Origin of the sequence: Acinetobacter sp. NIPH 298 (assembly GCF_000369505.1) — a bacterium.
Taxonomy (GTDB): Bacteria; Pseudomonadota; Gammaproteobacteria; order Pseudomonadales; family Moraxellaceae; genus Acinetobacter.
The window spans coordinates 2,032,856-2,148,198 of the sequence record NZ_KB850055.1 but is presented as its reverse complement, the minus strand read 5'-3'; the positions used below and the strand labels follow the sequence as shown (position 1 = coordinate 2,148,198).

Genomic DNA, 115,343 nt, shown 5'->3' with positions numbered 1-115,343 from the left:
TGCGTACTGCTAAGATGAAAGTCAAATAAGTAATAACAAGAGGGCTAGCTGCGATGCATGATTTTAGTAAGCCAAAACCACATGTAGAAAGTAAGGAAGATACAGCGCGTAAACGGAAACTACCTGTCTATATGCTCATTATTGTTGGTATATTTCTGATCGCGCTGCTTGTGTTTATGCTCGCTGATCATTCAGCCAAACCAACTGCACAGGTAATTATGCCTTATGTGCAGTCGTTGCTACTGAATGCGTAGAGCATCATTTAAGACCATATTCGATGAATAGTTGAGTAACCAAAGCCCTTTGGTATAAATCAAGGGGCTTTTTGCAAACTATTACATACTTTTTGTTGTATTAGTGATGCGGTTCATTGATTGGGAAATAGACAAAAACTAAGGTTAAAGCATCCATACACTATGTGCTTGCTTATAAAGTGATCATGATTGGATCGTACAAAATGTAAAAACACGACATGACATAAGGATAACAACATGAATGAATTTTTTAGAGATCCCTCCCAACGTGGAGGATTCGATGCAATGTATTATTGGGATCAATTTCAGCCGATTTTAGCTGCAATTGCGATCCTGCTAATCGGGTGGATTATTGCATTGCTCATTGCGGCAGGTGTAAAGAAATTACTGCAAAAACTTGATACCAATAATAGATTGTCATCTGCGACAGGCAGTACACCGAATATTGAGGGTATTGTTTCCAAAATTGTATTTTGGTTCATTATGATTCTTGCTGTTGTTGGGGCATTAAACGTGCTCAATATCAATAGTATTAGCGATCCGTTTAGTAATATGGTGGGCAGTGTCTTACTGTTTATACCGCATCTTATCGCCGCGATTGTTGTTGGTGGACTGGGTTGGCTTATTGCCAGTTTAGTACGAACAGGCATCACCCGTGTACTTGCACGAACTGAGCTTGATGAAAAGCTAAGTGGCGAGGTCGGTGTCGGTTCGCTCAGTAGTAATATTGGTGAAATTATATACTGGTTAATTTTATTACTTTTCTTACCAATTGTTTTATCTATCTTGGGTTTAACCGGTTTATTGATTCCTGTGCAGAACATGGTGAACGAAGCAATTGCTTATTTACCAAGTCTGTTTATTACTGGTGTAATCATTTTTGTAGGCTATATTCTTGCAAAAATCGTTCGTGGAATTGTGGAAGGCTTGGTCAGTAGTGTGGGTCTACAAGCACAAGCTGAAAAAGTGGGATTATTTAAAAATTCAAGTGTTGGTAAATTTTTAGGCTCTTTTGTTTTTGCTGTGATCATGATTACGACATTGATCATTGCATTTGAGGCATTAGGGGTAGATGCAATTTCTCAACCTGCAACAGCAATGCTCAATGACATTATGTTGGCGATACCACAAATCATTGCAGCGATATTGATTTTAATTGTTGCATACGTGGTTTCTCGTTTTGTCGGACGTTTAGTTGCTGAACTCATTTCAGGGGCTGGTGTTGATGAAGTTCCAATGAAGCTGGATGTGCAGCGTTTCCTTGGACAAACACGTGTTTCTGATGTGGTTGGCTATTTGATCGTCTTCTTTACTATGTTATTTGCGGTATCAGAAGCCGCAAATCGACTTGGATTGGAACAGGTGAGTGTACTCATCGCCATGTTCATCCAGTTTGGTGCAAGTATCTTACTTGGTGCTGTGATTTTGGTGATCGGTTTCTGGCTGGCAAATGTCGTTGCAAATGTCGTGCAGCGTGGTGAATATAATTGTTCACGCTGGTTGGGTACGCTCGTTCGTATCTTGATTATGGGCTTAGTCATTGCAATGGGCTTAAAAGCAATGGGCATTGCAGACTCGATTGTGAATTTGGCATTCGGTTTAACGCTTGGTTCGGTCGCTGTTGCATTTGCACTGGCATTCGGATTGGGTGGTCGTCAACCCGCTGAACGTTTACTTGGTGATTTGCTCGATAAAGCAAAAGCTGATGCGAAACAACCAAATCCTTTGCATAAAAATGAGACTGTTTCACCTAATACTGTTCAACCGACACCGCCATCTCCACCACATTCGGATGAATAGAAAAAATAATCTTTGATTTTTTTTGCCAATTCGACCACTCTTAGCGAGTGGTCGTTTTACTTATATATGAATAAAAAAATTTATAGGAGAATGAAATGAAGAAGCCAAATCGAGTATTCGCGCCGATTATTATTGCAGGGATCACTGTAGGTTTTTTGGCGAGTGCTTATAAATTTGTCTTTGCGAAATCAAATGCTGAAAAAGAACAATCAAGCTCAAACGCACGCAAGGCATCTTCTTCAGAAGCAGAAAAGACTTCCGAGCATCGTTGAAGTTCTGAGCCAGCTCTCGATTGATGTCGTGGTTTAAACAAATTGGGCGGCAGCTTGTGCTGATGACCATGCCCATTGGAAGTTATATCCTCCCAAGTGTCCCGTTACATCAAGCACCTCACCAATAAAATATAAGCCTTTCTGTTTTTTACTTTCCATGGTTTTCGATGAGACTTCGCTTGTATCTACACCACCGAGGGTGACTTCGGCTGTGCGATAACCTTCAGTTCCAGAAGGCTTGACTGAAAATGCATGCAATTGTGCTGCGATTTGCTCAAGTTGTAGATCACTGATATTGCCAATCGCCGTCTCGCTTTGCTCAGCCCAAATCAATTGTTGTAATTCAAGTACGATACTTTTTGCGGTGAATTCATTAAGTAGGGTACGTAGTAAAACTTTAGGCTGTGTTTTTTTCTTATCTTTGAAAAATTGTGTGAAGTCTTGGCTCGGAAAGAAATCAATATTAAAGCGTTCACCGACCTGCCAGTAATTTGAGAGCTGTAATGAGCTTGGCCCACTTAAACCGCGATGGGTAAATAGCAATGCTTCAGTGAATTGATGGCGATCATTGCTCAAACTTGCATCTAAGGCATTACCGCTTAAGCGAGTGGTCACTTCTTTAAACTGATCTGAAAAAGTAAATGGAACTAACCCTGCGCGAGTTGGGAAGACGTGATGACCGAATTGTTGTGCAAGTTCATAACCAAAACCTGAACCGCCTAAGGTTGGAATGGATAATCCACCTGTCGCAACAACTAAGGATTCACATTGAAAGGTACCTTGATTGGTGTCGATAACAAAGCCAGATTCTTTTTGTGCCTTCACACTTTGAACCTCACAATGCGTTTCAATGTCGACTTGTTTGGTTTTTGCACATTCTGCAAGCAACATTTCCAAAATCTCTTTTGCACCTTTTGTGGTGAAAAGTTGTCCATGTTTGCGCTCTTCATATTCGATGCCATACTCACAAACCAAACCGACGAAATCCCAATTGGTGTAGCGTGATAGGGCAGAAATAACGAAGTGTGGGTTTTCAGAAAGAAAGTTTTTAGGTTCAACATCTAGGTTGGTGAAGTTACATTTACCACCACCTGACATTAAAATCTTTTTACCGACTTTATTGGCTTTTTCCAATACTACAACCGATCGTCCACGTTTTGCAGCCTCAGCAGCCAACATCAAGCCTGATGCACCAGCACCTAAAACAACCACATCAACTTGATGAACCATGGACATAACTCGATAGACGAAAAGCGGGCGATTATAAAAGATTTAAACAAATTTTAATATGTAGAGTGCTTGACTAGAAAAAATGTTTTTATTGCAAGGTATGTTATAAACATAACTTTAAATAAGAGGGCAATATAATGAATGATAAAACAATTTTAGGTCATAATCAGCCAGAAAACCAAGATCAATTGAAACAATATACACTCATTATTTATGTATTATATGCTGTGAGCATCATTGTTGGCTTAACCAGTATTGCCGCAATCATTATGAATTATATCAAACGTGATGAAGTACAAGGGACATGGCTTGCTAGTCATTTTGAATGGCAAATAAAAACCTTTTGGGTCACTTTGATTGCAGGTGTGATTGGATTTGTGTTGTCTTTTATCCTGATTGGCATTCCAATTCTATTGGCAGCGACGATTTGGTTTATTTATCGTATTGTGAAAGGACTTATTGTATTCAATGATAACAAGCCAATTGGCGATGGTTGGTTTTAATGGCAACGTGAAAGCGATGACAAAAGCTATCAGTTGATAGCTTTTAATTTACCTTGTAAACCACCTGTATGAATCACCAAAATTCGAGTATGTGCAGGGAATTGATTTTGTTGAATTAAATCAAATACACCCAGCATCATTTTAGCGGTATATATTTGTTCTAGAGGAATATTATATTGTTCTTCAAATTGCTGCATAAATTGTAGTAGCTCAGGTGTGGTTTTCGCGTAGCCGCCACAACAATAAGCATCGGTAAGCGACCAATTATTTTTATCTGTCCATTTCTGAATGTCTTGTTTCAAAAAATCTCCTTTTAACGCAGAAAAACCTAAGACATGTTGAAGATCAGTACTGCTTTCGATGAGGCCTGCAATCGTTCCTCCTGTCCCCACTGCACAGCAAATTACATCATAATTTGCTAAGTCATCGGCAGATAGAATTTCCCGCGTACCTTGAATGGCAAGGATATTGGTTCCACCTTCAGGAATAATCAGAGCTTGAGGATATTGTTGCTGTAACTGTGCTAAGTATTCAGTTTCATGGCGCAAACGATACTCAGCACGACTGACAAAATGTAGTTGCATACCAAAATCTTGTGCTGTTTCTAATGTTGGATTTAAGCGTTGTGAGGCTAACTCTTCACCTCGAATGATGCCAATACTATCAAAACCAAAATGTTGTGCTGCATAAGCGGTCGCAGCAATATGATTTGAGTATGCTCCACCAAAAGTGAGCACTTGTTTTAAGCCTTGTTGTTGAGCAGCCAATAAATTGTATTTGAGTTTAAAAAATTTATTGCCTGAAATTTGAGGATGAATCAGATCAAGACGTTTGATGGTCAGTTGAACAGGATAGGGCTGTGCTAATGTCTGATAAGGTGTCGGAAAAGCAATGTGATCAAACATATAAAATAGCCTAAGTAAATCTGAAAACCTATCTCAGCAGCATCGTACTTGGAAGGGGCATTTTTGTATTAGATGAATGAATGATCTAAAGCTCAAAGAAATGTTTTATATGATTCATTTGTTGATGAAGGATGCGAATCACCAAAATATCCTGTTCACGCTTGCGGTAAAAAATAGCGTGGTGTTGGTGATCATGTCGACGAATGCCACTGGCTATTTCGAGGCATTCATAACCTATAAGAGGAGAAGTGGACAGAAGCTGTAAGGTGCTTTCTAAATGCTCTGTATATTTATCTGCCTGAATGACACCAAAATTAAGTAAGGTATATTCGTAGATTGCTGTGAAATCTTCTACAGCGAGATGAGACAGCTTATACATGATGTTTTTGTTTTATTTGAGTTGCAATATCCTGTAAAGAAAGATGGCTTTCCCCACTTCGTTCACCTGCTTCAATTGCTTGTTTTAGGGCAATATTTTGATTTTCTTGGCGTTCTAATAATCGTAAAGCGGAACGTACCACTTCACTGGTCGAACCATATCGCCCAGTTGTGATCAGTTGCGCAACAAAATCATCTAATTCAGCACCGATGGTAATACTCGTCGTTCTCGCCATGTCACTGTTCTTCTGTGTTAATAGATAACACTATCTTAACATGTTAAGCAATCACATCAAGTGATAGGTATTCGCTAATCATCTAAACGTATTCATGTTTAAGAGTCGGTATCCACTGAGGTCACCACTGACGTACCTGGACGTAAGTTCTCTATGCCTTTTTGATTCGGATCAATAGCGATACGAACAGCAATACGTTGCACCACTTTGGTAAAATTACCCGTCGCATTATCTGCTTTCAATACACTGAACTCTGAACCTGCGGCAGGTGAGATTTGCTCAACATGCCCCGTAAACTTTTGATGATTCATTGCATCGACAGTGAAAGTGGCTTTTTGTCCAATTTTCATATTGGCGATCTGAGTTTCTTTAAAATTTGCAATCACCCATGTTTGCTTTGGGATTAAATAAAGCAATTGGGTGCCTGCCGCGACGTATTGACCCACACGAGGATTGACTTCGCCTAACTGACCATCCAATGGTGCTTCGATGGTACTGTAATCCTTCGTCGTATTGGCTTGGTCAAGCTGAGCTTGTGCACTATTTACTTGTGCTTTTAAACCCATCTGCGCAACTTGAGCTGTTTTCAATGCTTCTTGAGCCACTAAAATATTAGCTTCAGCTTGCTTGAGCAGTGCAAGATTGTTTTGTGCATCAGCCGCCGCTTTGTCTTGTTCTGATTTGGAAGCAGCACCACTATTGCCCAGTTGTTGATAACGTCTCAATTGTGCAATAGATAAATCATATTGTGCTTTGACTTGCTCCAGTTTTGCCTGAGTTGCGACAACATCGGCTTGGCGTTGGGCGATGGCTTGAGTTTGATTGGCGAGGCTATTCTGTGCTTGCTCGACCCCTGAAACGGCTTGTGTGACTTTCTGATCATAGGTTGTCGCATCAATATGCATCAGTACTTGACCTTGTTTCACCTGATCAAAATCTTTAACCAGTACATCTTTGATATAGCCATTGATTTGTGAGGACAAAATCGTGGTTTTGCCTTTGACATAGCTATTGTCCGTTTGTTCAATCGCGGTGTGAAAAGGACCGATTCGCCATGCCCATAAAATGATAATAATCCCCACCAATAAGACCACTAACATCCACCATAGTGTTGAGCTTTTAGTTTTGATGAGTTTACTCGCAGGTGGTGGAGGCGGCGGCATTTGTGCCACAGTGTCTGGCGCTTCTACTGGTGTAGTGGGCTGTTTTGGCTCACTACTTTGGGGCAGCTCATTTTTCGGTTTATCTTGTTCTTCGGACATAATCTTTTCTCAATCAAATGTTCAAGTAGGTGAATTGGCCGTTTCTATCTTTTTTCGCGCGATGTATTTGTCACGCATATACTTAAATAAGCCCCATACGAATAAAATAACAGCAAAGATGCCATTGAGTATAATGACGTCGTTATAAGCACGGACCTGAGCTTCACGCGTTACCACTTGATTCAAGTTTTGCATCGCTTGCTTATTCTGTAATACGGGATCAGTAGTATTGATCATGGCACTGTGTTGATAGCTCTGTAAGCGTTGCGCAACCAATGGGTCTGTGGGGTCTAAACTGCGATTGATTTCGACCTTGTAATCGTAGGTATGACGTTGTTGATAAGTGTTGAAGAATGATGAACCAACCAGACCACCAAAGTTTTGAGTGGCGGTGAATAGTACGATAAAGGTCACGACGTACTGCGGACCACGTTGTAAAGTGCGTAAAAATCCCATCAACAATAATGGACCAATAAATACACCACCTGCAAAACTCACCAAGAATTGACTTCGATAGAAATTCGCTGGTCGAACATCACTGGTCAGGTGATAGTCGAGTATGCATGCAATAAAAATCAGAATTTCTGCAAGGAACAGATTTAAGATCAAACGATCTTTATGAAAGGTGAGTGCGCTAAATACAGAACCCGCAATTGTTCCACAAAAGATAACGCCATAGAGTGGCACAAATTGGTCAGGACCCATGCCCATTGTTTTTAGAAAATTAACAGCAGCATAACTTTGTTCGGACATGAGTAGCCGTAAAGCAAAAGCACTAATGATAAAACCGAGTAAATCACCCGTTGCGAGCCAACGCGTCATAATCAGTGGATTACGACGATAATGCTCATAGGTTAGACCCAAAACAATCAAACAAAAGCCAATGATCAAGGTATAGGCCAACCACGGGCTATTGAACCACCACAGAATTGGACCTTGTGTTAACACGATACATAAACAAGCAAAACCGGGAGCCAACAGCGCAAAAGTAAAAAAATCTTGTTTTTCAAAAACCTCTAAACGCAAGCTACGAGGTAGTTTGAGTGCGACGACCATGGCAAAACAACAAATAGCCAAACCGAGTTCAAAAGTGTAAATCACATCCCATTGATTGGCACTCAGTAGAAATGGAGAAATAATCCATGCCAAAGGCAAGCCGAGTTGCTGAAAGCCGAAAGCGAGATAAATCCCTTTTGCCATATCAGCCTTACCAAAGGCTTGCATGGTGTAGTACATCCCTAGCGAACTTAACGGTGCTGCGGCTAAACCTGCAATAAACCGAACAAATAACGCCATTTCATAGGTTTTTACAAAGAGATGTAAGATCAGAACACCAATAAAAACCAATAATCCAATTTCTGAAAATAAACGCAATCCATATTGTTGACGGGCTTTGAATAAAATCAAGTTCGAGCTAACGTTTGCCATCACATAAGCCGCAGGTAGCCATGCGGTTTGAGAGGGAGTTAAAGCATATTCACCTTGGAAAATTGGTAAATTAGCGATAATAAATCCATTACTCAAGCTCGCAGCGATGCAGATAAATAAACCAATAATAAAATATGCAAAGCGTTTCGGTGTGGCATGTGCAATAGCGGCAGGCGAGCCTGGTAGCGTTGGGCGCTCGTCAGGTGACCAATCTGGAGGAGTCTCAAGATAACGAGGCGTTTTATCCATTTTATGCCTCGAACTAAATTTTAATACCGTTTAATAATAATTGTATGGCTCGCTTTGCTAGTCGAACTTGTTCTGATGCGTTATGACCTTGAAATGAAGACCCTAAAATCGCCGCAATCATGGCAAAATCTTGTGTTGTTAGATCTGGGCGGCATAAATGATGTTGTATGGCTCGATCAATGAGTGGTTGTAATGCTTTATCTCGCCGTGCATAAATGTTTAGCATGATTGGGTCTTGGCGATCAATGATACGCCAGTAATCAATCAGTACAATCAGATGAGGGAGCTGTTCAATATGACCTTCAATCAAGCGAATGAAACCATCATCAAATTCAAGTAAAGCTTGCGCTCTTTGTTCTAAACGAATGATGGCTTGTTCGAGTAGCGCAATGATTAATGCTTTGCGATCAGCAAAATTACGATAAAACGTAGCACGTCCAACACCAGCATGATCAATAATCGCTTGTAACGGCGCATGTATGCCTTGCGTTCGGAAAATTTCCTCTGCGGCATTGAGTAGCTCATCACGGTTATGGGCTGCCTGTTGTTGGCGATTTAGCATGTTTGAAGTTCATGGAGTATTTACATTATATTTAACGGACATTTTTGTCCGAAGTAAATTTAAGTCATTTTGATTTTTGTTTTAGTTCAGTAAAAGCGTGCATTGATCTACAACACACGCTTATGTTTATCAATCTTTGAAATGGGTTGGAATCCATTGATAGCTTTTACCATCTGCTGAATAAATATGCCCAATCCCCGGAAATGGTAAATGTGGTGCTGCAATGGTCTGTCCATTCTTGGCAAAATTCGCAAATTGTTTTAACCGTGTCTGAACTGCTTTTTTCGGATCAATATCGTATTCAATTGCAGTTTGAGGTTTATCAAATTGCACAGTATGAGAATGAACAATATCACCAATAAACACGACACTTTGATCTTTGGTTTTTAGCTCATAACTATAGTGTCCCGGGGTATGTCCTGCCGTGTTGATGACTTTAAAACCTTGAATTTCATCACCGAGCTTAAATGTTTTAAAACGTTGTTTCGCTTGATAGGGCGCAATAGCTTCCTTGATCATTTCTACTGTGCTTAAGTAGTTGGCTTGTTTGTCTTTTGGTAGTTTTGCCGCTTGTTTTGGATCTAACCAATATTTAGCTTCATCCTCAGATACATAAACTGTGGCATTTGGGAAATTGGCTGTGCCTTTTTGGCTAATGCCACACACATGATCTGGGTGTAAGTGGGTAAGTAAAATCGTATCGACTTGTTCAGGTTTATATCCTGAAGCAACGAGATTTTTCAAAATAGAACCAAGATGCGCACCGAAGCAGCTTTCAGCACCGCTATCGACTAAAACCAGTGATTTCCCTGTATTGACGAGGAATGCATTGATTGAGGTTTGCACGCCTTTGTCTTGATCAGCATAGTATTTCTTTAAGATTTCTTGGACTTGTTGTGGTGATATATCTTTAAACAAGCTTGGCGACATAAAGTTGGTGCCATCGAGTAGGGCTGTAATTTGTACATCACCTGCTTGATATTGGTAAAAGCCTGAGACTTGTTTTTGTTGTTCAATGATTGGCAGGGTTTTGGCTGTTTCCGCATGGCTAAGTAAAGGGAAGCTGCTTAAGAATGAGACGGAAAGGAGTAGGGCAGTTTTATTCATGGGATTTTTATTAATTTAAAAGGATTATTGGTTTTAACTGATAGTTAATTTTTTTTCAAGTTAAGTTAACTATAGGGTAATTCTATTACTTTGAATTATAATAAATATTAATTTTTTATTGAAATAAATTTGAGAAATGAATAATCAGTATTTTGAAGGGCTAAACCAAAAAGTTAAGCAGATTCTGGAGTATTTAGACTCCAAAAGTAATGAAGAAATAGGAGCAATCTTTAGTCGAGAAATTTCTGATCGAACAAAAATTGATCTTAATGGCTATGGAGAACAAGTAAAAAGAAGCTTTAAAATGATTGATCAAAGACATGACTATATAATACAAATACTTAAAGCGCTAGATGATCAAGAAAAACAGTTTTTTTATGATATTTCAGTAGATGCACAAGAACAAATGAGAGTGAATTTAAGAACAATATCAAGATATATTCCAGATTTAGAGTCTGTTTATTCAAGTAATGGAGGAATTAATGATCTTTTTAATATAGATCAAAGCTTTAGAAATACTTATGAGGCATTTATTGTATATGCCCGTATAGCAAAAATATCTTTGGTTAATCTTAATAAAAAAATAGCAGAAGATCTGAATCCAAGTTTTAAATCTAAAAACTCCCAAGTAGATCAGCTTATAGCTGAGTTAAAAATTTATAAGGGGGAAGCATCATCCAGAAAAACTAAAGAAATATATAAGAAAAAATATGAAGACTATAAGAGGACCGTTGAAATATATGAATTTTATATTATGTTACTTGTATGTTTATCAGTTACTTTAGTTCTTGGGCAATTATTTGCGCATAGTTTTTTTGATGCATTAAATTTATCTAATGCCATCACAATTAAACTTACGATTTTTGCTTTAATTGCAACTCTCTTTACATATTGTTTTAAGCAAATCAGTTTTTATCGAAAAATTTCAGAACAAGCTCATCAAACATATATGGAGCTTGAAGCATTACCAGAATACTTAATTCATTTACCTGATAATAAACAACATGAAATACGTTTTGACTTAGCTAAACGTTACTTTGGTCAAAGCTTATTTGAATCTATAAAAGAAGATTCAATTTCAATACAGGAACAAGCTAAAACAAATGCTGAGGTTTTAAAATCTACTTCTACCTTATTGGATGTTATAAAAAAGCAGAATAATTAGATTGAGTGATCTTAATAGTTTATATGAGAGAGAGTATACGAAAAAGCCCCTACATCAGTAGAGGCTTTATTTATCTCAGAATTAAATCTTAAGACACTTTATCACCGGGTTTAGCACCAGATTCAGGTGAAATCACCCAAACACCGTCGCCATTACCCGCTGCAAGTACCATACCGTTTGAAATACCAAAACGCATCTTACGTGGAGCAAGGTTAGCGACCATCACCACTAATTTGCCTTTTAAGTCTTCTGGTTGATAGAACTCACGAATACCACTAAACACATTACGTGGTTCAGCTTCACCAACATTTAAAGTTAATTGAAGAAGTTTATCCGAACCTTCGACAGTTGCTGCTTCTAAAACTTCAGCAACGCGAAGATCAACCTTCATAAAGTCTTCAATGCCAATAATTTCAGCTTCACCCACTTTTGGTTCAGGCTTCTTCTCAGCTTTCTTTTCTTTTTTCTTTTCCACTTTTGGCGCTTCTGCCGTAGCCGCTAAAGAATCTTTAGAAGAATCAACCATAGCTGCAACTGCTTTAGGATCAACACGCTGCATCAGTGGTTGGAATTGAGCAATTTCATGTGCAACGAGGATTTGCTGACGCGATGCAAAGTCAAAGCTTTCAAGTTTTAAGAAAGCCTGAACTTGTGCAGCCAGTGTTGGCAATACAGGGGATAAGTAAACTGCAAGCTGACGGAAAAGGTTGATACCCACTGAGCACACATCATGAACTTGTTGCTCTTGACCTTCTTGCTTGGCAAGTGCCCACGGTTTTTTCTCATCAATATATTGGTTCGCTTTGTCTGCTAGAGCCATGATTTCACGGATCGCAGCAGAGAATTCACGTGCTTCGTATGCTTGTGCAATTGAATCGCCTGCATCAATAAAGCTTTGCACTAACTCCGGCTCAGCACAGGTATTTGAAAGGGTGTTGTTGAAATTAGTATTAATGAATTTCGCACAACGGCTCGCAATATTCACCACTTTACCAACAAGATCCGAATTCACTTTTTGAACGAAGTCATCTAAGTTCAAATCAGAATCTTCAACTTTGTCTGAAAGCTTAGAAGCAAAGTAATAGCGTAAATATTCAGGATTTAAATGCTGTAAATAAGTTTCAGCTTTGATAAATGTACCGCGAGATTTCGACATCTTCTGACCATTCACAGTCAAGAAGCCATTGACGAATAAACCAGATGGCGTACGGTAGTTTGCGCCTTCAAGCATTGCAGGCCAGAACAGTGCATGGAAGTAAACGATGTCTTTACCAATGAAGTGATAGACTTCATTTTCTGAATCTTTTTTCCAGAAATCATCAAAACTTAAATCAGGTCGTTTGGTTTTGATGTAGTTTTCAAAACTCGACATATAGCCAATCGGCGCATCCACCCAAACATAGAAATATTTATTAGGTGCATCTGGAATTTCAAAACCGAAATAAGGCGCATCACGCGAAATATCCCAATCCGATAAACCTGCTTCAAACCATTCATCTAGTTTGTTGGCAATCGAAACAGGTAAACGACCTTGATCACGTGTCCATTTCTGTAAGTATTCTGAGAAATTTGGCAGTTTAAAGAAGTAGTGATCTGATGATTTTTCAACTGGTGTTGCACCGCTCAAGGTTGAGCGTGGATCAAGAAGTTCAGTTGCATTATAGGTCGTGCCGCAGACTTCGCAGGCATCGCCGTATTGATCTTCCGATTTACATTTAGGGCATGTACCTTTAATGAAACGATCAGAGAGGAACATGCCTTTTTCTGGATCAAATAGCTGATTTACCGGACGAATCGCAATATTGCCTGCTTCACGGTTTTTAATATAAATTTCTTCTGAACGTGCTTTGTTTTCGTCACTATTGGTTGAATCATAGTGATCGAAATGTACGCCAAAGCCATCAAAGTCACGGATATGTTCTTTTTGAACGTTGGCAATTTGTGCTTCTGGGCTAATGCCATTTGCTTCGGCACGCAGCATGATCGCTGTCCCATGAGCATCATCCGCACATACGTAAGTCACGTCATGACCCATTGCACGCATCGCACGAACCCAAATATCTGCTTGGATATAACCGAGTAAGTGACCCATATGGATAGGACCATTGGCATAAGGAAGGGCATTGGTGACTAAAATTTTACGCACGGATATTGTTCTCTCATTCGTATTTCAAGGTGGATGATTTTACATGACTTAACACCGACTTGCACAAGGGAATCGGTGAATTCTTTTCAAGCTACGTAATGGTGCTATTTTTGAGCTTTATTCGCTCTTTTAAAAGTGTTTTGAGTTAACTCATTTTAATTAAGCTGATAATTTGGTCTTCGTGATAGAAACTAAGCTTATAACTTTTGAGTTTACTGCGATGAGCATTCATGATGAAAACACCTGAACAGGGTACTTGCCATTGGTTTTCTGTATTCTCAGTAAAGCCGATCCAAGCATGGCCACTAAATCTGAACGTACGATCATCTTTCTTAGTAAATTCATCAAAATAGACAGCATCACACCAGAATGTGTTTTTACCAAAATCTAATTTAGAAAACTTCCAGCAACTTAAAAAAGAGATATTGCTTTCTAAGCACTCATGTTTTTGTTTATATGTTTTGAATTGATTAATATTTTGGGCGATATCACGCTCTATAGCCAAGACTCTACGTTGAATTCTTCTTTTGCTGGAATAAACATATTTTGACCACTTTAAATATCTTTCCTCTTCTTGTTTTGGCTGTGTAAGGTCATCTTTATTCATATTCGATTTTGAGTAGTTTTATCTATTAATTTTAATCATGGAATTTAGAGAAAGGTATGCATCCCAAAGGATTACATACTTTGCATCTGCTTAACGGTTACACTGTGCTTAGAATTTTTTCTCAACGAAATGATTTTGCCTTTAGACAGGAAATGAATGTGATAGCTTTTTAAGCTATTGGTCTTTGGATCAACCGTGATTTCAGCAAATAAAGGTGTTTGCCAAAGTTCATCACTACCTAAAGTACCTAACCAAGCTTGAGCTTTAATCGCAACCGAATACTCATCTTTTATCTCTAAATCGCTGATGCTCATCTCGCTACACCAATGCACGGTTGTTGGAAATTCTACTTTTGAAAATTTCCAACAAATCGAAAGTGCTAAGCTTGTTGCAATTCCAGCATAATCATTGCTTTCATTATGAATGACAGGAAGTAATTGTTCTGCCAAATCACGCTCAAAAGAATCAATCATGCTTTGGATTCTTCTTTTACTTGAAAGAATGTACCTTAAGCGCTTTTCTTGTGCTTGAAGTTCATGTTGAATTTCTAAAAGTTCGTTTTCATTCATATTTAAAGCTTTATAAATAAGGTTAAGATTTCGATAGTGCAAAAGTATATCTGATCTATTTTTTTATATTGTGAATAGTTTTTAATTGAAATTTAATGGGTCTAAAAATGATCGAAACAGCTCGACTACGTTTAAGACAGTGGCGAGCAGAGGACTATGTATCCTTTGCCGCAATGAGCACCAATCCACAAGTTATGGAATATTTTCCAAAACTGCTGACGCGAGCAGAAAGTGATGCCTTGATCGATAGAATGAAGTCGATTATCGAGACTCAAGGTTGGGGCTTTTGGGCAGTTGAGTTAAAGCACAACCAGCAATTTATTGGTTTTACTGGTTTACATGACCAACCTACCCAGTTTTCTTTTTCGCCGTGTGTGGAAATCGGATGGCGACTCGATCAAGCGTATTGGGGGCAGGGATATGCACCAGAAGCAGCTCAAGCGGCTCTCACATTCGCTTTTGATCAGTTGAAATTAGACAAAGTTGTGTCATTTACCACACTAGGAAATGAAAAATCGCAAGCGGTGATGAAAAAGTTGAAAATGAGAAAGATCACAGAATTTCAACATCCAGCTTTGGAATCAGATCACCCTTTAAGCTGGCATGTCTTATATGAGATCTCTAAAAATGAATTTCTTGAAGTAAATTAAACGTTATTCATTGATATGATTTTTATATCCAAAAATTCATAAGGTTATCAATCAGAAATGATTTGAATATTCCTGTATATCCTTTGTTTCAATTTGCTGCAATCGCTAAAAAATCAACATAAACGCGGTATAACTAAGGCTGCTCCAAACAATTTATATTTACCTATAAGTGAGGAATTACGATGACAAATGAAAAAATTGATGAGTTAAAAACTCAAGCAGCCGACTTAGGTAATGATTTAAAACACAAAGCAAAAGAAGCGCAGTTACAAGGCGAAAAAGCAGTTGATGATTTAAAGCACTCAGCAGAGGAGCTAAAACTGAAAGGTGAAAAAGCATTGGATGATCTAAAAAAAGATGCGTCTGAGCAAAGTAGCGAAAGCAAAGAGGCTTTTTCTAATAAAGTGGATGAAATTAAAGCTAAACTTGAAGATACCCAACATAGCGTTCAAGACAAATTTGACCACTTAAAAGAAGAAGCAAGTCATAAGTTAGATGATGCAAAAGTAAAAGCGGCTGAATTGAAAGACGAAGCTGCTGCAAAATTTGATGATCTCAAAGCTCAGGCAAGTAGCAAATTGGATGATTTAAAGAAAGCAGCAACGGATACTATAAATAAATTCAAAGGCTAGTTGGCTGATTAAATTTAAATAACTGATGCTCATATCTTATGAAGAAATATGCTGTAAAAAATAAGCAATTGTCTTCTTTGATATGAGCGTCACTTCTTCGATCCTGCTAAACTAACCAAACTCAGTCCTATGTTGATCTGTTTTTGGAGTAAACAAAATGTCGTGGCTTTCTTCCTTAAAATCTGTTTTTTCACCAGCACAAGAAGTGAAGGAAGACGAGATTCAAACAGTTCTACAAAATTATGTATTACCTTATTCAGAAAATGGCTTAAAAGATCGGATTAGCCAAGTGAATGTCCAAGGTCGTATTCTGCAACTGACGATTAATACCTTTCCTCAAGAAAAAGATCATTTACAAAAAATCCATGATGAACTTGCTGAAGCCTTAGAAAAATGTGGCATTCAGGAGCTAAACCTACATGTCATTCAACAAAAACACGCTGCACATGGCGAAGTGGGTCATAGCTGTTCATCTAAGCCTAAAGCGGAAACTGCAAAAAATACAAAACTACCGCCTGTGATGGATGCGTCCGCAAAAGTTGAAACTGACCCAAATAACCCGCCTATTCAAAAAGCAGCACCACAACAGCGTGACATTGCAGCTCATCCACGCATTCAAAATGTAATTTTGGTGTCATCGGGTAAAGGTGGTGTAGGTAAATCAACCACGACAGTGAATCTTGCACTTGCACTACAAAAAATGGGCTTAAAAGTCGGTGTTCTCGATGCTGATATCTATGGCCCAAGTATTCCAACGATGCTTGGAAATGCAGGTCAAACACCACAAATTGAAAATGAACATTTTGTGCCTTTAGATGCCTATGGCATGGCGGTGATTTCGATCGGTCATCTCATCGGTGCGCATAATACGCCTGTGGCTTGGCGTGGACCAAAGGCAACAGGGGCATTGATGCAATTGTTTAATCAAACGCTTTGGCCTGATTTAGATGTACTGGTGATTGATATGCCACCAGGAACAGGTGACATCCAATTGACATTGGCACAGCGTATACCTGTAACAGGCGCAGTGATTGTGACAACACCTCAGAACGTCGCACTCATGGATGCGGTGAAAGGAATTGAGTTGTTTAATCGCGTCAGCATTCCAGTGCTTGGTGTGATCGAAAATATGTCGACACATATCTGTTCAAATTGTGGTTTTGAAGAACAAATTTTTGGGATCGGTGGCGGTGATCAAATTTCTGAACAATACCAAATCCCATTACTCGGGCGTTTACCTTTGGATGCTAAAATCCGTGAACATGCGGATCAAGGTAAACCAAGCGTAATTGCGCAAGATGCCGCGGCTGAAAGTTTTATGAATATCGCGCAAGCACTGCTTGAGCAAATGGAAAAATTACCAAAGCATCAAAAAGATGACAAACGCATTTTCTAAATCAACCGATTTCCAAGCTTAACGCTTCAAAAAACCAACATCATGATGTTGGTTTTTTTATGTGCTGAGCAAAATGATTTTTTGATTGATAAGAATTAAAAATATACCAATGAGTAAAAACTGGCATGTGGATTGCTTATTCTCTCTTTTCGATTGAGAGTAGATGGATGATGCATTTTAAACGGTTTATGGGAATTGCCAGTGTCTGTACCGCTTTGTTTCTAAGTGCCTGTAATGGAGATGGTGATTCAAATTCTCAGCAAGCACAAGAAAAGCCCCAATTACAGCCTATTGTGATACAAGGTGCATTGCCGATTGAATCTGAACGAATGGCATCGAAATTAGACAGTGTCACAGTTGAAACGATAGGAGGTTGGACGTTTTGGAAGGGAAGCTATAAAGGTTATCCCATGATTATCTCGAAGACCCGAATGGGCATGAGTAATTCAGCCGCAGCAACAGCGATTGCTATTCAGCATTACCAACCTATTGCGATTATAAATCAAGGTACTTCAGGCGGACATGATCCTGATTTACATGTGTTTGATATTGTTCTCGGAAAATATACGACCAATATCGGTGCATTCAAAACACCTCATCAACCCATAAATGGCGGTTCAAATTCACTGACATGGAACGAAGCATTTGATGTACTTCCTGATGATGAGTCTGATCCTGAACCGATTGCCATACGCAAGTTTGAAGGGGATCCAGCCTTATTGGTTGCGGCCTATAAAGCCAAAGCAAACTATAGCAAAGGCCAAGTTGTAGAAGGTACGATTGGCTCGGCTGATGTTTGGAATAATGAATTAGATCGAATTAATTTCTTGCATAGCACATATGGTACTTCTGTTGAGGAAATGGAAGCAGCATCGGTTGCACAAATTGCATATCAATTTAAAGTGCCATTCCTTGGCATTCGGGTTTTATCCAACAATATTACTAATAATGGCGCTTATGATCCCGCTACAGGTGAAGCGTGTCAGGATTATGTCTTAGATGTTGCGGAACACTATATGAAGGCAAAAACTGAAACTAAATAGAGATAGGTGTTGCTAAAAAGCTGTCTCATCACATGCTGAGACAGCTTTTTAGGTTTTATTCACATCACTATTAATCGTGAATAGTGCTAGTGAGCGGATTGAGGCGGTGTAGAACCCGTTTCTTTTTTCGCTTGTGCGATATTCATGGCAATACAAACCCCCACAATAACAACACCAACAAGATCAGTCATCGGTTCTGGCACAATCATCATTAATGCTCCAACGCCTAACACCAATCTCCATAGCCAATTCATCGTAGTTTTGAAATAGCCCTCTACTGCTGCACCTAAGGCGAGAATACCGATAATCGATGTCGTCGCGATGCTGACAATGCTCCAGATCGAAGGTAGGGCAAACTCACGGGCATTCATTGCCACATTGGTGGTATCGATCATCAGCATGGCTGGATTATAAACAAACAGGAACGGCACAATAAAACCAGCTAAGGATAACTTAAGTGCTTGAAATCCAGTTTTCATCGGGTCGCCACCTGAAATACCAGCCCCAGCAAAAGCAGCCAAAGCAACAGGAGGGGTAATATTGGCGAATAGGCCAAAATAGAATACAAACATGTGTGCAACAAGAATCGGCACATCAAAATGAGCCAGTGCAGGCGCTGCCATCGTTGCCGTGATGATATAGGCAGGAATAGATGGAAGCCCCATGCCTAAAATCATCGATGCGACCATGGTAAATAACAGCGTAAGGAACAGATTTCCTGCGCCGACACTCATGATATACGAGGTCATTACCGAGCCGAAACTGGTTAAACTCACCACACCAATGATCAGACCAACCACAGCACAGGCAGACATTACCGATAAGGACTGTTTGGCACCATCCGCAAGCGCCTCTAAAATTTGTTTAACTCCCATCCGCGTTGTTTTACGCAGATTGGCGACAACGATGGTTAATAGAATGGTATAGACCGCGGCATAGCTGACAGGCATGGATTGAAATAAGAAAAACACCAACGCCACGATCGGAATGAGCAAGTGTCCACGTTCTTTCAGTACTTCTTTGACACGAGGCAAATCTGATTTGGGTAAGCCTTTGAGATTGTCACGACCTGCACGGTAATGGACTTGTGAAATCACGCCGAGGTAATATAACAAGGCAGGTAAGATCGCTGCGAAGGCAATGGTGCCATAACTGACCCCGGTTGTTTCTGCCATGATAAAGGCACTCGCGCCCATGATTGGCGGTAGAATCTGACCACCAACAGAGGCACTGGCTTCCACTGCGCCTGCGAAATTTTTGTTATAACCAATTTTTTTCATCAATGGAATGGTAAATGAACCTGTTCCCACCACATTCGCAACGGCTGTGCCGTTGATACTTCCCATAAAACCACTAGAAATCACAGCAACTTTTGCAGGCCCACCTTGTTTGTGTCCTGCTAAAGCCATCGCGAGATCATTGAATAGTTTGCCCATACCTGACTTGGCTAGAAATGCACCAAATAAAATAAACAGGAAGATAAAGGTCACTGACGCGCCAATCGCAGACGAATAAAGACCTTCCGTTTTTAAATACATTTGCCCGAAAATATCACTGACGCTATAAGGTCGAGTGAGTAGGCGGTCAGGCATCCAGTTAAAATGACTAATAAATGGATAAGCCAGAAAAATCAGCCCAAGAATGGGCAACATCCAGCCCATGATTCTTCGTGCCGCCTCAATCACCAGAACTACAGTCATAATGGCAAACACGATATCCAAGGTATTTGGAATACCTCCTCGCGAGGTCATAATATTTTGATATTCAATCCATAAATAACCAAATGAAGCTAGTGATGCCAGCATTAAAATCCAGTCGAACCAAGCGATATGTTGCCGATCGCTACTTTGCCGTGCTGGATATAATAGGAAAATAAGGGCTATACCAATCGAAACGTGTGCTGAACGTTGGATCAGTTCAGGTAGTGGATTAAAGGTAATAAACAAATGGAACAGAGAGTAAAAAATAGCTAACACGGTAATAAATAGGCCAACAGATTTCTGTTTGGGCGTGCGTGTTACAGATTCCTTATCAAATTTTTCTAATAATTCTTTTTGTTTTGCTTGATCTGACTGTTCTGGCGTTACGGTATCATTCGGTGTATTCATCACATTCTCCTAACCACCAGATCTTCCATAATGGTGTATAAGTGCTTCTAAACTGAACAAGGCTATAATCGGGGAGTTGGTTTGCGATTGCCCAGCTTTTGTCTTTTAGTAAAATATGACCTTGCATATTTCGTGAAACGGTCCAGTTGATCTCAGGGATTTGTTGATTGACCGACATTCGGATCACACCATCCTTTTGAAAAATAACTGGGTAATCACTTGGTGTTCCAGCACCAAAAGAAATTAAGTCCGTATAAATGAGCTGGAAGCCATTTTTGTTACGTTGGTAATTTTCGAGCCATAACGTTTTTTCTACAGAATGCCGCCATTGCAAATTAAAATCAGCTTCACGGATAATGCAGTGATGTTTTGGCGTTGTGATCTGTGTGCTTGCAATGGGATAACTCATTAGAATACCCAATAGCACCACGCTACAGAAAAGTGCAGCCGAGGCTGCACTTAGATGCTTCATTTTGTTGCTGCAATTTCGTCGTAATATTTTTTCGCTCCAGGGTGTAGTCGAGTCACTAAACCTTGTTGCGCACCTTGCAAGCTGATGTCTTTGGCTGCTTGGTGACTATTGGCTAAAGCATCCAAACTTTCAAAGAATGTTTTAGTCAACTTATACACATCGTCTTCAGAAAGGTCTGAACGGACAACCAAAGCATTCATGATCGCTGCTGTAGGAATATCTTCAGCATTGTCATAGGTGCCTTTTGGAATGATCATTGGTAAGAAATAAGCTTGGTCTTTGGCGATTTGTTTAATTTTTTCAGGATCAATACTGACAAGCTGCAAATCATAGCCGCGCTGTAATTCCATAAGTGATGAATTTGGAATACCACTGGTGAGGAAAGCTGCATCTAACTTTCCGCCTTTAAGTGCATCAGCCGCCTCTGCATAGCCTAAATAATCAACTTTTACGTCTTTATAGCTAATACCGAAACCATTTAATAAAGTGCGAGCATTCACTTCAACGCCAGAGTTTTGAGCACCCACTGCGATACGTTTACCTTTCAAATCCTCAATGCTTTTGATCCCAGATTTTTTTGATGTGACGATTTGCACATAGTTTGGATAGAGTGCAGCAATCTGTTGCACATTGGTGATTTTATCCTTAAAGCTTCCTTGTCCATTCACAGCTTCTGTAAGGCTGTCGCTCATCACAAAAGCCATTTCGACTTTGTTTTGTTTGAGTAGATTGAGGTTTTCAACCGAAGCGCCAGTGGTCTGTGTTTTGGAGTTTACACCATAAGTTTTATGATAAATTTCAGCCAAATTTGTTGCGATGACATTATATGGGCCTGATGCTCCACCCGTTGCAATATTGACAAATCTTGTTTCGAGTTTATTGGCATTTGCAGTTGCGCTACTACTTCCTTCTTGGCTTGTATTTTTGTTGCCAGTATTGTCAGAACAAGCGGATAAACCTGTGATTGCTAAACCGAGTAAAATGAGTTGGGGCCATTTTTTCATTGCTATCTCCTAATTGTATGCAAACCATAAATCCATCATTTGGTTGCTTTATTTAATATGATTGTTCATTTTGACGCGATAAAATATGTTCTACTCTTACCGTATTCTGAGAGGGATGGCAACTTTTTTCGACGCTTTTTATACTAAAGAATTGATCCTTTTTTATGACGTGATTTCCAATTCTTTATCACCACCCAACGCCAAATTAAATGTGTAGCGACATAAAACAGCAGGGCACACAGCAGCGCCTCAACCACCAGACCAGACACGAGTATTTTTGCTAAATTTAAATCAATATGACCATGACCAAAATTGGTCAACCAATTGATCATTTGATGCAGCACACCAAGTAACATCTCTTTATTAATCATGTCGACTTGATATATCTGAGCACCAAACCAAAAACCGACATATAAGATGGGCACAACCGTCAATGGGTTGGTGAGCCAAGCCAGACATAAGCCAATCGGCAGATTCACCTCGAAGTATAAAATACTCAAGATGATAAACAGGCTATGAAAAGGCACGGGTAAGATGCCCCAAAAAGTACCGATAAAGATCGCTTTTGCAATGGTGTGACGATTCACATACCAAAGTAAGGGGTTTAAGGTGCGAGGACCAAAAACTTTCATCAACTTAAGTTTGGCGATTTTTTCCGAGGAGGGGAGCCATTTCTGAAAGAATAGCTTAGGCATAAAATGGGAAATGTATCAAAGTAAAAGAGCAGTACCCTTCAAAATAGCATGCTTTGCTTAGCCTAAACTTAAAAGCCAAAAAGATTGGATGCAGCAATGAAAGTTTACTTCCATGGGCGTTTTTGTTGAGGCACACTCTATTTGTTGTATGCAAAATATACGAAGCTATAAAGGTGACTCTAGAGTTATAAGGGATTGAAAATCATAAAATATAAATAAAATATGAGGTTAATATGAATGTCAGCATAACTACTTACAGTTATTTTTTTGCTATCGGATCGCTGTTCGATTAATCTAAAAAACAATTTTAGTGAGGTCATTCGATGATTTCATGGTTTTTTATTGGATTGGTTGCGACGATTTTATTGACGCCCGGTCCGACCAATACCTTACTTGCATCCTCTGGTATCCAAGTGGGGCTACGTAAGTCTTTGCTGTTGATCCCCGCAGAGGCGATCGGTTATATCATTGCGATTAGTGTGTGGGGGATGTTGATTGGTAAAGTCTCCGCAACATTGCCCTTATTGCCCGTTTTTCTCAAGTTGCTGAGTGCAAGCTATATTTTATTTCTCGCTTTTAAATTGTGGCGTACGGCAGATCAAGAAGTGATATTAAATCAACCGACGATTAGACCGAGAGAATTACTTTGTGCCACCTTACTCAACCCTAAAGCATTGTTATTTGCTTCTGCGATTTTCCCAGCTACTGCGTGGAAGAGCCAAGACATTTATTTTGCACATATGAGCACTTTTGTTACTCTGATTCTTCCAATTGCATTATTTTGGATCGCCGTAGGTGCTGTTTTGGCAACCAACAAAGTTACATGGTTATCTCAATCTAAATTACAGCGTATGACTTCAGTTGTGCTGGTCAGTTTTGCGATTCCGATCAGTTATTCAGCACTCAACAATTTATAAGATTTCAACGTTTCTTACTTGGTTGGTTATATCGATTGGGGTGTTGTTTTCATTAATGTCATTTTACGTTAAAGTAGCTGCCAATCATCAACTTCGTTTTTGGATATAAAGACATGGCAATAAAATCTGATCGTTGGATTCGTGAAATGAGCGAAAAACACGGCATGATTGAACCTTATGCAGAAAATCAAGTCCGTTTCGATGAAAATGGAGAAAAGTTGATTTCTTATGGGGTCTCAAGCTATGGCTATGATGTCCGTTGTGCGCGTGAGTTTAAAGTCTTTACCAACGTGCATTCTGTCATTGTTGATCCAAAGAATTTCGATGAGAAAAGCTTTATTGATATCGAATCTGATGTCTGTATCATTCCACCCAATTCATTTGCACTTGCGCGTACCATCGAGTATTTCCGTATCCCGCGCAATGTACTGACCGTGTGTTTAGGAAAATCAACTTACGCGCGCTGCGGTATTATCGTAAACGTAACCCCTTTAGAACCTGAGTGGGAAGGTCACGTTACACTTGAGTTTTCAAACACCACAAACTTGCCTGCACGTATTTATGCGGGTGAAGGTGTGGCTCAGATGTTGTTCTTTGAAAGTGATGAAGTCTGTGAAACTTCATATAAAGATCGTGGTGGTAAATACCAAGGTCAAACTGGTGTGACATTGCCGAAGACTTAATTAACCTAATTACAATTTGCAACAATGCCTATTGATATATGGTTTTGTTGCAAATTTGATTCTAATAAAAGTAATCACATAATATTCAAATAGAAAATAAAAACGATGTGTTTTATCGCAGGTTCACTTATCGGAAAAATGTAACATTTGACCACTTTCTTTTGCTTTTGTGTAAATATTCGGCATAATAAAAAATGAGAATGCCTAGGCGTAAATAGCCTATAAAGTTTGAGTGTGGCTCGGAAGCTAACTGATCTTGGTAGATTTGGTCACTCAAAATGATGTAAGAAAAATAACGATGATGCGGAGCATCAAGGAAATAGGAAGGTCAAAATGACTAGATTAACTTCTACGGTGGTTTTTAAACGGACTGTTTTAGCAAGTTTGATTGGCTTATGTGTCAGTCAGACTGTTTTTGCATTGCAAGAAATTTCCGATGAAGGTCTTAGTCAAACTACGGGTGAAGGAATCGCACTTTTACCTGAAAACTTTTCTTTCCGTTTTAATGGTGCAGACAATGCAAATGGTGGCGCAGGAACATACGGCGCTGGTTCAATTCGTTTAATTCCAGTGGGACCTTTAAGCGGAACTGCAACTGCAAAAGGCTATAAAAAAGCAGATGCTTGGCTGTATGGTTTGTCACTTTCACAGTCCAACAAAAATGTAGGCGCTGCCATCAATGGCAGTGATTGGGGAACCTTATATGGACGCCCGATTGATACATGGGGCACAGCAGATAACCCTTGGTTGTTCAAAACCTTGAGTGATGAAAATGTACCAAACTTTGTTGGAAATATTGAAAATGTGACCTATTTGACTTTAGAGGCACCATTACGCCACACGACTCTACCTGCTTCAGGCAGTGCGGAATCCTCTGCGTACAATCTGAAACTTGGTTTGTGGACAGATATTTTTCAGCGTGACGCAACAATAGCTGAAAATGGTTTAAATGGCTTAAGTAATCGTTTGCGTCTCTCTGCGGTATGGGATGGATTTAGTATCAATGGTTCAAATCTTAAAGTATTCCAAACACTCGATGGTGTGACGCCAGCGATGGGCGGGACTTATGATGCTGTAATGAAGGTAAATAATGTAGAAACAACAAAAACCTTTAATTATGGTTTAAATACTAATTATAACAAAACCTTTGGTGTGGCTGGATTGGTGCGCTTGAATAGTGGTGCGACTGATACTAAACGTGGCACGGTGAGCAATCAAACAGTGACGCGAGAAATAGTACAAGTGGACTATAACCCTGCGACGAATACTTTTTCTGAAAATGGCGTGTTAGCAACAGGTACCACCATCACTGCTGCTCAAGGTAATGCATCAAATAATACCAATGGTATTAGAACCTCCTATGATCCTCCAACCAATGCAACAGTGCCTGGGAATTTTCCAAGCGGAGGTATGTGTACCTCGCCTAAGGATAACGCTGTTAGCGGGTCTGGGCATGTTGGTCAGTGTACAAACCAAAATGGTTTTACCACACGTCGTTTAAGAGCCAAAGGAACCAATACTTGGACGGCACCGACTGCAACCAGTGTATTTCGGATCGGTACTCAAGAGTTGGTCGGAGCCGCATCGGATAGCAGCACCCCTGCACTTGGAGGGGGAGTTCCAAACTTCCAACCGAACGCTAATGCAGATGGACTCTTTCTTTATGATCTCAATATAAACCTAGTGTTGGGGAATTTATACCAACCGTTGATGCTAAGTACAGATGGTAATAACTTCTCAATCGAGTTAGCACGGATTCCAAATGTACAGGAAGTCTATCGTCGTATCTATACGCGTTATGAACATATTGATCCTGCGGCAAGTGTAGATGTCGGTGTAAATTATTTAGGTTCAACTTGTAATATTTATCAATGTGGTAATTCGACCATTGCTGGTTATCAAGGCAGTAATGCGACACATAGTAGTATTACTATTGGCTCAACCGACTATGATCCTGTGACCAATCAGTTAACTGCACATAAAGGAATAGGTGCTTATGGTGTGTCGATTGGTGAATTAAAATCAGGAACAGGTTTATCTAGTTCTGTACAAGAAGATTTTACTCAAGTTTGGCAAAGATCACGTGGGTATAATACCTCTTTCAACCTTGGGTGTTTTTGTCAAAAGCCTAGCTCTTGGCAAAATTGGAGTACAACTTGGAATCCAGTTGCCCCTAAAGCGCCACTGACTGGGCAATCTCACCCTTCTTTAAACCGTCCTGATCCATACGAAACGACTTGGCGTCAAAACACCAATAATCAAATTTTAGGGATACAAACCACTCGACCATCTGACATTGCAGGACGAATTAATAATATGCAGCCTACAGGTGCAACAGTGAGTAATAACTTTGGTTCTGCTGTGATTGATGGTTTGCTTATTCAACATCTTAAGTTCTCTACCACAGGCTTATAAGGATATAAGACGATGAAGTTCAATAAAAAGTATCGTTTTCATCGTATCACGATGAATATCTTAAAAGGATGTGGTCTGGTCCTATTATCAACAACGTTGTCTGCGATGGAAAGTTTGGATGACTCCAGTTTGCAGCAGGTTACTGGGCAGGCAGGTGCAGACTTATCATTAAAGTTCAGTTTAAACCATGATAATAACGCTAATTTCTTATGTGCCGATCTGTTGTATTGTCGTTTAGCATTATCCTTGAATAACCGATACCACGATGGTACTCAAGATACCTATGATGCGCAGGGCAATCGAATTGCCTCAGCAACAGGACGTAAACAGTGGTTAGTGATGAAAGGTATTCAAGGGACTGTCAATATTCAAGAGCTTAAGTTGGATGGTGAAGATGTTGTCTATAATGGCACACCACACGCCGCGATTAAGTTAGGCTTCAACCCTGTGAAACCCATTGAGTTTAGAAATGTTGGATTTCAGTCTTTGTCGATTGAAACGGATACTTGTACCGAAAGTGATGCCAATTGTTCTACAGGCTCAAGCAATTTACCAGGTTATTTGACTCCTGCCACACCTTATGGAGGCAGTGGTTTTGATGCCAGTAAAGAGCGAGGTTTTATTGGGGTAAATATGAATGGCAATTTGTCATTGACTGGAGATGTTAAAATCTTCTCTTGTGGTGCTGGGCATCCACGTTGTTAAAATAAAAAGGAAAAATGGTTATGAAAAGGATTGCAACGACACAACGCCATTTTGTTTTAACAACATTGGCCAGTAGTATCTTGTGTTTGACACAAACCGTGTATGCATTACAGGAATTACAAGATCGTGATTTACGTATGGTCAATGGTCAAGATGGCATTTCTTTACAAGTGGAATATGACGAGGTCAAAATTGATCAGTTGTACTGGCAAGATCAAGCGGGTACGTCGAATAATGTTGAACAATCTCTGAGAGCTGTTGCCAACGGCGTAAGTATACGTAAAAACATGGCTTATGATGCAGGTTCAGGCGCTGGAAATTATAATTTAGGCACACATTTTAAAATCAATACCGGATCAAATGGCACTAAAACAGGACTTGATCTGCATATTGAGTCACAGCCATCTACTATTTCCGTTAATAATTTTCAAATTTGCGCGCAAACGCCAAGCGTAGATTGCAATGCAGGCATTGGTAATTTTGCAATTCAAACGGGTTCACCACAAGTGATTGCACTTAGTACCCGAGATGGTTTATTTAATTCAAACTCTCAATCGACTTTGCAGTTGGGTTTACAAAATATCAATCTGTACACAGGCTTAGGAACTGGAACAGCAAACGAATTCAATCAACTTATTCTTAAAAATTTCAATTTTAATTTTTTAGGTAAAGGTGCGATGTATGTCGATGCGACCAAAGGTTTAATATTACAAACCAACTTGGGTACAGCCAATGCCAGCAAACTGAATAGTCCTGATACGACCTATGGTTATGTTGACTTTGCACGAGTGACTGATCCGAATCAGTTGGGTGCTGAGACAGGAACCTATGCGGGTACTAGTGCGGGTCTAAATATTGAGTTGATGACCAAAAGCAATGCCATGATTGATCCCAATATGCCGAACTATAATTTAGAGGATAGTAAAGGCTTAATTCGTGTCGGGATGAGTGGTCGTATGGTCAATGGCGCCTTGCAACTACGTGGTACCAGTGCCAATGGGGTTGCTGCACCAGTAGATGACAATAATACCAATACCCATACATTAAATAATGTATTGGGCTTCGCCAGTGATGCGAATGCCACCGCGAATGGTGCAGATGGAACAGTCATTGGCTCAAGTGGTCTAGCATTGCGTTTGAGAGGGGAGTTTACTCAGAAAGGCGATGGCATGTTAGCTGGCGATGATAGTAAGGCAACCACCTTAGAAATTGGTGGCGCGGGCAGCAATACTTTCGGTTTTGAGTTTGGTGATCTAAGTCCTTTGGTGATTAATTCAAATCAACGCGCTTATTTTGATAGTGGAAATGTGTATGTCAATCTAGCCAATACACGTACTTTGACGATGCCCGAAAATTCAGTATTACGTAATGCACGTTTTGGTGGAACCAATATAGGCACACTGACAACATCGGCTGACTATCTGCAACAAATTCATAACGAAGCGATCAATCCATATAGTTTGGTGGTCGCAGTACGTGGTGCCGATTTCCAAGCGCTATCAAGACGAGGCCGTTTTACTTCAGGTAGTGGTGTTTCAGCCGCAAATAAAATCGAAGCGAATGCTGGATTAGATAACAAATGGGGGCTAGGACTGCCTTTTTATAACGTCAATGCAAATATAGCGACTTATGCAACGAATTATACTGGTGAAGTATTTACTCTAAATAACAGTACGAATGTGGTCTCACGTTCAAATGTGACCAACTCACAACGTTTAGGTTTGGCTGTGGGATTGAGTACTGAAGGACGTAATAATGATGGTAGTAAAACCACGTCGATATTAATCGTAGATGGTGATAAAAACTATTATATGGGCTTACGAAATATTGACATGCTACTCCGTGGTTATGGCAGCATGGGCTTTGAAAATGGTAATGTAAATGTAGAACTCAAAGACTTACTGATGGTGATGGCGGCTGAAATTGCTGCGGGATATTTACCAACCTACAATGATCCAAATAGTGCCAGCCCAGTGATCATGAATGCATTTAATACCAAAAATGATGTGTTATTGGGATTAAAACTGAAATTTTTAGGCGATATGAATTTTAGTTTGATACCGAACAATGAAATTACAGCCAATAATGGCAATCGTTTGTCCATCGTTGGACGCTATCGTTTAAAAGATGGCACACTGCAACTGAGTGATCCGATTGATGAGGCCAGTATTGGTTTTGACAAAATGTCTGGTTTAGTCCAATTCAATAACGCAATCGTGATCAATAAAGACAACGTTGGTTTTAATTTCGGTTTTGATTTTAACCCAGACCGAAATCCGAATGATGTCTTCCGTGTCCAAGATATTAACTTCTACCCAAGAGTGGATGCTGTGAATAACAAAGCACAACGACTTGGTGAAATGGTCATGACAGGTGGACAAATCCGTTCAGAACTTACCTTAAGACCACGTAATTAATTGAGTAGTAGAGGAAGAGAATGATGAAAAAAGGAATTAAAAAATCAATATTGACTTCTTGCCTACTCATGTCAGTGGTTTCAACCCATACATGGGCGAGCAATGATAGTCTCGTGGAAATGACCGATACTGAGTTATCGACTATACAAGGGCAAGCGCTTTTATCTTTAGGTTTTACTGCACCGAATACCGCAAATCCGTTACAGAACTATGGCTATTATAAGTTAGGACTTGAGGCGAAAATGGAGTTGAATGCCAATATTCGTGCATTGCAACTGGGTTGTGGTGGTCGAAATGGTCCGGATGGCTGCGATATTGATATGGAAAACGTATCTCTAAGTGGACCACCTGATGGCAAGTTGGCAGATGGTACCCCAACATGGTCAAAAGGGCGTGCCAATACCAGTGCGGTACTTACCAACCCCTTTGTTGAGTTTGCGATTAAAAACCCAAATAGTGCCTCCACTCGTGAGATTGCTGGTTTTAGACTTAGTGCTGAAGAAATCCTAGGCTATCTGTCAGCGGGCACGCGCAATGATATTGATGGCAATGGTCTATCGACTGGTGGTGGAATCAATACTTTTAGTGGCTTTTTGAAAGTCGCTCAAACTCCTGTAAATGCGTTTACGCAGGATGCAATGTTTGGAACAAGAGCGGATGAGTTAATCTATGCTGATGTTAATATGATACTTGGTAGCCGTACAGTTTTTACAAATCCTAATGCAATGACCCCTGGTGCAAGTGGTTACATTAATCCTAATAGTGATAATGATTTAAAAGCAGCCTTATACAAATATAATGGCAATCCTATTTGGGGCATTAACGTGCCCCGCCAAGATGTACAATTCAACTTTCCTGAAACCATTGTGACAGGAAGTCGGATGAAGCAGTTGAATCTTGTGGTAAAAGATGTACCGATTCCAACGATTGCGATTGGTGCTGATAGTGGGGGGATTTCAATGACTTTAGATGAAAATCTTACTTGGGTCAGTAGTGCAACGTTCTTTATGGGGGCAAAAGGGACAACAGCAGCTGGTTGTGCAGCAGTAATTAATACTAATAATTGTTCTTATATTACCAACCTAAAGGCCAATGTTCAGGTAAAGCAGAACTTTAACCTGATCCATAACCTTCCAATTAGTAGTGGTGGCTATCTAGCCTTACAAAATACTGCACTACAATGGCCTGGGGTGGATGCAGCAGATATTGCTCAACCTGGTTGGTGGCTGTCTTTTAAAGATCCACTTGATTTTGGTGCTTTAAATCCAACCACAGGCATTCCAATGCAAGATGTCTTACCACAAATTGCAACCTTTATTACTAATTATCTTTCTCAAAATACTATTAATTTGGGTATTGGCGATGTACTAGGTGCTGCATTTGGTGCTCCTTTGTATAAGGGGATTGGAAATGTACAACTTGCTAATGATGCACGTGCGATTATGGTATTAGAAAATCTTCTATTAGATGGGCATCAACGACCTGTTGCCAACTGTTTTGGTGGTTTGAAATTCTGTTAAATTTTTAGATGTTATAGCTAAAGGTGGTACTTAGTCACTTTTAGTTTCTGACGCTTCACATTGTGGTTTCTCTAGATTATGCTAAGCTAGAGTACATATTTTAAACATTTGTCTATGGATGAGGGCAATGAATAAAAACAAAAAGCTAGGATGTTTTTCATTGTTATTGTTAAGTCCTTTAACGATGGCAATGCAACCCATGGATGATCAAAGCCTTTCAGCCACGACAGGACAAGATGGTTTGACGATCGGTGTACAGTCGAATATACAATTCAATCAGTTGGCAATTATTGATAATGATGGTTTATCTACAGACTATACCAATCGAGCTGGTTTAGTTGTTGCCGGTGTTGCTGGGCAAACGACGGATGTACCCGTAAAAGTAGTCGGTTTAAATAGCGGTGCTGAAACGACACTTGGTTTTAGCGCGACTATAGATACAGATGCTGGCACAGGTACAAATGGTGCATTTGCAAATATTGCGATTGCATTGAATAACAATGTCACAGGGCTTCGAGTTTCTCCCTTCTCTGTATACGCAGCCGCAGCAAACTCACTCTCTAGTATTAGCGGTAGTACCTATACACAAAACTCTATTTTTAATTCTGGCACCTTGTTAAAGAGCGATGTCAAAGAAATATTACGAGTAGGTGGAATTGACGTTGTCTTTGCTGCAAATAAGCCCACGATGAATATTCAATTGGGAGCTGCACCGCAAGGCAACATGATCAAGTTTGGCGGTGGCATTGATTCAATCTGTGGCGCTGGTGATGGTTGTAATATCATGTTGGTTTCTGACTATGCCGTTTCTGGTGATTCAACTACTGCACCGATAGGCGCAAGCTTTGATTTTAAATTTACTGGGCATAATGGATCACCTTTTGGTTTGACTGGTTTCTATGCAGGGATTGAAGCTCCTCAAGGTTCAGATGCGGGTGGCTTTATTTTTGGGCATGCAGGAACAACAGATAAGTTCAATTTACAACTCAACAATGTGTTGCTTGGTAGTAATAATGCTCAACAAGCAGATGTCTTCAATAATTTACCCAATGCATCTATGGGGAGCTTTGGTTTGACTGGCGCTTCTGTGACTAATTTGAGAATGAGAGTGAACGGATTATAGGCTGAGGTTGTATCTTCTGGTTTTTCAGTTTTGCGAAAGCGACTTTATGTATCTAGCTCATGAGTCGCTTTTTTTAATTTGATAACCTTTAATCTGTGGCATTGAGTGCATCAACAATCAGTTCAAGTTGTTTCATTCGCTTCACTTGTCCCCATAGTTCCTGTGCTTCTGGATAGGCTTTGCTCATCATGCCTAACCATTGCTTATAACGCCCGATCATGCCGATTTCAGTTTTATATTGACCACTTAAAAAGCGTTGTTGCAGTTCAACTAAGTCCTGCCAAGAAAGAAGTGCGTGATCAAGGTCTTGACGAATACACAAGGTGATATCAGGTGTAGTGACAGCAGCACGACCAATCATGATGTCTTGGCAGTGTGATTGTTGTAAGCAAGCTTTGGCATCAGCATTGTTCCAAATTTCACCATTGGCAATGACATTAATTTTTAAAGCTTCTGTAATTGGTTGAATTTTTTCCCAATAGGCTGGCGGGGTATAACCATCTGCTTTGGTTCGAGCATGTACGGTTAACCAACTCGCACCTGCATCTTCGATGGCATGAGCATTGTCTAAAGTATGGTTTTCATCTAGATAACCCAAGCGCATCTTGGCTGAGACAGGAATATGTGCAGGAACCGCATCTCGAACGGCTTTGACTAAGAGATGGACCGTCTCAGGTTCATCGAGTAGCACCGAGCCACCACGATGGCGGTTCACGGTTTTTGCAGGACAGCCAAAATTTAGATCAATTGCTGGTGCGCCTAGCTCGACCGCTTTTGCTGCATTGGCGGCGAGCATGTCTGGGTTATTCCCTAGAAACTGTACATGGACGGGTGTCCCTGCTGCTGTTTTACCATCATTTTTAAGTTCGGGACAGAAACTATAATAAATATGATCAGGGAGAATAGTATCAGTAATACGAATAAACTCAGTGACACACCAATCAAAACTGCCGACATGAGTGAGGACATCACGCATGATTGGATCAGTTAGACCTTCCATTGGGGCGAGCACAAGTTTCACGATGGTTACCTAGTAAAGCGAAAACAGCGTTATACGCATTTTAAGATTGGCTGTCTAGTCTTTATTAAAACCGTAAAATTAACGCCCTAAAAGCATTTCTAAAACAAACTTGCTACCGATAAAGCCTATGGCTAACAAAATGAAAGCAGTCACCGTAAAACGAATGGCTTTGAGTCCACGCCAACCAAATTTGTAACGACCGATCAGCAGAGCACCATATAAAAACCACGAGATAATACTAAATGCTGTTTTATGTGCGAGGTGTTGGGCAAAGAAATTATCAATGGTGAAGAACCCAAATAACAACGCCACTGTAAGTAAACCAAACCCAGTAATAATCAAATCAAATAGCAATGATTCCATGACTTGAAACGGCGGTAATAAATTGACCCAAATTCTTTTTTTCTGTTTCTTTTTGAGTTCTCGGTCTTGGAACCAAAGTAATACGGCTTGTATGGTCGCCATCAAGAGTACGGCATAGGCAGATAACGACAGGATAATGTGTAGATCTAAGCCAAAGCTATGCAGCTCAATAAATTGATTCGGCTGGCTATAGGCATAACCCAAGATTAGACCAACCGCTGCCACAGGCGTACCTATCAGATTTAATGGCAAAATCGGACGAATCAGACTCAAGATCAAACTGAGGACGAGCATCAGTCCCGAAGTAAAAGAGATAAGGTTAAATACATCATAGTTGATGCCCATTGGTGTCATCATGTCTTGATAGAGGACTGCACTGTGAAGCAGTACCCCTAAACTCACCATCAGACCATAACACCAAAGATTTGGTGTACGTTTTGACATTAGACGAATAAACAAATACCAAAACGAACTGGTATAAGCAATCAGTGCCAAAATTGTGTAAACCAAGGGGAGACTAATCATGTCAAACCTTTTTTAGGAGGATGAATAATATTCACCATTAAGATATAAATTCGCTGCGAACTACAGTATCCTATAGCATCTTATGCATAAATTTTCTATTTTAAGAAAGATTTTTTTGCAACTAGCCATTTTAAGCGGATTTCGCAATGTTTGATACCTTAACAGAACGACTCACACAGAGTTTAAGAAATGTTACTGGCTCAGGGCAGCTGACCGAAGACAATATTAAAGATACCTTACGTGAAGTACGTATGGCACTTCTTGAAGCCGATGTTGCGTTACCTGTAACACGTGAATTTATCGCGAAGGTAAAGGAAGAAGCGCTAGGTCAAGAAGTCATGACGCAGCTTTCTCCTGGTCAGGCATTTGTAAAAATTGTCTATGATGAACTCACCAAAATGATGGGTGAGGAAAATGCAACATTAGATTTAAGTGCAAAACCACCTGTCGTGGTGTTGCTTGCTGGTTTGCAGGGTGCGGGTAAAACCACCACTGCTGCAAAATTAGCGCGCTTCTTAAAAGAACGTCAAAAGAAAAAAGTAATGACGGTTTCTGCCGATGTCTATCGTCCAGCAGCTATTAAGCAGTTAGAAACTGTATCCAATGAAGTTGGTGTCGGTTTTATTCCGTCACATGCGTCTGAAAGACCAATTGATATTGTTAATCGTGCGATTGAACAAGCCAAAATTCAGTTCGCTGATGTACTGATTGTCGATACCGCTGGTCGTCTGCATGTCGATGAAGACATGATGGATGAAATTAAAGAATTACATGCTGCGGTTAAGCCTACTGAGACTTTATTCGTCGTTGATGCGATGACGGGTCAGGATGCTGCCAATACAGCAAAAGCTTTCAACGACGCTTTGGCATTGACCGGTGTGATTCTCACCAAGACTGATGGTGATGCGCGTGGTGGTGCAGCACTTTCAGTACGTGCGATCACAGGCAAGCCAATCAAGTTCTTAGGTATCGGTGAAAAGCTCGATGCACTTGAGCCATTCCATCCTGATCGCGTTGCGCAACGTATCTTGGGTATGGGAGATGTCCTTTCTTTAGTCGAAGAAGTTGAACGTAAAATCGACAAAGAAAAAGCCGAAAAAATGGCGAAAAAATTGCAAAAGGGCGGAACCTTCAATTTTGAAGATATGCTGATGCAATTTGAACAAATGAGCAAAATGGGCGGCATGATGGGCTTCTTGGACAAGTTGCCTGGCATGAGCAATTCTGGCATTCAAGATGCGATCGAAAAAGCGAATCCAGAAAAGCAAGTCAAGCGCATGGAAGCCATCATTCAATCAATGACCATTAAAGAACGCCGTAATCCTGATCTTATGAATCCGAGTCGTAAGAAACGTATTGCAGCAGGTTGTGGGATGGATGTGGCTGAAGTCAATAAGCTGATCAAGCAACAAACCCAAATGGCGAAAATGATGAAGAAGTTTGCCAATCCATCGGGTATGAGCAAAATGTTGAAATCGTTTGGCAATATGCAAAAACAATTTGGCGGTGGTGGTGGCGGTATGGGACCATTATTTGGAAATAATGATTCCAAGAAATAACCGATCTACATCTGGAAAAAAAGGCGCAATCTGCGCCTTTTTTTATTGAGTTTGAATGGCTGTGATCTGTATAAAATTGATACAAAATATCAATATCTAATCAAAGATTAAAAGAAGAAAATTAGCTTTAAATCTATGTTTTATATTGAAAATAGTGTTAACTATGTCGCATAATTTAGTCAATACGATTTATATCACACATTGTGTGAATGCTGACCCTGAACAACATTGGTATCTATGGCTAGAACAACAGCTAAAACAAATGAGTGTCACCGTTGAACGCGTTTTTTTGGCAGATGCAAGTCATCCAGATAGCGAAATTTGGCACACATGTTTAGAGGCACAGTTAAAAAAATTAAATGAGCACAGTATTGTGGTTGCTCATGGGCTTTCCTGCGTGGCTGTTGCTCGGTTTCTTACAAAGAAGCTGCAACAAAAAACCATAAAAGCGGGGGTATTTATCGCACCTTTTCATGAGCCGTTGCCACAGCATCCTGAGTTGAATCTATTTATTGGTCACTCACCTTTTGATAGTGGAATATTGAGGCAAAATATACAGCGTCGTGTGGTGTTATTTTCTAGCAATGACCCTATCGTACCTGTTCCATTTAGCTTTAAATTTTCACATATGCTAAATGCCCAATTGATCGAAGTGAATCAGGCGGGGCACTTTTGTGCAGAAGATGGTTATGTTGAGTTTTCACAGTTATTACAGATACTTCAAACTTTAGTGAAAGCCGAATTGAGTTGAACATAGGTTTTCAATCCCTTCAGTAATAAATCTGATTCTACTTGTGGTTGATAGTGATTCAAGAACTTGGCAAATAAATGTGCATCACCGCCTGTTAAGATCAGATTCTTCGGTGACTGCTGCATGATTTGCTCAATACTACTGATCAGTCCCAGTAAAATCCCATGATGAACTGCATCAACAGTATTGTGACCAGGTTTTAAATTATCGAAGGCGGAATCAGGAATTTTAATGCCTTTGGTATTTTGAATAAGTGCATCGCGCTGCAGATACAAATTTGGCAGAATATAGCCACCTAAATGTTGTAAATCTTTCACGAGGTCAATCGTGAGAGCGGTGCCGCAACCGATTACACAAAAGCTTTCATTTGGCTTTGCCACTGCCAAGACTTGAAGCCAACGGTCAATCCCGAGTTGGCTAGGGTCATCATAGCCACATGTTAAACCTGCATATTCGGCATGAACTTGTGCAAAAATGATCGGGATATTTAGAATATCGAGGATGATTTGGATGCGTTGATTATTTTCAGTATCCAGCACTGAAGAAATGCCCACCCGACTCAAATTTTGATAGCGGAAGTGTTGAATCAAACCTAATAATAAATCAGCAGGAGACTGTAGATGTAACTCGGCAGCGTGTTCAATCACCTGATCTTGTTCTGTGATCCAGTATTTTAAGCGGGTGTTACCAATATCGAGCCATAAGCTTTTCATAGGACGGTGATTTCCTCAAACGGACGTAAGTCGTAAACGACCTTGATAGAAGTGCTGTAGTTGATTCGTTTGGATCATGACCGCACCATCATTTGAAATCCCTTGAAAGATGCCCTGAACTTTGCCTTGAGCATGTTCAAACTCAACCTGTTGATTGAGCCAGATCGCGTGATGATTAAAGCGGTCTGCCAAATTATAACAACCATGTTCAAACCACCGAGAGGCTTGTTGAATCGCCGTGTACAACTCAGCGATCAAACTTAAGCGATCAATCTGCTCTAAACCTAACATCTGTAAAGAAGTAATCGGTTGATCTGCACTTTCAATCGCTGGGGTATTTAAATTGATCCCTACACCCACAATGGCTTGATTAGCTGAGAGCGGCTCAACCAAAATCCCGCCCCATTTACCTTGTGGGCTGTATAGATCATTTGGCCATTTAACTTGTAAGTTTAAATCTTGCAGGCTTGGCATCTGTAAAATATTCAGGGCAACCTCCAGTGCAAGGCGACCATCTAATGCTGTTTTGCTTTGAATCAGTGTGCTTAAATAAACGTTGCCTTCAGGAGACACCCATTGTCGTTGGTGTTGACCACGGCCTTGTGTTTGTTGTGCACTGCATACCAATCCTGTTGTAATGCCTTTTTGCGCAATTTCACGCATATCATCATTGGTTGATGTCGTGGTCGTTTTGAGTAAAACCACTTCAGGATATTGATTTTTTGCGTTCAATAATTGCTGTAGCTGGCGGGTTGCGAAATCATCCATCGTTTTAAAAGTAGAGTGGTCATGTGTTTATGGAGTTAATCATATATTTGTTGATTGGTGCAATCGCAGGATTTACAGCGGGGCTATTCGGCGTAGGTGGTGGTTTAATTATTGTACCAATTTTATATATCGTCTTTACTCAAATGAATTATGACCCGAATGTCATTATGCATATTGCAATTGGTACTTCCTTGGCAACGATCATTGTGACCTCAATTAGCTCGGTGATGGCACATCATCGGCAAGGTGCGGTACTTTGGCCTGTATTTCGAAATTTAGCGCCAGGATTGGTTCTAGGCTCATTTCTTGGTGCTGGGATTGCTGATCTAATGTCAGGACAACATTTGCAATTGGTGATCGGTGTATTTGCAATTTGGATGGCATATAAGATGTTCAAAGGGGCTTATGCTGTGGTCAATTCCAGTCGACATTTACCTTCTGCACCGATCCAGTTTGCTGCGGGTGGTGGTATTGGTGTAGCCTCGGCAATTTTTGGGATTGGTGGGGGAAGCTTAACCGTTCCATTTTTAAATCGATATGGGGTGGTGATGCAAAAAGCGGTTGCCACATCAGCAGCTTGTGGTTTGCCGATCGCAGCGGCAGGTGCAGTTGGCTTTATGTGGTTTGGCGCCAAAGAACAAATCAATGTGCCAAATACCATTGGCTATGTGCATATTTATGCTTTTCTCGGCATTAGTGTGATGAGCTTTATCACAGCAAAAGTAGGTGCAAAAGTGGCACATCGTTTATCACCTGCGATGCTGAAAAAATGTTTCGCTGGTTTACTGGTCACCGTGGGTTGTTATTTTGTCTATAAAGGACTGATGTAAGCTTGCGCGTTGAATGTTGAATAGATCTCCATCGCGGCAAGCATGTTTCGATGGTCATCGGGTTGAGATTGGTCTGCGGATTGCCCGATTTCAAATCAGACTTTTTAAAAGTGTTTTTATTCATTAAATTTTAATTTTATGTGATTTTAATCAATAAAAAATTGGTCATATTTTATCTTTCGGATGTGCGGTCAAATGCGATAAAAAAATGTAAATATCTGATATTAAAAATAGAAAATCTTGGGTTTTTATTAAAATTGAGTGCTTTAACCTAGTTTTTAGTGCGATTGGCTTAAAAAGCAATGAAATTGTCTGACAATGATATAGAATTTATACACTAAGATCAGTTAAAACAAAAAAGCACAACCAGTATCGGAAAATGCGTATAACAAAGATAGCGAGGGACTCATGAATCTCGAAGAGGCTGATAGTCTTTCTGAACAGATTGCAAAATATATTAGTGAACAAATCATTAGCGGTGAGCTGGTTGAGGGCGAACGTATTCAAGAATTACGCATCGCTAAAGAATTAGATGTCAGTCGTGGCTCTGTCCGTGAAGCGTTGTTATTACTTGAACGAACCTATTTGATCGAAATTTTTCCGCGTCGAGGGGCGATTGTCTCTGAAATGTCTGCTCAACAGGTCAAGGCATTATTTGATACCAATGTGATGGTACTTGGGCATATCGTGCAACGCATCAGTGAAACTTGGCGTGTCAACGAAGCAGAGCAATTACAAGCATTGTTGGACGAATTGGTTGAGTTTGTTCGTGCGGGGGATATTGAAAAATTTTATGATGCGATCTTTAAATATTTAGCAGAACAACACGATATGGTGGCGAATCCTTATTTGATGCAGTTTTATAAAGAACTGTTGCCATCGTTACGTCGTAGCTATTTTTTAACCTTAAATACCTCACGTCGTGAGTTACAAGAATCATTTACCCTGTTTAAATTGGTGATTGATGCTATTTTGATCCGAAAATCACAACAAGCTGCTTTATTTATGGAGGATTTTTGTCGACACTTACGCAACCTTGTGTTGGAATCTCTGACACGTATGAAACAGATTGAATTGGCTTGGGCGAGACGCTCACGCCGCTAATTAGGGTTAAGATACGGCAGTATGCGTTTAAGCAGTTTAAAACTTTCCGGCTTTAAATCTTTTGCCGATAGTACCACCTTACATTTTAAGGCCAACCGTACGGCGGTTGTGGGGCCGAATGGTTGTGGAAAATCAAATGTCATTGATGCGATTCGCTGGGTTATGGGCGAGTCTAGCGCACGTCAGTTGCGTGGTGGCAGTATGCAGGATGTCATCTTTACAGGCACAGCTAAACGTAAACCTGTAGGCGTTGCCAGTGTCGAACTTCGCTTTGATAATACTTACGGTAAATTAGGCGGCGCATACAATGCTTATAATGAACTTGCTGTACGTCGCCAAGTCACGCGTGAAGGTAAGTCTGAGTATTTCTTAAATGGTACACGTTGCCGTCGCCGGGATATTACCGATATCTTTTTGGGCACAGGTTTAGGGCCACGTTCTTATGCTGTCATTGAACAAGGGATGATCAACCGCCTTGTAGATGCCAAACCTGAAGAAATGCGGGTATTTATTGAAGAGGCGGCAGGGGTTTCTCGCTATCAAGCGCGTCGTCGTGAGACCCTACAGCATTTAGAACATACTGAGCAAAACCTTGCACGATTAGATGATATTGCGGCTGAACTTAAATCACAGTTACGTACATTAAAACGGCAGTCAGAAGCTGCGATTCAATACAAAACTTTAGAAACTCAAATTCGAACTTTAAAAATAGAAATTCTGTCCTTTCAAGCCGATCAAAGTCATAAGTTACAGCAAGAATATACCTTGCAAATGACTGAGCTTGGAGAAAGCTTTAAATTGGTTCGTTCGGAGTCACATACGATTGAACATGATTTAGAGGCAACCAGTGCATTATTCCAACGCTTAATTCAGCAGTCCTCTCCGTTGCAACAAGAATGGCAACAGGCAGAAAAAAAACTGGCTGAATTGAAAATGACATTGGAACAAAAACAGGGTTTATTTCAGCAGAACAGCAGCAGTTTAGCTCAGCTTGAACAACAAAAAGCACAAAGCAAAGAACGTTTGCAATTGTCTGAATTACAGGTTGAAACCTTAACAACTCAGTTTGATGAGCAAAACGAGGCTTTAATTGGACTTGAACAACAAACCCAATCCTCAGAGCAAAATTTAAGTGATCTACAAGCTCAGCATAAGCAAGCTCAGCAGCAGTTTGAACAGTTAAAAAGCCAAGTAGACAAGCAACAGCAGCAAAAGTTGCAAATGGCTGCGCAAATCGAACAACTGACAAAAAATGTGTCGCGCATAGAGCAACAGAAACAAACCTTGCAAACGCAAACGAGCCAAATTCGTGGTCAAGTACAGCAGGATGAGCAGGCACAACTTCAACGACACCAGCAGCAGTTACAGCAAGAGATTGTTGCGTTAGAAACAGCCATTGAACAGCTACAGCAAAGCGTGCAGACCCAGCAAGACCAGCAACAGTTGAGTAAGACCGATTTACAGACGCTCAAGACAGATATTCAGGTTTTATTGGCTGAGCAAAAGAATTTAAGTCAGTTGATGGCAAAACAAAGCCCAAAGCAGCATCATGATGCTGTGCGCTTGATGCAGAACTTGCGTTTAAGCGCTCAGGGTAAAGCCCATGCAGCGATCATTGAGAAGTTTTTAGCCAAGTGGTTGCAAGCGCATTTGCTGGATGATGAGCAGTCTTTCCAAGAAGGTGTGGCGCGTCAGTTGAAGTCATCTGAGCAGCAACAGATTCAAATCCAGCATTTGACTTGTTTAAGTGAATGGATCGAATCACCTCAATCTTCGCTATGGTCAAATGTCGCTGTGACTGAAAATTTAGCATTAGCATTGGATCATCAAAAAGATTTAAACCCAGCCCAATCAATTTTAACTCTTGATGGTTATCATGTTGGGGCGGATTGGATTATTGGCTTACTTTATGATGAAGATAGCCAAACTGCACAGGGTTTGCTGAGTCATCAAGTACGTTTAGAAGAAATCGAGCAACAACTTGCTGAGAATCAGCCGCAGTTATCTGCTTTGGAACATCAATTTTCGCAACAACAGCACGTTTTGCAACAACAGCAACAGGCTTTGCAACAACAGCAGCAAAGTCTGAAGCAAAAGCAAAAAGAACTGCAACAACTGGATATCGAGATTGCCAAGTTACAAAGTACGGCACAGGCTTTTGTATTGCAGCAACAGCAATTGGCAGATCAGCTCAAACAGCTGGATGTGCAGCTTGAAGAAGATGCGATGCAGCGTGATGACTTGGAGATTGATTTACACGCTTTGGCGATCAAACTAGAAGCCGTCCTGCCGAACTACAAGACCTTGCAGTTTCAAGTTGAAAATTTAACTGAACAGTTGGATGAACAGCAGCAACATTTAACTCAGCAACAGCAACAACGTGAACATTTACGTCGTCAAACCGCTCAAGCCAATCAGCAAATTGAGTTATTAGAGAAAGATATTTCGTTCTTAAAAACGCAATATCGACAAATCATTGAGCAGATTGAACAAGCGAAGAAGTTTGTTGATCCGATTCAGCTGGAGCTACCAAATCTTGAATCCCAGTTTCAAGAGCAATTGCAGCAAACGGAAAAGCTGCAAAAAACATGGAATGAATGGCAGCTTGAATTGAATCAAGTGCAAGAAAAACAACAACAGCTTACTGAACAACGTCATTTGGCACAGCAAAAAGATGAACAGGTGCGTGAGCAACTCGAACAGAAACGTTTGGCTTGGCAGGCTGCTAAATCAGATCGCGAGCATTATTTAGAACAGCTTAAAGCGCTCAATTCTGAACCATTGTCCGATGTGTTGATTGAAATCAAAGACCATCAGCAGAAACTCGAAAAAGCCCAGCAACAATTTGAAAAAATTGGGGCAGTCAACTTGGCTGCATCGCAAGAATATGAAGAAGTTTCACAGCGTTTTGATGAGCTGAGCCATCAAATGCAAGATTTACAAAATACCGTAACTCAACTGAAAGATGCGATGAAAAGTATTGATCAGGAAACACGTAAGTTGTTTATGACTACCTTTGATCAGGTCAATCAAGAGTTGCAGTTGTTATTTCCGAAGGTATTTGGCGGTGGTGAAGCAACTTTAAGTCTTGAAGATGATTGGCAGTCAGGTGTGAAATTGATGGCGCGCCCACTGGGCAAGCGTAACAGTTCTTTGGCGCTACTTTCTGGCGGCGAAAAGACCTTAACGGCAATGGCATTGGTATTTGCGATTTTTAGATTGAATCCTGCGCCGTTTTGCGTATTGGATGAAGTTGATGCGCCACTGGACGATGCGAACGTGCAACGTTATTGTAATTTGGTAAAAGAGCTTTCTGAACAGGTGCAATTCATTTACATTACACATAATAAATTGGCAATGACAATGGCAACAGATTTGTTAGGAGTGACCATGCCTGAGCCAGGTACATCAAAATTAGTGACTGTTGATTTAGAACAGGCAAAAGAATACGGGTTAGTTGCGGAGTCTTAGTATGGAAATGAATACAATAATAGGCATTGTTATCGCCGTTGTGATTATGCTCGTTGGCTTAACCATGATTTTAAGAAAACCAAAACCAGTTGAGCCTTCATTAGAAACTGAGTTGCATATTAACCCTGAAAGTAATCAGCCTGTCATTCCTCGTCATGTGCGTGATCAATTACAACACGATCAGGTGAAGATCGAGGCAGAACGTGTTGAACCGAGTTTAAAGATTGAATCGACTGAACTTGAATCGCAAGTTGTGAAACCTGTGGAATTGGTTGAAGTTGAAGAAAAAACCACGGTAGTTGCTGATATAGAAACGGTTGAGCCTGTAGTACAAGTTGATATTGATCCCATCCGTGAGACTGAAACACCTGAGCCGCAATTGGAAAAAATTGTAGAAGTAGAACCGGTCGCATCAGCAGAAACCGAGGCGATGGAAAATGATGGGGAAACCAAGCCTGAATCAGAACTGAGCTTAAATCCAAATATTGAGACCGTAGAAATCGCTGACTTCGAAGGCGAGAGTAATATTTTGGACGTACATCTGCATGAGCAGCAACGTTATGATGATGAAAGCGCATTAGCAACGGCTGAACAGATTATCGCCCTTAATGTCTATCCAAACCCACGCCGTGCATTATCTGGTGATAAGGCATTAAAAGTTTTACTTAAATATGGTCTACGTTTTGGTGAGATGTCATGTTTCCATCGTTATGAAAATACCGATGAACCAAGTGCATTGATGTTCTCCGTATTACGTATCACAGATCATGGACCTGCTGGTTTTGATTTGGAAACCTTGTCGACTGAACAAGTGCAAGGTTTGGCATTTTTCTTGGCATTGCCAAATAGCAAGGCAGTCACTGGTTATGACATGATGACCAGTATTGCGGGCTTAATTGCGCGTGAAGTGGATGGCAAAGTCTATGACGAAAATAATCTGGAGTTTACGCCACAGTTGAAAGAACATTGGCGTCATCATGTGATTGATTATCGTCCAAATCAAGCAGCAACATGATTAATCTTTTATAATAAATTCAGTGAAATGTTTTATAGGGCGGTTTTTCCGCCCTTTTATATGGTGAAAAAAAATGGAACAAAATTCAGTGATTGAGCAAATGCGTCAATTGATTCAACTCATTGCAAAACACAATCATGCCTACTATGTTATGGATCAGCCTTCCATTTCAGATAGTGAATATGACCATTTATTTCATCAGCTTAAAGCATTAGAACAACAACACCCTGAGCTTGTTCAGGCGGATACGCCAACCAATAAAGTCGGTGGGCAAGCACTGTCTAAATTTGAAAGCGTCACACATAAAGTTCCGATGTTGTCTTTGGGTAATGTCTTTAATCAAGAAGATTTGTTTGCTTTTGCCCGCCGTATTGATGAGCGTTTACCAAATCAAAAAGTCCAATATGAAGTGGAATTAAAACTGGATGGTTTGGCAATTTCATTGTGGTATGAACAGGGTGTACTGGTTCGTGGCGTGACCCGTGGCGATGGGGAGACGGGTGAAGACATCACTCAAAATGTTAAAACCATTCGTAATTTGCCAAAAGTATTATCCAGTCAGTATCAAGCGATTCCGCAGTTTTTAGAAGTGCGTGGCGAAGTATTGATGCCAAAGCAAGGCTTTGAAAAGCTCAATGCAGACCAAGAAGCCAAAGGTCATAAAACCTTTGCCAATCCGCGTAATGCCGCAGCAGGAAGCCTAAGACAGCTAGATCCAAATATCGCCGCATCGCGCCCATTGGCGTTTTATGCCTACGGAATCGCGCAATGCGAGCCACATCATAACTTGCCGACCATGCATGATAGTTTACATTGGTTGACTAAATTTGGATTTGAAATCGCAGAGCGACAATTTCTCTGTGCTTCGATTGATGAAGTACAGCAACGCTATGAACAGATTCAGCAAGAGCGTCAAGATTTAAAAGTTGAAATTGATGGCATGGTGGTGAAAGTTGATAGCCTTAAACAGCAGCAGCAACTCGGATTCCTCAGTCGCGAACCACGTTGGGCCACGGCTTATAAATTTCCGGCACAAGCTGCACTTACTAAAGTTGAAAATATTGATTGGCAAGTCGGGCGTACTGGAACCTTAACACCTGTGGCACGTCTCACACCTGTAAATGTTGGTGGCGTGATGGTATCCAACGTGACCTTGCATAATATTGGTGAAATTCATCGTTTAGATGTACGTATTGGAGATACGGTCAGCGTATATCGCAGTGGTGATGTGATTCCTAAAGTAGAGAAAGTCTGGGCTGAATTTCGACCTGCTGATGCTGAAATCGTACATCTCCCTACGAATTGTCCAGTATGTGATTCACCCGTAGTGATGCCAGAAGGAGAGGCATTAGCACGTTGTTCAGGCGGTTTGTATTGTGCTGCGCAACGTATTGAAGCGATCCGTCATTTTGTATCTCGTAAAGCCTTAGACATTGAAGGCTTGGGTGATCGATGGGTGGAGTCACTTTTACACCTCGATTTGTTGAAAGACGTTGCTGATATTTATCACCTGCATGAACATCGGACGACGCTACTGACCATTGAAAAAATGGGCGAGAAGTCTGTCCAGAATCTGATCGATGCGATTGAAGCCAGTAAGAAAACCACATTAGCGCGTTTTATTTATGCATTGGGAGTTCGCGGTGTCGGTGAAACGACAGCACGTATGCTTGCCAATACTTTTCAAACACTTGAAGCTTTAAAACAAGCCGATGTTGAAGCACTAAAGAAAACACCTGATGTTGGTGATATTACAGCAGAATGGATTGCAGACTTTTTCCAAGCGACGCACAACCTAGAAGTTTTAGACCGTTTATTGGCTGCGGGGATTCACTGGGATGCACCAACAGCACCAACACGCCAACCGTTAAATGGAGAAAGTTGGGTGGTGACTGGTACGCTAGAAACGATGGGGCGTGATGAAGCAACTCAAAAGCTTCAAGCCTTGGGTGCTCGTGTGAGTGGCAGTGTGTCGAGTAAAACCAAATGTGTGGTTGCTGGCGAAAAAGCAGGTAGTAAGTTAGAGAAAGCACAGAAATTGGGTATTAGCATTTTGAATGAACAAGAGTTTTTGGAATTTTTGGCGCAGTATTCGTAAAAATTGTAGGCAGCGATTACCATTGCTGCCTACAGCATTATCTTAAATATATCTTCGCACTACACCATCATCTAGTAGTTGTTGAAAGTGTTCAACAACACTTGATTCGATGTCTCGGTATTGAATCCCAAGTTCTTGTTGGCTCTTTTGCGCATTAAAATAAATCGGATAACCCATATTCAGTTCAACAAATGATCTGGAAAACCCAGCCAATGGTCCAAATAATTTAAACGCTGTTTTAGGCAATTGATTTCGCGGGAATGGAAATTTATTGCCAAAACTCTGACGTAAGATTTTCCCCATTTCCAATAAACTTAAAGTACCGCCGCTAATAATATAACGTCCTTTTGCATTGGCATTGGTCGCAGCTTGAATGTGCGCATCTGCGACATCACGAACATCAACGATTCCATTCCACATCGGTGGCACACCGAGCAAGGTCATACCATTGGCAAATTGTTGTAAGACTTCGACACTGCCTGATTGAGTGTTTGCTGTTAATGAAGGGCCCATGACCAGCGCAGGATTAATACAGACCAAATCCCAACGACTTTGCTGTTCAGCCATTTCCCAAGCTTTACGTTCTGCTGCGACTTTTGAATAAGGGTAAGGTTGGTGTTTTTCATTACTGGTATTGTTCCAGTGACTTTCATCGAACTCATTATTTGATGTATTTAGAATTTCGACAGCATCGCCATAGGTTGATGCAATGCTTGAGGTGAGAACCACACGTTTTACCGATTCAGTACGGTTTACGCTGTCCAATACGTTTTCTGTTCCAATCACGGCAGGTTCAATAATATCTTTGACCGCATCTTTGTAGTTGGTGACAACAAAAGGGGAGGCAGTATGAATGACCACTTCACAACCTTTCATTGATTCATCAAATGCACCTGATTCGAGCAGGTCTGCTTTAAAAAAGTGGATTTGCCCAGATGACTGCTCAGCGAGATCATAAAGATGTTGAATTTTATTCTTCTTTGACGGGTCTCGAACGGTTGCATGAACGGTATATCCTTGATTTAGGAGACGCTCAATAATCCAACCCGCAATATAACCTGTCGCCCCAGTGACTAAGATTGGTTTACTTTTATCCATTTTGTATATCCACATCGTGTTTTTGTAAATGATTCTATTTAACCAGTTTTATGTGAACATACAACTATTGAATGATTTTTTTTAGCTATTTTGAACAAATCATGAATTGAATAAGAAGCATTGCCAATCGTTACAAAAAACAAAATATAGCGTTTTGAGTGAAATCATGGTGATACAAAAGGGTTTATCCACTGCAAAGGCTTATTTTATTTCAATAAATTGGGTTAATTAGAACTGTAAATGCGTATGTTTCTCATTTTAATTTTATAAAAATCATAAACTTACACACAATTTTTTTTTGCAATTATAGGTTAAGTTGCTCATAATAAATGTATTCGAAAGGAGTAAGTATTATGCGTGGCAATCCAGAAGTCATCGACTATTTAAATATGCTCATTGGCGGTGAATTGGCTGCTCGTGATCAATATTTAATTCATTCAAGAATGTATGAAGATTGGGGTTTGAGTAAGATTTATGAACGCATTGATCATGAAATGCAGGAAGAAGCTTCTCATGCTGATGCAATCATTCGTCGAGTTTTGTTTTTGGAAGCAAAACCGAATATGAACCGCGAAGACATCAATGTGGGTACAGATGTTGTGAGCTGTTTAAAAGCAGATTTAGCGCTTGAATATCATGTTCGTGAGAAACTTGCGGTTGGTATTAAGCTATGTGAAGAAAAAGGCGATTATATTAGCCGTGATATGTTGCGCCAACAGCTTTCTGATACTGAAGAAGATCATACCTATTGGTTAGAAAAGCAATTACGTTTAATTGAATTGATTGGTTTGCAGAACTATATTCAATCGCAAATGTAAGATTTATAAATCAAAAAACTCAGCTTAATCGCTGAGTTTTTTGTAATTTATTTCTTTTGAGCAGTGTTTAAATCTTTCAATACTTGATCCGCATGGGTCTGTGTATTCACACTGGTATAGTGATACAGAATTGCGCCTTGTGGATCGATGAGAAAACTTTCTCGTTTCGCGATTTTGGTTATGCCTAAATTTCTGACGATGCCAAATTTACTGGCGAGCGTGCCTTTTTCATCAGCCAAAATTGGGAAGGGTAAGCCTAACTTTTCAGAGAACTTTTGATGCGAAGCAACGTCATCTAAACTCACGCCCAATACAACCGCATTCGACTTTAAAAATTGTGGATAGAGTGATTTAAATTGGTTGGCTTCTTCAGTACAGCCTGCGGTGTTATCTTTAGGGTAGAAATAGAGTACCACCCATTTGCCTTTATATTGGCTTAAGGTATGCCATTTGCCATTTTGATCTTGTAATTTGAAATCAGGCGCAGATTGTCCGACCCATTCTTTTTGGGCGGTATTTTGCTTAGAAAATAAGGTGTTTTGTGCGCTACTTAAATTTGGTGCGCTAAGTAAAATAAGAGAACTACATAGAATAAGAACTTTGGATTTTATCGTAGCCATTATCTTGATCTCAAAGTGTGGTAGACGCTTACTTTAGCAAATTTAAAAATTTGATGTGCGAGTAAATTCTTTACAGGGCTTTTGATTGTTTTATATAGTTGAATTTAAATGAAGTATAACTAAAAGGAAAATAGAGTGGATGTCGGTGCAGTGTTAATTAAATTAAAGCAAGACACGCTAGCAAATGTCGATGCTTGGAAAATAGAAATTGAACAACGAAAAGATGAAGCCATTCAAACACTCCAAGCCGAAGGTGTGAAAATAGAATCTTGGTTCCATCTTGAACTTGATGGAAATAATTATCTACTTGCTTATATGCGTGCAAATGATATTGCACATGCTCAACAAGTTTCACGCAACAGCCCTTTAGAAATTGATAAAGTTCATAAACAGTTTAAACAAAATTGGCAACGTGTCATTCCTGCGACATTATTGGTTGATTTGGAAAATAATGATTAGAAAAAACAGGTTATAATTTTGAAAGTTTGCATAATTGGGTCATAAGGTGAAGCACAAGATTTTACTCATCACAGGATGGGGCGGTGGCGTTGAATTATTAAAACCTTTACATGATGCTTTAGCGCAACAAGGATATGAGGTTGAGCGAATCAATATTTTTAATGCTTTTGATGACGATGTTTTAGAACAGCATGTTGAACTTGCACGAAAATATGATGTGATTGTGGGATGGTCTTTAGGCGGTGAACTTGCAACATTATTGGTCAATTTGATCCAGCAGCAATATACAGAGCAAAAGGTTTTAATTACGCTAGCTTCAAATCCGTGTTTTGTCGCCCAAGAAAATTGGATGACGGCGATGCCCGTCGAGACTTTTATGCAGTTTAAGCAGTCATTTGAGCAAGATGCGATTACCACCTTAAAACGGTTCGGACTACTGGTGTGTCAAGGTGCAAGTTCTGCGAAAAAAGATTTTTTGGCAATGCAAAAATTGATTCAGCCACAACCGATTGCATTACTTAAGCATGGGTTACAATTATTGGAGCAGTTAAATCTGGTCAATATCTATAAAAATTATCAAGGTGCTCAGTTGCACGTGTTTGCAGAGCATGATGCTTTAGTTCCTTACCAAGTTGTGCAAAATATTCGTAATTTGGCTGCAAAGAATCAATCTATTGTTTCGGTTGGTGGTGCATCACATGGTTTCCCATGTTTTATGGTGAATGAAACTGTGCAAATAATTGAGGATTTTCTTAAACAGGCGGGTTAATCTTGTTGAGAAATGAAATTTCTCGCAATGTATTTTAGATTTTGACAGGTTTAATATATTAATAAGTTTAGCTCTAAATATTTAACCAGAAACTTGATACGCGGAAACGTCATCCACAACCTGCGCGGTATCAATAAAATGTGATTTCTGCGATTAAATTAAAAATATGATGAAGGTGAACAGGTTTTGTGGATGACAAATGGTTTTGCCTACTTTTCCCGAAACACTTGCGAAGCTTTAAACGCTTCTCAGGTCGAGCCGAAGGCTTATACTGGAAATGAATGAGCACTCGGCAAGACCCCGATATAACTAAGATTTAATTTAACGAATGAGGAATAGGGGATGACCGATTTATTTGATTTAGAACATATATGGCATCCTTATACTTCGATGTTAAATCCACTACCAACGTTCAAAGTCAAACGTGCTTATGGGGCGACTATTGAGTTGGATGATGGTCGCACTTTGATTGACGGTATGTCTTCATGGTGGTGTGCGATTCATGGTTATAACCACCCTGAACTGAACCAAGCCGTTACTGAGCAATTGCAGAACATGGCGCATATTATGTTTGGCGGTTTTACCCATGAACCAGCGATTGAGTTAGGCAAATTACTTTTAAAAATTACCCCGCCGAGCTTAGATAAAATTTTCTATGCGGATTCAGGTTCGGTGTCCGTTGAAGTGGCTTTAAAAATGGCGGTTCAGTACTGGACTGCGTTGAATCAACCTGAGAAAACCAATTTTATTACCACGCGTTCTGGCTATCATGGTGACACTTGGAATGCGATGTCAGTCTGTGATCCTGTCACGGGGATGCATCAGATTTTTGGTAGTAGTTTACCGAACCGAATTTTTGTGCCTGCACCGCAAAGCCGATTCGATGGTGAGTGGAATCCACAAGATATTCAAGAACTCAAACAGCAAATTGAACAACATCATCACAGTATAGCTGCACTGATTATTGAACCGATTGTACAGGGTGCAGGGGGAATGCGGTTTTACCATCCTGAATATTTGCGCCAAGCCAAGACGTTGTGTGAGAAGTACAATTTATTGTTGATCTTCGATGAAATCGCTACAGGTTTTGGTCGTACGGGCAAAATGTTTGCTTGGGAACATGCGCAAGTTGAACCCGATATCATGTGTATTGGCAAAGGTTTAACTGGTGGCTACATGACTTTATCTGCGACCCTAACCACCAAAGAGGTGGCTGAAACCATTAGTCGTGGTGAGGCTGGCGTGTTTATGCATGGTCCAACTTTTATGGCGAATCCACTTGCTTGTGCAGTTGCACTTAAAAGTACACAACTATTAGTTTCTCAAGATTGGCAGAGCAATATTCAACGTATAGAAGAGATTCTTGCTGAACAATTAACGGATTTAGCACAGCTTGACCACGTTGCTGATGTACGTATTCTGGGTGCGATTGGTGTGGTTGAATTAACCTCTAATGTCGACATGAAAAGCTTACAACAACAGTTTGTTGAGCGTGGCATTTGGGTGCGACCTTTCGGAAAATTGGTCTATGTGATGCCACCATATGTGATTACAGATGATGAACTAAATTACTTGTTAGTACAGTTGAGTGAAGTCGTTAAAAGTATGCAAGGAGTGGATACGAATGTCCTTGCTTGATCATTATGCCGAGCAGCTTGACCAGCTCAAACAGCAAGGCAATTTTCGTCAATTTACCTCGAATCAACAGCAAGGCAGATGGATTACGATCCAAGATCGAACCATGCTGAATCTAGCCTCCAATGACTATTTGGGTTTGGCAGCAGATTTAAGTTTGAGAGAGGAATTTCTCGATACTTTGAAAATAGAACGGGCATTGTTTAGTTCATCTTCTTCGCGTTTACTTACAGGTAATTTTGCAGAATATGAGCAATTTGAAAATAGCCTAAGCAAAGCATTTGGTCGAGCTGCATTGTTATTTAATAGTGGCTACCACATGAATATCGGCATTTTACCTGCCTTATGTGATAGCAAAACTGTGATTTTGGCGGATAAACTGGTGCATGCCAGTATGATTGATGGTATTAGACTATCCAACGCTCAGTATGTGCGTTATCGTCATAATGATTTGCAACATCTGGAACAGTTATTGCAAAAGTATCAACAAGATGAGCAAGTTGAACGTATTATTGTGGTGACTGAAAGTATTTTTAGTATGGATGGTGATGAAACCGATTTAGCTGCATTGGCTCAGTTAAAACAGCGTTTCTCCAAAACCCTATTATACGTGGATGAAGCACATGCGATTGGAGTGAGGGGTGAGCGAGGTTTGGGTTGTGCTGAGCAATATGGGGTACTGGATCAGGTTGATTTTCTAGTCGGAACCTTCGGTAAGGCGATCGCCTCTGTGGGAGGTTATATTATCTGTGATCCAATTATCCGTGATTATCTCATCAATAAAATGCGCCCGCTGATTTTTAGTACTGCATTACCCCCGATTTCGATGGCGTGGTCAGATTTTATCTTTAAGAAAGTTTTGAGCATGCAGCAACAACGTCAACACTTGGCTGAAATCAGTCAATATTTACAGCAGGCGGTGATTGAGAAAGGTTTTTCAAGTCCATCAAGTAGTCATATCATTCCGATTATTGTCGGCGAAAGTCAGGCAGCGATTGAAAAAGCGAAATATGTACAGCAACAAGGCTTTTATGCCATGCCCGTACGTCCGCCGACTGTCCCGCAAAATAGTTCGCGCTTACGCATTTCATTGACTTCTCTGGTGCAAAAAACTGAATTGGAACAATTGGTGGAGTGTTTGTGAGTTTAAATAAAACACTGGTCGCGCAGCGCTTTGCCAAAGCTGGGCAAAGTTATGTTGAACATGCTGTGGTACAGAAGCAGATTAGTGAACAGCTATTTGAATATCTCAAAAAGCATTGTCCCAAATCTTTAGCCTCAGTACTTGAGATTGGTTGTGGTTCTGGTAATTTAACCGATTTATTCCAATCCTATTTTCAGGTTGAACAACTGTTTTTAAATGATTTATATGAAGATGTGCAGCAGCATTTTGCTAATGTGGAATCCCCTCTAAATCTCCCCTTTACAAATGGGAGACCTGAAGTTAATTGGTTGATTGGTGACATTGAACAACTTGTATTACCTGCATCATTAGATGCCATTATTTCCAGTTCAGCTTTGCAATGGATGATTGATCTTCCTGCATTGTTGAAACGGATTCATACCGCATTAAAACCAAATGCATATTTCGGTTTTTCTACATTTGGGGCAGAGAATTTAATTGAGATCAAGCAACTGACTGGACAAGGTTTGAATTATTATTCTTTAGAGACCTTGCAACAACAATTAGAAGAAAATGGTTTTGAGATTTTATTGATACAGCAAGAGCAAAAGCATCTGTATTTTGATCAGCCTAGAGCAGTTTTACAGCATCTAAAAGCGACAGGCGTGACTGCGACAGCGAAATCGCATCGCTGGACCAAGCAATCCTTACAACAGTTTTATTTAGATTATCAACAATTTCATGATGAGCATGGTTATCGATTGACTTACCATCCTATGTATGTGATTGCACAAAAAATAGGTTAATGATGTCTGAAATAAAAATAGCGCCAAAGGAAAATTTTATATATGGCTATCTTGCATTGATTGTGAGTTTGGTTTTTTTAATGTTGTCTAATTTTACTGCAGCTGTTTATTGCTCTTTTTTAGGTACTTTTCTGATTTGTCTTGGATATTTTCGCATTTGGTATCAAGGGGATATTCATAATTTTATTATGGGTGTAATAGTATTAATTATTTTGTTTGTTCCAGTTTTTGGGACATTTTTTATTTCTGATTATATGAATCAACAAGCATCAGAACAAACAGTGTGTGGTGTAGTCGAAAATATCAAGCCACATAATGGGAGAAGTGGGGGGACTTTTGAGCTTGTAAATGACAGTCGTAAACTGAAATTTTCAGATTATGATGTTGTTGCTAAAGTATTACCAACATTGCCTCAATCACTTTGTATTGAATATATGCTTGATCAGCGTTGGAGTAGTAATCCCTATATTTCAAAAATTGAACCACATCTAAATTAAAATCAGGATATAAAATGAAAGGCGTTTATTTCATCAGCGGTATTGATACTGAGATTGGTAAAACTTATGCCACGGGGTATCTCGCCAAGCTCTGGACAGAACAAGGACAGCGAGTCATTACTCAAAAGCTAGTGCAAACGGGTAATGTGGATGTGTCCGAGGACATCGAAAAACACCGTGAAATCATGGGGACTGGGTGGTTTCAAGAAGATCATGAAAAATTGACCATGCCTGAGATTTTTACTTATCCAGCTTCACCGCATTTGGCCACGCGTTTGGATGGGCGGGAGTTAGATTTTGCCAAGATCGAAGCTGCAACTAAAGAACTGGCACAACGTTTTGATGTGGTGTTATTGGAGGGTGCTGGTGGTTTAATGGTGCCTTTAACCACAGAGTTATTGACCATTGATTATATTGTGCAGCATCAATTTCCTGTGATTTTGGTGACTTCTGGGCGTTTAGGCAGTATTAATCATACTTTATTAAGCTTGGAAGCATTAAAACAGCGTGGTTTGAGTTTGCATGCTTTGGTGTATAACTTAAAAGATGAATCGAAAGACCCATTGATTTCTAAAGATACGGCGGATTATTTAAAGGCTTATTTGGCAAAGCATTTTCCAGATGCAGAATGGATTGAGTTGGAGAAATTCGACTAAAACATAAAATAAAAAAAGCTAACAAGCGCACTTGTTAGCGGAGGAGGAACTTAGAATTGTGAAGCCTAATTTATAGTGTTTTTTTCTAGTTATTACTCACGATCCCAATTTTAGTGACATTACTCTGTTGAGCTAATGCCATCACCATCGCAATGTTTTTATATTCTGCTTGAGGATCAGGTTTAAATTTAATTTGATCCTGATCTGCTTTTTGAGTAACAGAGTCAAACAAAGCCTTTAATGCCTGCCGATCAGCAACCGTTTGATCATTCCAAAAAATCTGACCTTGTGCATCAACTCTAAGATTGATGGTTTCAGGTGGTTTTTGATCTGTGGGCGGTGGAGGCGTACCATTTGGTAAATTAATATTAATGGCGTTGTTTGGGATCGGAATCGTGATGATGAACATGATCAATAACACCAGCATGACATCAATCAATGGCGTCATATTGACGTCAAGCATGACATCATCTTCACTACTTTTTGGACCAACATTCATACCCATGGCTAACTCCTTATCGTCTGATTAAGGTGAACTAGGCGGAGTAGTGACAAATGCAATTTTGCCAATACCCGCTTGTTGGGTGGTACTAATCACCTGATCAATCGCTTCATAATGCGTGAGTTGATCGCCACGGATATGAACCTCGGGTTGAGGGCGCTTTTGCGCCTCAACTTGTAAACGTGCAAGTAATGTTTCTTTATCTGCAACGTTTTGTTCATTCCAAAAAATATCGCCAGTCTTATTGACTGAAAGTTGGATATTTTGAGGTGTGGTGGCATAAGGCGTATTTTTTTCTTCAGGAAGTTTCACAGGCACTGTGTGTGTGACAACTGGAACAGTGATTAAAAAGATAATCAGCAGAACCAGCATGATATCAACCAACGGTGTTGTGTTAATCGTACCAATGACATCATCGTCATCTTGGCCAGAATTCATCATCATGCCCATTATCGTATTCCTTATTTAGAATCACGGTTTGGGTGATTACCATTGAGTTCACCGCTCAATAAAACAGCATGTAAGTCCGAACCAAACGAACGCACATTGTCCATCACTGCTTTATTACGACGAGTCAGCCAGTTGTAACCGAGTACAGCAGGAACTGCAACAGCAAGACCAATTGCGGTCATGATCAAGGCTTCACCAACAGGACCTGCGACTTTATCAATAGAGGCTTGTCCTGAAATACCAATTGCTGTCAGGGCGTGATAGATTCCCCAAACTGTTCCAAATAAACCAACAAAAGGCGCTGTAGAGCCAACCGTTGCCAGAAATGCCAACCCATTACCTAAATGGCTTTGTACTTTTTCAATTGCACGTTGGATCGAAATCGTCACCCAAGTGTTGAAATCAATTCTTTCTAATAAAGAGCCATCGTGGTGTTTGGTTGAGTGGATTCCTTTTTCAGCGATATATCGATAACTACTGCTTGGATTTAAACTTTCTTTGGCACTACTGAGCGTATCTGCTTCCCAAAAATTACGTTCAGCTTCGATACCGTGACGTTTAATTTTGCTTTGTTGGAATACTTTAGAAAAAATGATGTACCACGTACCAATCGACATCAATACCAAAATAAACAGTGTTGTTTTGGCAATAACATCGCCTTCACGCCAAAGCGCTTCTAAACCATAAGGGTTATAAGCTTCTTGTTCAGTAGCTGGAAGTGCAGGAGGTGTTGCTGTTGTTTGCGTGGTTTCATCCGCCACGACTGTGGTTACAGGCGTTGTTTGGGTGGTTTCTTCTGCCCACACTGTGCTGATTGGGAGTAAAGTGCTGGTTGAAATTAAACCAATAGCTGCGAATCGAGCGAGATGCTTTGCTGTTTTATTCATTTTAAATTCTCCAAAAAATTTGTTTAATTCACTCATTGATTTTAAGTAATCATGAATGTGTATTCGATTTCATACCAGTCTTGTTGAGGAACACCATCTTTCATTGCAGGTGTAAATGAACATAAGCTGTATGCTCTAGTGGCAGCTCGATCTAGCGCTTTAACACCACTCGATTTATTCACTTTGGCATCGATGACTTTTCCAGAACCATCGACAAGTAAACGCATCCGTACCGTACCTTCTTCGCCAGCCATTTCTTGTTCACGTGGATAGTCAGGTTTTTTACAACCTACGCTACCTTCGGATACCCCACGTGAAATCCCAGCGGGTTTGGGTGCAGGAGCAGGTGCGGCGATTGGTGCTGCAACAGGACTCGGACTGGGTGCTGCTACAACAGGCGTCGCTGTAGGAGTCGCAACTGCATTTTGTACAGGTGGCGTAGGCGTTGGTTTGGCAACGGGTGTTACTTTTTCCACTTGTTTAGGCGGATCAGGCATTTTTGCCACTTTCTCTACCATTTTTGGTGGTTCAGGTGGTTTTTCCTCTGGTTTTGGTGGAGGAGGTGGAGGTTCAATATCTTGAATAATTAGTAGTTCGACAGGTTTCTCGACAGGTTTGATCGTTGCAGTCGTTAAACTTGTGACTAAAATATAGGCGATCACGAGATGTAGAAATAAAACCACACCAAGACCGATGAAACGTTTGGCAGATTGATTTTCATTCTCAGCAAAGGGTATGCCCATAATTGCTCCTGAAATTGTAATCGTTGACCCATACATAAATTTGAAAATGAAATCTCTGATTTATGTGATGCAAATAAATGTTGTTTTGGATCGGCGGATCACGGTAGATCACTACAGCATCTGAAAATCATGCTGTAGTGATGCGCATATTAAAATTTGAAAGTGCTACGAACGAAGTAAGTTCGACCCAGTACATCTGCGTATCGAGGGTCATAACCCATTTGGAAGTTATCCAATACATTTGATGCAGGGGGAGCTTCATCAAACATATTTTTGACACCTAGCGTAAGCTCTAAATTTTTAAAGCCTTTATACGTTCCTGATAAGTTATAGGTGGTGTAGTCACTGACTTTATGGTTTTGACCAATGGCATTTTGATCTTTGTAACCTTTAGAGAAACTTTGTTGTAAGTTCAGTGCCCAATTTTCATAGCGCCAATCTAGATTCGCGGTGTGCTTCCAACGTAAAACAATGGCTTGATAATCGAGACCAGCATAACTACCTGCAACACCTACCCATGGCATTCCTTTATCTTCTTGATATTGGTAATCGGTTATATAGGTACCATCAATATTAAAACCGAGCTGACCTGTGCTGGTCATAGGGGAGCGCCACGCCATACCGACATCAAATCCTGAAGTTTTGATACCACCTAAGTTTTGCTTGGTTGTAATGATGTGGTGGAGTGAGCCATCTGCATTGCGGACAAATTTATCTGCATATTTTTCTGGGTCGCCGAAAATAGCCGTCTCGGAAATCGCTGTAATCTGATTTTTAACCTTGATATCAAAATAGTCTAATGTGAAGACTAGGTTTTTGGTTGGCTGAAAGACCAGACCTGCTGTAATCGAATCTGATTTTTCTGGCTCTAAGTCTTTGTTACCACCATCTTGACGATCAAACTGCATACCACAATCGCGGGCAGGGAGAGCACCAGCGCCGGGAACACCATTCGGGCATAGAACAGGATCGTTGTAAGTTGCTTGCGTATTGGTTAGCGAATTGGGTGAATGCATTTCTGCGAGTGTTGGTGCTCTAAAGCCTTTGGTATAGCTTGTTCTGAACATCAATTGTTGAATTGGCTCCCAGCGAAGGGAAAACTTAGGATTAAAGGTACTTCCAAAATCACTGTAGTCGTCATAACGAGCAGCAAGTTGTGCCTCTAGCGTTTTGTGCAATGGGACGTGTAGTTCTGTAAAAACTGCTTTAATATTTCGAGAACCTTCATTTATTGGTTCATTCGGATCTACACCTGTACTTGGTGCAACACTCGCAATCTCAGAAATGGTTTTTGATTGCCAATCATCTTTACGATAACTTGCACCAATCGCAAGTCCTACATCACCTGCTGGCAAAGTGTAAATGGGGCGACTTGCAGTAAAATCGATCGTTGTTGAATCTAATTTTGCGTCTAAATATTTACCTTTTACCCCTAAGCTACTCCATACATCTCCATCTTCAGCGGCTTGTGGTCCAAATGGGTTCAGCGTGCCATTGAGTAAAGCTTCCGCTGTTTTATCATAATTTAGATATCCATTTACAATATTATCTGCTGCGTTACTACGTGCATAGGTTACGCCGGTATTGATATCCCAGCCATAAGCATCACCTTCAATACCTGCAAAGATACGATGTGAATCATTGACGCTATTACTGACACGATTCCCTGCTTGAGAACGAAGATAAAGTTCTAATGGACCATTCACGCCATCCATTGCTGGGGTTATGCCTTTGCCTGGATAATATTTGCTTGAAGGATCTAGAGGTAAATCAAAAAACACATCTGGTGCAACAGACGTGGTGACTTCATTCCGTGCATATACATATTCGCCAATGGCATTAAAGTTATCATTTAACTTTGCGGTGACTCGTCCCATGACAGAGATATCTTCTGTTTTAGGAACGATGCCAATGACGGCTTGACTGTTATAACGACAGGTTTCACCTTTGGCTGTTACCAGTGGGTTATCGCCACAACCGATATTTGCATAGGGATTACCAAAAACTTCTGATTCAGGATCATATAAGTTTGCTGGGAATGAGCCACTACTGGTTCTGTCCACACCGAGTTCTGGCAAAACACCGCCACGACGACTGACCTTACGATCTTTTGCCATGACATCTTCACCACGGCGATAATCGATTACACCGAACGCGTTGAATCCATTTTCATCGAGATCACCAAAACCACCAAAAATTGAATAGCTTTGTTTTTCACCGCCTTTTTGTTCTGGCTTTTGGTAGTCAGTACTAAAATTCAAGCCATTGAATTGCTTTTTAGTAATGAAGTTAATCACACCACCGATCGCATCAGTTCCATAAACTGCTGAAGCGCCATCTTTTAAAACCTCAATCCGATCTAGCATCGCAAGGGGAATAATATTTAAATTTGTGATGCCACTATCATAGGCATTTGCTGCAAGACGTCGTCCATTCAATAACACTAAAGTTTTATTCGCGCCTAAGCCGCGCATGTTTGCTGCGGACCCTTCGGTTTTGCTCCGGCCTACATTAGACGCTGAAACAAAGTTGGATTGGTTGGCTGTGATTTTAGATAAGGCCTCCTCAGTGGTGGTGATCCCTTGCTTCAGAATTTCATCGACTTTTACGATCGTGATTGGAGAAGCACTCTGCGCTGCAACACCTTTGATCGATGAACCCGTGACTGCAACTTTTACGACTTTGGTCGCTTTCTCATCTGTGGGTGACTCTGTTTCGGCCGCATGGGTCATTGTTAAACACAACATACTTAGGCTCAGGGTACTGAGTTTTAGTATGCTTTTGCTCGCTTTTGGCAGAGCACTAGATTGAACGAAATTGGTATTTTTCATTGAATTTATAACCCCTAAATAGACGGTCACTCTAAAGAATGAACAAAATCGTTTTAGCAAGACATGTGCCAAATACCGTTTTTAGGTCTCAATTGGTCTAGATTAAATTGTGTAAAAGCGTTCTAGTTTTATCTAATAAGCGTTTCATATTTTTACTAATTATTAAAAAACAATGAATATACAAAAATTATTTTTATTGTCATTTTTCTACAACAATCATGATTTTTTATATCGCATTAAAATGAATCAGGATGTTTGGGTGTTGCTTTTATTTGGTGCGGAACAATATTTATTTATTTAAAATTATGCATTTGTATTTTTATACTGTCTGAGGTGTAAATTAATATCAAAAAATGATCTTTGCATAATATTACTTTTAATTAACATCGATAAATCCATATCTTTAGACTACTTATTAAAAAACTTTTGATTGTCGTTAAATATTTTATTTGAAAAGTGGCATGAATTTGGCAGTGGTTTTTCCGTCATGGAAATGATTCTTCCATCTTTGTTATTTTTATGAATGGTAAAAAATAATCAATTTTTAAATTTCATTAGAAATATCATTTGATTAAACAAAGATGCTCGAATCGTTAAGTGATTGGTTGCTATTCGAAAGACTAGCGTTTATTGAAAAACGACGATGTGAGCACTGAGTTGAAGTCTAAATTTTCTAGCGTTGCTTTGTTTTCAACCATTATTGCATTTGCCTCAATTGGATATGCCAAAACACCAGCACAAGCGGACAAAGTGCTTCGAATTGCTTTTGAAGCCCCCGATGATGGTTTTGATATGGTTAAAACTTTCAATTTCTATAGTGGGAATGTTGCTGATGTTATTTTTGAAAGGTTACTCCAATATGATTATTTGGCTAGTCCAGTAAAACTTGTGCCATCAACGGCAGAAGACATGCCCATTATTCAAGAAAAAGGCAAAGTTTATATTTTTAAAATAAAACCAGAGATTTATTTTACCAATGATCCTGCATTCAAAGGCAAGCGCAGAGAGTTGGTTGCAGAGGATTATGTTTATTCGATTAAACGTATTTTAGATCCTAAAAATCATTCCTCATCATTTGCTTTTATCGATCATAAAATTGTCGGTGCAAATGTGTTGGTTGATCAAGCGAGGAAGTCTGGTCGATTTGATTATGATGCGCCGATTGAGGGAATCAAGGCATTAGATCGTTATACGATTCAATTCACACTGACACAACCTGATTATAACTTTCCTTATATTTTGGCATATAGCACTTTTGGTGCAGTTGCTCGTGAAGTGGTTGAATATTATAAAGACCGTTTGGGTATGCATCCTGTTGGTACAGGTCCATATATGCTCAGCAAGTATGTTCCTCGTAGCAAAATAGAGTTGGTCGCAAATCCTGATTATCGTGGTTTTGTCTGGAATTATAAGTCGACGGGAACGGCTTGGGATAATCAGCTTGTCAAAGAAATGACGGGCAAAAAGATGCCACAAATTGGCAAAGTGAACATCAGTATTATCGAAGAAGAACAGTCACGTTGGTTAGCCTTTAAATCCAAACAACTTGATTTTGATAAGTTAACCTCAAGCTCAGTTCCCAAAGTATTGGATCAAAATAATCAATTAAAAGCTGAGGTGAAACAACAAGGTATTCTCCTTTATCCAAATAAAGAAGCTGAAATCACTTATACCATGCTGAATATGCGCGACCCGATCATAGGTGGAAAGAGCTTAGATAAAGTTGCATTAAGACGAGCCATAGCGATGTCTTTTAATTTGGATGAATATATCCGCATTTTAAGAAAGGGACAGGCAGTCAAAGCCGAGATGTTGGTTCCCGCAGGTGTAAATGGTCATAACCCGAATTATCGTAGCAGCATTGGTTACAACCCTGTTCTCGCAAATAAACTGCTGGATTATTTTGGATATAAAAAAGCTGCGGATGGTTATCGTACTTTACCCAATGGCAACGCTTTAACTTTAAAAATTAATACAGAAAGCGGCTCTGCTTCAGTGATGTATTCTGAGTTGTGGAAGAAAAACTTAGATGCAATTGGCATCAGAGCAGAATTTAAAGTCAGTAATTTTGCCGATAATTTAAAGGCGGCAACTCAATGTCAATACATGATTTGGGGTGGCGCATGGCATGCAGATTATCCAGAAGGAGAGAATTTCACCCAATTGCTTTATGGACCTAACGTTGGGCGCGCGAATCAATCTTGTTATCAGTCAGCAGCTTATGATCGTTTATATAAACAAGCGATGCAGCACGCGCCAGAACAGCGCATGCCCTTTTATGAAAAAATGAGCCGACAAATCGAAGCAGATCATCCTTTTATTCTTCAAGACACCCGCATAAGAAACTGGGTCATTCAGCCCCATGTGCAAGGCTTCAAAGCCCATCCAATCATGAATACCAACTGGCAATATCTAGATATTGCTTCACCGCGTCAAAAATAAGTGATGAGTTCAAGATGAAGCAAAATTTTAAACTTTCGTTAACACGCTATGGTTTGGCAATTTGTGTTGGGCTCACGGCAACGCTTTCAACTTCACTGTTTGCTGCCAAAAGCCCAGCCGATCCAAATAAAGTATTGCGTTATGTCTTTCCCGTCGCAGAAACAGGTTTTGATCCTGCGGGTGTACACGACTTATATTCTGCGCATGTGAATGGTTCTATTTTTGAAACCTTATTTACCTATGATTATTTGGTTTCACCTGCAAAATTAGTGCCTCGAACAGCAATTGGTTTACCAGAGGTTAGTGCAGATGGTTTGACCTATACCATTCGAATCCAGAAAGGTATTTATTTTGTTGATGACCCAGCATTTAAGGGAAAAAAGCGAGAACTAACCTCCGCTGATTATGCTTATACCTTTAAGCGCTTGCTCGATCCAAACTTGCGTTCACCTAACAGTTGGTTGCTAGATGGGCGTATTGCGGGAATGGATGCAGTGCTGAAGCAAGCACAAAAAACAGGAAAATTTAATTACGATCAACCTGTTGTCGGCTTACAGACACCAGATCGCTATACCTTGGTGATTCAACTGACCAGTCCTGATCAAAACTTCCCGATGATCTTGGCGCATCAACCTGCTGGCGCAGTTGCCAGAGAGGTGATCGAAAAGTATCGAAACAAAGCTGGTTTTGCCATGGGACATCCTGTGGGCACAGGTCCTTATATGCTGGCTCGTTGGACACCGGGGTCACGTATCATTTTAAAAGCCAATCCCGACTTCCGAAGTTTTGTTTGGAACTTTAAAGCGAGTTCTGCTGAAGACCAGAAAATAGTTCAAGCCATGCAAGGCAAACAGATGCCGCAAATTGGTGTCATCGATATCCAAGTGATGGAAGAGGGACAGTCACGTTGGCTGTCCTTTAGTAAAGATGAGGTTGATTTATTTCAGCTTGATGGTGAGTTGACCGTTCAAGCTTTGCAGAATGGTGAGTTGAAACCTGAATTGGTAAAAAAAGGTGTGCAACTGTCTCGTATCGTTGATCCATCCATTGACTATCACTATTGGAATATGAAACACCCAGTTGTCGGTGGGTTGAGTAAAGAAAAAATTGCACTCCGCCGTGCCATGGCGATGGCTTTTTCTGCCGACAGTTATATCAACATCTTGCAAAAAGGGGATGCCCAAAAATTACAAGCACTGATCCCAGATGGTGTAGTCGGCTACGACCCTGATTATAGAAGCAGTATTCCGTATTCAGTCAAAGCCGCCAATCTGTTGCTTGATCGTTATAACTACAAGGTGAGTGCAAATGGTTGGCGAACGCTGCCGAATGGAAAGCCGCTTGTAATTGATATGACGATCTCTGGAAATAGTCTAAGAAGTCAGCAACAAGCGGAGTTTTGGAAAAAAATTCTGGATAGTCTCAAGATCCAAATGACCACCAAATCTTTGCCATTTTCAGAAGCACTGAAGTTAGAAAAACAATGCAAAACCATGTTCAAAACATCTGCTTGGATTGCTGACTATCCTGATGCAGATAATTTTATGCAGCTTTTTTATGGCAAGAACGTTCATGTAAGTAACAACAGCTGTGCCGAAATTCCTGAATTTGACCGCCTATACGAACAAACTCAGAAGCTGCCACCTAGTCCAGAACGTGATGCCTTATACCGAAAAATGTCACGTGTCTTGGAAGTCTATATGCCTGTACAAGTGATCGGTGCTCGTTATCGCAACATCTTGGCCCAACCGCGTGTGATTGGTTTTAAAAAGCATCCCATTCTTCCTGCGGAATGGATGTACATCGACATTGATATGAAGAAATAGAAATAAAGAACTGGAGTCATCATGAAATTCAATACCTTTAAATTAACCACCTTATGTTTATTGACGATGGGCGTTAGCCAGATGGCAATCGCAGAAACCACAAAGCGTCAGACATTGCCAACATTTCAGGCCCAAGACATTGCAACAATGTGCGATGCCAAAATGAATGAGGTGAAAAAACAGCTTAAGTCGGTAGAAATGTTGCGGTTAAAACAAGATGCACCTGCAGCTCCTGTTCTAGCAGAATGGGATCGTATCTTTGCAGAATTTGAAGATTTTTATGGGCCGATTGGTTTATACGGCAACGTTTATCCCGATGAAGATGTACGCAATGCGGCAGAGGATTGTGAGGTTAAAATCACGCAGTTCCAAACCGATATTTTTCAAAATCCTAAGCTCTATCGGCAGTTTAAAAAACTAAAGCCATCTGATGCAATAGACAGCAAATTTCAGCAAGACATTTTGGATAATTTTGAGGAAAAAGGCATTCTGCTGACCACCAACAAACAAAAACGTTTGAAAGAGATTTTGGATGAACTCGCAACGGTTGAGCAGGTCTATGCCAGAAATGTACGTGAAAATCCTCAGAAATTAGAATTTAGTGCCGCTGAGTTAAAAGGTTTACCACAAAGCTATATTGATGCTTTAAGCAAAAATGATAAAGGTCATTATTTATTGGGTTTTGAATATCCTGAATACCGTCCTTTTATGCAGCTTGCAGAAAATGATGATGCACGTAAGCGCTACCAAATTGCTTTTAGTCGTCGTGGTGGAGAAAAGAATTTAGCATTGCTGAAGCAAGCGATCGATTTACGCTATGCCTTAGCGCAGCTTTTTGGAAAATCTAGTTATGCTGAATGGGCTTTACAAAAGCGGATGGCAAAGACACCAGAGGCAGTCAATCAATTTTTAGCAGAAGTTCATGCAACAGTAGCGCCGTTAGAACAAAAAGAAGCTCAGACCTTAGGCGAGTTCAAAGCAAAAAGTTTAAATATTCCATTACAACAAGCCAAGATCGAGCGCTGGAGCGAGGAATATTGGAGTGAAAAACTCCGTCAAGCCAAATATCAAATTGATCAGGAAAACTTGCGTGAATATTTTCCTACGCAAGCGACACAAGATTGGTTATTTGCTATTTCATCTGATTTATATGGGATTGAATTTAAGCCAGTAAATGTAGAAGTTTGGCAAGACGAAGTCGAGTATTACGATGTGGTCGATGCGAAAACAAAGCAATTAATCGGCGGTTTGTACATGGATAAATTCCCACGCGAAGGCAAGTATGGACATGCTGCAGTTTGGAGTGTTTTTGGAAGAAGTCGTTTAACTGAGCGCAAACCAATCTCAGCATTGGTCACTAATTTTAACCGCAAGGGGCTGAATAGTGATGAGTTGGAAACATTCGTACATGAGTTTGGACATGCTTTACATGGCATTTTGTCAGACACGCGTTATGCATCACAAGCTGGAACCAGTGTAGAGCGTGACTTTGTTGAAGCGCCGTCACAAATGTATGAAGAGTGGGCGAGACGTAAAGAAACCCTGTCAAAAGTTGCAGATTATTGCAAACCAGGTTGTCCACGTGTCGATGATGCCTTGATCGAAAAATTAAATGCTGTGCATGGTTATGGGCGTGGTCTGCATTATGCGCGTCAAACATTATATGCCCAGTATGATATGGCACTACATGGTGTTGATGCTTTGAAGGTACAACCGCTCGATCTATGGGGAAAAATGGAAGGTGCAACGGCATTGGGTTATGTACCCACGACACAATTTCCAGGTCAGTTTGGGCACATTATGGGCGGTTATCAAAGTAGCTATTATGGCTATATGTGGTCTGAGGTCATGGCCTTAGATATGTTGTCAGCCTTTGGCAATAACCTGAACAATGCCGAGGTTGGACAGCGTTATCGCGAAACCATTTTATCTCAAGGTAGCCAAAAGCCTGCACAAACATTGGTTGAAACGTTTCTTGGACGTAAACCCAATAACACTGCATTTTTCAATGAAATTTCAGGTCAACGAATTAAATAAGGGGCATCTTTATGCTGGCATATATTGTACGTCGCATATGGCAGATGATCCCAACCATGCTGGGTGTCGTGCTGCTGATCTTTTTCTTGTTCAATTGGGTAGGGGGAGATCCTGCTTATATCTTGGCAGGGAAAATGTCGAATCCTGAGCAAATTGAAAATATTCGTCAGCAGCTTGGGGTTGATCAGCCTTACTATGTGCAACTCTGGATTTTTATTCAGCAAATTTTAACCTTTGATTATGGCGTGAGTTGGAGTACCGGTGAGTCCGTCTCCCAGATTATTACGACACGTTTAGGGCCCTCGCTCACCATCTTGATTCCACTGACGATTTTACAAACGATTATTTCGATCATTTTGGCTTTGGCAGTTGCTTCAGTACGAGGCAGTTTGACTGATCGGATGGTAATGATGTTATGCACCATCGGTATGTCGATCAGTATTTTGGTTTATATCATTGTTTTCCAATATTTCTTTGCTTATCAATTGGGTTGGTTTCCAGTGCAAGGCTGGAGCGATAGTTTTAGTGAAAACTTATTTAAATATGCGTTACTGCCGATTTTGATCATGCTAGTGGTGAGTATTGCGCCAACGCTCAGACTTTATCGCAGCTTTATTTTAGATGAAGTCAATCAGGATTATGTCCGTACTGCACGCGCAAAAGGGGTGGGTGAACATCGAATTTTTGGTGTGCATGTATTACGCAATGCATCTATCCCCATCGTGACCGATGTCATGGCAACTTTGCCTGCATTACTGATCGGTGCATTTTTAATTGAACGTTTTTTTGGTATTCCCGGCATTGGTCGCGAAGTCATTATTGCGGTGGAGCGGAGTGATTTTCCTGTCATTAAAGCGATTACCGTGTACATCGCTGCTGCGACCATGTGTTTTAACTTAATAGCTGATCTGATTTATAAATTAATCGATCCGCGCGTACAGTTGAAGTAGGTGCAATATGCTGAATATATTATTCAAAAGAAAGGCATCTGCTCAGTCTGACGCAACTTCGTCTGGACTCTGGCAGTTGGCTGTACAGCGCTTAAAAGCAGATCGTATTGCAATGGTTTCGCTACTCGTCGTGCTGAGTTATTTCATCGTCTTGGTTTTGTCGGTAACAGGTGTGGTTGCATCGAATTGGAATAAAGAGGTTGCGGTGAGTTATGCAGCACCTACTTTTATCGGTGCTGATGTTGAGGAACGGATTACTGAGAAAAAATCAGAACCGTTGCAAGCTTTACCTGAAAATCCTGTTGATCCTTTAAAAGAGATTATTCGTGAATTGAATATGCAAATTGCAAATGAGCAGATCACCGAAACTCCAATTGATTACTATGGGGTGACAGATCCTTTAGCCGCAGATATGCAAGCCATTGATCAGCAATTGGGTGAGCATTTACTCGATCACAACCAAGAATTAAAAACCACGCTCGCTTTTGGTGCTGATAAGTGGGGGCAAGATATTTTACTCAAAACCATTAAAGGTGCTGAAACATCGATCCTCGTTGGATTGCTATCTGCTTTATTGGCAGTGGTGATTGGTACGGGTTTAGGGGCGATTGCAGGCTATTTTGGTGGTTGGGTCGATGATGTACTGAACTGGTTCTACAATATTTTTACCTCAATTCCTTATCTGTTATTGGTGTTAGCCGTTGCGGCGGTTCTGCAACAAAAAGGGGTACTTTCGATTGTACTTATTTTAGGTTTAACGGGCTGGACAGGTGTATTTCGCTTGATTCGTGCCGAGTATATGAAGCACAAATCTCGCGAATATGTACTGGCTGCTAAGGCGATTGGTGTCAGCCATTCGCGCCGTATGTTTGTGCATATTTTTCCCAATGTCAGTCATATTGCTTTAGTACAAATTTCTATTCTTGTTGTGGCATTTATCAAATCCGAAGTGATTCTGAGCTTCCTTGGTTTTGGCGTTCCAGTGGGTGTGGTGTCTTGGGGAAGCATGTTGAATGAAGCACAAACTGAGTTAATTCTAGGCAAATGGTGGCAATTGGCAGCGGCATCGATCGCCATGGCAGTGTTAGTCACGGCATTTTCAATGTTCACCGATGCATTGCGTGATGCATTAGACCCGAAACTGAAATAGCGGAGTGAAATGAGATGATAGGTAATAATGAAACACTGCTATTAAATGTAGAAAATCTTCGCGTAAGTTTTAAAGGTGAGAGTAAACAGTGGATTGAAACAGTCAAAGGGATTTCATTTTCGATTCCTAAAAACAAGACTGTTGCCTTGGTGGGTGAGTCTGGAAGTGGTAAGTCAGTCACTTCGCTTGCAGTCATGGGCTTGCTACCCAAAGGACAAAGCCAAGTCGCTGAGCAAAGTAAAATTATCTTTGAAGGTAAAGATTTACTCAATCTCTCCGCGAAAGAGATTCGGGGTATTTGTGGCAAAGACATTGCCATGATTTTCCAAGAGCCAATGTCATCATTGAATCCTGTGTTTACAGTAGGCGATCAAATTGCTGAAGTGCTTCGTATTCACCTTGGCATGGGGAGAAAGCAGGCGCGAATACGCGTTTTGGAATTACTAAACGAAGTTGGGATTCCTTCACCTGAGAGCAAAATTGATGCTTATCCAAGTCAGCTTTCGGGAGGTCAGCAACAACGTATTATGATCGCGATGGCGATAGCTTGTGAACCAAAGCTCTTGATTGCCGATGAACCGACGACTGCTTTGGATGTAACGATTCAAAAGCAAATTATTGATTTGCTCGAATCTTTACGTCAGCGTCATGAAATGTCGATGTTATTTATCACTCATGACTTAGCTTTGGTCGGTGAAATTGCTGATGAAGTGATTGTGATGCGACATGGCGAAATTCGGGAAAGTGGTGATGTGAAACAAGTGCTTGAACAACCTAACGATGTTTATACACGCGCACTTTTGCATTGTCGTCCTCAACTTTCATCGCGTCCATATCGCTTACCTGTCACCAGCGATTTTATGAAACAGGAAAATGGACAACTGGTTGAAGCGATTAATCTGTCCACCCTTCATCTTCAAGAACGAACAAGAGGGCTTACAGGTCTAGAGAAAATCGTACTGGATGTTAAAGACTTGAAGAAGTCTTTTTATAGCCGTAAAGGTTTATGGGGGCATGAGGAGTTTCAGGCGGTAAAAGGTGTCTCTTTCCAATTGGCAAAAGGTAAAACTTTGGGGCTGGTGGGAGAGTCAGGTTCAGGAAAAACCACGATTGGCTTATTACTGATGCGTTTACATGAAGCTACGGGCGGGCAAGTATTGATTGATGGGAAAGATATTCTTTCTATGACGGAGAAAGAATTTTCGCTCTACCAGCGGAAGATACAAATCATCTTTCAAAATCCATACGCCTCGCTTAATCCGCGCTTTACCATTGGGCAGATTTTACTTGAGCCAATGCGTATTCATGGGATCGGTGAAAATGATGCTGAACGTAAAAAAATAGCATTAGCACTTTTAGAGAAAGTCAGTTTGCCTGATCAAGCTTATGATCGTTATCCACATGAGTTTTCAGGTGGTCAGCGTCAACGCATTGCGATTGCACGTTGCTTAACATTAAAACCTGAGATTTTGATTTGTGATGAGTCGGTATCTGCGCTTGATGTGTCAGTGCAGGCTCAGGTGTTGAACTTGTTGCAAGATTTACAGGATGAGTTTGGTTTGAGTTATATTTTTATTTCACACGATTTATCGGTTGTAAAATATATTTCGGATCAAGTGATGGTGATGAATCATGGAGAGATCGTTGAAATTGCGGATTCAGATGAGCTGTATTTACATCCTCAACATGAATACACTCAAAAACTGCTGAATGCAATTCCACAAGGCATCATATCTAATCGCTAGCAGTGATATAAAAAAACGCTCAAATTTGAGCGTTTTTTTATCAAGGTAAAGTCTTAAAACTTCTTAAAGCCTTTACTGATACCAAGAGGTTTACGGTCACTGGTATTTTGATTTTTAGTATTGCTGTTCGGGCGTTGTTCTGGTTGTTCATCATCACGACGTTGTTGACGTAAATAACCACCACGACGAGCAGCCATTGGTTTTTCAATCATTCTGTCACTACGACGTTTGGCCATACCAAATAAACCGGTGCCTTGACGTGGTTTCAATTCAACAGATTTCGCAAGATTATCGATATCGCCTTTATCCAATTCCATCCAGCGACCTGTACGCAATTCGCGCGGTAAAATCACTGTGCCGTAACGGGTACGCAGTAGGCGACTAACTTTTAAACTTTGTGTTTCAAAAATACGGCGTACTTCACGGTTACGACCTTCTTTGACCACAACTTGATACCAACGGTTGATCCCATCACCACCAATGTCAGTGAATGATTCAAATTTGGCAGGACCATCTTCAAGTTCTACACCTTTGAGCATATTGTTGCGAATCTGCGGTGTCACTTCACCCATGACACGTACCGCATATTCACGCTCAATTTCATTAGATGGATGCATCAAACGATTGGCAAGCTCACCATCATTGGTAAATAACAATAAACCAGTACTGTTAATATCCAGACGACCGACCATGACCCAACGATCATTGGCAATTTGTGGTAACTGTTCAAAAACAGTTGGGCGATTCTCAGGATCATTGCGTGAACAAATTTCGCCTTCAGGTTTGTAGTAAACCAAAACACGACGACGGATTTCATCTTCAATTTGGAATTGGACTTTACGACCATCAATACGCAGTTCATCCGTCGGTTCAATTCGTTCACCGACCTGTGCAATACGACCATTGATGCTGACACGACCAGCAGCAATAACTTCTTCCATATAGCGACGTGAGCCTAGCCCAATCCTCGCTAACACCTTTTGTAATTTTTCACTCATGACAGCACAACCTTAGACATAATGATCAACAGTTCACCTTATCAAGACTTCGGCGCATGTGCGTCGAGTGTCATGAATGCTTCCTTGGCGTTCTGTAGGGGAGGCAGTTGACCTAGCGAGGCTAGACCAAATGCATTTAAAAATTGGGGCGTTGTAACTAACAACGCAGGTCTTCCAGGTAAATCTCTGAAACCAGCTTCTTTGATCCAGTTCCAGTCAAAAAGCGTTCTTAAAATCTGACTATTATTTGATACGCCACGAATTTGTTCAATATCGGCACGTGTGACGGGTTGATGATACGCAATCACTGCTACTGTTTCGAGTAATGATGGTGACAATTTAGTTGGGCGCTCTGGCCAAACTTGCGTAATGATATTTCTATACTTTGCACGTACCTGAAAACGAAACCCTTGTACCGTTTCAATCAACTCAATGGAGCGACCATGTTGTAACATAGCCAATTGTTGCAAAAACTGACGTAACTGTTGCTTATTATATTGGTTTTGAAATGCTTCTTTTAGTCGTGCAAGTGAGACTGGTGAGTCACTGGCGAATAAAATTGCTTCAATTTGCAATAAAACATCATGATGAATGTCTTCAAGCGACATACTTTCATTTGAGTCCAATTGATCTAAACTCATGCTGCAACGCCTTGAACAGTTAACGGAGCTTCAATTCCACTATGAATAATGTAAATTTTTTGCTGACGCGTGAGTTCAAGCACCGCCATAAAGGTCACAACCATCCCCATGCGACCTTGTTGTGGGTTGAGTAATTTAATAAAACTCAATGCCTCACCAGATGCAAGTTGGTTTTGGATAAAGGCAATACGTTCTTCGAGCAAAACAGGTTCTTGTGCCACAACATGTGTTATTGGCTCAGGACGGTTAAACACACAGAATATTGCATCGCGTAAAGCTTCGACATCATAACCTTCGTAAATGGGTGCAATATGACCAATACTAACATTGGCGCTAAACGTATCGCGTTCAAAGATTGGCATTTGACCTAATCTTTCAGCAGCTTGTTTTATGCGTAAATAGGTTTCTAAACGATCGATCAGCTCTTGTTTAGGATCTTTTTCAAATTGATCAACAACAGTGGCTTTGGGCAATAATAAACGTGATTTTAAATCAGCAAGCAGAGCCGCCATCACCATATAATCTGCCGTCAGTTCAATATTCAACGACTTCATGCTATCCATATAGCTAAGATACTGAGTCGCAATCGGTGCAATATCTATGTGTAACAGATCAAAGCCATTTTTTTGAATCAGATAAATGAGAAAGTCCAAAGGCCCTTCAAATTGTTCCAATAAGATTTCGAATGCAGCAGGCGGTATATACAAATCTTCAGGTATGGTGTCATGCCACTCGTCAAGCACACGAATGGAAGGAGTTAACTCCAGAGAGGAAGATAGGATTTGATTCATTACCGTTATAAGCCACGCGAATTTTCAAAAGCATGAAGGGATCGTTTTTGTGATCAAGGGATGACACATACTACTAAGAGCACGGCTATTCTAATCGAAATAGCAAATTTAATAAATTACTCACTTACAAAAACCTTAAAGTTCTCAGGGTATTTTCTAGATTTATGCAAAATTATATTGGTAAGGGAAAAATTATGCTTAAATTAGCGACGAAAACCTCATTTTCTTTAAATGATAAAATATTATGAAACGTTATTTAAGCACGCAACAAAATCAACTTGGGCAAAAAATTGGCCTTTCAATTGAAAATCATGTATCTGCTCGGTCAATTGCTGGCGATTTAAACGGACAATACGTTAACTTGATCGATATTGCTGGTGGCGTGTCCGACCAAGCCCTCAGTCAAATGTGGACGTGTGTTTCAACAGAACCGAATGATGGATGTTGGACTTACCTGCCTTATTCGGCACCACAGAGCCAAGACGTTATAAAAGATGCTTTGCACAATTCATTTAATTTTAAGGATTCTATCCATTTTTTGATCGAAGTCGATGGTGAGGTACAGGGCTGGATCGCGTTATTAAATCCAAGACTTGAACATGGCGCGATTGAAATCGGTAATGTTTACTTTTCACATAAGATGAAAAAATCAAAAGCATCGACTGAAGCGATATTTTTATTATTACAACAATGTTTTAAACAGGGTTTTAGACGTGTGGAATGGAAATGTGACGATTTCAATGCACTATCAAAAGCAGCTGCATTGCGTTTTGGGTTCCAGTATGAAGGTCTATTTCGTCAGGATCGGATTGTAAAAGGTCGAAATCGTAACACAGCTTGGTTTTCGATTCTTGATGAAGAATGGTCAGCTTTGGAACAAGTTTATCAACAATGGTTAAGCCCAGAAAATTTTGATGAACAGGGTTTTCAGAAACAGCGATTGTCTGATTTTATGATTGACTAAAAATGTAAGTGCTTACTCAAAAGCACTTACATCCCCAATCCCACGACGGATAACTTCTGGATTTTCACCTGATAAATCCACAATACTTGTCGTTGCTAACATTCCAAAACCGCCATCGATAAATACATCAATACGTTTGCCGAGCTGATTTTCAATATCAAATGGGTCATCTAAAGGATCTGTTTGATTCGGCAAAATCAAGGTGCTGGTGAGTAAAGGTTCATCTAACTCTTTTAATAATGCTTGAGCAATTGGATTACTTGGAATACGCAGACCGATGGTTTTTTTCTTCGGATGCATTAAGCGTTTTGGTACCTCACTTGTTGCTGGCAAAATAAAAGTGGTCACAGCAGGTGTGTTATTTTTAAGCAATCGATACATTGCATTATCAACTTTGGCATAAGTTGCAATGTCCGATAAATCACAGCACATGATGGCATATTGATGTTTTGGACCTAAACCACGAATTTGAGCAATACGTTCCATCGCACTTTTATTACCAATCTGGCAACCAATAGCATAGGCCGCATCAGTTGGATAGACCACAACGTCACCAGCACGAATACGGTCAACGGCTTGAGTGATTAAGCGAGCCTGTGGATTTTCAGGATGAATATGTAAATGCAACATTATTATAACTCCCTGATCTATGTGGCTGAATTTAGTATGAAACTTGTTGTGGGCATGTTGCAAGAGTTTGATGTGATAATTTTGTCATTTAATCAAGGTATTCACGTTTAAATTCATTGAGTTGTAATGGTGATCCATTGCGTGTGCAAAGACAAATGCAATAAATAAAATGCGCAGCATCACGAGGTAGCTTTGCTTCACCAGAAAAATACCGTTGTACTTGAGCAAACACATGATCTTTAAACTGTCGCCCATTTCCGCTGTCGCCGGTTAAGTTATCTAAAGACACACGAAATTTTCGACCAAAGGCGGTTGCAAATAACCATTCAATCGCTTGTGGTTTGATTTCAACTTGTTCAAATAAGCTTTGTTGTTCAGCACTTCGACCATCAGGTGCATACCAATATCCAAGGTCGGGAAGTAAGCGGCGTTTTTCACCTGCGATCGTCCAATGGCTGATTTCATGCAGGGCACTATTAAAGAAACCATGCGCAAATTGGATTCTTGCAGCTTGTTGCAAAGTTGCTGGGAAATACTCTGGTTCAAAATCACCTTTGACTAAAGTGACTTTATGGTGGGAAAACCAAGAATTAAAGTGTAAAATAAGCCAATCGACCTGCTCTGATTCTGTCGTTAACTTTTGCCAAGATAAATGTTGCACTTGATCTGGCATTAACACAGCAGTAGTGGTTGAATGGGTGCGAATGAGTAATGAAGTTGTTACTTCAAGTTGCGGCTGCAACAGGTGCATTGCTTGATTTACCCTAAGTTCTGTCAAAAGAAGTGCAAAATTGTATCTTAATCTTTGACAGAGTACCGATGAATTTGTAAAATCGCGCTCTTAATTATGTCAGCAAATACTTTTCCAAGCCAAATCGAGCCATTTAAATGGGCTGAACAGGGCTTTACATGGTCAGGAACACTGCCATTGTCTCGCTTTGCTCGTATTGCTCGAGAAGCTGTTGGTTCAATTGATGATCAATTGATCAACATAGACTGTAAGCTATCAATGGATATCTATCATCGTATTATATGGTTAGATGGACATATTGAAACCAAAGTTCCAATGGAATGCCAACGTTGTTTGGGAACTGTTGAAATTGAATTGGTTTCAGACTTTCATTTAGCTTTGATTGATGATGAGTCACTGATAGAGCGATTGGATGAGGATGCTGATTTCATCGTTTTAGGTGAAAGTGAATCTTCGAAAAAAGGTGATTTTGATACACCTGCATCGATCAATTTACTCGCATTACTAGAAGATGAACTGTTACTGTTGATGCCTTTATCTCCTAAACATGATGTTTGTGAGCATAAGCATCGACCTGCCACTCAGGATGATGTCGAAGAAAAGCGGGATAACCCGTTTGATGTTTTGGCTGGCCTGAAGGGTAAACTTAGCTCATAATTTATGTTATAATGTTGAGTTAAGACAACCGAATTTGTTCTGATCCATTTTTTCGATCTTTGTAAGGAGCCATCATGGCCGTTCAGCAAAACCGTAAAAGTCGCTCTCGCCGTGACATGCGCCGTTCACATGACGCTTTAACCGAGAATGCATTATCTGTAGACCAAACTACGGGTGAAACTCATCGTCGTCACCACGTGACTAAAGATGGTGTTTACCGTGGTCGTCAATTATTCGCTAAAGCAGCTGATGCTGAATAATTGAATCATATGCATTAAGCGATAGCTTAAAGTATAAAAAAAATGGGAGCGAAAGCTCCCTTTTTTGTTGTTTTTCGCAATTATAAAAAGATTTAATCAATGTTAAATTGCCGCATCGCTAAAGAGTCTATCGTCATTCTCATGTAGAATCATGAGTGTTGATGAAATTGGCAATAGACTAATTTAAGGATTTTTATATGTCGACTAAACGACTTGAGCAGGCAGCTCAAGCAACAAAAACAGCATTTGTTTTTCCGGGTCAAGGCTCGCAAAAAGTAGGTATGTTGGCTGAACTTGCAGAGCAGTTTAGTGTTGTTCAAGACACCTTTGCTGAGGCATCGGAAGCGCTTGGTTTTGACCTTTGGCAGATTGCTCAAAGTGGTGAAGGTTTAGATCAAACTGAAAATACTCAGCCTGTGTTACTCACTGCAAGTATTGCGTTGTGGCGGGTCTGGTTAGAGTTAGGTGGTATCGTACCGAAATACTTAGCTGGACACTCTTTAGGAGAATACAGTGCCTTAGTTGCAGCAGAAGCAATGACGCTGGGCGATGCAGTGAAGTTGGTCAATTTACGCGGTAAATTGATGCAAAGTGCTGTCCCTCAAGGTGAAGGAGCGATGGCTGCAATCCTTGGTTTGGCTGATGACAGAGTTGTTGAGCTTTGCCAGCAAGTCTCTGCGGCAGGTCAAGGTTCAGTTGAAGCTGCAAATTACAATGCGCAAGGTCAAGTTGTGATTGCAGGGAGTACTGCGTTGGTTCAGCAAGTCATGGCTGAGGCAAAAGCGCAGTCTGGTAAAGCGATTGCATTGCCTGTTTCTGTCCCTTCACATTGTTCATTGATGAGATCAGCAGCAGAACAGTTTGCTGACGCTTTGGAACAAACTGCCATTGAGCTACCCCACCTTCCTGTAATACAAAATGTCAACGCGGAAATCGCTACGGATGTTGCTCAATTACGTCAGGCACTCACTGCCCAATTGTACCAATCGGTACAATGGACACGTACCATGCAATATTTACAAGATCAGGGTATTCAGTATGTGGTCGAATGTGGGCCGGGTACAGTACTTAGTAATCTTGCCAAGCGATTACCGAACATAGAAAAAGCATTTGCCATTGATAGCAAAGCACGTATGGAAGATGCCCTAAACGCAGTGTTAGTGGCAGAAGGAAAAATTGCATGACACAACAACGAAAAGTTGCGTTAGTGACAGGAGCAAGCCGAGGTATTGGCGCAGCAATTGCACAGCAACTCATTCAAGACGGTTTTTTTGTCGTTGGTACCGCGACTTCTGAATCAGGCGCGCAAAAACTAACAGACAGTTTTGCTGAGCATGGAACAGGTGCGGTACTCGATGTTCGTAATGGCGAGGCAATTGATACTCTTGTTTCGCATATCGAGCAGCAATATGGTTCAGTTCTGGTATTGGTCAACAATGCTGGGATTACCAAAGATAATTTATTATTGCGTATGTCTGAAGATGATTGGGATGACATTCTCAATATTCACTTGAAAGCGGTTTACCGTTTATCTAAGCGAGTATTGAAAGGCATGACCAAAGCACGCTTTGGACGCATTATTAACATTAGTTCTGTGGTTGCACATTTTGCTAACCCAGGACAAGCCAATTACTCAGCCGCGAAAGCAGGGATTGAAGCATTCAGTCGTAGCTTAGCGAAAGAGATGGGGAGTCGTCAGATTACGGTAAACAGTGTAGCACCTGGTTTTATCGCAACTGAAATGACTGATCAGTTAAGCGAAGATGTTCGTAAAAAAATGATCGATCAAGTAGCTTTAAATCGTCTAGGTCAACCCCAAGATATTGCAAATGCAGTGAGTTTCCTTGCAAGCGATAATGCTAGTTACATTACTGGTACAGTTTTACACGTAAATGGTGGTTTATACATGGCCTAAGTGGCGACGTATAAACTTTTAAAAATTTTAATATTCAATTAAACTAGTGGCAAATTAAAACGCCACAAGCAATGAGGAGAATTCCTGTGAGCGATATCGAACAACGCATCAAGCAAGCTGTAGCTGAACAATTAGGTATGCGTGCTGAAGAAATCAAAAACGAAGCATCTTTCATGGATGACTTAGGTGCTGATTCTTTGGATTTGGTTGAACTTGTTATGTCTTTTGAAAATGACTTTGACATCACCATTCCAGATGAAGATTCAAATGAAATCACAACAGTTCAATCTGCAATTGATTATGTAAGCAAAAAACTTGCTTAATCATCTTGCATGATCGAAAGCCACCGTAAGGTGGCTTTTTTATGGGTGAAAATAAGAAATTCCAAATATACTGAGTGTTGTTTTAGAGAATATACATATATTTACAAGACCTATTTAAATTGAAACTCGAGCAATTCTTTTTTTCTGTATAACTAGAAATTAGGTCAACTTTGACCAAGCATCATTAATAATTACAGAGGAAATAACAATGGGTCTTTTTGATTTTGTTAAAGGTATTGGCAAGAAAAATACTGCGCCAGCAGAACCACAAGCTGCGCCAGCATCACCAGCTGAGCCGTCAGCTCAGGAAGTAGCAAATAAGTTATTGGGTTTGATTAAAAGCTTAGGTTTAGGTGTTGATGGTCTATCAGTTACTTATAATGGTGCGACAGATACCGCTGTGATTAAAGGGCAGGTAAAGAGCCAAGCGGATAAAGAAAAGATTGTACTTGCTGTAGGGAATATTGATCATGTTGCACAAGTTGATGATCAAATGACGGTTGAAACAGCAGAACCAGAAAGCAAGTTCTATACGGTAAAATCAGGCGATAACTTGTCTAAGATTTCTAAAGAGTATTATGGTGATCCAAACCAGTACAATAAAATTTTTGAAGCGAATAAACCATTGTTGAAAAATGCAGATGATATTTTCCCAGGTCAGGTGTTACGTATTCCACAATAATTTGCGGATGCTATAAAAAAGGCGCTAATTGCGCCTTTTTTATAAGAGTCTGTTTGAAACCTTAGTATCAATCAGTTGCTATCGATTCCATAAGAACTGATATACGTATTTAAAAACTATAGGTCATCCCAAGTTTGACTGTTCGTGGCTGCCCTGGATAAACATAGCGATTAAACGCGCTATCATCATATTTTTTATTAAAGATATTTTTAATATCAAAACTGAAACGTATGTCCGATGACAGATTGTAATAAGAAATAAAGTCCGTAGTCGCATAACTTCCCATGCTGTACGTGTTATTTGCAGTTTGTCCTTTTCGGCTAGCAACATAGCGTTGGTTTAAGCCTAAACCTAAACCATTTAATGCGTCTGATTGAAACTCATAAATACTTAATAGATTGAATGAATCTTTAGGAATATTAGCTAAACGTGTTCCTTTGGTTAAGCTATTATCTTTGCTCACCGCAGCATCGGTATAGGCATAATTTCCAATAATTTTCCATTCTGGGGTGAGATTTCCGACCAAACTGAGATCAAAGCCTTTACTTGTGACTTCGCCTGCGGCAACGCTTTTTTTTGAATCCAGTGGATCTAATGTCAGCACATTCTCTTTTTTGACATAATAAATCGCATTTTCAAATGAAAGTTTATGATCAAGAAGGGCATATTTTGAACCGATTTCATAAGAAATGCCTTCTTCAGGATCAAAGCCTTGATTGTTTCGATCTGCGCCTGCGTTTGGTTTAAATGATTTACTGATGTTACTATAAAGCGTGAATTGATCAGTTAGATCATAGGTAAATCCAATACGAGGTATGACGGTATTGTGATCAGTTGACCATGAAGAATGATTTATAAAATTGGTATAATCCTGTTCGTAATGTTCAAAACGTAAACCAATCAAAGTATTGAATCGATCTGTTAAACGAATTTGATCTTGAACATAGAAAGCTTTGCTACGCAGTTGTTCATGATCATGTGTGGTGACGTTGACTAATTCAGGTAGTGGCTGAGTACGATCGGGATGATGAATATTTAAGTCAAATGGTGCAGTGGAGCGAATAATATAGGAACGGTAGTCATAATCTTCAAATTCTATTCCAGACACTAACGTATGTTCTAGGTTAAACAGATTAAACTCACCGACAAGGCTTGCTTGAATATTTTTGTCATTCCAATCTAAATTTCGCCAATTATAATTTCGAGTAATGATTTCACCATGACTATTGGCTTTTACACCATTTGCTTCAACGGCATAACCATGCAAATTTCCATCTAAATATTGCGTACCAACATTCAACTTCCATGCATCATTGAGACGATGTTCAACGCGTAATTGGAACATATCATTGTCGTTATAGAGCCGATTTCTATTTTTTCCAGATTCCCACCAATATTCTTTGGGATCAGAAGATTGTTTTTGTTGACCATCATAGCGAGTGAAACCACGATCCAAAGCATGTTGGTTGCGTAATAAATCTGCTTCAAAAATAACCTTGGTATTCTCTGAAGGCATCCATTGAATAACGGGTGCAATGTTCCAGCGTTTTGAGTCAACATGTTCCCGAAAAGTATCTCCATTTTCACCCATTAAATTTAAACGGTAGCTGATACTATTATCTGGAGTCAAAGAGCCAGTGGTATCCACTGTACTGCGATAGAGTCCTTCATCATCGATACTCAAACCGAGTACTGTTTTTCTTTCGGCGAGGGGTACTTTACTCACCACGTTAAAAGTACCTCCTGGATCACCACGACCATACAGGCTTGATGAAGCACCTCTTAAAACTTCTACGCGCTCGATGGTTGAGCTATCAGGTGCATTGGGATAACCGCGGTTAATTGGAAAGCCATTTCTATAATATTCGCCGCTAGTAAAGCCTCGAGATGTGAAAGTGGTTAGCCCTTGTCCACCAAAGTTATTTGCTCGTCCAAGTCCCGCGACATCAAGTGCTTCGGATAAGCGGGTTGCTTGGATATCTTCAAGTACTGCTTTATTGACCACAGTTACAGCTTGTGGCGTATCTTTAAGCAAAGTGGATGTGCGTGTCGCAGAACTTGCAGAATTGACCTTATATTCTTTTTCAGAATTTTCGACTGCTGTTGAGGCTTGAATCGTGATGGTTGGCAGTGTGTTCACTTGATCATTTGCAAAGACAGTCATGGCACAGCTAAGCGGTAAGAGGCTAGGTAGGAGGCGGTATTTCAGCATGAGGGATATAGTGCAAATTAAAATGATAATTATTATATTTTATAAGTAAGTTAAGGTTCTTGAATATTTTGCATATGTTTATCCAAGTTGATGATAAATTTTCATATAGAGCCTTAGATATGCCTAAAATAGTAGGGCATGCTTAGTATTTTTTGAAAATACGATGCTACTGATATGCAAGATATTGAACCCGGTATCGATTTTTGTAAAAGTCTTGGCTTAATTTTTTATGGATAAGCAAAGCGGTTTAAAACCGCTTTGGAATCTTTTGCCCATTCGGAACAGGTGTTTCGGCATGTTTTAACACACCAAATAACCATGTTTCTGCATGTTGAACTGCGATTTTGAGTGAATCACCTAAAGCCAATCGTCCCGCAATAAAACTTGCCAAAGAACAACCTGAACCATGATATTGTCCTTCTAGACGAGGGCAATGGCTTTCCGCAATCATTTTGCCATCCGCATACAGCACATTTCGAATATGATCTGGTGTGTCTTCATGCCCACCTTTGACCAGCACTGCTTTTGCACCCATTTCAAATAATTTTTGAGTGGCTTGTTCGATATCGTCTATACCCGTTAAGGCAGTTAATTCAACCGTATTTGGGGTAATCACCGTGGCTAAAGGAATTAGCTCAACAAAGGCTTTGACTAGCGTGGCTTGATCGCCTAGTGAACCGCCACTATTGGCGACGAGCACTGGATCGAGTACGTATTGGTAGTCGGTATGTTCACGTAAAAACTCAGCCAAAGCCGCAATATTATCGGTGGTACCGAGCATTCCAGATTTAACGCATTTAATTGGTAAATCACCAACCACGGCATTTGCTTGTGCAAGCAATAGTTCTTTTGATGTTGCTTCAAAACCAAAAACTTGTTGCGAGTTTTGAATGGTCAGCGCAGTACATGCAATCGCAGCATGTGCACCGCTTTGCCCAATTGCTTCAATATCGGCTTGTAAACCAGCACCGCCAGATGGATCTAAACCTGAAAAACAAAGTACGGTCGGACGCACTGCAATTTCCTTTTATGTTTTCATTTACGTTAGTATAGGGAAGTTTCGAGAAACTCTCGACTCCGTTGTGTAAGGCTTTAAGAGATTGGACGAATGACGATCAAAAATATACTGATTGATTTAGATGGGACTTTGACTGACCCGAAAACTGGGATTCATGGTTCAATTCGTTATGCGCTAGAAAAGCTCAATCAACCTTTGGCGAATGACGTTGATTTAGATTGGACCATTGGTCCACCACTGAAAACATCTTTGGCAAAATTATTAGACACACAAGATGATGACTTGGCTGAGCAAGCCTTAGCTGCCTATCGTGAGCGTTTTTCGGTTACAGGTTTGTTTGAAAATGAAGTCTATCCAACTGTAGAAGTCACTTTACGACAGCTACAGGCACAGGGATATCGCTTATTTCTTGCAACAGCGAAGCCAACAGTTTATGCCAAACAAATTTTGGTTCATTTCCAGTTAGATCAATATTTTACTGGGATCTATGGGAGTGAGCTGACAGGTGAGCGTACCAATAAAGCAGATTTAATTGCTTATATTCTTGAGAAAGAACAGTTGAATGCTCAGCAATGTATCATGGTGGGTGATCGTCAATATGATGTGATTGGTGCACGTGCAAATCAGATTGAAACCATTGCAGTAAATTATGGATACGGGACAGTGGAAGAATTGGCCCAAGCTCAGCCAGTAACGCAGATTGCACAATTTAATGAATTGCTTGAGTGTGTAAATGAGATAAATGTGGAACGAAAAGTTTCATAAGCATTGAATAGGTAAATAGCCTCGATGATTCGAGGCTATTTTTTTAATTAAATATTATGCTTTAAGCGATATTGCACCAGTTCATCAATACTAATCACGGTTAAGTCATGTGTTTGTGCATAAGCTAACACTTGAATACCTGAAGCCATCGAACCATCAGGATTAGTTAATTCACACAAGACACCTGAAGGCTTCAAGCCAGCTAAACGGGCTAGATCAATCGTTCCTTCGGTATGCCCACGACGTGCCAAAACACCACCATCACGTGCACGTAAAGGAAAAACATGACCGGGACGACTGAGATCACTGGCAACAGCACCAGCTTTAGTCGCTGCTAAAACTGTGGTAACACGGTCTTTCGCAGAAACACCAGTGCTGACACCTTGTGCTGCTTCTATCGTCACGGTAAAGGCTGTCTTGAACTGGCTTGAGTTGTCCACGACCATCGGTGGAAGTTGCAAATGATCGGCTAATTGTTCGGTTAAGCAAAGACAAACAATCCCTGAACCATCACGAATCATTTGCGCCATCGTTTCGACAGTCAATGTTTCGGCTGCAACAATTAAGTCCGCTTCATTTTCACGGTCAAAATCATCCATCACCAACACAGGTTTGCCTTGGCGGATATCATCTAAAGCTTGTTGAATACGTTGTTCAGCAGGGGAAAGGACTGAAAAGAAAAGTTCCGGTTGGATTAAACTAGACATAATGAAACGCTCTCGTAAATAGGTTACGGTTGAACATTTCAGGACTGATGTAAAAATAAGCGCACACCAAAAAACCAAAGTTGTTTTGGTGGTTTCGTCTTCTTTCATCCGGACTATACCGTCGGCTTTGGCATTTCACCAAATCTGCGAGTACATAAGGGGCAATATGTCACTGACCCTCACGATACCAGCTCGTGGGCTGATTAGGTCATTGATGATCAAAGCCTAACTTACCACCGGTGGGGAATTTCACCCCGCCCTGAAGCGATGTGCTTTGATTATAGTCATATTTTGCGTGAAAAATATAACTTTTATAGAATGAATCGTTCTATAACAATCAAGAATAATGCTGAGACATGCTTCAAGATTTTCCATTAATCAGTGAAATTGGTAATAGAACTAAATTGAGCATAAACTCAAAAGATAGAACAACAATAATGTGAGGCGATCGCCAATGGAAAAGGCAGTTCAAACAGATCTCGAGCAACTTGCGCAGCAAATACATCGACCCGTGATTAATCTTAAAGAGTTTTCCCATTTATCCACACAAGAGTTAACTTGGTTAAATCAGCAATTGCAGCACACTGTGTTAGAAGAAAATCGAAAAATTAATCAGCGTTTATTTCAAGTCCCTTTTTTTCTACGTTTCCTGCTCAAAAGTAAAATAGAGAGGTAAGTGCAATGACGCGATTAGCTGTACATGCTGAGATTATAAAACTTGCACGTATTTTAAGTGTTTCAGAACAACAGCTGGCCTTCTTGCAAAGCATAGCACCAGAAAGCCTTAGACAATTTCGCTTTGCAATCATTGAATTATTACAAGATCAGCAAAAAGCACGGTTTCGACACTTGGCAACTTGGGTCAATTGGTTGCCAAATGGGTTAAATGTTTTCATGGTTAAACGATTTTTAGATCCGTTGATTGTGGCACAAATTGCCGTGCATCTATCCACTGAAAACTTATATCGGATTGCTAAAAAATTATCCGCCGAAACGCTTGCTGAAATCTCAGTTCATCTTGACCCGCGATTGGCACGAGAGCTGTTGGTTTACTTAACCACCCATCATATTATCGAGATTGCTCAAGTGCTTTTGCAAAAGCGTGATTTTGTGACCATGGGGCGCTTCGTGAGTATGTTGTCGGATGAGGTGGTGCAAGATGTGGCTCAAATAGTTGAGCAAGAAAGTGATCTTTTAGAAATCGCTTTTTATATTGAATCTAGAGAGCGTATTGATCATTTGGTTCATGTATTACCGAAAGCACGTATAGAAAAGGCATTATTGATTATCTGTGATCCGACGCAACGTCTAGTTTGGCCCAAACTTTTGGCATTAATGAGTCATATTGGTTATGAATTAAAACAAGAACTTGGTGATTTAGCTGTACAGCAGGGTGAAACGGTCATCAATGCCATTATTCAGGCGGCACAGGAGGATCAACTCTGGGAAGATATGTTGCCAGTTGTGGCTTGCCTATCTGCTCAGGCGCAGCATTATGTTGCAAATTTATCTGCATTACGCCAAGTCGACATTATTCAAAGCATCGTGGCTGCCGCAGATCATTGTCATTTATGGACTGACATGTTGGTGGTCGTGAACTATATGCAAGATCAAGCAAGAGAAGTGGTTGCAACAGCAATTGCACAAATTGATGAGCAGGTTTTACATCACATCGCCTACGCCTCTTTGTTACGTTCACAATGGGAAGTGACTTTCGATATCGTTGGGCGTATGCCGATAGAAAAGCAGCGACAATGTCGAAAAATTCTCAATGTTTATATGCAGCAATTGGATGCTGAAACTTATCAATATTTAGACGCTTTATTAGATCATTATCAGATTGATGTGCCTGCAATACATTGAGTATGAAGTATTAGGATTATGGCAACGTATCTCGAATAGGCAGTAATGTTGCCAAAGCATGTTCATAACCGCGTTCTACTAACTCATCTAGCTTATGCCAATCAAATATACCGATGCCCTCAATTGGCATACGGATATGTAAATTTGCTCGTTCAATCGCAGCCGCTTGAATCATGGTATCACTGGCAAGTGTCGCGGTACGCATTAAAATTTCAGCCAGTCGTGGCGCAGGTAAGAGCTTATCTTTAATCAATTTGTTCCAGTTGAGCAGGGCACTTTGATCGGGTTCATTTAAACCGATACCTGGGATGCGGATATCATCGTTTAAGCTGACATTACTGGCAATAATTGCACCTCTTTCCAAATTTTGCATTACGTCTGTCGGGAGGTTATTAATAATCCCGCCATCGCACAATAAATTCTCATGCCAAGCTACAGGCGGTGCTACACCGGGCACACTCATGCTAGTGCCGACCCACGTTGCCAGTTCGCCTTGATCGTGAATCACGGCTTGACCTGTCGACAGATTGGTTGAAATGCAGTAATAGGTTCGTTTCAACTCTTCTATTCGCCGATGCCCAAAAATTGCTTGAAGCCGACTATGGAATCGTTGTCCACGGATCAAAGATACTCGAGGCATGGTGTAGTCATTTAGATAATTTCGAGCAACGAAAGTTTCATAAGCAATATGAGTCATTTCAACACTATCAAAACCACATGCAACCAAAGCAGCAACGAATGCGCCCATACTGGTTCCACCCACAATATCAATGGGGATATGTAGTTGTTCCAATGCGCGAATTAAACCAATGTGTGCAAATCCACGCGCACCGCCACCACCCAGCACCAAGCCTAGACCTCGACTGGAGATTTGCCGAGCGACAGCGCTGATATCCGCTTGTGCCCAAGGATGAATAAAATAATGGGCACGGGCGCGATAGAGTTGTTTCCAACGTAATGTATGGGGGGAGGGATCAGCCTCTGAGCGTAATAACACTAATTCAATCGGGCTTTGCCAATCATATTGATTTAATACATCAACAAGTTGGGTTTCAACAGGTGACTGATTGGCTTCGGCTAAAATTAAGATGCGATCTGCCTGATGTAGACAGCGTTTTGCCCACTCATCGTCATGGGTATGTGCAGCATAAAGGACATAACAATGCTTTTCTTCTAAGCTCGCTAACCATTGACGTAATCTTAAGTCATCTGCACCGTAGTCGAGAGGCGTTTGACTAAACCCAATGCCAAATAGTGCATCCACATGTGCGGCTGTGACTAAGCGAACTTGTGGCCAACGTTGTAAATGCTCAGTCAATTGTTCTGCGAGTTGAATAGCGGGAATTTGTGATGTGACAGGAACAATAGACAACGTGCGGTTATGACTCATGGCATGGGTATGCTGTAGTTCGGGTTGCGAGCGTGCGATGATCAGCCGAGACAAGGCCAGTAAAACGTTTGGATATTGGTGAATGAAGTCTAAAAATGGCTGCTGCGGAATTGCGAATAGGGTGGTATCTCGGATAGCATGAACTGTGCCGTGATGAGGCTGTTTGGAAATGGTACCCATTTCCCCCACGATGTCATGACGGCCCAAATAGGTTGATAAACCTGAAGCGGTAGTGAGTTTAACGCGACCATAGGCAATAATATAAACATGATCGGCACTGTCATTGAGCTGATAAAGCATTTGTCCTGTTTGTAAATGCAGAATATGAGCATAGCTGGCGATGGTGTTTAGTGGGTCAGCATCCAACTCTGCAAAGACTGTGACTTTACTCAGCGTTTTTATAATATCCATATTTTTCAAATTATCTTTATTATCTACTCATTTAATAAAGCATTGAGCTGTTTTACAAGTGCGGTTGAGTAAATGAGGGCTTCTGTTTAGGCTTTTTTTGTATTTATGGTTTTTGGGAAAATACTGCTATTGCGGTAGAAAAAGCTGAGGCATAAAAAAGCCAGTTCATTTTTGACTGGCTCTTTTGGAATCTTTAACGCTTATGCGATTTGTACAGGAATACAGTTTGCTGTGTGGCTTACCGTATTGTTTGGGTTCGCATAGACTAAACGCGGTTTGTGTAGATCTGCTTCTACTTCAGTGAAGTCACCAAAAGTCGCAATAATCACTAAATCGCCTACATCAGCTTGGTGTGCTGCGCCACCATTGACTGAAATAATGCCTGAATCATCTTCACCACGAATTGCATAGGTTGTGAAACGTTTGCCGTTAGTGACGTTCCATACATGGATTTCTTCGTATTCACGAATCCCTGCTAAGTCCATTAATACACCATCAATTGCGCAAGAACCTTCATAATGAAGTTCAGCATGTGTCACAACTGCACGGTGAATTTTACATTTTAATAAACGAGATAGCATGGCTAGCGTCTCCTGAGTAAGACCTAAGATGAATATCTTATGGTTGACTTGTCACGTTTTCCGCGGGCTATTGGGCGGTTCGATGCGCATTTTGCGCTTAAAAATGCAATATGGCAAGTATGATTGTTCAACAATACAGTCGTAAGTTTAAGTGGGTTTGTAAGCATTGATTTGATTCATCGCCAGTGCTACTTGTCCATCAACAAGTATTTTCACTTTAGATAAGGCATGATCAAGTGCTGCATCCATTAAATCTTGTTCACTGCTTGGGGCTTTGTTTAGTACATGACCTGCGACACGCTCTTTAGAGCCAGGATGTCCAATTCCAATCCGTAAGCGGTGGAAATTAGCACCAAGATGAGGAACGATATCACGTAGACCATTGTGTCCGCCGTGTCCGCCACCTGTTTTCAAACGAATAACACCAGGATCCATATCTAGTTCATCATGAGCGATTAAAATCGACTCAGGAGAAATATGATAAAACTTAGCGAAAGGGGCAACACTTTGACCAGAACGGTTCATAAAGGTTGTGGGGAGTAATAGACGTACGTCATGACCTTCAATTTGACCACGACCACTGAATCCATGAAATTTCGGATCAGCTTTTAACTGAATACCATAACGATCTGCAAGCTGTTCTACAAACCAAAAACCTGCATTATGGCGAGTTTGGGCATATTCCTTTCCAGGATTGCCCAAACCAACAATTAGCGAAATATTTGACACTAATTAAGCCTTTAACACTTATGCGCGGATGAAGTCAGCGTGCATAGGTGTGTTTTTTGCTGGGTGGCGTTGTAACGCTTTGATTTTAACGTTTTCAACTTGATCACCGATTTGGATTTCAATCACTTCTTCAAAGAAAGCATTGTTTTCTAAAGCTTTAACGATTTGACGAAGCTCTAAAGTGATTGTTACAGGCTCAGCGCTACCGCCATAGACGATTGCTGGAATTTTTCCTGCGTGACGAAGGCGGCGGCTCGAACCTTTCCCTTGTAGTGCAGCTTCACGTGCTTGAGCATTTAATACGAAGTTTGCCATGGGCATATCCTCATTGAGTTTTAAGAGACTAAACTTGCGACCAGTTTAGTGATAGAAAACCCTAGCTAAGCTAGGGTTTAAGAAAAAAGCTGGGCTATTATAGATAACTATCAAACATCGCGCTAATAGATTCTTCGTTATTGATACGACGAATTGTTTCAGCAACCATGCTAGCAACAGATACTTGGCGAACTTTGCCAATGTTTGCTGCTTCATCTGAAAGAGGAATCGTGTCGGTTACAACAAGTTCATCAATAACAGAGTTTTGAAGGTTTTCAATGGCTTTGCCAGATAAAACAGGGTGAGTTGCATAAGCAATAACTCGACGTGCACCAAATTGTTTTAGTGCATCAGCCGCTTTGCAAAGCGTACCTGCTGTATCAACCATATCATCTACGATGACACAGTCACGATCTTTGACATCACCAATCAAATGCATCACTTGAGATTCATTTGCTTTTTGACGACGCTTATCAATGATCGCTAAATCAATATCACCCAGTTGTTTTGCAACAGCACGAGCACGCACTACACCGCCAACGTCAGGTGAAACCACCATTAAGTTGTGATGTTGCTGCTGATGTAAATCAGCTAACAAGGCAGGCGTACCGTAGATGTTATCAACAGGAATATCGAAGAAACCTTGAATTTGGTCTGCGTGCAGATCGATCATCACAACACGGTCAATACCTACAGTTGTTAGCATATCTGCAACAACTTTAGCAGTAATCGGTACACGGGCAGAACGCGGACGTCGATCTTGACGTGCGTAACCAAAGTACGGAATGACTGCTGTGATACGACCTGCACTTGCGCGACGCAAAGCATCTGCCATAACCAAGATTTCCATAAGGTTATCATTGGTTGGCGCACAAGTAGATTGGACGATAAAAACGTCTTTGCCACGTACATTTTCAGTAATTTCAACTGAAATCTCACCATCAGAGAACTTGCTAACTGAAGCAGCTCCTAATGGAATATGTAAATGACTTACGACTTTTTGGGCGAACTGTGGATGAGCACTTCCACTAAAAACGACAAGATTGGGCATGAAGCACCTGAGCGAGGATTAAGTGAAGCAACGCTTCACCCGAGCGCAAGGGAAAAGTTTTAAATTTTTCCAACGGGTAGTTTAGAAACAATCTATTATATGGCAGGGGCGGCTGGATTCGAACCAACGGATGCCGAGATCAAAACCCGGTGCCTTACCACTTGGCGACGCCCCTAATGCGGCAGAACTTTAATGGTTTTATACGGTATTGTCAATATGTTTGATCAATATCAATATAAAACAAGCCTGTCTAAAGAAATGGCAGGGGCGGCTGGATTCGAACCAACGGATGCCGAGATCAAAACCCGGTGCCTTACCACTTGGCGACGCCCCTAATGTATTACATATATCTACAGATGAAAATTGGCAGGGGCGGCTGGATTCGAACCAACGGATGCCGAGATCAAAACCCGGTGCCTTACCACTTGGCGACGCCCCTAACGCATAACTTCGAAATTTCGTAAAGGTGATTCTGCTAAACTAGTGACCACGTAAGCTTTACATGGTGCGTTTTGCAAGATCAACGCGATGTCCATCTCTTCGGTTATTTCAGTAAAAACACAAGCACCTGTACCTGTAAGCTTTGCTAGACCAAACTGATCTAAATATTGCATTGCTTCTTCAACTTCAGGATATAACTGTCGAGCCAAAGGTTCAAAGTTATTTCTAAAAAGAGAAGGTTGTAACTGATAGGCGCAAAATGTAGTGATCTTAGAATCTCTTGTCAATGATTTTTGTGAAAATAGCTGTTGAGTGCTGATAAAACAGTCAGGTTTTAAAATTATGAACTTTTTTTGCGCTAAGTCTATGAATGATAAATGTTCACCGATCCCTTCTGCCCATGCATTTCGTCCATAAACGAAGATGGGAACATCGGCACCAAGTTGTACGCCATACTCAGCGAGTTGTTGATCATTTAAACCGCATTGCCAAAGCTGATTGAGTACAATCAGGGTGGTCGCTGCATTGGAAGAACCGCCACCTAGCCCCGCACCCATTGGAATATTTTTTTCAATTTGGATCTTGAGACCACAGGGTTTTTTGGCATGGGGGCGGAGTAACTGGGCTGCTCGATAGATTAAATTCTGTTCGAGTTGTACTTCTGCTAAGCCTTGAATTTGAATGACTTCTTCATTAGTTTCTTCAAAAGTCATCCAGTCATACAAGTCAATCAGTTGAAAAATCGTTTGTAATTCATGATAACCATTTTCTCGACGACCTGTGATATGAAGAAATAAATTCAATTTAGCAGGGGAATGGACTCTAATCATAATAGAATAATCTAAGCTATCGGTTTTGAATGACCATTGTAATACGGTTTTCTTGATCTTCGGCAAGAGCTTGTTTCAATAACAGCTTATTGGGTAGCGTTTGGGCATCGTTATAACTAAAGTCGACGGTCCAGCCATCTTCAATCAGTTGCTTTAAACGTTGGTTTTCATCTTTCGTAACTTGCGCATGTAAGGTCGCGGGTTTGGCCTGTACCCAATGTGTTAAATGCATAATAGGCGCTTGCCAACCTGTGGCTTTTTCTAATAATTCCTCAGGTGATGTTGCCGTAATTAAACCAGTTTTAGCGCTATTGAGCGTGACCTCACCCGATCTACCCTGAATCTGTGTTTTTCCGACACCAAGGATGCCTGTCAGTTCAATATCAAATTGTTCTTGCTGTTGTATCCATGTGAAGAATGCACTACCAGACTGTTGTGGTGTGCGTACGCCAATTTTTCCTTGCAAACTGAAGTTGTTTTCATCCTGTACTTGGGGCGATGTAATCACTTTTTTGGGTTGGCTTAAATGTTGGCAGCCAGTTAAAAACAGCGCGCTACTGCTACATATTGCGACGCATAGTTTTGGAAAAAAACGCATGGATTTAACTCTTTTTTACAGTGACAGGTAAGATTAAGCTATCAAGTTGTTGTAATTGTGGGGCATTCGCATGTTTTTGTTTCAATTGCTGTAACACATCGCTAAATTGCGTGAGTGAACCTTGCATATACAGTGCTTTGGCATAGCGAACCCCGATATTGATGTTCTGACTCAGACCATAAGCTTGTTCAAGAACCGCAACGGCAGTATCAAAATCATTTTGCAAAAAGGCAATATAACCGAGTGTATCTAAAATAGATGCTTGTTCAGGCGCGTATTCAAGCGCTAGTTCTGCATATTTTCGTGCTTCTTTCAAACGGCGATTTTGTAAGGCGAGTGTATAGGCATAAGCATTTAGATAGGTTGGGCTATTCGGCTCAATCAATAACAATTGTTTTAAGGTTTTATCGAGCTTATCTCGGTCGGTAAATGGATCGAGTAATAAAACTTCGGCATAAATCAATTCAGGATCATCTGGAATATTTTTGATGGCTTCATCAAGCAATGCCAAAGCTGCCTTTTTATTGTCCATTTTCTTTAAAATATCAGCTTGGGCTTGATATAAGAAACTGGCGTGTTGCGGGTAATTCACTCGCTCTTGTGTTAAAAAACGCAGCGCATCATTGAGTTGTTGTTGCTGTTCAAAAATAGAAATCATGTTGCGTCGAGAAACAATATATAGACTGCCATCGACCAGACGGTAATAGGCTTTTGCCGTTTCAAAATGTTGCTTACGTTGCGCATTAATTGCGAGGTAATAATAGGCCTCATTTTGGTATTTTTCAGAATGACGCAACTCAACCAGATATTGCTCGGCATGTTCGTATTGTTTGAGATCAATACTAGTCAAACCAGCAATAAATAAGGCATCTTCGGCTTGGGGGTGATCTTTAATAATCGCTTTCAGTTTATCAAAAGCTTGTTGCTGTTGATTGAGCTGAATGTAGTAGCGCGCTTCTGCTAAACGGATATCAATATTATTCTTGTTTTTGCGACTGGCTTGAGCCAGCCATTTTTGAGTTGCAGTTTCATCACCTAGAGCCATGAGTAAATTGGCTTTCATTAAAACGAAACTGGTGGATTTTGAGCGTTTACGCAGTGCACGATTAATATTTGTGAGTGCTTGTTCATATAAGCCATCTTGTGCTTCTAATCCTGCGATGAGTGCCAAAATTGATGGGTTGTTTTTTTCTTTACTTGCACTGAGTGCATTTAATAAGATCTTGCGATCTTGCGCTTGTTCAGGTGCGATCCCAGCTAAAATTTGCTCTAGATCAGCAGTTGGATCAATATTTAAAATCTTATCCAGCGTTTTTGCTGCAAGGTCATATTCATGAGTTTTGAGCGAAATATGTGACAAGTAGAATAATGCAGGAACATCTTCTGGCTCTTGTTCAACCCAATGGGTGGCAATATCTAAAGCGGCTTGCAAATCGTCATATTCAAGTGCAATGTCTAGCGCGCGCTGTTTGATGGTGGTTGAATTGCTGCGAATCGCAAGCACAGTATAATTGTGCAATGCTGTTGGAATATCATCGTAGGCGAGAGAAAACTCTGCAACCATGCTTTGTTGCAGTGCATATTCAAAGCTCTGATCTGCATACATGTCGTGTATTGCTTGTGCGGAGGCGTAAGCGCTCATACTACCTAACAATAAGATTGTGGTAGAATACCGTCTAATCGTCTTGCCGTGAAAATGGATACGGCGATATAGTTGACGCAATTTTTATTGATCCAAAGTAATGCTTTTTATGACACCGATGTTGCACAATAGCATAAATTTAGCGGAATGATGATCTGATATGTCTTTCTTTGCACTGGGTGTCAACCATCAGACAGCTTCTGTCGAACTCCGTGAGCAAATTGCTTTCAATGCAGAGCGATTGGCTACGCTATTGCTTGATCGACACCAACACCCAGCGCTTAAAGATATGGTGGTGGTTTCGACATGCAATCGAACGGAAGTGTATGCCATAACTGAGGATGCAGATAGCGTCCTGCATTGGCTCGCCCAAGTGAATAATATTGATGTTAAACAATTGATTCATCATGTTTATCGTTACGAAAATGCCCAAGCTGTTACACATTTGATGCGCGTGGCAAGTGGATTGGATTCACTCATGTTGGGTGAGCCACAAATCTTAGGGCAAGTGAAAAGCGCATTAGCCCTGTCTAAAGATGCCGAAACCATTTCTCCAGAGTTAAATGGCATTTTTGAATATGCTTTTTATGCGGCGAAACGCGTTCGCTCAGAAACCTCTGTTGGCAGCCATGCCGTATCTATGGGATATGCTGTTGCCCAGCTCGCTTCTCAGGTCTTTAGTCATCCAGAAAAATTAACAGTGATGGTGGTTGCGGCAGGTGAGATGAATACTCTTGTTGCCAAACATTTGGCTGAAATGGGAGTGGCTAAAATCATTATTTGCAATCGTAGTCGTGAACGAGCTGATCAATTGGCACAAGAACTTGCACATCAAGCTGATGTTGAAATTATTTCTTTCTCAGAGTTAGCACAAAATTTGCATAGAGCTGATGTGATTTCAAGCTGTACAGGTAGTTTGCATCAAGTGATTGAATATAATGACGTTAAAGTCGCATTAAAAAGACGCCGTTATCAACAAATGCTGATGGTTGATTTGGCTGTTCCACGCGATATAAATCCGAAAGTAGAATCATTGGATAACGTTTATTTATATGGTGTGGATGATTTACAAAGCGTCATTGAAGAGAATTTAGCGCAACGACGTCAGGCTGCTGTTGAAGCTGAGATCATGGTCAATCAATTGGCGACTCAATTGATGACCCAACAAAAAGTCAAAGAAGCAAGCGGCACGATTCAAGCCTATCGCCAACATAGCGAAGAAATGAGTCAGCATGAGTTGGCACATGCTTTAGAGTCATTACAACATGGCCACGCACCCGAACAGGTCCTACAAGAGTTTGCCCACCGTTTAAGTCAAAAGTTAATGCATCCTACTTCAATTTTATTAAGAAAGGCTGCCAAAGCTGAAAATCCTGACTACTTCGAATGGTTACAACAACATCTGCATGAAGTGTTTGAGCATGAACGTAAGCCGAAACAGTAAAGCTTGTGACTAAGACAATAAACGCAAACTAATTTGCTTGGTCAATTCATTTAACTGTTGACGTAAATTACGTGATTCAATTAAAGAAATTGGTGATTTAAGTTTTAATCTTAAATATTTTTCTTGTAGTCCCAAAGCATATTCTTTTGCCAGTTTATCAGCAATTTCAGGTGCTTCAGTGAGTGACTGGATATTGGTACGCTGCATAATATCGGCAAGCTCATGAGCATAGCTGCTACATGCACCAAGTACATAATAGGTTGCTAACTCTTGATCATCAGGTAAATCATCAAACACAGTATTCAGTACTGCCAATATTTTGGCTAAGAGTTCAGTTGGATCAATGACCGCACGAAGTTCTTCAAAGTGAATATACAGATAAGGGTGATGCATCAATATGGCAATCGCAAAGTCTTCATCTTTGGTGTGAATGTTGAAAGATAAAGATGCATCATGGCTGACTTGAGGAGTAAAACGTTTGCCTAGACCTAATTTTTCACGGAAAGATTGTGTCAGCAAATAACGGAATGAACCATGCTTCGGCAATAATTCTGTCAATTCACGCAGTTCTCCCATTACGAGGCTTTTACCTTCAGGTGAGCTAATGTCATGCTGTCCAGTCAGATGGGCAAATACAAAGTCAGAGAGTAGCGGCGCTTGTTGTAATAATTTTTGGAAACTTTCTAAACCTTCACGACGAATTAAAGAGTCTGGGTCATGTTCATTTGGAAGTACGAAAAACTTTAACTCACGTCCATCGTTGAGTAAGGGCAGTGCGATTTCCAAAGTTCGACGTGCTGCTTTTTGTCCCGCAGCATCACCATCAAAGGCGATTGTGATTCGTGAGTTTTGTTTAAACAAGGTATTTAAATGATCTGCATTACTTGCAGTTCCAAGCGTCGCCACTGCGCCATTGATGCCATACTGCTGTAGGGCAATCACATCCATATAACCTTCAACCATTAGCCAGTCATTGGCTTTTTGTTTACGCCCTTCGTATAGTCCATAAAGCAATTGATTTTTATGGAAAACTTCAGAATCTGGGGAGTTGATATATTTAGGTTTGATCTCATTATTGAGTGCACGACCACCAAAACCGACCACACGTCCTTTATGATCACGAATCGGAAAAATTACCCGTTCACGTAATAAATCAAAATCTCGACCACTATCACTTGAGCGAATCAGCCCTAGTTGTTTCAAGCCTTCAATATCTTGAGGAAAGGCTTTTTCGAGATGTTGCCAATCTTCGGGTGCATACCCTAAACGCCAAAATTGAATGGTTTGAGCAGATAAACCGCGCTGTTTAAAATAATTTTGTGCCTTTTGACTATTGGGCAGTTGGCGTTCATAAAATTGCGCTACATTTTCCAAAAGGTCATATAAGTTTCCTTCCTGCACATATTCATCCATGTTAAATGATGGATCAAATTGGGCAAAAGGATCATCCATGTAGCGATCCATATCAACAAAATGACCATCAATTGGTTCATCAATGACGGCTGGATTTGGCGTTGGACTGTGTGCTTTTTGTGTCGGTGGATTCACCGCTACTTGGGTACTACGCTTATAAGAAAGTTTTTTATTGTCATGATTATCTTTGGGTAGCTCGACGCCCGTTTTATTTGATAAGTCCTGCATCACATCGACGAAGTTCCGACTATCAATATCCATCAAGAATCGAATTGCATTGCCATTGGCCTGACAGCCGAAGCAATGGAAATACTGTTTGTCTCGATAAACATGAAAAGACGGTGTTTTTTCTTGATGGAATGGGCAACAGCCTGAATAGGTTCTTCCTGTTTTTTTTAACTTCACACGCTGACCGATCAAATCGACAATGTCGGTTCGATCTAAAATTTGATCAATCGTATGTTGTGGAATAGCCATAAGGTTTAACCATTTAAACTAGGGAGGAACATATTTTTAAAAACAATAGACTTCTTTTTTCATAAATCCCTTGCGGAACTTCAATCGTTCCTCATTCTCTCGATGAGAGAAAGACAAAGAAGCTCGATTATTTTGAAAGAGGTCTAATCATGTTATGAATCATTGTTGCATAAAATGAAAAACAGGCAAGGGGTGACTTGCCTGTTTGCTGAATCAGATTGTGATCGCAGAATTAATTTGCGGCATCTTCTTCGCTGGTTTGTTCAGTTTCTGGTTTGTCGAATAAACCGAAACTTAAGCGATTGGCTAAACTGCGTTGTTGCTCAGTTTTAACATCATTTTCTTCAGTATCGACAGTTTGAGACTCACGACCCAATAAACCCAAGGTAGCGCGATTGACCCAACTGCCTTCTTTACGTGCTGCACGTAAATTCACGTCACCATTGGATTTGACCAAATTTGGATAGTTCAGTTTTAATATTTCAACGTATTGTTGTGACGTTGCTTTATCACCCAGTTTGTCATAGCTATAAGCAAGTGTTGCTAATGCTTCCGGCGTTTGAGGCGTTTGAGGATAATGCTCAATCACCCATTGTGCACGCTCAGCAGCAGCAAGCCATGCTTTACGCTTGATATTAAAACGTGCTGCATTCATTTCATTTTCAGCAAGTTCTTGACCAATAAATTTCATCCGTTGCGCAGCATCAACCGAATATTGGCTGCTAGGAAAACGACGGATTAAATCAACAAAGTTTTGATAAGCAACTTTGACATAGCTCACATCACGGTGTGATTGTTGTAATGATGTATAGCGAATCAAGCTATCGTAATTCATTTCCATATTCGCAACACCGCGAACATAGTAGGCATAATCAACATTTGGATGTTGAGGATTTAAACGAATGAAACGATCTGCAAGCGCGATTGTCCCTTCATAATCCTTCTGTTTAAATTTGGCGTAGAGAAGTTCGAGTTGCGCTTGCTGCGTGTATTGCCCAGTTGGATAGTAGGTATCCAAGGCTTCTAGTGACTTCACGGCATCAGTGTATTGATTGCGCTCTAGCGATTTTTGCGCTTTTTCAAAATAAATTTGTTCACTCGATTGTGGTCCTTTATCAACCACTTCTTTCTTGCTTGGATTGCTGCTACAGCCCACAAATGCAGATGCCACACCTAAAGATAGTGCAAGCATCGTAATTTTATAACGTGGTAGCGACATAAAAACTCCTCTGTTATTCTGGGCAATGAGCTACAATGGTTGTATTAAACCATTTTTGTACCGATCATCAAATGACTTCAGCACAATCTTCCAATTCAAACGTATCTGAAACAGATTTCTTACTCGAAGAATCTGTCGATGCAGATAATCATACTTCTGACTCAACTGCAACACGTTTATCGTTGCAAATTCAACTCGATGAAGACTATTTGGGTCAACGTATTGATCAAGTAGCGGCATTGGTTTGGAGTGAGTTTTCTCGTGAAAAACTTAAACAGTGGATGAAAGACGGCCATCTGTTGGTAAATGGTAACATTGTTAAGCCCAAGTACCGCTGTGAAGGCAATGAGTTACTCACACTCGACGTTGAGCTTGAAGCGCAAACATCGAGCCAACCTGAAAATATTCCACTCAATATTGTCTATGAAGATGACGATATTATTGTGATTAATAAAGAGATTGGCATGGTGGTTCATCCAGGTGCGGGTAATCCTTCAGGAACACTGGTCAATGCTTTACTTTATCACTGTCCTAAACTTGCGGAACTTTCTCGTGCAGGTTTAGTGCATCGTATCGATAAAGATACCAGTGGCTTATTGGTGGTTGCGAAAACATTAGAAGCGCAATTTTCACTCAGTAAACAACTGGCAAAGAAAACGGTTTATCGTGTTTATGATCTTGTTACATACGGCAATATCATCGCGGGCGGAACGATTGATGAACCGATCAAACGCCATCCTGTTGATCGTGTCAAAATGGCGATCCTGCCAGGCGGGCGCGATGCTGTGACTCACTATAATGTAAAAGAGCGTTTCCGAGACTTTACTCGTGTACAAGCGCAATTGGAGACAGGGCGTACGCATCAAATTCGTGTGCATTTTAGCTATCTTGGGCACGGACTCGTTGGAGATCCAGTGTACGTCAACCGTGTGCGCTTTCCAGCTGGGGCTTCAGCAACCTTAACTGATATGTTGCGTAATTTTAAGCGTCAAGCCCTACATGCCGCAAAACTTGGACTCGTTCACCCGCGCACAGGTGAAGAAATGATGTTTGAAGCGCCGTGGCCTGAAGACTTTATTAAATTACTTGAAGTGCTTCGTAGTGAAAATGAGGCTTATTAAGCAACGATGTTAAGGAATTAAGGCATGGAATTTGTACAAGGTTTGCCTAAAGGTGTATACGTTGGGCAAACACGAATTGAACATCCTCAAATGATTGCAACGGACAATAAAAATCTTTATGGTTTTAATTTGGCATTGCATGTCAATGATGATGTGCAACGTGTTCAACAGCATCGTATGGTGTTGTTGCGTGAGTTGTCTCAGTTCGGGGTGGATAAACTGACATGGATGACTCAAACACATAGCACCATTTGTCATACCATCAATGAACAAATTCCATTTACCGCGCTTGAAGGAGATGGCTTAGTCACACAACGAACTGGTCATGCCTTAATGATGATGACAGCTGATTGTTTGGCTGTGGTATTGGGTAATGCTGAAGGAAATGAAGTTGCCAACCTACATGCAGGTTGGCGTGGCTTGGCCAGTGGTATTGTTGAAAATACAGTCAGTGAAATGCAATCACAGCCGACTTGGGCATGGTTAGGTGCGGCGATTAGCCAGCCTTGTTTTGAAGTCGGAGTAGAAGTAAAAGCGGCTTTTTGTGAGAAATATCCTGAACTAGAAAGTGCTTTTATTGCTGGTCAGATTGAAGGGAAATACCAAGCTGACTTATATGTGATTGCTCGATTTATCCTCAATCGTTTAGGGGTTGAGACGATTCTAGGAGGAGATCAATGCTCTTATCAACAGGCGCAAGACTACTTTTCTCATCGCCGTGATGCGAAAACAGGCCGCATGGCGACCTTTGTTTTTATGCAATAAATTGCATTCTTTATGCGCTTGATTCGCCTTGTATCTGAGAAAAATGTTAAACTTGATTCAATTCATTGGCTTTTAAATTTTCCATGTTCGTTATTGATCAAGACACTCCCAAAGTTAAAGTTTGTGTGATTTATCATAGTCCTTATGGTCATACAGCTAAAGTCGCGCAATATATAGCGCAAGGTGCAGAGCAAGCTGGTGCAGAAGTTCACCTGATTTCTGTTGCAGCACCGCAATGGGAATTGCTTGATCAAGCGGATGTTTTAGTCATGGGCTGCCCAACGTATATGGGGAGTCTGACCTCTGCATTAAAACAGTTTATGGAAGATTCTTCTAAGCGTTGGTTAGCACGGTCATGGCAAGGAAAATTGGCTGCGGGTTTTACCAATGGCGGTGGGCTGAGTGGTGATAAGCTCGCGGTATTGCAGCAAATTAATTTATTTGCGATGCAACATGGCATGTTATGGGCAGGATTGCCATTTATGCCGACAGGGCGCAGTCCACAGGATATTAACCGTATGTCGAGCTTTTTAGGTTTGATGACACAGTCTGATAATGCCAGCGTAGAAATCACACCACCTGAGGGTGACTTGGAAACGGCACGAAAATTTGGGAAATATTTGGCTGAGCTAAAGTTAAAGCATTTATAAAATGAATTTTTCAGCCATAAAAAAACCTCCAATCATCATGATTTGGAGGTTTTTTTATTACTTATGCAACATTCTTGATTTGTCACGTTGCCAGTCACGGTCTTTTTCCGTGGCACGTTTGTCATGCAATTGCTTACCTTTTACCAGTGCAATTTCTAGCTTAACCAAATGACCTTTCCAATAACAGGCTAAAGGAACACAGGTATAACCTTTTTGGTTGACTGCACCCAATAGGTGTTCTAATTGACGACGAGAAAGGAGCAACTTACGCGTGCGGGTTGCTTCTGGAACGACGTGCGTTGAGGCAGACAACAAAGGCTGAATTTGTGCACCAAATAAAAATGCTTCATTATTTTTAAAAGTCACATAACTTTCAGTTAAGCTCATCCGACCAGCGCGTAGGGATTTAACTTCCCAGCCTTGCAACGACATGCCAGCTTCAAATTTTTCTTCAATAAAGTAATCGTGACGCGCTCTTTTGTTTTGAGCAATCGTGCCACCATTATGTTTTTTTACTACTGTTGCTTTCGCCATAATTCAAACTTCCACAATTGTGCTTATTGTGCCGTAAAACGTAATCTTTTTCCATCATTTAGGAATTTCGCGTTTATGCTTAACTTTTGTTAAAATACCCAACTTATCTCATTGACGCAGAGTACAACGCATGTCTAAAACACGTGTGATTTATCCAGGGACTTTTGATCCAATTACCAATGGACATGTCGACTTGGTTGCAAGAGCATCAAAAATGTTTGATGAAGTGGTTGTTGCGATTGCGATTGGTCACCATAAAAATCCAGTGTTTAGCTTAGAAGAGCGTGTAGCATTAGCCAAAACATCATTAAGCCACCTAAATAATGTAGAATTTGTGGGGTTTGATGGTTTGTTAGTCAACTTCTTCCGTGAACAACGTGCGACAGCGGTACTGCGTGGTTTAAGAGCAATTTCAGATTTTGAGTATGAGTTTCAGTTGGCAAATATGAATCGCCAACTTGATCCACAATTTGAATCGGTATTTTTAACGCCTTCTGAGCAATATTCATTTATTTCATCGACTTTGGTCAGAGAGATTGCGCGTTTAAAAGGTGATGTAGCTAAATTTGTGCCTCCCGTCGTGGTTGAGGCTTTTGAACGTAAACATCAACAAGGCTGGTAACGTGTCCTTATATATTACAGATGAATGTATTAACTGTGACGTCTGTGAACCTGTGTGCCCCAATGAAGCGATTTATATGGGCGAGCTGATTTATGAGATTGATCCTGCACTTTGTACAGAGTGTATCGGGCACTTTGATCAGCCACAGTGTCAGTTGTTTTGTCCAGTGGATTGTATTCCACTGGATCCTCAGCATGCCGAATCACATGATGAACTCATGCAGAAATATAAAAAATTAACAGCGCAAAAAAAATCGAGCAATTAAGTTCGAACTTTGCTAATATGCGCGACGAAGTGGGCTGGACGGTCGCTGCTGTGGAGGTCTCCGTGACTGAAACAGGGGAGGAAAGTCCGGGCTTCATAGGGCAGGGTGCCAGGTAACGCCTGGGCGGTGTAAACCGACGGCAAGTGCAGCAGAGAGTAGACCGCCTCATTCGTGAGGTAAGGGTGAAAGGGTGCGGTAAGAGCGCACCGCGTGTCTGGTAACAGTTCACGGCAAGGTAAACCCCACCAGAAGCAAGACCAAATAGGAATCCTGAGGCACGGCCCGTGCTGGATTCGGGTAGGTCGCTTGAGCGTACGAGTGATTGTACGCCTAGAGGAATGATCGTCCTCGACAGAACCCGGCTTACAGGCCCACTTCCCAGATTTTTTAAAAATTGTGCTTGACGTGTGTAGTAAAAGTTTAGATAATGCGCGCACAGTTTTCGGCTATGTAGCTCAGTTGGTTAGAGCACCGCACTCATAATGCGGGGGTCACAAGTTCAAGTCTCGTCATAGCCACCATTTTATAGACCACGCTCCTGCGTGGTCTCTTTTTGTCTGTTGTTTTTGTCAAACGTAAAAAATTATTTTAATCGTTAATTTTTGGATTTTTAACTTCAATCTATTGGAAATATTGATTGAATTTTAATATGTGTTGTTGCTTGTGCTGAAAAATGAACAATTGCAAATTAAGCGCGTAAAAAATGTGCATATGTTTTGTATTTTCAAAGTCATAGGCTTGACCTGCTTAGTAGAACCCTAGATAATGCGCTCACAGTTTACGGCTATGTAGCTCAGTTGGTTAGAGCACCGCACTCATAATGCGGGGGTCACAAGTTCAAGTCTCGTCATAGCCACCATTTTATAAACCACGCTCCTGCGTGGTTTTTTTTATCTGTTATTTGTATGTGGATGATAAATTGGAGCACTAAAAAAGCCCGTCAATAAGTCATTTATGGACAGGCTATTATTTTTTTATAAGTGTTTTTCGATGCAGGCTAAAGTCTGGGGATTTTCATAGAAAGGTTTTAAAATCATGGTAATGATCGGTTCCAAAACACCGTGTTCATCTAAAGCCGCCACAACCTTTGGATAAAAACGAACAGCTTCATTTTGAAGGTCGCTTTCTTCTAGTCCAATTGCAGTGAAAACATCTTCTAAGCTTTCGTCTTTATAAAAGTCATAAAAGACTTTTACGCCATATAAAATAAGATCTTGAAGGAATGAGGATTGGCGTAATTCTTTCCAATATTCGTAGATCATGACAAAGAATTCTTCGACATCGAGTGGGGTGACTTGCTTGGTATACTCTGATAGCGGTTTGGCTTTGTTGTCATCCCAAATATTACGTGCAAGGCTTTCTAAATCATCATTTGAAAGTAGGCTTAAATCGACGAGTTGTTCTTGAATAAAGCGAGCAATACTTTCTTCTATTTTATGTTCGATACGCTGTTGTTGACGGTGGGAAAAGATTTTTAGTTTTTGTTGCCATTCATATTTGCTGTCAGAAATTCGTTCTTCATCTGTTTGTGAAAATAGTTTTGGTAATTTATTTTGCAGTGTTGTTGTTGCGATGTATTGGCAGAGCTGTTGAATCGATGGGCTTTCTTTTAAGAAATGATTCAGGTAATGGCGAATATTTTCAAGTTCTAAAAATTTAGACAGCCATATTTCAAATTGTTGATCTGAAAATACATCCTGTAATTGTGCTGATGACTGCAAAGAAAAGACATGAAGTTTTTGTGCGATTTCCCCAATAAACTCTAATAAACCTGCGCCTAACTGCATCTCAAACGCATAACGTTTAACAACGGCTTGGATTTGTTCTAACTCAATGACTTCTTTGAGTTGAATATTGGGTGCGTGTTGTAAAAAAAGTTGAATGAATTGCTGAAAAAAATCAGCAGAAAGTTGCGTGGTGAGTTGAGTTTTATAAAATGAAACTTGCTCAAGCAAAAGTGCTTGAGCAAGTAATTGTGACTTTTCAGAAACAATTTGTTCAGTCATTCGCGGTCCATCCGTTGACGATAGGGTAGCGTCGTTCGCGATTGAAAGCACGTGAACTAATACGTGGTCCAATTGCGCCTTGACGACGTTTATATTCATTACGATCGACCAAGCGAATCACTTTTTCTACCACTTCGGCTTGGTAGCCTTTTGCGATAATGTCTGCTTGGCTGAGATCTTCTTCTATATAAGCATATAAGATTGCATCAAGTACATCATAGGCTGGCAATGAGTCTTGATCTTTTTGATCAGGACGTAACTCTGCTGATGGTGGTCGAGTGATCACACGTTCAGGAATCACAGGTGTTTCACTCAGTGTATTACGGTACTTTGCGAGTTCAAATACAATGGTTTTGTAGACATCTTTCAGTACAGAGAAGCCACCAACCATATCGCCATACAACGTACAATAACCGACAGAGATTTCAGATTTGTTACCTGTAGAGAGAACCAAATTACCAAATTTATTGGAGAGACCCATCAACAGTGTGCCACGCGTACGCGCTTGTAGGTTCTCTTCAGTGGCATCTGCAGGACTATTGCCAAAGAATGGAAATAAGGTTTGCATGAAGCTATTTACGATCGGATGAATTTCAGCGATACCAAATGTCACACCCATGCGACGCGCTTGTTCTGTCGCATCTTCTACACTCATTTGAGATGTGTAGGTATAAGGCATCATCACCGCTTGTACTTTATCAGCACCAATTGCATCAACAGCAATTGCAAGTGTCAAAGCTGAATCAATACCGCCAGACAGACCTAAGATAACACCAGGGAAGCCTGAGCGTTGAACGTAATCACGGGTTGCCATGACCAGTGCTTGATAAATCTCAGCAAAAGTATCTAAAGTTGGTGTTGTTTCTGCGGTTTTAAATTGTTTTTGTTCTGCATCATATTCTGCAAAATAAACAGATTCTTGGAAACTTGGTGCTTGTAGCGCAACTTGCCCGTTGTTATTGCTTACAAAACTAGAACCATCAAAAATTAAGTCATCTTGTCCGCCGACTTGGTTCACATACACTATATTCAAGCTTAATTGTTTTGCAAGTTCATTCAAGCTTTGAATACGATGCTGTGGCTTGCCAACTTCATAAGGTGAAGCATTGAGGATGAGTACAGTTTCTACATTAAGTTGGCTGAGTTGTTTTACTGTGTTCAATGACCATACGTCTTCGCAAATCAGCACACCAAATTTGTGACCTTGATATTCAAATACTAGATGTTGATGACCTTCTTGGAAGTAACGACGCTCATCAAACACACCGTAATTTGGCAAGTTATGTTTATTGTAGATTCCTAAAACCTGCCCATTCTTCATCACTGCAGCAGAGTTGTAACGCTGGCCATCTTCAGTTTGATTTACAAAACCGAATACCATAACGATATCTTTGACTTCACTTAATTGAGCAAATGCTTTCTGGGTACGTTTTTGTAGATTTGGGCGAATTATCAAATCTTCGGCAGGGTAACCGAGTGTTGATAGTTCAGGGAAGATGATTAAATCAGCCTTTTGTTGTTTCGCTAAATTAGCTTGTTCAACCATCTTTTGAGTATTTGCGTCAATATTGCCAATATGCGGAGAGAATTGAGCAAGGGCAATTTTAAAATTTTTCATTCAAACCTAATCCTAAGTCTTAACTGATGCTGATATACAAGTTTTTGATTTATATAAGTATAGTTTTAAAAACATGTGTATATCATGGCGCCAAACATTCTATATCTAGAAGAGAAATCATAAGTTGACTAATATATACTAAATGCACATTTTACTGCGTAAAAATAACAAGTTTTTCTGTATAAAATACGAAGATGTGTAGGTGGTTTTTCGTATTTTGGCGTGTTTTCGTGCTTATGCTGTGATTGTGAATCGCTTTAATCATGCAACCTGAGTTTTTTCATACCATTTTCTCAGGTGTAAATGACAGATCAATGACGAGAAAAGCCAGCTTTAAATGAATTTAAAAAATAAAAAATAATCAGAAAATGAGTTTAATGGGTTCTTATTAATGATCTTTTAAAACTATTATTACATTTTATTCAATAGCTTATGTTTTTTTTAGTTATTTTATATACCGTTCGTCGGTAATCTCTTTGCGACACTTGAGTGTACATTCGTGCACTGCTATTATCCTAATTAATGTGAACACATGTACACTGTGGTGAAAATCCTAGCATGTGGTGAATAAACAAAAGAGAGGTAACACATATGTCAATTATATTATTTCTTATCATTGCATCAGTTCTAGCGATCGTTGTCGGACGTTTAGGTACGATTTTATTGCAATATAAAGAACAACAAGTTTGATCTTGTTTAATTTTTAAGGAGACGAATATGTCAATTATATTATTTCCAGTGGTGGCCGCAACTTTAGCAATTGTTGTTGGTCGTGTCGGAACAGTGATGTTGCAAAAGCAAGATCAATCGAAATCGAATTAATACGATTTTAGCTGTCACCTATAAATCAAATTAGAGAGGTAAGCCTAATGATAGTTCCAGTAATTTTATTTCCTGTCGTTGCGTTTGGATTAGCAATTGGTATAGGACGTGTTGGTACAATTGTTAAAGATGCAATGCGTGTAGATTTTACGACTGAAATGGATGATAGTCATGAACTCAAATCTGAAACTCGCAAAGGTTCTGCTGCGTAAAGCTGATTGCGATTTACTTAAATAAAAAGCCCTGTAGATAAAATGACAGGGCTTTTTATTTTTCCAAAATAATATTAGGGATTTTCTTTAGAAAAATATCGCGAGCAATATCACCTTGTTGTTCAATGTTGTAATCATTAAAAGCTTTGCCTGATATAAATTGGTAGTGATAGGGATTGTATTTTTTAAAGCTTAAATAATAACCCAATTGTAAAATTGCCCCTTTAAAAATGACATTGGTATGTTGCTGATGCTGCAAGATGTGGGCAAGTTCGTGGATAAAAATTGCTTTTAGGTGAATTGGGCAGATTGAATAATCTGGACAATAATTCTGCTGGTGTACAAATAGGTTGCCGTTCGGCGCAATGAAAATATTGACGGGCTGCCAAGGTAAGTAGGGAATATTAAAGATTTTCACTTGTGAATAGTCGATAAGATTGCCAAAGACGGGGCGAGCCATCTCAATCTCAGCTTGAGTGAGTCCGCGATAAGCAAATTCATTTATTTTAAAAAAAACAATCAAATTTGAAATGAATCTCGCTTTTAATTTTTGAGTTAATCGATACCAAAGTTTGGACATTTTGAGAATCTAAGGTGAATGGTGTTTAAAAATTATCTAGGTTTTTTAATATTGAGTCTAAAGAAAAAACCCCAGTTAAAACTGAGGTTTTACAACAACTAAAATGATGATAGCAAATAAAAGCAGCGTTGGCATTTCATTGAAAAAGCGCCAAAACTTATGCGATTTGTAGTGCGCGTTGCCAATCAACTTTTTGCGATAATAACCGCACACAAAATGGTAAATTACCAATAGCCCGACTAAGCCGACTTTAAGATAAAACCATAATGCTTCATGGTAATGTCGAGTTGCATCGCCCCATTCAACGAGAAAGTGGGCAGTCACTAATGTGGCAATCATAGACGGCCACATAATGCCGCGATACAACTTACGTTCCATGACTTCAAAACGTTGGTGACTAATCGCATCTTCACTCATGGCATGATAAACATAAAGACGTGGTAAATAGAACAATGCAGCGAACCAACATACCACGGCAATTATATGTAATGCTTTTACCCACAAGAAAGCATCAGAAGGTGCATCCATCGATAATCCTACGTGTGTATTTCACGTGGGATTTAGGCATCCCACTTCTTGAAAATAAGGCAGGCATTAACGCCGCCAAAACCAAAACTGTTACTCATCACAGTATTCAGTTTTGCATCACGTTTTTCAAGTACAATATCGAAACCTTGCGCGCCTTCATCAAGCTCAGTGACATTGATGTTCGGTGCAATAAAGTCATTTTGTAACATCAAAACAGAGTAGATTGCTTCGTGAACGCCAGCAGCACCTAAGCTGTGACCAGTCATCGATTTAGTTGAGCTTACAGGTGGAACTTTACCCTCACCAAATGCACGCTCCATGGCTTTAAGTTCGGTAATGTCGCCCGCAGGAGTTGAAGTACCATGTGTATTTACATAGTCAATTGATTCAACGCCGTGTTGTTTCGCTTCTTCGAGTGCCATCAATATACAGCGAGTTGCGCCTTCGCCACTCGGCGCAACCATGTCTGCACCATCGCTATTTGCTGCGTAGCCCACAACTTCAGCTAAGATTTTTGCACCACGTGCTTGAGCGTGTTCGAGAGATTCAAGAATTACGAAACCACCGCCACCTGCGATTACGAAACCATCGCGGTCTTTAGAGTAGGGACGTGAAGCAGTTTCAGGTGTATCGTTATATTTAGAACACAAAGCACCCATTGCATCAAACAGTAAGCTTTGTGACCAGTGATCTTCTTCACCACCACCCGCAAGCATAAGATCTTGTTTGCCTAAAGCAATGAGGTTGTATGCATAACCGATTGCATCAGCAGATGTTGCACAAGCACTTGCGATAGAGTGAGCTACGCCTTGAAGTTTAAATGCAACACCAACGTTGGCGGTAATGGTATTTGTCATGTTGCGAGGTACGAAGAACGGACCTACTTTACGTGCGCCTTTCGTTTCTAAAAGTTCAGTCATTTCTACAACAGAAGCAGTTGAACCGCCGCCGCTACCACCTGCAATACCATAACGTGGGTTATCACCTAAGTCTTCTGCTTTTAAGCCTGCATGTTCAACAGCCGCAACAGCCGCATTGTAGGCATACATCGCACAAACACCCATAAAGCGTTTTACTTTACGGTCAATACCATCAAAATCTTGCGCTGCGGCTGCGCTGACATGGCTTTTAAAATTCAGTTCGGCATAAGTTGGGTTAAAACGTGTCCCAGAGATTCCATTTTTTAACGAATGAGTGACCTCTTCTAAAGAGTTACCGATGCATGAGTTGATGCCCATACCAGTGATTACAACACGTTTCATTTACTGATCCCTTTTATGGTAATACTAAGCCTTGTTTATCATCTCTATGAACAATAACGAGGAGAATATAATGATTAAAATGGCTTATGAGTGAATGACATCATGATAACAGAAAGGTTTTTTATTTCTTATGGCAAATTTTATGTCTATTTTCAGTTGTGTAAATATTCGTAATGATCCGTGAGCTTGAACAGAAACACGATGAAAGTATACAGATAAACATTGAGATAAATCTGTATTCAACCTAGTATTTACCTAGAAATGCACAGAATATAGAACAGAGGTACTTGATGACAAAATCTAAAAACAAACCATCTTCGGGTTTATTTGCACAAGCCTTTGGAGTGGCTAAAAAGCTCAGTTCGGAATTGCAAAAATTACAAGTTGCCCCAACGACTTCTGGTGTAGCAGGTCTTGATTCATCCAATGTGATTGAAGGAAATGCACGTTTGAAGGGCTCGTTTGAGGTGGAGAAATATGAAAGTCCGCAACAGATGTTGCGCCAACAATTTCCCAAATTATCGCACCAACTGTTGGGTCGTCACTACACCAAAGTCAATAATGTGGCCACTTTTATATCCCCTGATTTAAGTGAAAAAGTCTCAGACTATTTATTTCAATGGTTAAATGAATTTAGTTCAAATAGCTCAATGACTGAAAAAATCCTTGAAGAAGCTGGCGTAACCGCGATCGCTGAGTTAACCAATGATACTGGGCGTTCACAACGTTTAAGCCAAGCATTGATTGAACAAAATAAACTATTGGCTGCAGCTCAGGGTTTAGTGACAGGTGCTACGGGTATATGGGGTGCTGCGATCGACATTCCTGCTTCAATTGTTTTGGCACTGAGAGCGATCTATCAAACAGGTCGCTCTCATGGGTTTGACTTAACCGAAGAAACTGATCAAGACGTTGTTGCTTTTATTTTTAAAGAAATTGATTTAGGCATTGTTGCTGAGAAACAGACATTGTTGCTTGCTTTAAAAGCCCTTAAATCCATGTTGGAAACTCATGATTTACAGCAGTTTCAACAAATATTGGGTTCAAATAATGATATTGAGCTCGTCAAAAAATGGTTGGTGGATGAAGATGGCCAATTTAAATGGGGTTGGCTGAATCATATTCCACAAGTTTCTGTGATCGGAAAATTAACACCAGTTGCAGGTGCTGCATTGGGTGGTTTTTATAGTTGGCGGTTTTTGGAAGATGTTGGACATAAATCTCAATCGGTCTTTGGGGCAGCACGTTTCTATTTAAATGAACATCCATCAGAGAATATTTCGCCATTAGAAGCCTATTATAAAGCTGAAGACTTATTGAAAAAAACGAATCCGAAGCGATTGGGTGCTACAAGTGCTGACTCACATCAAGCGATTGTATCGGATGATGTGAAAAATAATGTGATTACCAATGTCACGGTCCAATTCAAAGAAGATGTGAGAACGCAAACTCAAAGTGATGAAAAAGTCGAGGATGGTATCCAACAACTTGCTGAGCAACATGTTGTTGAACATGAGCATACTGAACAACAACCCGCTTTAAAAGTAGAGCAAAATGAGTTGTTTGCGGATGAAGATCAAGAGGCTGTGAGTGAGAAAAAAACCATTGATATAGAGCCTGCTTCAACAAAACATAGTTAAACTTTTGATGATGTATTGATCAACTCAAAAAACGATTTAATTCTAAGAATGGTCAACATTTGCTGTGTATTGCAATGTTGACCATTTATACTTCTTAGCTTACAATTGTGTGCCCTTGAAAAGAGGTGTTTTTCTTTTTGAGGTTGTTTAATAACGGGAGAATTGCCAAATGGCAACAACAAATCAGTTGATCCGTAAGGGTCGTACAACTTTGATTGAAAAATCAAAAGTTCCTGCGTTGAAGGCTTGTCCACAACGTCGTGGTGTATGTACACGTGTTTACACGACTACACCTAAAAAACCAAACTCAGCAATGCGTAAGGTTTGCCGTGTTCGCTTGACTTCAGGTTTTGAAGTATCTAGCTACATCGGTGGTGAAGGTCATAACTTACAAGAGCACAGTGTTGTTCTTATCCGTGGTGGTCGTGTTAAAGACTTACCAGGTGTACGTTACCATACCGTTCGTGGTTCTTTAGACTGTGCTGGCGTTAAAGATCGTAACCAGTCACGTTCTAAATACGGTACGAAGCGTCCTAAGAAGTAATTCTAGGAAGCCCGCACAAGCAATCCTTTAGCGTTTCGCTTGTTTGAATTCTTCATAGATTTGTAATTCAAGCGACGTATAGTAAGGCCAGCGTAGAGTACATGACACTTGTACAAACTGCTGGATTATCCTGAAGTGTCATATTATTAGGTGTATTAAAATGCCAAGACGTCGCGTAGTCGCTGCTCGTGAGATCCTTCCAGATCCAAAATTTAGCAGCCAAACAATCGCTAAATTCATGAACCACGTAATGCAAGATGGTAAAAAATCTGTTGCTGAAGGTATCGTTTACGGTGCTTTAGAACGTGTTCAAGAAAAAAACAAAGTAGATCCAGTTGAATTTTTCGAGACTACTCTTGAGAAAGTTCGTCCTATGGTCGAAGTTAAAGCACGCCGTGTTGGTGGTGCTACTTATCAAGTACCTATGGAAGTACGCCCATCCCGTCGTACTGCCCTAGCAATGCGTTGGTTAGTAGATGCTGCTGCTAAGCGTTCTGAAAAAACGATGGCTTTACGTCTTGCTGGTGAGTTGCTTGATGCAGCTGAAGGTAAAGGTGCTGCGATCAAAAAACGTGAAGATGTGCATCGTATGGCTGAAGCCAACAAAGCCTTCTCTCACTACCGTTTCTAAACGGATAAAACAGTCCCTAATCAGGAGAATATTCATGCATACCGTAGCTCGATTCAACATCGCTCTCTATCAAAGTGGAGGCTTTGCGGGTATTTAAGTTGCCTGCTTGAATATTCGTGCGCATCAATTTCATTGATGCGCCCTGTTTTAAATATAACATTTAGGAATGTAAGACATCATGGCTCGCCAAACCCCTATTAATCGTTACCGTAACATCGGTATTTCTGCGCACATTGACGCAGGTAAAACAACTACAACTGAACGTATTTTGTTCTACACAGGTGTATCTCACAAAATTGGTGAAGTACACGACGGTGCAGCAACAATGGACTGGATGGAACAAGAGCAAGAGCGTGGTATTACCATTACTTCTGCTGCAACGACTTGTTTCTGGTCTGGCATGAGTAAACAATTCCCACAACACCGTATTAATGTAATTGACACCCCGGGACACGTAGACTTCACGATTGAAGTTGAACGTTCTATGCGTGTTCTTGACGGTGCGTGCATGGTTTACTGTGCAGTTGGTGGTGTACAGCCTCAGTCTGAAACTGTATGGCGTCAAGCGAACAAATATAAAGTGCCTCGTTTAGCATTCGTGAACAAGATGGACCGTACTGGTGCAAACTTCTTCCGTGCGGTTGAACAAGTTAAAACACGTTTGGGCGGTAATCCTGTACCAATCGTTATACCAATTGGTGCTGAAGATACATTCACAGGTGTTGTTGACCTGATCGAAATGAAATCAATCATTTGGGATGAAGCGTCTCAAGGTATGCAGTTTGAATACGGTGAGATCCCAGCTGACTTAGTTGATACTGCTAATGAATGGCGTACTAACATGGTTGAAGCTGCTGCTGAAGCTTCAGAAGAGTTAATGGACAAGTACCTCGAAGAGGGTGAGCTTTCTAGAGAAGACGTCATCGCAGGTTTACGTGCTCGTACATTAGCTTGTGAAATCCAAGTTATGCTTTGTGGTACTGCATTCAAAAACAAAGGTGTTCAACGTATGTTGGATGCTGTTATTGAATTCTTACCATCACCGACTGAAGTTAAGCCAATCGAAGGTATCCTTGACGATAAAGCTGAAACTAAAGCGATTCGTGAAGCATCTGACGAAGCACCGTTCTCTGCACTTGCGTTCAAAATCATGAACGACAAATTCGTAGGTAACTTAACATTCGTACGTGTTTATTCTGGTGTGCTTAAACAAGGTGATCCAGTTTATAACCCAGTTAAATCTAAGCGTGAACGTATCGGTCGTATCGTGCAAATGCATGCGAACGAACGTCAAGATCTTGATGAAATCCGTGCAGGTGATATCGCAGCGTGTGTAGGTCTTAAAGACGTGACCACCGGTGATACATTATGTGATGAGAAAAACATCATTACACTTGAGCGTATGGAATTCCCAGAGCCAGTAATTTCATTGGCTGTTGAACCAAAAACTAAAGCTGACCAAGAAAAAATGTCAATTGCTTTAGGTCGTTTGGCTAAGGAAGATCCATCGTTCCGTGTTCGTACAGATGAAGAATCTGGTCAAACGATCATTGCTGGTATGGGTGAGCTTCACCTTGATATTCTTGTTGATCGTATGAAGCGTGAATTTAACGTTGAAGCGAACATTGGTAAACCAATGGTTGCTTACCGCGAAACGATCAAAAAGTCTGTTGAGCAAGAAGGTAAATTCGTACGTCAAACTGGTGGTAAAGGTAAGTTCGGTCATGTATATGTCCGTCTTGAACCGCTTGATGTTGAAGAAGCTGGTAAAGATTACCAATTCGTTGAAGAAGTTGTTGGTGGTGTAGTACCTAAAGAATTCTTCGGCGCAGTTGATAAAGGTATTCAAGAACGTATGAAGAATGGTGTATTGGCTGGTTACCCTGTTGTGGGTATCAAAGCGACATTATTCGACGGTTCTTACCATGATGTCGATTCTGATGAATTGTCGTTCAAAATGGCGGGTTCTTACGCTTTCCGTGATGGTTTCATGAAAGCAGATCCGATTCTTCTTGAACCAATCATGAAAGTTGAAGTTGAAACTCCAGAAGACTACATGGGCGATATCATGGGTGACTTAAACCGTCGTCGTGGTATGGTTCAAGGTATGGACGATCTTCCTGGTGGAACAAAAGCGATTAAAGCAGAAGTTCCTCTTGCTGAGATGTTTGGTTACGCAACTCAAATGCGTTCTATGTCTCAAGGTCGTGCGACTTACTCTATGGAATTCGCTAAATACGCTGAAACTCCACGTAACGTGGCTGAAGGCATCATCGCTAAGTTCCAGACTGGCGGTAAAAAAGGTGACGACGAGTAATCTTTCGATTATTATATTACCCAACTAAAACTTAGTTAAAAACCAAGTGCTCATGGGTGACCCTCATGAGCAGTTTATAAAGGAAGATCATCATGGCTAAAGCCAAGTTTGAACGTAATAAACCACACGTAAACGTGGGTACAATTGGTCACGTTGACCATGGTAAAACAACTTTAACTGCTGCGATTGCAACTATTTGTGCAAAAACTTACGGCGGTGAAGCGAAAGATTACTCACAAATCGACTCAGCTCCTGAAGAAAAAGCACGTGGTATTACCATTAATACATCACACGTAGAATACGATTCTCCAATCCGTCACTACGCTCACGTAGACTGCCCGGGCCACGCCGATTATGTTAAAAACATGATTACTGGTGCTGCTCAGATGGACGGCGCGATCCTTGTATGTGCTGCGACTGATGGTCCTATGCCACAAACTCGTGAACACATCCTACTTTCACGTCAGGTTGGTGTACCGTACATCATCGTATTCTTAAACAAGTGTGACCTTGTTGATGATGAAGAATTACTTGAATTAGTAGAAATGGAAGTTCGTGAACTTCTTTCTACTTATGACTTCCCAGGTGATGACACTCCAATCATCCGTGGTTCAGCGCTTCAAGCATTAAACGGTAACGATGGTCCTTATGGCGAACAAGCTGTAATCGACTTAGTTGCTGCACTTGACTCTTACATTCCAGAGCCAGAGCGTGCAATCGACAAAGCATTCCTAATGCCAATCGAAGATGTATTCTCGATTTCTGGTCGTGGTACAGTTGTAACTGGCCGTGT

At 40.5% G+C, this 115,343-nt stretch carries 109 protein-coding genes, 5 tRNA genes, 1 other RNA gene and 1 riboswitch (1 of these 116 cut by a window edge); of the genes, 62 read left to right on the top strand and 53 right to left on the bottom strand.

Going from position 1 to position 115,343, the window contains the following annotated elements; translation table 11 throughout:
- Positions 1-53 precede the first annotated feature (53 nt).
- From F903_RS14910 to F903_RS16735, 3 genes are all read left to right on the top strand, one after another.
- Positions 54-254: a hypothetical protein gene (locus F903_RS14910; protein WP_004669874.1), complete on the top strand. Its 201-nt coding sequence runs from the start codon at positions 54-56 to the stop codon at positions 252-254.
- Positions 255-491: 237 nt separating this feature from the next.
- Entirely contained in the window at positions 492-2,054 is a 1,563-nt protein-coding gene (locus F903_RS14905) for a mechanosensitive ion channel (protein ID WP_005198285.1), read from the top strand.
- Between the two features lie 95 nt (positions 2,055-2,149).
- Positions 2,150-2,326: a hypothetical protein gene (locus F903_RS16735; protein ID WP_004669876.1), complete on the top strand. Its 177-nt coding sequence runs from the start codon at positions 2,150-2,152 to the stop codon at positions 2,324-2,326.
- Positions 2,327-2,359: 33 nt separating this feature from the next.
- Here the strand turns inward: F903_RS16735 and F903_RS14900 are convergent, their stop codons facing one another.
- On the bottom strand, positions 2,360-3,562 hold the full coding sequence (locus tag F903_RS14900) for a BaiN/RdsA family NAD(P)/FAD-dependent oxidoreductase (protein ID WP_171065252.1): 1,203 nt from the start codon (positions 3,560-3,562) through the stop codon (positions 2,360-2,362).
- Between the two features lie 131 nt (positions 3,563-3,693).
- Between F903_RS14900 and F903_RS14895 the strand changes: the two genes are divergently transcribed.
- Complete coding sequence (locus F903_RS14895; protein WP_005198280.1) at positions 3,694-4,059, top strand: DUF4870 family protein; 366 nt, start codon at positions 3,694-3,696, stop codon at positions 4,057-4,059.
- 29 nt (positions 4,060-4,088) lie between these two features.
- Here the strand turns inward: F903_RS14895 and F903_RS14890 are convergent, their stop codons facing one another.
- The 7 genes from F903_RS14890 to F903_RS14860 all read right to left on the bottom strand — a co-directional run bounded on the left by F903_RS14890 (position 4,089) and on the right by F903_RS14860 (position 10,186).
- Positions 4,089-4,964: a 1-aminocyclopropane-1-carboxylate deaminase/D-cysteine desulfhydrase gene (locus F903_RS14890; RefSeq protein ID WP_005198278.1), complete on the bottom strand. Its 876-nt coding sequence runs from the start codon at positions 4,962-4,964 to the stop codon at positions 4,089-4,091.
- A gap of 85 nt (positions 4,965-5,049) precedes the next feature.
- Entirely contained in the window at positions 5,050-5,343 is a 294-nt protein-coding gene (locus F903_RS14885; RefSeq protein WP_005198276.1) for a type II toxin-antitoxin system RelE/ParE family toxin, read from the bottom strand.
- Entirely contained in the window at positions 5,336-5,578 is a 243-nt protein-coding gene (locus F903_RS14880; RefSeq protein ID WP_005198275.1) for a type II toxin-antitoxin system ParD family antitoxin, read from the bottom strand. Before F903_RS14880 ends, F903_RS14885 begins: the two co-directional genes overlap by 8 nt.
- Before the next feature lie 98 nt (positions 5,579-5,676).
- Positions 5,677-6,741 carry an HlyD family secretion protein gene (locus F903_RS14875; protein WP_416202031.1) on the bottom strand — a complete coding sequence of 355 codons (1,065 nt, stop codon included), beginning with the start codon at positions 6,739-6,741 and terminating at the stop codon, positions 5,677-5,679.
- A gap of 120 nt (positions 6,742-6,861) precedes the next feature.
- Positions 6,862-8,517, bottom strand: coding sequence for an MFS transporter (locus F903_RS14870; RefSeq protein WP_005198261.1), 1,656 nt, complete (start codon positions 8,515-8,517; stop codon positions 6,862-6,864).
- A gap of 13 nt (positions 8,518-8,530) precedes the next feature.
- The gene (locus F903_RS14865; protein WP_005198259.1) at positions 8,531-9,079 is read right to left on the bottom strand and encodes a TetR/AcrR family transcriptional regulator; all 549 of its coding nucleotides are present in this window, start codon (positions 9,077-9,079) and stop codon (positions 8,531-8,533) included.
- Positions 9,080-9,208: 129 nt separating this feature from the next.
- Complete coding sequence (locus F903_RS14860) at positions 9,209-10,186, bottom strand: MBL fold metallo-hydrolase (protein ID WP_005198258.1); 978 nt, start codon at positions 10,184-10,186, stop codon at positions 9,209-9,211.
- Between the two features lie 136 nt (positions 10,187-10,322).
- Between F903_RS14860 and F903_RS14855 the strand changes: the two genes are divergently transcribed.
- Positions 10,323-11,351, top strand: a complete 1,029-nt coding sequence (locus tag F903_RS14855) for a hypothetical protein (protein ID WP_005198256.1) — start codon at positions 10,323-10,325, stop codon at positions 11,349-11,351.
- Positions 11,352-11,439: 88 nt separating this feature from the next.
- Here the strand turns inward: F903_RS14855 and metG are convergent, their stop codons facing one another.
- From metG to F903_RS14840, 3 genes are all read right to left on the bottom strand, one after another.
- A complete protein-coding gene (gene metG / locus F903_RS14850; RefSeq protein ID WP_005198253.1) occupies positions 11,440-13,497 on the bottom strand; it encodes a methionine--tRNA ligase in 2,058 nt (685 codons plus the stop codon).
- A 145-nt stretch (positions 13,498-13,642) separates the two neighbouring features.
- Positions 13,643-14,104 (bottom strand): hypothetical protein, encoded by a 462-nt coding sequence (locus tag F903_RS14845; RefSeq protein ID WP_005198251.1) that lies wholly within the window; start codon positions 14,102-14,104, stop codon positions 13,643-13,645.
- A 71-nt stretch (positions 14,105-14,175) separates the two neighbouring features.
- Positions 14,176-14,673, bottom strand: a complete 498-nt coding sequence (locus F903_RS14840; protein ID WP_004669887.1) for a hypothetical protein — start codon at positions 14,671-14,673, stop codon at positions 14,176-14,178.
- Positions 14,674-14,780: 107 nt separating this feature from the next.
- On the opposite strand from F903_RS14840, the gene F903_RS14835 reads away from it, so the two are divergent.
- The 4 genes from F903_RS14835 (at position 14,781) to F903_RS14820 (ending at position 18,394) form a co-directional block, all read left to right on the top strand.
- Positions 14,781-15,323: a GNAT family N-acetyltransferase gene (locus F903_RS14835; RefSeq protein WP_171065251.1), complete on the top strand. Its 543-nt coding sequence runs from the start codon at positions 14,781-14,783 to the stop codon at positions 15,321-15,323.
- Positions 15,324-15,505: 182 nt separating this feature from the next.
- Positions 15,506-15,955, top strand: coding sequence for a hypothetical protein (locus F903_RS14830; protein ID WP_004669889.1), 450 nt, complete (start codon positions 15,506-15,508; stop codon positions 15,953-15,955).
- A 157-nt stretch (positions 15,956-16,112) separates the two neighbouring features.
- Positions 16,113-17,351 (top strand): iron-sulfur cluster carrier protein ApbC, encoded by a 1,239-nt coding sequence (apbC, locus tag F903_RS14825; protein WP_005198246.1) that lies wholly within the window; start codon positions 16,113-16,115, stop codon positions 17,349-17,351.
- Positions 17,352-17,518: 167 nt separating this feature from the next.
- A complete protein-coding gene (locus tag F903_RS14820) occupies positions 17,519-18,394 on the top strand; it encodes a 5'-methylthioadenosine/S-adenosylhomocysteine nucleosidase (protein ID WP_171065250.1) in 876 nt (291 codons plus the stop codon).
- A gap of 86 nt (positions 18,395-18,480) precedes the next feature.
- Here the strand turns inward: F903_RS14820 and F903_RS14815 are convergent, their stop codons facing one another.
- The 4 genes from F903_RS14815 to F903_RS14800 form a co-directional block, all read right to left on the bottom strand.
- A complete protein-coding gene (locus tag F903_RS14815; RefSeq protein ID WP_005198242.1) occupies positions 18,481-20,502 on the bottom strand; it encodes a TRAP transporter permease in 2,022 nt (673 codons plus the stop codon).
- Positions 20,486-20,974, bottom strand: coding sequence for a DUF1850 domain-containing protein (locus tag F903_RS14810; protein ID WP_005198235.1), 489 nt, complete (start codon positions 20,972-20,974; stop codon positions 20,486-20,488). Before F903_RS14810 ends, F903_RS14815 begins: the two co-directional genes overlap by 17 nt.
- The gene (locus F903_RS14805; RefSeq protein WP_005198234.1) at positions 20,971-21,978 is read right to left on the bottom strand and encodes a TAXI family TRAP transporter solute-binding subunit; all 1,008 of its coding nucleotides are present in this window, start codon (positions 21,976-21,978) and stop codon (positions 20,971-20,973) included. The genes F903_RS14810 and F903_RS14805 overlap by 4 nt, the downstream gene beginning before the upstream one ends.
- Positions 21,979-22,121: 143 nt before the next feature.
- Complete coding sequence (locus F903_RS14800; RefSeq protein WP_005198233.1) at positions 22,122-22,673, bottom strand: DUF2062 domain-containing protein; 552 nt, start codon at positions 22,671-22,673, stop codon at positions 22,122-22,124.
- Positions 22,674-22,996: 323 nt separating this feature from the next.
- On the opposite strand from F903_RS14800, the gene F903_RS14795 reads away from it, so the two are divergent.
- From F903_RS14795 to F903_RS14765, 7 genes are all read left to right on the top strand, one after another.
- A complete protein-coding gene (locus F903_RS14795; RefSeq protein WP_005198232.1) occupies positions 22,997-23,590 on the top strand; it encodes a LysE family translocator in 594 nt (197 codons plus the stop codon).
- Positions 23,591-23,703: 113 nt separating this feature from the next.
- Positions 23,704-24,273 (top strand): dCTP deaminase, encoded by a 570-nt coding sequence (gene dcd, locus F903_RS14790; protein WP_004669899.1) that lies wholly within the window; start codon positions 23,704-23,706, stop codon positions 24,271-24,273.
- A gap of 333 nt (positions 24,274-24,606) precedes the next feature.
- The gene (locus F903_RS14785) at positions 24,607-26,688 is read left to right on the top strand and encodes a hypothetical protein (protein ID WP_005198231.1); all 2,082 of its coding nucleotides are present in this window, start codon (positions 24,607-24,609) and stop codon (positions 26,686-26,688) included.
- Between the two features lie 12 nt (positions 26,689-26,700).
- On the top strand, positions 26,701-27,393 hold the full coding sequence (locus F903_RS14780; RefSeq protein WP_005198230.1) for a hypothetical protein: 693 nt from the start codon (positions 26,701-26,703) through the stop codon (positions 27,391-27,393).
- Positions 27,394-27,413: 20 nt separating this feature from the next.
- On the top strand, positions 27,414-29,810 hold the full coding sequence (locus F903_RS14775) for a DUF6160 family protein (protein ID WP_005198229.1): 2,397 nt from the start codon (positions 27,414-27,416) through the stop codon (positions 29,808-29,810).
- 20 nt (positions 29,811-29,830) lie between these two features.
- On the top strand, positions 29,831-31,330 hold the full coding sequence (locus F903_RS14770; RefSeq protein WP_005198228.1) for a hypothetical protein: 1,500 nt from the start codon (positions 29,831-29,833) through the stop codon (positions 31,328-31,330).
- Between the two features lie 127 nt (positions 31,331-31,457).
- Complete coding sequence (locus F903_RS14765) at positions 31,458-32,453, top strand: DUF6160 family protein (protein ID WP_005198227.1); 996 nt, start codon at positions 31,458-31,460, stop codon at positions 32,451-32,453.
- Positions 32,454-32,541: 88 nt separating this feature from the next.
- Here F903_RS14765 and F903_RS14760 read toward each other — a convergent pair whose 3' ends face one another.
- Both F903_RS14760 and F903_RS14755 read right to left on the bottom strand, forming a co-directional pair.
- Positions 32,542-33,474, bottom strand: coding sequence for a tRNA dihydrouridine synthase (locus tag F903_RS14760; protein WP_005198220.1), 933 nt, complete (start codon positions 33,472-33,474; stop codon positions 32,542-32,544).
- 78 nt (positions 33,475-33,552) lie between these two features.
- The gene (locus F903_RS14755) at positions 33,553-34,362 is read right to left on the bottom strand and encodes a cytochrome C assembly family protein (RefSeq protein WP_005198218.1); all 810 of its coding nucleotides are present in this window, start codon (positions 34,360-34,362) and stop codon (positions 33,553-33,555) included.
- A gap of 146 nt (positions 34,363-34,508) precedes the next feature.
- Here F903_RS14755 and ffh point away from each other — a divergent pair, with 146 nt between their 5' ends.
- A complete protein-coding gene (gene ffh, locus F903_RS14750; RefSeq protein WP_004669909.1) occupies positions 34,509-35,921 on the top strand; it encodes a signal recognition particle protein in 1,413 nt (470 codons plus the stop codon).
- A 163-nt stretch (positions 35,922-36,084) separates the two neighbouring features.
- Positions 36,085-36,672: an RBBP9/YdeN family alpha/beta hydrolase gene (locus tag F903_RS14745; RefSeq protein WP_005198214.1), complete on the top strand. Its 588-nt coding sequence runs from the start codon at positions 36,085-36,087 to the stop codon at positions 36,670-36,672.
- On the opposite strand, the gene F903_RS14740 is transcribed toward F903_RS14745, so the two are convergent.
- Both F903_RS14740 and F903_RS14735 read right to left on the bottom strand, forming a co-directional pair.
- Positions 36,642-37,385, bottom strand: a complete 744-nt coding sequence (locus tag F903_RS14740; RefSeq protein ID WP_005198211.1) for a pantothenate kinase — start codon at positions 37,383-37,385, stop codon at positions 36,642-36,644. The genes F903_RS14745 and F903_RS14740 overlap by 31 nt on opposite strands.
- Before the next feature lie 15 nt (positions 37,386-37,400).
- Positions 37,401-38,153 carry a biotin--[acetyl-CoA-carboxylase] ligase gene (locus F903_RS14735; RefSeq protein WP_005198204.1) on the bottom strand — a complete coding sequence of 251 codons (753 nt, stop codon included), beginning with the start codon at positions 38,151-38,153 and terminating at the stop codon, positions 37,401-37,403.
- A 29-nt stretch (positions 38,154-38,182) separates the two neighbouring features.
- On the opposite strand from F903_RS14735, the gene F903_RS14730 reads away from it, so the two are divergent.
- The 5 genes from F903_RS14730 to ligA all read left to right on the top strand — a co-directional run bounded on the left by F903_RS14730 (position 38,183) and on the right by ligA (position 46,671).
- Complete coding sequence (locus tag F903_RS14730; RefSeq protein ID WP_005198202.1) at positions 38,183-38,983, top strand: sulfite exporter TauE/SafE family protein; 801 nt, start codon at positions 38,183-38,185, stop codon at positions 38,981-38,983.
- 408 nt (positions 38,984-39,391) lie between these two features.
- On the top strand, positions 39,392-40,087 hold the full coding sequence (locus tag F903_RS14725) for a GntR family transcriptional regulator (RefSeq protein ID WP_004669914.1): 696 nt from the start codon (positions 39,392-39,394) through the stop codon (positions 40,085-40,087).
- 21 nt (positions 40,088-40,108) lie between these two features.
- Positions 40,109-43,558, top strand: coding sequence for a chromosome segregation protein SMC (gene smc / locus F903_RS14720; RefSeq protein ID WP_005198201.1), 3,450 nt, complete (start codon positions 40,109-40,111; stop codon positions 43,556-43,558).
- A gap of 1 nt (position 43,559) precedes the next feature.
- Complete coding sequence (locus F903_RS14715; protein WP_005198200.1) at positions 43,560-44,573, top strand: cell division protein ZipA C-terminal FtsZ-binding domain-containing protein; 1,014 nt, start codon at positions 43,560-43,562, stop codon at positions 44,571-44,573.
- A gap of 73 nt (positions 44,574-44,646) precedes the next feature.
- The gene (gene ligA / locus F903_RS14710) at positions 44,647-46,671 is read left to right on the top strand and encodes an NAD-dependent DNA ligase LigA (RefSeq protein WP_005198199.1); all 2,025 of its coding nucleotides are present in this window, start codon (positions 44,647-44,649) and stop codon (positions 46,669-46,671) included.
- A 42-nt stretch (positions 46,672-46,713) separates the two neighbouring features.
- Here ligA and F903_RS14705 read toward each other — a convergent pair whose 3' ends face one another.
- A complete protein-coding gene (locus tag F903_RS14705) occupies positions 46,714-47,769 on the bottom strand; it encodes an SDR family oxidoreductase (RefSeq protein ID WP_005198198.1) in 1,056 nt (351 codons plus the stop codon).
- A 353-nt stretch (positions 47,770-48,122) separates the two neighbouring features.
- Here F903_RS14705 and ftn point away from each other — a divergent pair, with 353 nt between their 5' ends.
- Positions 48,123-48,587: a heteropolymeric bacterioferritin subunit Ftn gene (gene ftn, locus F903_RS14700; RefSeq protein WP_004669950.1), complete on the top strand. Its 465-nt coding sequence runs from the start codon at positions 48,123-48,125 to the stop codon at positions 48,585-48,587.
- 47 nt (positions 48,588-48,634) lie between these two features.
- Here ftn and F903_RS14695 read toward each other — a convergent pair whose 3' ends face one another.
- A complete protein-coding gene (locus F903_RS14695) occupies positions 48,635-49,210 on the bottom strand; it encodes a peroxiredoxin (RefSeq protein ID WP_171065300.1) in 576 nt (191 codons plus the stop codon).
- A 132-nt stretch (positions 49,211-49,342) separates the two neighbouring features.
- Between F903_RS14695 and F903_RS14690 the strand changes: the two genes are divergently transcribed.
- From F903_RS14690 to bioD, 7 genes are all read left to right on the top strand, one after another.
- Positions 49,343-49,666 carry a DUF6176 family protein gene (locus F903_RS14690; protein WP_005198195.1) on the top strand — a complete coding sequence of 108 codons (324 nt, stop codon included), beginning with the start codon at positions 49,343-49,345 and terminating at the stop codon, positions 49,664-49,666.
- A 46-nt stretch (positions 49,667-49,712) separates the two neighbouring features.
- The gene (locus tag F903_RS14685; RefSeq protein WP_005198192.1) at positions 49,713-50,435 is read left to right on the top strand and encodes an alpha/beta hydrolase family protein; all 723 of its coding nucleotides are present in this window, start codon (positions 49,713-49,715) and stop codon (positions 50,433-50,435) included.
- A 342-nt stretch (positions 50,436-50,777) separates the two neighbouring features.
- Positions 50,778-52,073, top strand: a complete 1,296-nt coding sequence (gene bioA / locus F903_RS14680; RefSeq protein WP_005198190.1) for an adenosylmethionine--8-amino-7-oxononanoate transaminase — start codon at positions 50,778-50,780, stop codon at positions 52,071-52,073.
- A complete protein-coding gene (locus F903_RS14675) occupies positions 52,060-53,214 on the top strand; it encodes an 8-amino-7-oxononanoate synthase (protein ID WP_005198188.1) in 1,155 nt (384 codons plus the stop codon). The genes bioA and F903_RS14675 overlap by 14 nt, the downstream gene beginning before the upstream one ends.
- Entirely contained in the window at positions 53,211-53,999 is a 789-nt protein-coding gene (bioC, locus tag F903_RS14670) for a malonyl-ACP O-methyltransferase BioC (protein ID WP_005198186.1), read from the top strand. Before F903_RS14675 ends, bioC begins: the two co-directional genes overlap by 4 nt.
- Positions 54,000-54,001: 2 nt before the next feature.
- Positions 54,002-54,496: a hypothetical protein gene (locus tag F903_RS14665; protein ID WP_005198184.1), complete on the top strand. Its 495-nt coding sequence runs from the start codon at positions 54,002-54,004 to the stop codon at positions 54,494-54,496.
- Positions 54,497-54,510: 14 nt separating this feature from the next.
- Positions 54,511-55,152: a dethiobiotin synthase gene (bioD, locus tag F903_RS14660; RefSeq protein ID WP_005198182.1), complete on the top strand. Its 642-nt coding sequence runs from the start codon at positions 54,511-54,513 to the stop codon at positions 55,150-55,152.
- Between the two features lie 85 nt (positions 55,153-55,237).
- On the opposite strand, the gene F903_RS14655 is transcribed toward bioD, so the two are convergent.
- From F903_RS14655 to F903_RS14635, 5 genes are all read right to left on the bottom strand, one after another.
- Positions 55,238-55,657: an ExbD/TolR family protein gene (locus F903_RS14655; protein WP_005198180.1), complete on the bottom strand. Its 420-nt coding sequence runs from the start codon at positions 55,655-55,657 to the stop codon at positions 55,238-55,240.
- Between the two features lie 21 nt (positions 55,658-55,678).
- Positions 55,679-56,104, bottom strand: coding sequence for an ExbD/TolR family protein (locus F903_RS14650; RefSeq protein WP_004669976.1), 426 nt, complete (start codon positions 56,102-56,104; stop codon positions 55,679-55,681).
- 11 nt (positions 56,105-56,115) lie between these two features.
- Positions 56,116-56,991 carry a MotA/TolQ/ExbB proton channel family protein gene (locus F903_RS14645; RefSeq protein ID WP_005198178.1) on the bottom strand — a complete coding sequence of 292 codons (876 nt, stop codon included), beginning with the start codon at positions 56,989-56,991 and terminating at the stop codon, positions 56,116-56,118.
- A gap of 41 nt (positions 56,992-57,032) precedes the next feature.
- Complete coding sequence (locus tag F903_RS14640; protein ID WP_005198177.1) at positions 57,033-57,734, bottom strand: energy transducer TonB; 702 nt, start codon at positions 57,732-57,734, stop codon at positions 57,033-57,035.
- A 149-nt stretch (positions 57,735-57,883) separates the two neighbouring features.
- Positions 57,884-60,565 carry a TonB-dependent receptor gene (locus F903_RS14635; protein ID WP_171065249.1) on the bottom strand — a complete coding sequence of 894 codons (2,682 nt, stop codon included), beginning with the start codon at positions 60,563-60,565 and terminating at the stop codon, positions 57,884-57,886.
- Positions 60,566-61,222: 657 nt separating this feature from the next.
- Between F903_RS14635 and F903_RS14630 the strand changes: the two genes are divergently transcribed.
- The 6 genes from F903_RS14630 to F903_RS14605 are packed head-to-tail and all read left to right on the top strand — an operon-like array spanning position 61,223 to position 70,715.
- Positions 61,223-63,007 (top strand): ABC transporter substrate-binding protein, encoded by a 1,785-nt coding sequence (locus F903_RS14630; RefSeq protein WP_005198169.1) that lies wholly within the window; start codon positions 61,223-61,225, stop codon positions 63,005-63,007.
- Positions 63,008-63,021: 14 nt separating this feature from the next.
- Complete coding sequence (locus tag F903_RS14625; RefSeq protein WP_005198167.1) at positions 63,022-64,833, top strand: ABC transporter substrate-binding protein; 1,812 nt, start codon at positions 63,022-63,024, stop codon at positions 64,831-64,833.
- Between the two features lie 21 nt (positions 64,834-64,854).
- Positions 64,855-66,870, top strand: a complete 2,016-nt coding sequence (locus F903_RS14620; protein ID WP_005198165.1) for a M3 family metallopeptidase — start codon at positions 64,855-64,857, stop codon at positions 66,868-66,870.
- Between the two features lie 11 nt (positions 66,871-66,881).
- Positions 66,882-67,820, top strand: a complete 939-nt coding sequence (locus F903_RS14615) for an ABC transporter permease (RefSeq protein ID WP_004669991.1) — start codon at positions 66,882-66,884, stop codon at positions 67,818-67,820.
- 7 nt (positions 67,821-67,827) lie between these two features.
- On the top strand, positions 67,828-68,970 hold the full coding sequence (locus F903_RS14610; RefSeq protein ID WP_005198163.1) for an ABC transporter permease: 1,143 nt from the start codon (positions 67,828-67,830) through the stop codon (positions 68,968-68,970).
- 14 nt (positions 68,971-68,984) lie between these two features.
- A complete protein-coding gene (locus tag F903_RS14605; RefSeq protein WP_005198161.1) occupies positions 68,985-70,715 on the top strand; it encodes an ABC transporter ATP-binding protein in 1,731 nt (576 codons plus the stop codon).
- Between the two features lie 53 nt (positions 70,716-70,768).
- Here the strand turns inward: F903_RS14605 and rluB are convergent, their stop codons facing one another.
- Genes rluB through F903_RS14590 form a run of 3 tightly spaced genes read right to left on the bottom strand, consistent with a single transcriptional unit; the run spans position 70,769 to position 73,145 of the window.
- Entirely contained in the window at positions 70,769-71,713 is a 945-nt protein-coding gene (gene rluB / locus F903_RS14600; protein ID WP_005198160.1) for a 23S rRNA pseudouridine(2605) synthase RluB, read from the bottom strand.
- 41 nt (positions 71,714-71,754) lie between these two features.
- Positions 71,755-72,354, bottom strand: a complete 600-nt coding sequence (gene scpB / locus F903_RS14595) for an SMC-Scp complex subunit ScpB (protein WP_005198158.1) — start codon at positions 72,352-72,354, stop codon at positions 71,755-71,757.
- Positions 72,351-73,145, bottom strand: coding sequence for a segregation and condensation protein A (locus F903_RS14590; protein ID WP_005198156.1), 795 nt, complete (start codon positions 73,143-73,145; stop codon positions 72,351-72,353). Before F903_RS14590 ends, scpB begins: the two co-directional genes overlap by 4 nt.
- Before the next feature lie 244 nt (positions 73,146-73,389).
- On the opposite strand from F903_RS14590, the gene F903_RS14585 reads away from it, so the two are divergent.
- A complete protein-coding gene (locus F903_RS14585; RefSeq protein WP_005198154.1) occupies positions 73,390-74,109 on the top strand; it encodes a GNAT family N-acetyltransferase in 720 nt (239 codons plus the stop codon).
- A 12-nt stretch (positions 74,110-74,121) separates the two neighbouring features.
- Here F903_RS14585 and F903_RS14580 read toward each other — a convergent pair whose 3' ends face one another.
- A complete protein-coding gene (locus tag F903_RS14580; protein ID WP_004670005.1) occupies positions 74,122-74,739 on the bottom strand; it encodes an L-threonylcarbamoyladenylate synthase in 618 nt (205 codons plus the stop codon).
- 88 nt (positions 74,740-74,827) lie between these two features.
- Positions 74,828-75,490, bottom strand: a complete 663-nt coding sequence (locus F903_RS14575; protein ID WP_005198152.1) for an elongation factor P hydroxylase — start codon at positions 75,488-75,490, stop codon at positions 74,828-74,830.
- 96 nt (positions 75,491-75,586) lie between these two features.
- On the opposite strand from F903_RS14575, the gene F903_RS14570 reads away from it, so the two are divergent.
- The 6 genes from F903_RS14570 to lysM all read left to right on the top strand — a co-directional run bounded on the left by F903_RS14570 (position 75,587) and on the right by lysM (position 79,327).
- Positions 75,587-76,147, top strand: a complete 561-nt coding sequence (locus F903_RS14570; RefSeq protein ID WP_004670011.1) for a YceD family protein — start codon at positions 75,587-75,589, stop codon at positions 76,145-76,147.
- Positions 76,148-76,221: 74 nt separating this feature from the next.
- Positions 76,222-76,407: a 50S ribosomal protein L32 gene (gene rpmF / locus F903_RS14565; protein ID WP_004670013.1), complete on the top strand. Its 186-nt coding sequence runs from the start codon at positions 76,222-76,224 to the stop codon at positions 76,405-76,407.
- Between the two features lie 197 nt (positions 76,408-76,604).
- Entirely contained in the window at positions 76,605-77,591 is a 987-nt protein-coding gene (gene fabD / locus F903_RS14560; RefSeq protein WP_005198148.1) for an ACP S-malonyltransferase, read from the top strand.
- Positions 77,588-78,322 carry a 3-oxoacyl-ACP reductase FabG gene (gene fabG, locus F903_RS14555; protein WP_004670018.1) on the top strand — a complete coding sequence of 245 codons (735 nt, stop codon included), beginning with the start codon at positions 77,588-77,590 and terminating at the stop codon, positions 78,320-78,322. Before fabD ends, fabG begins: the two co-directional genes overlap by 4 nt.
- Positions 78,323-78,408: 86 nt before the next feature.
- Complete coding sequence (acpP, locus tag F903_RS14550) at positions 78,409-78,645, top strand: acyl carrier protein (protein WP_004670020.1); 237 nt, start codon at positions 78,409-78,411, stop codon at positions 78,643-78,645.
- 208 nt (positions 78,646-78,853) lie between these two features.
- Entirely contained in the window at positions 78,854-79,327 is a 474-nt protein-coding gene (gene lysM, locus F903_RS14545) for a peptidoglycan-binding protein LysM (protein WP_005198127.1), read from the top strand.
- A 109-nt stretch (positions 79,328-79,436) separates the two neighbouring features.
- Here the strand turns inward: lysM and F903_RS14540 are convergent, their stop codons facing one another.
- Positions 79,437-81,491, bottom strand: a complete 2,055-nt coding sequence (locus F903_RS14540) for a TonB-dependent siderophore receptor (RefSeq protein ID WP_171065248.1) — start codon at positions 81,489-81,491, stop codon at positions 79,437-79,439.
- 295 nt (positions 81,492-81,786) lie between these two features.
- Positions 81,787-82,554, bottom strand: coding sequence for a hydroxymethylpyrimidine/phosphomethylpyrimidine kinase (locus F903_RS14535; RefSeq protein WP_005198123.1), 768 nt, complete (start codon positions 82,552-82,554; stop codon positions 81,787-81,789).
- 93 nt (positions 82,555-82,647) lie between these two features.
- Between F903_RS14535 and F903_RS14530 the strand changes: the two genes are divergently transcribed.
- Positions 82,648-83,322 (top strand): HAD-IA family hydrolase, encoded by a 675-nt coding sequence (locus F903_RS14530; RefSeq protein WP_005198114.1) that lies wholly within the window; start codon positions 82,648-82,650, stop codon positions 83,320-83,322.
- 47 nt (positions 83,323-83,369) lie between these two features.
- On the opposite strand, the gene ribB is transcribed toward F903_RS14530, so the two are convergent.
- The gene (gene ribB / locus F903_RS14525; protein WP_005198112.1) at positions 83,370-84,029 is read right to left on the bottom strand and encodes a 3,4-dihydroxy-2-butanone-4-phosphate synthase; all 660 of its coding nucleotides are present in this window, start codon (positions 84,027-84,029) and stop codon (positions 83,370-83,372) included.
- 92 nt (positions 84,030-84,121) lie between these two features.
- Positions 84,122-84,299, bottom strand: a riboswitch (FMN riboswitch).
- A gap of 184 nt (positions 84,300-84,483) precedes the next feature.
- Here ribB and F903_RS14520 point away from each other — a divergent pair.
- Together F903_RS14520 and F903_RS14515 are read left to right on the top strand one after the other, a co-directional pair.
- Positions 84,484-84,705 carry a hypothetical protein gene (locus F903_RS14520; protein WP_005198111.1) on the top strand — a complete coding sequence of 74 codons (222 nt, stop codon included), beginning with the start codon at positions 84,484-84,486 and terminating at the stop codon, positions 84,703-84,705.
- 5 nt (positions 84,706-84,710) lie between these two features.
- A complete protein-coding gene (locus tag F903_RS14515; protein WP_005198110.1) occupies positions 84,711-85,892 on the top strand; it encodes a hypothetical protein in 1,182 nt (393 codons plus the stop codon).
- A gap of 16 nt (positions 85,893-85,908) precedes the next feature.
- Here F903_RS14515 and F903_RS14510 read toward each other — a convergent pair whose 3' ends face one another.
- From F903_RS14510 to F903_RS14460, 11 genes are all read right to left on the bottom strand, one after another.
- On the bottom strand, positions 85,909-87,693 hold the full coding sequence (locus F903_RS14510; RefSeq protein ID WP_005198109.1) for a patatin-like phospholipase family protein: 1,785 nt from the start codon (positions 87,691-87,693) through the stop codon (positions 85,909-85,911).
- Positions 87,694-87,893: 200 nt separating this feature from the next.
- Complete coding sequence (gene panD / locus F903_RS14505) at positions 87,894-88,274, bottom strand: aspartate 1-decarboxylase (RefSeq protein ID WP_004670039.1); 381 nt, start codon at positions 88,272-88,274, stop codon at positions 87,894-87,896.
- A gap of 147 nt (positions 88,275-88,421) precedes the next feature.
- Positions 88,422-89,003 (bottom strand): aminoacyl-tRNA hydrolase, encoded by a 582-nt coding sequence (gene pth, locus F903_RS14500; RefSeq protein WP_004670040.1) that lies wholly within the window; start codon positions 89,001-89,003, stop codon positions 88,422-88,424.
- 18 nt (positions 89,004-89,021) lie between these two features.
- The gene (gene rplY / locus F903_RS14495) at positions 89,022-89,318 is read right to left on the bottom strand and encodes a 50S ribosomal protein L25 (RefSeq protein WP_004670042.1); all 297 of its coding nucleotides are present in this window, start codon (positions 89,316-89,318) and stop codon (positions 89,022-89,024) included.
- Positions 89,319-89,415: 97 nt separating this feature from the next.
- Positions 89,416-90,369, bottom strand: coding sequence for a ribose-phosphate pyrophosphokinase (locus tag F903_RS14490; RefSeq protein WP_004670043.1), 954 nt, complete (start codon positions 90,367-90,369; stop codon positions 89,416-89,418).
- Between the two features lie 100 nt (positions 90,370-90,469).
- Positions 90,470-90,544: transfer RNA gene (locus F903_RS14485), tRNA-Gln, on the bottom strand.
- An 84-nt stretch (positions 90,545-90,628) separates the two neighbouring features.
- Positions 90,629-90,703 (bottom strand) — tRNA-Gln (locus F903_RS14480).
- Positions 90,704-90,733: 30 nt separating this feature from the next.
- A tRNA-Gln gene (locus F903_RS14475) sits at positions 90,734-90,808 on the bottom strand.
- Entirely contained in the window at positions 90,807-91,640 is an 834-nt protein-coding gene (gene ispE / locus F903_RS14470; protein WP_005198108.1) for a 4-(cytidine 5'-diphospho)-2-C-methyl-D-erythritol kinase, read from the bottom strand. The genes F903_RS14475 and ispE overlap by 2 nt, the downstream gene beginning before the upstream one ends.
- Positions 91,641-91,656: 16 nt before the next feature.
- Entirely contained in the window at positions 91,657-92,238 is a 582-nt protein-coding gene (lolB, locus tag F903_RS14465) for a lipoprotein insertase outer membrane protein LolB (RefSeq protein ID WP_005198107.1), read from the bottom strand.
- A 4-nt stretch (positions 92,239-92,242) separates the two neighbouring features.
- Positions 92,243-93,961 carry a tetratricopeptide repeat protein gene (locus F903_RS14460; protein WP_005198106.1) on the bottom strand — a complete coding sequence of 573 codons (1,719 nt, stop codon included), beginning with the start codon at positions 93,959-93,961 and terminating at the stop codon, positions 92,243-92,245.
- 79 nt (positions 93,962-94,040) lie between these two features.
- On the opposite strand from F903_RS14460, the gene hemA reads away from it, so the two are divergent.
- Positions 94,041-95,324, top strand: a complete 1,284-nt coding sequence (gene hemA, locus F903_RS14455) for a glutamyl-tRNA reductase (protein ID WP_005198105.1) — start codon at positions 94,041-94,043, stop codon at positions 95,322-95,324.
- 9 nt (positions 95,325-95,333) lie between these two features.
- Here hemA and F903_RS14450 read toward each other — a convergent pair whose 3' ends face one another.
- Entirely contained in the window at positions 95,334-97,214 is a 1,881-nt protein-coding gene (locus tag F903_RS14450) for a DNA primase (protein WP_005198104.1), read from the bottom strand.
- Between the two features lie 232 nt (positions 97,215-97,446).
- On the bottom strand, positions 97,447-98,433 hold the full coding sequence (locus tag F903_RS14445) for an outer membrane protein assembly factor BamD (protein WP_005198103.1): 987 nt from the start codon (positions 98,431-98,433) through the stop codon (positions 97,447-97,449).
- 71 nt (positions 98,434-98,504) lie between these two features.
- On the opposite strand from F903_RS14445, the gene rluD reads away from it, so the two are divergent.
- The 3 genes from rluD to F903_RS14430 all read left to right on the top strand — a co-directional run bounded on the left by rluD (position 98,505) and on the right by F903_RS14430 (position 100,969).
- Complete coding sequence (gene rluD, locus F903_RS14440; protein WP_034595178.1) at positions 98,505-99,554, top strand: 23S rRNA pseudouridine(1911/1915/1917) synthase RluD; 1,050 nt, start codon at positions 98,505-98,507, stop codon at positions 99,552-99,554.
- A gap of 24 nt (positions 99,555-99,578) precedes the next feature.
- Positions 99,579-100,319, top strand: coding sequence for a peptidoglycan editing factor PgeF (gene pgeF, locus F903_RS14435; protein ID WP_005198102.1), 741 nt, complete (start codon positions 99,579-99,581; stop codon positions 100,317-100,319).
- An 83-nt stretch (positions 100,320-100,402) separates the two neighbouring features.
- Complete coding sequence (locus F903_RS14430; protein ID WP_005198101.1) at positions 100,403-100,969, top strand: flavodoxin family protein; 567 nt, start codon at positions 100,403-100,405, stop codon at positions 100,967-100,969.
- Positions 100,970-101,026: 57 nt separating this feature from the next.
- On the opposite strand, the gene smpB is transcribed toward F903_RS14430, so the two are convergent.
- Complete coding sequence (gene smpB / locus F903_RS14425) at positions 101,027-101,503, bottom strand: SsrA-binding protein SmpB (RefSeq protein WP_004670064.1); 477 nt, start codon at positions 101,501-101,503, stop codon at positions 101,027-101,029.
- Positions 101,504-101,633: 130 nt separating this feature from the next.
- On the opposite strand from smpB, the gene coaD reads away from it, so the two are divergent.
- From coaD to F903_RS14405, 5 genes are all read left to right on the top strand, one after another.
- Positions 101,634-102,125: a pantetheine-phosphate adenylyltransferase gene (coaD, locus tag F903_RS14420; RefSeq protein WP_004670066.1), complete on the top strand. Its 492-nt coding sequence runs from the start codon at positions 101,634-101,636 to the stop codon at positions 102,123-102,125.
- Between the two features lies 1 nt (position 102,126).
- The gene (locus tag F903_RS14415) at positions 102,127-102,390 is read left to right on the top strand and encodes a YfhL family 4Fe-4S dicluster ferredoxin (protein WP_004670068.1); all 264 of its coding nucleotides are present in this window, start codon (positions 102,127-102,129) and stop codon (positions 102,388-102,390) included.
- A gap of 26 nt (positions 102,391-102,416) precedes the next feature.
- Positions 102,417-102,772: RNase P RNA component class A (gene rnpB, locus F903_RS16295), an RNA gene on the top strand.
- Positions 102,773-102,834: 62 nt separating this feature from the next.
- A tRNA-Met gene (locus F903_RS14410) sits at positions 102,835-102,911 on the top strand.
- Between the two features lie 261 nt (positions 102,912-103,172).
- Positions 103,173-103,249, top strand: a tRNA-Met gene (locus F903_RS14405).
- A 115-nt stretch (positions 103,250-103,364) separates the two neighbouring features.
- On the opposite strand, the gene F903_RS14400 is transcribed toward F903_RS14405, so the two are convergent.
- Together F903_RS14400 and F903_RS14395 are read right to left on the bottom strand one after the other, a co-directional pair.
- On the bottom strand, positions 103,365-104,396 hold the full coding sequence (locus F903_RS14400) for a hypothetical protein (protein WP_005198099.1): 1,032 nt from the start codon (positions 104,394-104,396) through the stop codon (positions 103,365-103,367).
- The gene (locus F903_RS14395; protein WP_004670072.1) at positions 104,389-106,014 is read right to left on the bottom strand and encodes an NAD+ synthase; all 1,626 of its coding nucleotides are present in this window, start codon (positions 106,012-106,014) and stop codon (positions 104,389-104,391) included. Before F903_RS14395 ends, F903_RS14400 begins: the two co-directional genes overlap by 8 nt.
- Positions 106,015-106,883: 869 nt before the next feature.
- Between F903_RS14395 and F903_RS16730 the strand changes: the two genes are divergently transcribed.
- Positions 106,884-107,048, top strand: a complete 165-nt coding sequence (locus tag F903_RS16730; RefSeq protein WP_005198086.1) for a hypothetical protein — start codon at positions 106,884-106,886, stop codon at positions 107,046-107,048.
- 55 nt (positions 107,049-107,103) lie between these two features.
- Here the strand turns inward: F903_RS16730 and F903_RS14390 are convergent, their stop codons facing one another.
- The 3 genes from F903_RS14390 to F903_RS14380 all read right to left on the bottom strand — a co-directional run bounded on the left by F903_RS14390 (position 107,104) and on the right by F903_RS14380 (position 109,418).
- Entirely contained in the window at positions 107,104-107,628 is a 525-nt protein-coding gene (locus F903_RS14390; RefSeq protein ID WP_005198085.1) for a hypothetical protein, read from the bottom strand.
- A 75-nt stretch (positions 107,629-107,703) separates the two neighbouring features.
- Positions 107,704-108,156: a CopD family protein gene (locus F903_RS14385; protein WP_004670082.1), complete on the bottom strand. Its 453-nt coding sequence runs from the start codon at positions 108,154-108,156 to the stop codon at positions 107,704-107,706.
- A gap of 32 nt (positions 108,157-108,188) precedes the next feature.
- On the bottom strand, positions 108,189-109,418 hold the full coding sequence (locus F903_RS14380) for a beta-ketoacyl-ACP synthase II (RefSeq protein ID WP_005198084.1): 1,230 nt from the start codon (positions 109,416-109,418) through the stop codon (positions 108,189-108,191).
- Between the two features lie 290 nt (positions 109,419-109,708).
- Here F903_RS14380 and F903_RS14375 point away from each other — a divergent pair, with 290 nt between their 5' ends.
- From F903_RS14375 to tuf, 5 genes are all read left to right on the top strand, one after another.
- A complete protein-coding gene (locus F903_RS14375; RefSeq protein WP_005198083.1) occupies positions 109,709-111,058 on the top strand; it encodes an EcsC family protein in 1,350 nt (449 codons plus the stop codon).
- Between the two features lie 169 nt (positions 111,059-111,227).
- The gene (gene rpsL, locus F903_RS14370) at positions 111,228-111,602 is read left to right on the top strand and encodes a 30S ribosomal protein S12 (protein WP_004648013.1); all 375 of its coding nucleotides are present in this window, start codon (positions 111,228-111,230) and stop codon (positions 111,600-111,602) included.
- 160 nt (positions 111,603-111,762) lie between these two features.
- On the top strand, positions 111,763-112,233 hold the full coding sequence (gene rpsG / locus F903_RS14365; RefSeq protein ID WP_004638185.1) for a 30S ribosomal protein S7: 471 nt from the start codon (positions 111,763-111,765) through the stop codon (positions 112,231-112,233).
- Positions 112,234-112,411: 178 nt separating this feature from the next.
- Positions 112,412-114,550 carry an elongation factor G gene (fusA, locus tag F903_RS14360; protein ID WP_005198082.1) on the top strand — a complete coding sequence of 713 codons (2,139 nt, stop codon included), beginning with the start codon at positions 112,412-112,414 and terminating at the stop codon, positions 114,548-114,550.
- Positions 114,551-114,642: 92 nt separating this feature from the next.
- Positions 114,643-115,343: the 5' portion of an elongation factor Tu gene (gene tuf / locus F903_RS14355; protein ID WP_005198081.1), read on the top strand. It continues 490 nt past the right edge of the window; 701 of the gene's 1,191 nt are visible here — the first part of the coding sequence; the start codon lies at positions 114,643-114,645; the stop codon falls past the right edge of the window.

Coding starts and splice junctions, on each gene's coding strand:
- F903_RS14635 (WP_171065249.1), bottom strand. CDS start 60,565: ATGAAAAATACCAATTTCGTTCAATCTAGTGCTCTGCCAAAAGCGAGC.
- F903_RS14725 (WP_004669914.1), top strand. CDS start 39,392: ATGAATCTCGAAGAGGCTGATAGTCTTTCTGAACAGATTGCAAAATAT.
- F903_RS14675 (WP_005198188.1), top strand. CDS start 52,060: ATGTCCTTGCTTGATCATTATGCCGAGCAGCTTGACCAGCTCAAACAG.
- F903_RS14430 (WP_005198101.1), top strand. CDS start 100,403: ATGTTCGTTATTGATCAAGACACTCCCAAAGTTAAAGTTTGTGTGATT.
- smpB (WP_004670064.1), bottom strand. CDS start 101,503: ATGGCGAAAGCAACAGTAGTAAAAAAACATAATGGTGGCACGATTGCT.
- F903_RS14805 (WP_005198234.1), bottom strand. CDS start 21,978: ATGAAAAAATGGCCCCAACTCATTTTACTCGGTTTAGCAATCACAGGT.
- F903_RS14395 (WP_004670072.1), bottom strand. CDS start 106,014: ATGAAAAATTTTAAAATTGCCCTTGCTCAATTCTCTCCGCATATTGGC.
- F903_RS14610 (WP_005198163.1), top strand. CDS start 67,828: ATGCTGAATATATTATTCAAAAGAAAGGCATCTGCTCAGTCTGACGCA.
- F903_RS14745 (WP_005198214.1), top strand. CDS start 36,085: ATGTCGCATAATTTAGTCAATACGATTTATATCACACATTGTGTGAAT.
- F903_RS14625 (WP_005198167.1), top strand. CDS start 63,022: ATGAAGCAAAATTTTAAACTTTCGTTAACACGCTATGGTTTGGCAATT.
- F903_RS14890 (WP_005198278.1), bottom strand. CDS start 4,964: ATGTTTGATCACATTGCTTTTCCGACACCTTATCAGACATTAGCACAG.
- rluD (WP_034595178.1), top strand. CDS start 98,505: ATGACTTCAGCACAATCTTCCAATTCAAACGTATCTGAAACAGATTTC.
- dcd (WP_004669899.1), top strand. CDS start 23,704: ATGGCAATAAAATCTGATCGTTGGATTCGTGAAATGAGCGAAAAACAC.
- F903_RS14515 (WP_005198110.1), top strand. CDS start 84,711: ATGACGCGATTAGCTGTACATGCTGAGATTATAAAACTTGCACGTATT.
- F903_RS14770 (WP_005198228.1), top strand. CDS start 29,831: ATGATGAAAAAAGGAATTAAAAAATCAATATTGACTTCTTGCCTACTC.
- F903_RS14445 (WP_005198103.1), bottom strand. CDS start 98,433: ATGTCGCTACCACGTTATAAAATTACGATGCTTGCACTATCTTTAGGT.
- F903_RS14520 (WP_005198111.1), top strand. CDS start 84,484: ATGGAAAAGGCAGTTCAAACAGATCTCGAGCAACTTGCGCAGCAAATA.
- F903_RS14380 (WP_005198084.1), bottom strand. CDS start 109,418: ATGAAACGTGTTGTAATCACTGGTATGGGCATCAACTCATGCATCGGT.
- F903_RS14730 (WP_005198202.1), top strand. CDS start 38,183: ATGGAGTTAATCATATATTTGTTGATTGGTGCAATCGCAGGATTTACA.
- F903_RS14620 (WP_005198165.1), top strand. CDS start 64,855: ATGAAATTCAATACCTTTAAATTAACCACCTTATGTTTATTGACGATG.
- F903_RS14820 (WP_171065250.1), top strand. CDS start 17,519: ATGATGCATTTTAAACGGTTTATGGGAATTGCCAGTGTCTGTACCGCT.
- F903_RS14900 (WP_171065252.1), bottom strand. CDS start 3,562: ATGTCCATGGTTCATCAAGTTGATGTGGTTGTTTTAGGTGCTGGTGCA.
- F903_RS14875 (WP_416202031.1), bottom strand. CDS start 6,741: ATGCCGCCGCCTCCACCACCTGCGAGTAAACTCATCAAAACTAAAAGC.
- ftn (WP_004669950.1), top strand. CDS start 48,123: ATGCGTGGCAATCCAGAAGTCATCGACTATTTAAATATGCTCATTGGC.
- rluB (WP_005198160.1), bottom strand. CDS start 71,713: ATGAGTGAAAAATTACAAAAGGTGTTAGCGAGGATTGGGCTAGGCTCA.
- F903_RS14575 (WP_005198152.1), bottom strand. CDS start 75,490: ATGCACCTGTTGCAGCCGCAACTTGAAGTAACAACTTCATTACTCATT.
- rpmF (WP_004670013.1), top strand. CDS start 76,222: ATGGCCGTTCAGCAAAACCGTAAAAGTCGCTCTCGCCGTGACATGCGC.
- panD (WP_004670039.1), bottom strand. CDS start 88,274: ATGCTATCTCGTTTATTAAAATGTAAAATTCACCGTGCAGTTGTGACA.
- lysM (WP_005198127.1), top strand. CDS start 78,854: ATGGGTCTTTTTGATTTTGTTAAAGGTATTGGCAAGAAAAATACTGCG.
- fabD (WP_005198148.1), top strand. CDS start 76,605: ATGTCGACTAAACGACTTGAGCAGGCAGCTCAAGCAACAAAAACAGCA.
- F903_RS14785 (WP_005198231.1), top strand. CDS start 24,607: ATGACTAGATTAACTTCTACGGTGGTTTTTAAACGGACTGTTTTAGCA.
- F903_RS14905 (WP_005198285.1), top strand. CDS start 492: ATGAATGAATTTTTTAGAGATCCCTCCCAACGTGGAGGATTCGATGCA.
- F903_RS14665 (WP_005198184.1), top strand. CDS start 54,002: ATGTCTGAAATAAAAATAGCGCCAAAGGAAAATTTTATATATGGCTAT.
- ffh (WP_004669909.1), top strand. CDS start 34,509: ATGTTTGATACCTTAACAGAACGACTCACACAGAGTTTAAGAAATGTT.
- F903_RS14815 (WP_005198242.1), bottom strand. CDS start 20,502: ATGAATACACCGAATGATACCGTAACGCCAGAACAGTCAGATCAAGCA.
- rpsG (WP_004638185.1), top strand. CDS start 111,763: ATGCCAAGACGTCGCGTAGTCGCTGCTCGTGAGATCCTTCCAGATCCA.
- F903_RS16730 (WP_005198086.1), top strand. CDS start 106,884: ATGATAGTTCCAGTAATTTTATTTCCTGTCGTTGCGTTTGGATTAGCA.
- F903_RS14715 (WP_005198200.1), top strand. CDS start 43,560: ATGGAAATGAATACAATAATAGGCATTGTTATCGCCGTTGTGATTATG.
- F903_RS14910 (WP_004669874.1), top strand. CDS start 54: ATGCATGATTTTAGTAAGCCAAAACCACATGTAGAAAGTAAGGAAGAT.
- ribB (WP_005198112.1), bottom strand. CDS start 84,029: ATGTCTAGTTTAATCCAACCGGAACTTTTCTTTTCAGTCCTTTCCCCT.
- F903_RS14605 (WP_005198161.1), top strand. CDS start 68,985: ATGATAGGTAATAATGAAACACTGCTATTAAATGTAGAAAATCTTCGC.
- F903_RS14615 (WP_004669991.1), top strand. CDS start 66,882: ATGCTGGCATATATTGTACGTCGCATATGGCAGATGATCCCAACCATG.
- F903_RS14640 (WP_005198177.1), bottom strand. CDS start 57,734: ATGGGCATACCCTTTGCTGAGAATGAAAATCAATCTGCCAAACGTTTC.
- F903_RS14835 (WP_171065251.1), top strand. CDS start 14,781: ATGATCGAAACAGCTCGACTACGTTTAAGACAGTGGCGAGCAGAGGAC.
- F903_RS14735 (WP_005198204.1), bottom strand. CDS start 38,153: ATGGATGATTTCGCAACCCGCCAGCTACAGCAATTATTGAACGCAAAA.
- scpB (WP_005198158.1), bottom strand. CDS start 72,354: ATGAGTTTAGATCAATTGGACTCAAATGAAAGTATGTCGCTTGAAGAC.
- fabG (WP_004670018.1), top strand. CDS start 77,588: ATGACACAACAACGAAAAGTTGCGTTAGTGACAGGAGCAAGCCGAGGT.
- F903_RS14655 (WP_005198180.1), bottom strand. CDS start 55,657: ATGGGTATGAATGTTGGTCCAAAAAGTAGTGAAGATGATGTCATGCTT.
- bioA (WP_005198190.1), top strand. CDS start 50,778: ATGACCGATTTATTTGATTTAGAACATATATGGCATCCTTATACTTCG.
- F903_RS14840 (WP_004669887.1), bottom strand. CDS start 14,673: ATGAATGAAAACGAACTTTTAGAAATTCAACATGAACTTCAAGCACAA.
- F903_RS14880 (WP_005198275.1), bottom strand. CDS start 5,578: ATGGCGAGAACGACGAGTATTACCATCGGTGCTGAATTAGATGATTTT.
- F903_RS14590 (WP_005198156.1), bottom strand. CDS start 73,145: ATGAATCAAATCCTATCTTCCTCTCTGGAGTTAACTCCTTCCATTCGT.
- F903_RS14650 (WP_004669976.1), bottom strand. CDS start 56,104: ATGGGCATGATGATGAATTCTGGCCAAGATGACGATGATGTCATTGGT.
- F903_RS14740 (WP_005198211.1), bottom strand. CDS start 37,385: ATGAAAAGCTTATGGCTCGATATTGGTAACACCCGCTTAAAATACTGG.
- F903_RS14765 (WP_005198227.1), top strand. CDS start 31,458: ATGAATAAAAACAAAAAGCTAGGATGTTTTTCATTGTTATTGTTAAGT.
- apbC (WP_005198246.1), top strand. CDS start 16,113: ATGTCGTGGCTTTCTTCCTTAAAATCTGTTTTTTCACCAGCACAAGAA.
- F903_RS14860 (WP_005198258.1), bottom strand. CDS start 10,186: ATGAATAAAACTGCCCTACTCCTTTCCGTCTCATTCTTAAGCAGCTTC.
- F903_RS14570 (WP_004670011.1), top strand. CDS start 75,587: ATGTCAGCAAATACTTTTCCAAGCCAAATCGAGCCATTTAAATGGGCT.
- F903_RS14580 (WP_004670005.1), bottom strand. CDS start 74,739: ATGTTGCATTTACATATTCATCCTGAAAATCCACAGGCTCGCTTAATC.
- F903_RS14755 (WP_005198218.1), bottom strand. CDS start 34,362: ATGATTAGTCTCCCCTTGGTTTACACAATTTTGGCACTGATTGCTTAT.
- rpsL (WP_004648013.1), top strand. CDS start 111,228: ATGGCAACAACAAATCAGTTGATCCGTAAGGGTCGTACAACTTTGATT.
- F903_RS14775 (WP_005198229.1), top strand. CDS start 27,414: ATGAAAAGGATTGCAACGACACAACGCCATTTTGTTTTAACAACATTG.
- F903_RS14885 (WP_005198276.1), bottom strand. CDS start 5,343: ATGTATAAGCTGTCTCATCTCGCTGTAGAAGATTTCACAGCAATCTAC.
- F903_RS14510 (WP_005198109.1), bottom strand. CDS start 87,693: ATGGATATTATAAAAACGCTGAGTAAAGTCACAGTCTTTGCAGAGTTG.
- F903_RS14585 (WP_005198154.1), top strand. CDS start 73,390: ATGAAACGTTATTTAAGCACGCAACAAAATCAACTTGGGCAAAAAATT.
- F903_RS14490 (WP_004670043.1), bottom strand. CDS start 90,369: ATGCCCAATCTTGTCGTTTTTAGTGGAAGTGCTCATCCACAGTTCGCC.
- F903_RS14645 (WP_005198178.1), bottom strand. CDS start 56,991: ATGAATAAAACAGCAAAGCATCTCGCTCGATTCGCAGCTATTGGTTTA.
- F903_RS14795 (WP_005198232.1), top strand. CDS start 22,997: ATGATTTCATGGTTTTTTATTGGATTGGTTGCGACGATTTTATTGACG.
- ispE (WP_005198108.1), bottom strand. CDS start 91,640: ATGATTAGAGTCCATTCCCCTGCTAAATTGAATTTATTTCTTCATATC.
- F903_RS14830 (WP_004669889.1), top strand. CDS start 15,506: ATGACAAATGAAAAAATTGATGAGTTAAAAACTCAAGCAGCCGACTTA.
- smc (WP_005198201.1), top strand. CDS start 40,109: ATGCGTTTAAGCAGTTTAAAACTTTCCGGCTTTAAATCTTTTGCCGAT.
- F903_RS16735 (WP_004669876.1), top strand. CDS start 2,150: ATGAAGAAGCCAAATCGAGTATTCGCGCCGATTATTATTGCAGGGATC.
- coaD (WP_004670066.1), top strand. CDS start 101,634: ATGTCTAAAACACGTGTGATTTATCCAGGGACTTTTGATCCAATTACC.
- hemA (WP_005198105.1), top strand. CDS start 94,041: ATGTCTTTCTTTGCACTGGGTGTCAACCATCAGACAGCTTCTGTCGAA.
- F903_RS14870 (WP_005198261.1), bottom strand. CDS start 8,517: ATGGATAAAACGCCTCGTTATCTTGAGACTCCTCCAGATTGGTCACCT.
- F903_RS14705 (WP_005198198.1), bottom strand. CDS start 47,769: ATGGATAAAAGTAAACCAATCTTAGTCACTGGGGCGACAGGTTATATT.
- F903_RS14450 (WP_005198104.1), bottom strand. CDS start 97,214: ATGGCTATTCCACAACATACGATTGATCAAATTTTAGATCGAACCGAC.
- fusA (WP_005198082.1), top strand. CDS start 112,412: ATGGCTCGCCAAACCCCTATTAATCGTTACCGTAACATCGGTATTTCT.
- F903_RS14865 (WP_005198259.1), bottom strand. CDS start 9,079: ATGCTAAATCGCCAACAACAGGCAGCCCATAACCGTGATGAGCTACTC.
- pgeF (WP_005198102.1), top strand. CDS start 99,579: ATGGAATTTGTACAAGGTTTGCCTAAAGGTGTATACGTTGGGCAAACA.
- F903_RS14385 (WP_004670082.1), bottom strand. CDS start 108,156: ATGGATGCACCTTCTGATGCTTTCTTGTGGGTAAAAGCATTACATATA.
- F903_RS14810 (WP_005198235.1), bottom strand. CDS start 20,974: ATGAAGCATCTAAGTGCAGCCTCGGCTGCACTTTTCTGTAGCGTGGTG.
- F903_RS14375 (WP_005198083.1), top strand. CDS start 109,709: ATGACAAAATCTAAAAACAAACCATCTTCGGGTTTATTTGCACAAGCC.
- rplY (WP_004670042.1), bottom strand. CDS start 89,318: ATGGCAAACTTCGTATTAAATGCTCAAGCACGTGAAGCTGCACTACAA.
- F903_RS14855 (WP_005198256.1), top strand. CDS start 10,323: ATGAATAATCAGTATTTTGAAGGGCTAAACCAAAAAGTTAAGCAGATT.
- F903_RS14540 (WP_171065248.1), bottom strand. CDS start 81,491: ATGACTGTCTTTGCAAATGATCAAGTGAACACACTGCCAACCATCACG.
- F903_RS14800 (WP_005198233.1), bottom strand. CDS start 22,673: ATGCCTAAGCTATTCTTTCAGAAATGGCTCCCCTCCTCGGAAAAAATC.
- F903_RS14895 (WP_005198280.1), top strand. CDS start 3,694: ATGAATGATAAAACAATTTTAGGTCATAATCAGCCAGAAAACCAAGAT.
- F903_RS14390 (WP_005198085.1), bottom strand. CDS start 107,628: ATGTCCAAACTTTGGTATCGATTAACTCAAAAATTAAAAGCGAGATTC.
- F903_RS14845 (WP_005198251.1), bottom strand. CDS start 14,104: ATGAATAAAGATGACCTTACACAGCCAAAACAAGAAGAGGAAAGATAT.
- F903_RS14530 (WP_005198114.1), top strand. CDS start 82,648: ATGACGATCAAAAATATACTGATTGATTTAGATGGGACTTTGACTGAC.
- F903_RS14780 (WP_005198230.1), top strand. CDS start 26,701: ATGAAGTTCAATAAAAAGTATCGTTTTCATCGTATCACGATGAATATC.
- bioD (WP_005198182.1), top strand. CDS start 54,511: ATGAAAGGCGTTTATTTCATCAGCGGTATTGATACTGAGATTGGTAAA.
- ligA (WP_005198199.1), top strand. CDS start 44,647: ATGGAACAAAATTCAGTGATTGAGCAAATGCGTCAATTGATTCAACTC.
- F903_RS14400 (WP_005198099.1), bottom strand. CDS start 104,396: ATGACTGAACAAATTGTTTCTGAAAAGTCACAATTACTTGCTCAAGCA.
- lolB (WP_005198107.1), bottom strand. CDS start 92,238: ATGCGTTTTTTTCCAAAACTATGCGTCGCAATATGTAGCAGTAGCGCG.